The following is a 115,343-nucleotide window of genomic DNA, read 5'->3' on the forward strand; positions in this document are numbered from 1 at the left end:
CGGCAGGATGTTGTGGATTTGACGCTTTTAGGCAATCGGGAAGAAATTCACAATATGGTGGCTAAACTCAATTTATCCATGGATTTGGATAAGGTTCAGATTGAAGATCCAGCAAGCTCCATCCGATTTGATGATTATGCTCAGACGCTTTATGAGCTTCGGAAAAATAAAGGACTGACCTTGGAGGTTGCGAGGGATTTGATGATGGACGTGTCCTATTTCGGGACGATGATGGTGCACAAGAAGCATGCAGACGGGATGGTTTCGGGGGCAGTGCATACGACTCAGCACACGATTCGACCGGCTTTGCAATTTGTCAAAACCAAGCCAGGAGTCAATACCGTCTCATCGGTTTTTTTTATGTGTTTGCCCAATCGGGTATCGGTTTTTGGGGATTGTGCCGTAGTTCCCAATCCAAGCTCAGAACAACTGGCGGACATTGCGATTTCTTCAGCAGAGTCGGCTATGATGTTTGGAATAGAACCTAAGATAGCCATGTTGTCTTATTCTTCGGGAACTTCAGGTGCAGGCGAGGAAGTCGAAAAAGTCCGAAAAGCAACTCAAATTGTCAAAGAGCGAAGACCCGAACTCAAAATCGAAGGTCCGATTCAATACGATGCTGCGGTGGACCCGATCGTGGGGATGCAGAAGCTTCCCAATTCTGAGGTAGCCGGTCAGGCAAGCGTCTTGATTTTCCCCGATCTCAATACCGGAAACAATACCTACAAAGCGGTTCAGCGGGAAACCGGTGCCATTGCCATCGGTCCGATGCTTCAGGGACTCAATAAACCCGTAAATGATCTCAGCCGAGGTTGTACTGTGATTGATGTGTTTAATACGGTGGTCATCACCGCCATCCAAGCTCAAGAATTCTAATCAATGAATGTTTTTGTAATTAATTCCGGCAGTAGCTCTATCAAATATCAATTGATCAAAATGCCTGAGGAGCAAGTGATCTGCTCGGGAATCGTGGATCGAATCGGACAGGAAGGGGCCCGGGTAGAATATAAAGCGACTTTGTCAGGGAATGAAATCAAAGAAATAAAGCTGATGCCTATTCCTGACCATTCGGTGGGACTACAGGCGGTTGCGGAATTTTTAACCGAATCCCAAATTGGGGTGATCAATAATCCTGATGAAGTAGAAGTCGTGGGACATCGAGTAGTTCATGGTGGTGAAAAATTTGCCAGTACTCAGTTGATTTCCGAAGAGGCAAAGCAAAAAATCAAAGAACTGTTTCCCTTGGCGCCGCTTCATAATCCGGCAAATTACCTGGGGATCGAAGTGGCCGAAAAGATATTCAAAAAAGCCCGTCAAGTGGCTGTTTTTGACACGGCCTTTCATCAAACCCAGCCTGAAGTGGCTTATCGGATGGCTATTCCCAATGAATTTTATGAAAAGCATGGAATCCGAAATTATGGCTTTCACGGGACGAGTCATAAATATGTCTCCGAGCGAGCTGCGGAATACCTGGGAAAAGCGGACCTGAAGCTCATCACGGTTCACTTGGGAAATGGCTGCAGTATGGCGGCAATCCAGGAAGGAAATTGTGTGGATACGAGTATGGGATTGGGTCCAATGAATGGCCTGATTATGGGAACGCGAGCGGGAGATATTGACCAGTCGGTGATCTTTCATTTGGTCAATCAGTTGGGTTATTCCCTGGACGAGGTCAATACGATTTTGAATAAAAAAAGTGGAATGCTGGGGCTGACCGGATTTAGCGATATGCGGGATATTCAGCAGCAAATTGAAAAGGGAAACCCCGAAGCTAAACTTGCTTACCAGCTTTATGCCTACCGCATCAAAAAATACATTGGTTCTTTTGTGGCAGCTATGAATGGATTGGATGCAGTAATTTTCACCGGAGGAGTGGGCGAAAATGATCGTATGACCCGACAATTGGTTTGTGAGGAAATGAATTTTTTGGGAATTCAAATAGATCAAACAAAAAATGAAAGCCCAAAGCAGACAGTTCAGGAAATCCAATCTGATGATTCTAACGTCAAACTGCTCGTTATTCCCACCAATGAGGAGCTTGAAATTGCGAAGCAGTGTTTTGGATTGCTTGGAAATTGAAGGTGTAACGAAAAAAGATTCTTGTCTAAAATTATTTAAAACAGTCCCATCTGATCTTTATTCGAAATCACCCTCGCGTTTTCTAATTTCAACAACCTTTTTTTTGCATCCAATCCACCCGCGTAGCCCACCAAACTTCCATCCGAACCGATGACTCGGTGGCAAGGAATGATAATGGAAATGGCATTTGCTCCATTGGCAGTAGCGACGGCACGGATTGCATCAGGATTTCCCAGTTCTTTCGAAAGTCCCAAATAGGTTCTTGTTTCCCCAAAGGGGATTTCTCCTAATTTTTCCCAAACCGAACGCTGAAATTCACTACCAACGAATAGCAGTGGGATATCAAATACTTTTCGCTTTTGCTCAAAATACTCTTCAAGTTGCCGAATCGTCTGTTCGATTACTTCACTTTTTCCGGGTTCAAATTCTGCTTTTAACCCATTTTGAATTCGAGAATCCACGGCCTTCCGCATCTTCCGAAAAGCCCATTCACAGAGACAAAGTCGCTCTTGATAAGATCCCAAAACCAATTCGCCGATGGGGCCTTTGTATGTATGAATCTGGATTTTTTCCATAAGATGAAAATACAAAAAGTAGGGATGAAACGTGGAGTTAATCTCACTTTTGACGTGGATTGTCGGGGATTATTCAGAGGGCTCAATGTGAATCAAAACATGCCCTAATTCTGGGATTTGATTACGTAGCGTATCCTGCAAAGCATGGGCGATATCATGCCCTTCGCGGACGGTGAGTTCCCCATTCACATGCGCATGTAGATCCACATGGTATTTCATGCCGGCCTTTCGGATGTAGCATTTTTCAGTTTCAAGGACGCCGGGTACGGTCAGCGAAATTTTACGAATATCCGCGGTCAATTCCACATGATTGTCCTCATCCATCACTTCCCCTAAGGCAGGTCTGAAAATTAAATAACAATTGTATAAGATAAATAAAACAGCAACCAATGCTGCATAGTCATCGGCTACTTCGAAACCTTCCCCGCCAAAAATTGCGATAACTATTCCGATGAAAGCCGCAATGGAAGTCAATGCATCGCTCCGGTGATGCCAAGCCTCGGCTTTTAGGGAAGAGGAATTGAGACGTTTGCTTCGGGATAGCACCCATTGAAAGGAGATCTCTTTCCAAAGGATAATCGCCCCCAAAACCCAAAGTGTCCAATTTTCCGGGCGGGGATGTGGAGTATTAATGTTTTTAATCGCTTGATAGGCAATCGTAGCCGCCGAAATAATCAAAAATCCCACGACCAAAAAAGTAATCAAAGGCTCGGCTTTTCCATGCCCATAGGGGTGGTTTTCATCTGCCGGTCGCTCCGCATAGCGCAAGCCAATCAAGACCAAAATACTGGCAAATACATCCACCAATGACTCGATCGAATCCGCTATCAGCGCAAAGGAATTTCCGAAAAAACCCGCCAAAAACTTGATAACCGCCAGCCCGGCATTGCCGATCATGCTGAATAAGACTGTTCGTATGGCAAGCTTACTCTTGGACATGATCAAAGGTACAATTATTGGAGCAAAAGGATACTCCGGCTGCGTTCTTTACTCTTGATTTTGCTTCTTCCCAAACCGATAAAGTAGGCCACCGATGGCTATGAAAATTGCCGTCATCCATACGGAATTCCAGCTTACCTGCATCATCAGCCATAAACAGGCAAGTATTCCCAAAATGGGAATAAGATATCCTCCCTTGAGAATAAATTTTCCCGGGCCACGAAATCTGGATCGGAGTGCAGGTACTGCTGCGCAAGTCATGATAAATAGAAATAATCGAGAAAGAACCGTCATGGCAGCCAATACCCGAAAGGAACCCATGGCAGCGAGTGCAAAGGCAGCGATACCAAAGAATATTACTGAATTGGCCGGGGTAAGAAACTTGGAGTGAACTTTTCCAAACCAAACTGGCAATGAGCTATCTAACGCCATGGCATAGGTGACCCGAGTGGCCGAAAACATCGAACTGATCAAATTGGCGATCACTGAGGTTGCCACCCCGATCATTAAGGCATAGGCTCCAAATTCTCCAAATAGGGCGGAGGAAGCATCCAAAAGCGGGGTATTGGAATCTTTTAAATTGGGGACTGCTGCCATGGTGACTAATTGAATCAGCATGTATAATATCACGACAATGAGCAATCCTAAGATCAAACCAAGCGGCATGTCCCGTTCCGGCCTTTTGGCTTCTCCTGCGGGAACTACCGCTCCCTCAAAACCGACAAAGGCATAGATCAGCAGCAGTGCGGCCGCTCCCAAATCCGAACCTGGAGGAATGGGTGTGTCAAACTGTGGAAGGACCGATTCACCCAATAGGAAAAATCCGCCCAAAACCAATCCAATTAATACGGTAAACTTGATCACAGTGAACAAGGTCATGGATTTGATCGATTGACTGGAGCCCAAGGTGTTGACTATGCTTAGAAGTAAAATTGTCAAAAAGACGGTAACCAATCTTCCACTTCCGACTCCTGCAGCCGGGATAAAATACGCGATGCTGTCAGTCAAAAGGACGGTATTGGCGGCAAAGGAAATAAGCCTAGCCAGGTAATACAGCCAACCTCCCTGAAAACCGACAAATCCACCAAAAGCCAAGGTTCCATATTTGATTGGGCCGCCTGTGCCTCGAAAATAACTCCCTAGTTCTGCAAAGCTCAAAATCACAGGAAGCATCAGCAGGGCGCAAAACGCATAAATCCAGACACTGTATTCCCCAGCAAGGGCGGCTGCACCTGAGGGAAGTCCAAAAATTCCTGCTCCGATCAATCCGTTTACGACCAGCATCCATACGCCCCAAAGGCCTAGATTCCGTGGTAATTTCTCTTGTTTTTCTTCCGTGGAAATGGGTTTAGACACGCTTTATTTTTTTGATCGATTTTTTGAGAATTGGAAGATAAGCAGATTGGGCAAAGATTCTAATCAATTTTTGATGGCTTTTGCCAAAGCTTCTTGACCCACTTTTCGATCTCCACGGCATGAAATACCACCAACCCCATTCCGGCACAATAAATTAATTCAGTGAGATTGAGTGGTTCGGTGTGAAATAATTCATTGAAAAAAGGGAGGTAAATCACCATCAACTGAAGCAGCAACGTGACAAAAACCGATAGCAAAAGTGGAGCATTGCTCAGCAATCCTTGGCGAAACAAAAAGGTCCGGTCGCTTCTCACCGCCATCACATGTCCGAGTTGAGAAAAGGCCAAAACCGTAAAAACCATCGTTTGCCAATGCCAGTCGTTTTTGATGGCCCAATATTGAGTAAAAAGCGTTACGCCAGCCATCAAAATTCCAACCCAAATGATGTGAATTCCCACTCCGTCTGCAAAGAGACTTTGTTGAGGCGGTCTTGGCGGACGGTTCATGATGTCTTTCTCTGGACGCTCACCTGCCAATGCCAAAGCGGGTACTCCATCGGTAACCAAATTGATCCAAAGAATATGAATCGGAAGCAAAGGAATCGGCAATCCCAAAATTGGCGCCATGGCGATCGTCCAGATTTCCGCGCCGTTGCAGGTCATGATGTACTTGATGAATTTGCGGATGTTATCAAAGATCCTTCTACCCTCATGGATTGCCCGCACGATCGTAGCAAAATTATCATCCAGTAAAATCATGTGGGCCGCCTCTTTGCTCACATCTGTTCCTGTGATGCCCATAGCTACTCCGATGGTACTGGCACGAAGGGACGGAGCGTCATTGACTCCATCTCCTGTCATGGCTACATAGTGCCCTTTTTTCTGGAGGGCTTTGACTATCCGAAGTTTTTGATCCGGTGCTACCCTGGCATATACCGCGATATTCTCAACTTGTTTTTCAAATTTTTCATCGTCCAGTTCCAGTAATTCTTTCCCTGTAAGCACCTGATCATTTTCTTCAAGAATCCCTACTTCTTTAGCGATGGCCTTTGCAGTCTCCGGATGATCTCCGGTAATCATAACCGGTTTTATTCCTGCGGTTTTGCACTCTTCGATCGCGGCTTTGACTTCCTCTCTCGGAGGATCGATCATTCCCGCTATCCCCAAATAATCCAAGTCAGCTTCCAAATCCGTCCAATCCTTTTCTCCAGGTAACCGGTCGATGATTTTTGCTGCGAAAGCTAAAACCCGTTCCCCCTCCGAAGCCCATTTTTTGGAATCTGAATTTATTCCTTGAATATCTGTTTGGGGTTTCAAAATCTGAATTATTGACTCTGTTGCTCCTTTGCATAAAATCAATACTTTTCCACCAAAAGAATGAAATGTGCTCATTCTCTTTCGCTCCGAGTCAAAGGGGATCTCACCAATTCGGGGTAATTCAATCTGTATTTGGGCTAGTTTTTCCTTTCCCTCTTTTTTGATGAAATAATGAACCAAAGCCAATTCCGTTGCTTCCCCTGCCAACTGGCCATTTTCACCGGACTTGATGTCATGGTTTAGCGCCATGGCCAAATGGAGATTGCTGAAATCCGGGGAGTAATTTTCGATTTCGGATTTCGACTCTCGAACGACAGTCATCTCATTTTTGGTCAAAGTACCTGTCTTATCCGAGCAGATATAGGTGATCGATCCGAGACTTTCGACCGCAGGGAGCTTTCGGATTAAAGCCTCTTTTTTGGCTAATCGGGCCGCCCCCAGAGAAAGCGCGATCGTAATCAATGCCGGCAAAGCTTCCGGAATAGCTGCGACTGCCAGACTCACCGTGACCAAAAGTAGAGGCAGAGGTTCTTCACCACGAAGGATTCCCATTCCGAATAGGATCAGACAAATCAGCAAAATCAAATAGGAAATGACCTTACTGAATTTTTTCATTCGGTTTTGCAGAGGTGTCTCAGGACGGGTGTTCTGGAGCAGATCAGCGATTTTGCCCAACTGCGTATCCATTCCTGTGCGGAGGACGATTCCCACAGCTCGGCCATTGGTGAGCACAGTTCCCTTAAAAACTTGGTGTGTACTGTTGATGTCGGAATGCGTTTCAATGGATTGACTGGCAGTTTTTTCTACCGGTATGGATTCTCCTGTTAGCGAAGCTTCATCCACTTTGACTGCAAAGGCTTCTAAAAGCTGAATATCCGCTGGAATCATATTTCCGGCTTCCAAAAGAATGATGTCACCCGGCACCAAATCTGAGGATGGAATTTGACTGGTTTGCCCTGATCGCCTGACTTGACTTTGGACTTCACTCATCTTTTTGAGGGACTCCAGCGCTTTTTCGGCTCGATATTCTTGGACAAAACCCATCACGGCATTGAGCACGACAATGATCAAAATAATAATGCTGTCAGTCAGATCTCCTGCCACTCCCGAAATCAAGGCCGCACTTAAGAGAATGAGGATCATGAAATCCTGAAACTGCCCTAAAAACTGTTTCCAGGCCGGTTTTTTCTTTTTTTCTTTTAAGGTGTTTTTCCCAAAAATAGAACTGCGCTCAGAAATCTCATCTTGGCTGAGCCCTTGATTTATGGGAGTTTGTAAAAATTTAGAAAAATCAGAAACAGAACTCATTTGCGTAGGATTGATATCAAAAATACCATTCTTGGTGATGTGAAAAATCTTTCGGACTAAAATTTATAACTGAGAGAAATCAGCAAATTCCTGCCTGCACCGGAAATTCCCGAACTATAAGGCCGGTAGCTTTGATCAGTTAGGTTTTCGAGACCTATGACAGCCTGAAAATTGTGATGAAACTGATAGCTAGCTTTCAGATTAGCGGTGTACCATGCTGGAGCATAATTGTTTCCATTTTGGTCTTTTGCATAAATCTCATCTTTGTTTCGCTCCTCAAAAGCCAAGTTTTCAAAACTTCGCTCGCCCTGATAGATGAAGTAAACTTGGCCTTTGAACAGATTATTTTTGTATTCCAATCGGCTGACTCCAAAAAGTGGTGCTGCATGTCGGGATGGGCTGATGCTTCCATCGTTGAGTTCTTCCTTTCCATTTTGGAAATTGAGATCTGTAGTGAAATCAAACTGGGGTGATAATCGCATCTCCAATCCCAATTGTAGCCCAAAAACGCGGGCATGTGCTGCGTTTTGAATCGCCTGAACTTGACTCAATTCACCTTGATAACTGATGCTGTCTGCTCCGTTTAAAGTGAAGTTTCTTCTTACCAAGGCATGATCTAAAATAGTGTAGTAAGTACTGATGTCAATTTTGGCCAAGTCTCCAATTTTTTTGGCCACACCAAAATCCAAGCTGTAAGCATATTCAGGTCTCAATTCAGGATTTGGGACCGTAACCGCTCCAGGCTCAGAGTCAAAAACTTTCCCCAAATCATCCACATTAGGTGCTCGAAATGCTGTTCCGAAGTTGCTCTGAATTACCCAATCCGAACTCGGTCTGATCGCCATGCCCAAGCTCCCGGTCAGCGCGCCTTCATCCAGTTCACTTTCCTCAAAGGGGAAGGGATAAAATTCATCCAAAAATCTTGCAAAAACCTGGTATCTACTGTACCGCAGCCCTGCCTGAAGATTCGCTTTTCCGGTTAGTTTGAGCTCTTCATTGAGGTAAATTCCCCAAGTGGACCAATCCGCATTTGGGTATCGGGAGGGACCTTTTTGGGTTTGGCCGGTTTCGATTTGCTCAGTTTTTCCGGTGGAACTCACTTGGTTTTTGACCCACTCGATTCCATAACTGAGCGTATGTTTTTCATCCATCAGCTTGTGAAAATCCCAATTGAAAGCATAGGTATCAACTAGCTCTTCCTGAATAGTTCTCAATGGATTCTGAAAATTCCGGTCAATTCTGCTTTCCTTAAATTGCTGCTGTGAGGCTTTCAGACTCATCTGATCAAACATCCCTCGGTCTGCGGTGTATTTGATACTGAGTAGATTCATTTGCCAAAGCTGAGGACCATAATCCCATTCTGCGTAGCGGGGAAGGTTATTTTGGATTCGGTTATGGCGGTCATATCGACCATAGGGAGAGGTTTGTGATCGATGAAATCCGTATTGAAAATCCCATTTGGAATTGGGTTTGAAACGGATTTTTTGCATCAGATTGTATTGGGAATACGAAGAGGGAATTTGCTTCAGTCCGGGATTTTCTTGGTAGATGACTTGATCGGAGCCATTAATTCGCTCTACATAAAATGGCTTCAAATATTCATCAGGTCCGTTTTTCCCTTGTTTGAGGTGATCATAATCCCAATTAGAAAAGCTGGTAAGTAAGCCCCATTTTTTCCAGCCCAAATTGACATCAGCATGGATAGTTTTCTCCTGATTGGCAGATGAGTATCGGCTGGTCAGATTCCCCGAAACTGAAAAGTTCTTTTCCTGAGAAAATGTTGGATTTCGCGTTTGAAAACTCATCACTCCACCAATCGCATCACTCCCATAAATCACCGAGCCCGGACCGAATAGCACCTCAGTTTGTTCCATAATAAAGGGATCCAAATTGATCACATTTTGGAAATTTCCACCACGGAAAATCGCCGAATTCATCCGCACTCCATCTACTACATACAAAAGCCGGTTGGTGGCAAAACCCCGAATCATGGGACTGCCACCACCTTGTTGGCTTTTTTGAATGTATACTTTTCCCGAAACTCCCAACAAATCCGCTGCAGTTTGCGGATTTTGAAAGGCGATTGTCTCAGGGGAAATCGAACTGATTTTGATCGGAAGATTGGCAGATTGCTGATTCCATTTGGTTCCTGAAATGACTATTTCGCTGAGTTGGAGATTGGTGGGAACGAGTGCGAGCCGAAAGTTCCTATTTTGCAACTGATCAAAAGAAAGCTGCTCGGTTTCGTAGCCCATCAGACTGATCAAAATTGATTTTGATCCGGCAAAAGGGGAAAGGTCGACCTCTCCAGAAGGATCGCTAAGTGAAACAGATTCCGAAGATTGACTGATGAGAGTCACCCCTTCAAGTAGTTTTCCGGTGTTTTGATCCGTTATTATTAAAGTTTGGGCATAGGCAAAACCCACCCATCCAAGCATGCAAAGGAGCATGAATAGCTTTTTCATGGTATTCTATTGATAAATCCAATTCGATAGGATATAAGCAGTTAAAGCTTTTCCGGAAACCGAAAAAGCGTCAAATGCAAGCGGGATTTATCTCAAAGAATTCGGTGGGGGAGTAGGGGGCGACTTTTGGAGGGAAGAAAGCGTTATGGACGGGTTAAAGTCCAGTTTTTCCAAAGGAATACAATTTGGATTGGATACCCAGTTTTCGCTGGTAGACTGAAAAAGCTGATAGTGAAAATCCGTTCTGATTCTTTGATCGTCACAGGGTTCATCATCCAATTCTCCCTGCAGTAGATGAGCCATTTTTATTTTTAGCTTGGTTTCCTCATGATCCGCATACACGGTAAGCTCCACTAATCCATCGACGGTTTTTCGCTCAATGACGTCAAACATTTGCCCTTTGTATTCAAATTCCCGGTCATGCTCCCAGCGGAGGTTTTCTTGGATTTCTCTTTGTGTAAACCGAAAAGTCTGAATTCGGTCCTCCTCAAAACCTTCCTCGTATTTTCTTTCTACAGATTCTCGGACTTCCAGGATTTGGGATTTCAGCACTAGAAATAGCAATAGCATGGGCGCAGTCAGCGCCAAAAGAAAAATAATGCCGTAAACTTTCCTTTTCAAGAGTGCCTAATCAAGTGGGTTCAATTGTTAAAATTGGAAAAATCCAGATCCAAAACCAGCGTATTTGACATGCTTTGTTTAAAAATGATTTTAGCGGAATGATGATGAATTAAAAGGCGAAAACCAAAAGATCAACTTCGATGAGGGACTTAACCCAAGATCAGACTAAAAACAAAAATAATTCCGATCGCTGTCCAGCCCATAATCAATGTGCCCAAACTGTGGGATTTATTGCCTTCCCGAATACTCATACCCGAAAGCTGTGTGACCACCCAATACGCGCTGTCATTGGCATGGGAAATGCCCAGCGATCCGGCACCAATGGCAAGAGCCGCAAATACCCGCATCAAATCCGTATCCAATCCCAAAGGACTGAGAAGTGGAGCCACTATCGAAGCGGTAGTAATCATGGCGACAGTGGTTGATCCTTGAGCGGTTTTTAGTGCAAAGGCGATCAAAAAAGGAAGAAAAATACCCCAGTTGGCATCGCTCATACCAGTACTGACCAGTTCGCCGACTCCGGAATTTTGAAGCATTTTGCCAAATACTCCACCGGCGCCAGTGATAAAAATAACCGGAGCAGCTATCCGGAGGGATTCTCCCAGCCAGCCGCTGGAGGCTAACATTTTGCGGTCGAATTTTTCGGGCAAAGTAAACGAAAGGACTGCTCCAATCAGTAAGGCAATTACTGGAGAGCCGATAAACAATATGACCTTTTGAAAATTACCCGTACCCAGTGGTGCGGAAGGATAATTAGCGATTGAGGCCAGAATGATAAGAATCAAAGGAATAAGTATGGGCAAAAAAGAATGAAAAGCCGAAGGGAATTTGGAAGCGTCCAGTTTTTCTTCATTTACTGCTAAAGTTGGTTTCAACTGAATTTTTGAAACTACGCGGTTCACAAAAATATAAGCAGGAATCAAGGTTAAAAGTGAAACGATCATACCCCAAAATATCATTTGGGCCAGATCTGCTCCGAGAATTCCAGCCGCCGCAATCGGTCCAGGAGTGGGAGGAACAAGCGAATGACTGCACATAGCACCCAGCGAAAGTGCTACTATTGTGGCTGCATAAGATTTTGAGCTTTTAAGTGCCAGTGACTTGGCAATCGGGTTCATCATGATGATAGTCGAATCTCCAAAAACGGGTATCGACAATACATAGCCTCCAAGCATCATCGTAAGGTTGACAGACTTTTTACCGATCCAGGTTAAAATCCGCTCGGCAATGACAATGGCTCCTCCTGTTTTTTCCAAAAAGGTCCCTAAAATCACCCCAAATAAAATGAGCAAACCAACCGAGCCCAAAACCCCTCCAAAACCGTCTGTGATGGATTGCAGAATAAGTTCGGATCTCATTCCCGCCAAAAGTCCATAAAAAACAGCCCCGACAAAAAGTGCCAAAAATGGATGGATGTCCCATTTAATAATGGCAAGAAGAATGATGGCCAAGACAGCAAAAATTGTAAAAATAAGAAGCATAAGCTAGAGGAAGATTTTGGGTTTAAGAGCTTGATTATACCCAAAAATTAAGGAAAAACCTGAGTCTGTAAAAGTTTTGGTTTGAATGGGGGTTTTAAGGGCTGTGTTTAATCAATTGATTGGAGAAGTTTTTATTTGAGACGTTTCTTTTCTCTTTTGATTTGAATTTTACTACCAGGTATATCTGCTTTCTTACCGATAAGAAAATTAAACTGATTTGAAGTTGGGTAAAGGTTCAATTGAAGAAAGCATCACTGACAGCTGTGACTGGGTTACCCGTCGTCTGTGCTGGTTGACTGCCTGACCGAAAGGTAAAAAGATGAAGCATCCAGCTTGATTGGTAAAAAAGTTTTGATTTGTGGTTCATTTGCAGATAATCAGCTATTGTTTTGTCTCTCACCCTAAGTTCCTGAGAAATATCATCTTTTCTTATCCTTGATTTTATGGTAAATTCAGGGAATGAAAAAGGCAAAAAGATCGATAGTTTTTATCTATTGGATTTTTGTTTTAATCAATAAAAAATATCACTAACTTCGAGATTGAATTAGAAATTAAACTTTAAACAAATAATATTCACTATGTCAGACAAAGATTTAAACCCAAATGGGCCAAGAAGCTATGACGTCAATGATGGTCATGCCGACCGAGGCGGAGACATCAGCAAGTGTCCCTTTCACAATGGGGAAATGAAGCATGTCGGAGGCGGTGGGACCAGCAATAGAGATTGGTGGCCTAACCAGCTTAGATTAGATATCTTAAGACAGCATTCATCCAAATCCAATCCGATGGGTGAGGATTTCAATTATGCCGAAGAGTTTAAGTCTTTGGATTTAAATGAAGTTAAGGCAGAACTTGAAAAAGTATTGACCACTTCTCAAAATTGGTGGCCGGCAGATTATGGTCATTATGGACCGTTTATCATCCGTATGGCTTGGCACGCGGCGGGAACTTACCGTGTGACTGACGGTCGCGGAGGAGGCGGTACTGGTACACAGCGTTTTGCTCCTTTGAATAGCTGGCCTGATAATGCCAACTTGGACAAAGCGAGATTATTACTTTGGCCTGTAAAGCAGAAATACGGACGTAAGCTCTCTTGGGCTGACTTGATGATTTTGGCTGGAAATGTAGCCTTGGAATCCATGGGCTTGCCTACCTTCGGTTTCGGTGGTGGACGTGCTGACGTATGGGAGCCAGAAGAGGATATTTACTGGGGATCAGAAACTGAGTGGTTGGGCGATAAGCGCTACACCGGTGACAGAGAACTCGAAAATCCACTAGGAGCTGTTCAGATGGGATTGATTTATGTAAATCCGGAAGGACCCAATGGAAAGCCTGACCCATTAGCCGCTGCGACGGATATTCGTGAGACCTTTGGCCGAATGGCGATGAATGATTACGAAACGGTTGCGTTGATTGCCGGTGGTCATACGTTTGGAAAAACTCACGGTGCAGCTGACCCTGGAAAATACGTAGGTCGTGAGCCGGCTGGAGCTTCCATCGAAGAGATGAGTTTGGGATGGAAAAATACCTTTGGTAAGGGACATTCTGAGCACACCATTACTTCAGGATTAGAAGGTGCCTGGACTACCTCACCTACTAAGTGGAGCAATAACTACTTCGAAAATCTTTTCGGCTTTGAATGGGAATTGTATAAAAGTCCTGCTGGAGCTCATCAGTGGAGACCGGTCAATGGTGGAGGAGCTGGAACTGTGCCTGATGCGCACGATCCCAACGTGACACATGCCCCGTTTATGTTGACTACGGATATCGCTTTGAAAGTAGATCCTGAGTATGAAAAAGTTTCCAGACACTTCTACGAAAACCCAGAAGAGTTTGCAGAAGCATTCTCCAAGGCTTGGTTTAAGTTGACTCACCGGGATATGGGACCAAAATCTCTTTACCTCGGTCCAGAAGTGCCAGCTGAAGATTTGATCTGGCAAGATCCGATTCCTGCGGTAGATCATAAATTGGTTGATTCCAATGATATCGCAGGATTGAAAGCAAATATTTTAGCTTCCGGTCTTTCTGTTTCCGAATTAGTCAGTACAGCTTGGGCTTCTGCTGCTACGTACAGAAATTCTGATAAGCGTGGTGGAGCCAATGGTGCCCACATTCGATTGGAGCCATGCAAGGATTGGGAAGTAAATAATCCTGAGCAATTGAGTAAAGTACTCGACACCTTGTCAAGCATTCAAGAGGAATTCAATAGCACCGCTTCTGAGGGTAAAAAGATTTCTTTGGCAGATTTGATCATCCTTGGTGGATGTGCTGCTGTCGAGAAAAGTGCCAAAGATGCTGGTTTTGAGCTGGAAGTACCGTTTACACCGGGTAGAATGGATGCTTCTCAGGAGCAAACTGAAGTTGACTCTTGGTCCTTCTTGGAGCCTAAAGCAGATGGCTTCAGAAACTACATGAGCAAAGTATGTCCAGTTAAAGCTGAAGAAATGCTGGTAGACCGGGCGCAGCTATTGACTTTGACTGCCCCTGAAATGACTGCCTTAGTTGGCGGTCTGCGCGTACTTGGCACCAACTGGGACGGATCCAAGCATGGTGTATTCACGGCTACCCCTGGCAAATTGACCAATGATTTCTTTGTCAATGTGCTAGATCTCAATACCACTTGGAGAGCTACTAACGATACCAATAATGTATTTGTCGGTAGTGATCGAAATAGCGGTGAACCGAAGTGGACTGGAACCCGAGCTGACTTGATCTTTGGATCAAATTCAGAGTTGCGGGCAATTGCTGAAGTTTACGGTTGCTCAGATGGAAAAGAAAAGTTTGTAACAGACTTCGTAAAAGCTTGGAACAAAGTGATGAATCTGGATCGATTTGATCTAGCTTAATCCACTCAAGCCTATAAACCTAAAAGGCAGTCTGGAAACGGGCTGCCTTTTTTTACAGCAATTTGTGAAATTTAATTGAGACACTCATTTTTGGATTAAATGGGTACTTTTGAAGAGAGACATCATTAAAATAAGCCGTGAGTACTATTTTTTTTATTTCCTTTTCGATTTCGATAACTTTTACCTCCATGATTTTAGGGTTTTTGGTGAATGAACGGATTAAAGGAAATCAATTATACCATCGAATTTCCAGACTTGAATTCATCAAAAATGACCGGATCAATCAGTGGATTGGGGTGGGGGTGATGAAGTTTTTGGTTTCAAAGACGTTTTGGGGAAAATTCAATACAAAACTGAAAATCGAAGGAAAGCCAGCGTTGAAGGAAATGATTTTGCTGAAGGAAGAAATGACCTCGGCTGAAATCAGTCACCTAATTGGATTTTTAGCGGTTCTCCTTGTTTCATTTGGGCTAACGGTAACCAAAAACTATGAATTTGGCCTCGTTCTCTTGATCATAAATATTATTTTCAACCTTTATCCAAGCCTTCTTCAGCAACAAAATAAAAGGAGGATTACAGGAATTATAGAGCGGTTTTACTCAGAAATATATTGAGAGATTTTTTATTCGAGGTCTTCGAAAAGATCGGGGAATCCACTTTCTCTTCCAAGATCCATTGGACTCTTGCCGTTGTCCATTTTTGCATTGGGATCAGCACCATATTTGAGTAATAATTTTACCAATTCCTTTTTCCCATGATGTGCTGCAGAATGGAGAGGAGTGACGCCATTTTGTTGTTTTGCATTTACTTCGGCCCCATTTTTTAATAGGCGTTCGGCAATTTCATAATTTGAAATCGCACAGGCAGAATGGAGTGGAGTGACACGGAAGGAATTATTAGAAGGAATGTTTGGGATTGCACCGTGTGTCAAAAGTAATCGGACAAGTTCGATATGTCCAAAATAGGAAGCCAAACCCAAGGGTGTAAATCCATCGGCGGAAAAGTCATTTATCAATTCTGGATTTTTTGAAAGGGTATTTTTTATTCCATCCAACTCCCCAATACATGCTGACTCATGAAGGGTTAAATCGGATAAATATTCTTTCAGGATGTCAATGGCCTGTTGATTTTTGCAGTAAGCGGCAAACTGAATTAAATAAATCCCCGATTCGGTTTTTTCCTTTGCCAGCTCAGGATTTGAGCTGAGCCGAGAAGCCAAATAATCGGTTTCCCCCTTTTGGATGGATTCTAAAATAGCCTTCATTTTTTTGTTAGGGATAGGATTTTTTCGGCACGCTCTTCCAGATCTTTCAGGTCATGTTTCTCTTTGATCGTTTCTCGGCCTACTCTCAATACCATTTCAGCATGTTTGATGATGGCTTCTTGGTGTGTTTTTTTCTTAGCAAACTCATTAATAGTTATAAAGGCCTCCATCATACGGATTAAGACTGCGGGAATTGCTCCCGCGAATTGTCTGATTTGGTTAAAAGCCGCATCCATCATTCCCTCAAAACCCAAATTATCCGCGATGATTCGCAGCGTTTGATTGGAATCATAGCGATATTTTGAAGGCAGGCGGGATTGAGTCAAATAGCTCATGGTTGTGGACAAATTGTCAATGCAAGAAATTGCGGTATACGGGTCATTGATGCCCGGTGAAAGTGCACGCACCGCGATTTCGACCATTTGATGGATCGAATGCTCGAGATCTTGCTGGGCGGTTTTTGTTTTTCCGATGACGAAATGGTCAATCAGTTGTTCCAAATCATCTTTTTCCAATTCTTTCTGAGAATAGATTTTTGCCAGTTCCATCCCAATGACCAAATAGCTTCCCGGCCGATAATATAAATTCATCATAATATTCTTTTCTTCGGCAGACTCCATCAGGGCCGCGCTGTCCACATATTGCAGGTATCCGCTTTTTGGGGATTTTAGGGAAAATGATTTTGAATATTGATTGATGGTTTGGTCTAGGTCAAATTCAGGTTCTTCTTCGGGATCATCGCCCATTTTTTCAGGAAAAAGAGTCTGGACCTGTTTGGAAATAAAAACCGAAATATCCGAAACTACTTTGTCAGCTTGAATGCTGATGGCGATTTTATGGATGAAAAAGATGAGCAGGACGATATTGGCTATCGTCGCAAAAACGGCAAATAGGATCGAAATGGAGGGAATAAAAACATAATCCTCCTGATCCTTGATCGAACTCAAAACCAAAAGGCAAAAGAGAAATGTAGCGATATAGGCACCCAATACGACTTGATTGAGTCGGATATCCATGAAATTTTTGATGAGTCGGGGGCCAAATTGCGAAGCTGCCAAAGTCAATACGACTAAGGTTACAGAGAAGACTGTACCCGCCACCCCAATCATGGCAGATGAAATGGTAGTCAGGATGCTTCGGGCTGAATCCAGATTTTGGACGAAAAAAAAGCGTAAGATCCCATTTTGATCGATGCTGATTAAACTGTCTAAATAAACCAGGCCAACAGCTAAGAGGATTCCCAGAAGAATCAGTAAAACAGGAATAAACCAAAAGGAAGCTTTAAGTTCGTTCCAAAAAAACAGGAGCTTCTTCATAAGTATTCATTGATTTAAAGGTTGTGGCCATTGAGAATCATCCCTTCCTTGACAGTTTTGAGGTAAGTGGCTGTTTTGCCATCATCACCTATTTCGCAGACCCGATAAGAAGGGAATGGATTACCCCATGAGCCTCCAAAATGTCCAGACCAGAGAAATGGCTTCTTTTTATACAACATCTGCCCATCCACATCATGGTCATGTCCGTGAAAGGTTGCCTTGACATTAGGGTAGCTGGTCACTAAATCAAGAAAGTCTTTGCATGCCACACCGTGACGAGTCCAGTCATTTTGGGAAATATGGATAAAGACAAAGACCTGCTCCATGCTTTTAAACTCCTCTAGTTTGGCAGTAGCAAACTCCAAATCTGCACAGAGGTATTCTCCGGTTTCATTGGAACAGTCCAGCAAAATTATTCCCAGAGATTCCTGATGGACAAAAGCGTAATTGCTGGGTCTGCCCCAGATTTCCTCCCAAGCTCCGAGACTTACCCGATCGTGATTTCCTCTACAGGTAAAGTAGGGGACGGAAAGTTGATCATAGACTTTTTTGACCTCAGGCATCCATTTTGGGTCATCATGAATAAGGTCTCCATTGAAAACCACAAAATCCACGCTCTCCTCCTGATTGATCGCATCAATCAGCTGCTGATGTGAAGCTTCAAAATCGGTGTCAGGTTGCCCAAAATGGCCATCAGAGGCAGTTATAAATTTGATTTTGGTGGTTTTCGGGAAATCCATTTTCCCATAGAGCAAAAAGGGCATAGTCATAAGCGAGGAACCAATTAGGCTGATTTTTTGGAGAAAAGGTCTGCGTTGCATGAATACAAGTTATTTTAAAATGGGGGAAAGAAATAGTTTCCGTTGGAATTTTGGCTTTCAGAATTTAATAGAGGAGTGTAAAGTTTGAAATTATGAGTTGATAATTAATCATTTAACAAATAATTTTTGGAGATAACTGATCTGTGGCAGATCTTTGCAAATCCTAAAAAAATAAATATTAAATGCCGACTAAGCTTTGGTCTTTTATTTTACCATTTTTTCTTTTTTTAGGTTTAAATTACTCACTGATTGCTCAATGCACGGATTGTGATGTCACGGTAGATGGGAATAACGCACCTGTCGGCACTTTTTCGAATGGAGCGAAAGTTTGTATTACAGGTAATCGTACCACTCAGCTCAATTTTAATAATAGAAACAATATTCAAATCTGTATTGCTGATGGATCTTCCTGGAACGGAGATTTTAACCAATTATCCGGCCTAGGCGAAATTCAAAATTTTGGTTCATTGACCTTTAATTCCAATCCTAATGGAAACTGGACGATCACGAATTATGGATCGTTAGAATTCAATCAAAACCTAAATTCCAACAAGACCATCTTTAATTTTGGTCAAATGACCGTGAATGGTGATTTTAATGTGAATTCAAATGCCAGATTTGAAAGCAACGGGACATTTTCGGTAAGTGGAAATACCAACTTTAACAGTAATGGGAAAGTGGTTTTAGTCGGGGAAACTTTCATAGGAGGATCCGTGGTGGTCAATTCCAATACTGACATCAAAATGTCTGGAAATCTTGAAATTTCTGGGGCACTCCAGCTCAATTCCAATAGTTCTATCTCAGGGATTAATTCCAATTTTTGTAATTTATTATCCGTCGGAGGAGCTTTTTCTAATAATGGTCAAATCAGAGGAAATGGCCTCGAATCACCTAATTCTATATTATATGTAAATAAAACTCCTGGGGGAACGGCACTTTCTGAAGGTGCCGAAGTGGGTACTTGTCCGGGTTTTGACTGTGTGGAAACCTATTCTGTTACGACTACCAATGGGTTTGATGAAATTTATATTTTTCATTGTTCGGATATTTTGACGATTCCCGACCTATTGGCAGATGAAGAAATTTTGGATGTTGAAGTTGCTTTGGTAGCTGGAGCTGGTGGAGGTGGTTTTGGTGAGGCTGCCGGTGGTGGTGGAGCAGGTGGTGTAGTGACGGCGAATGGAATCTCTCTGCAAGTTGGCCAAGTTTATCCTGTGGCTGTAGGACCTGGTGGGTATGGGTCCAATCAAGCCAATAGTCAAGGCACTAGTGGCTACCCCTCTGTCTTTTTTGGATTGATCGCCAATGGCGGCGGCGGTGGAGGATCACAATCTCAAGCTCATAGAAATGGTCTTCCCGGTGGAAGTGGTGGTGGAGCAGGTTCATTTAACCAAGGAAATAATGGTTTCCCAGGAAATGGAGGATCTAGTGCCCTCAATCAAGGTGGAAATGGAGGAAATGGTAGGGCTCAGAATAAAAACCAATTAGTAGGAGGTGGAGGAGGGGGCGCTTTTCAAGCTGGTCAAGAAGGTAATAATAATAATCCAGGAAATGGAGGATCGGGGGTTCCTCTTTCTATTCTAAATGGATTCCCTGCCATTCCCAATGCCTTTGCCGGTGGTGGTGGCGCTACAGGTCGAAATCCCGCTCAAGAATACGGTAAAGGCACCGGTGGATTTTATTCTGGTACAAAACTGGGAGGAGATGGAGATCATTTGGATCCCGGGGAATCTGATTCTGATGGAATCGGTCAGGAAGGTCGTCCTAATACCGGTTCGGGTGGAGGTGCTGGAAGTGTCCGAGGTGGGGCTGGTTCTGCAGGGAAAGTGATAATCCGGATTTCTTACCGGATTTTGCCCTTGGAATTTTATCGGATTGATGCAAAGTATGACGAAAAAGAGAAAAGTGTTACCATCGATTGGTCCATGTTTGCCCAAGAAGATGAATTAAGTTTAACGGTTCAGCGATCTTTGAATCAAACCAAAACTTGGGAGGATATTCAACAGATCGATACCTTGGTGATCGATTCTTCAGATTTGTCATTTTCTGTGAAGGATAATGAATTAGGCACAGCTCAGGAGTTGATTTTCTATCGGATCAAAGCGGAAGATTCCAAAGGTAAAACAGGCTATAGCACTTTAGTTTCCGTAAATCTGCCAGCCCGATTTGAAGGATTACTTTGGAAAGTTTTTCCCAACCCAATAGGCTCATCTGAGATTCAGACTATTCCCACAGGTTTGACGCGAGAGTTGGAAGATGAGATTGGAATTGCAATTTCTGATTTTTCCGGAAAAACCTTTAGCTTCACTGCAACCGATCACGTGGAATTATCTCAGAAGCTAAATGAATATATTAAATCAGTTAAAAAAGGAGTTTATATTCTTCGGCTTTCTGACTCGAGAGGTCAAACTGTAATCAAGCTGATTAAATAAAATCCCTGCCCGATTATGCATCAAGCAGGGACTCATTGAGTATACGGAGTATTTTTATTTGTTTTCTTCCACCCATTTTCGAGCATTGACAAATGCTTCTAACCATGGCGTAAATTCGTCATGCCTTTCGCTTGGATAATGCGCCCAATTCCACGGCTTCAGACTTCGCTCGATATGAGGCATAATCGCTAAATGTCTTCCATCTTGAGAGGCGATACCGGCGACGGAATAATCCGATCCATTGGGATTGCCAGGATAGGAACTATAGCTATATTTCATCCCGATATGATAGGCGTTTTCTGCTTCTGGCAGTTGGAATTTACCCTCGCCGTGAGCTACCCAAACGCCCAATCGCTGACCGCTTAGTTTTCCAAGCATCACCGTGTCGTTCTGTGGGATGCTTACGTTGACAAAAGCGGATTCGAATTTATGGCTTTCGTTGTGTAGCATTTTAGCTTTGGAGGAATTGGTTTTTCCTACCAATCCTAGCTCGACCATAAGCTGACAGCCATTGCAGACTCCCAAGCTGAGTGTGTTTTTCCGAGCGTAAAACTTGTCCAAGGCTTCCTTGGCTTTAGCATTGTAAAGAAAAGCTCCTGCCCAGCCTTTGGCCGAACCCAAAACATCTGAATTAGAGAATCCACCTACAAAGACAATCATTTGCACATCAGAAAGATCCTCGCGTCCCGAGATCAAATCGGTCATGTGGATGTCCTTCACTTCAAATCCGGCCAACCAGAGTGAATAGGCCATTTCGCGGTCTCCATTGACTCCTTTTTCCCGAATGATGGCTGCTTTGGCCTTACCGGTATTTTTTCGATAGGGGTCCAGTCCAGACTTCTTGAAATTCCCTTCCCAATTCGGGGCGAAATTGTAACTCAAAGCCTGGTTCCTGTAATTTTCAAATCGATCATTGGCGAGCTTTTCTCCACTTTGTTTTCTATCCAAGAGATAGGAAGATCGATACCAAGTGTCCCGCATTTCAGATACTTCTAAGCTCAACCCTAGTCCATCGAGATTTACTTCACCACTGCTATTGACGTCAGCGATGGAGATAAAGTCCACATCGTAATTATGAAGAATAGCACGTACTTTCTCTGTGTCATTTACTTGAATCAATATCCCCGGATTTTCGGCAAAAAGCGCTTTGACCATATCCCGTTCTTGGAACCGGTCTGCTTTGACTTTTAGCCCAATTTGAGTGCTTGGGAAACACATTTCCAAAAGTGCGGTGATCATTCCACCTGCCGAGATATCGTGACCTGCCAAAACTAATCCTTGCTCGATCAGTTTTTGCACAGCCATAAATGCATGGCTGAAATAATCAGAATCTTGGACAGTAGGCGTTTCTACGCCAATTTTGTTCAAAATCTGGTAAAAACTCGAACCTCCGAGTTTTGGCGAATCCTTGGAGAAATCAATCCAGTATACTTTGGAACCTTCTACCGGTTGAAGTGCAGCTTTTACGGTTTTATTGATGTCTGAGCATTCTCCGACCGTGGAAATGATCACAGTTCCCGGAGCATAGACCACTTTTCCATCGGGATACTTTTGAGTCATGGATAGGGAATCTTTTCCTGTCGGAATATTGATGCCCAGCTCGATGGCAAATTGGGAAACCGCTTCCACTGCACGGTAGAGTCGGTCATTTTCCCCTTTGTTTTTAGCAGGCCACATCCAGTTTGCGGAGAGGGAAATTCCTTTTATTCCATCTGTGATCGGAGCAAAAACCAGATTGGTCAATGCCTCAGCTATTGCCAGACGACTTCCAGCCTCAGGATTTGCCAAAGCCGCCACAGGTGCATGTCCGATTGAGGTGGCGATCCCTTTGTTTCCGGTAAAATCCAATGCCATCACAGCTACATCATTGAGTGGTAACTGTATCTCACCGACGGTTTGCTGAGTGGCCACTCGTCCGGTAACTGATCGGTCTACTTTATTGGTCAACCAGTCTTTGCAGGCTACCGCCTCAAGCTGAAGTACTTCTTCTATGTAGGATTTTAACTTGCTGACTTGATAGTCTCCTTCGCTGAAATTGGCTTGCGAATGGGAATCTTCCAAAATAGTTTTAGGAGACGAACCAAACATATACATCAAATTCCAATCGACAGGTTTCTCCCCTGTTTTTTGATTCTCAAACTTGAAGTGCATGTCTCCTGTGGTCTCACCGACTACATAAAAAGGAGCTCTTTCCCGTTCAGAAAGTTGCTTTAGCGTAGGGATGTCTTTTTTGTCGACAACCAATCCCATTCGCTCCTGGGATTCGTTTCCGATGATTTCCTTAGCAGAAAGTGTGGAATCGCCCACCGGAAGCTGATCAATATGGATGGTTCCTCCGCTGTTTTCCACCAGTTCAGAAAGGCAATTTAAATGACCGCCTGCTCCATGATCGTGAATTGAGATAATGGGGTTTTCTTCGCTTTCGGCCATCGCTCGGATGACATTGGCTACCCGTTTTTGCATCTCGGGATTGGAGCGCTGTATGGCATTGAGTTCGATGGCGTTGGATAGCTCACCGGTATTCAATGAGGAAACAGCCGATCCGCCCATGCCGATCCTGTAGTTGTCTCCGCCCATGATGACGATTTGATCCCCGGTTTTAGGTTCAGATTTTTTGGTGTATTTGGCATTGGTAAAGCCCACACCACCAGCCAGCATGATGACCTTGTCAAAACCAAACAGGGTACCGTTTTCCTCATGCTCAAAGGTCAAAAGTGAACCAGAAATCAACGGTTGTCCAAATTTATTTCCAAAGTCAGAAGCGCCATTTGAAGCTTTGATCAGAATGTCCATGGGAGTCTGGTAGAGCCAAGGTCTTTCGGTAAGTTTCTCTTCCCAAGATCTGTTTTTTTTACTTCTGGGATAGGAGGTCATGTAGACAGCCGTTCCTGCCAGAGGAATCGAGGCAGTACCGCCCGCCATTCGATCTCTGATTTCTCCTCCAGAGCCGGTTGCCGCACCATTGAAAGGCTCCACGGTGGTCGGGAAATTATGAGTTTCCGCTTTGAGCGAAATAACCGTTTCGATCTCCCGCTGCTCAAAAAAGTCGGCTTGATGCTGTGTTTTGGGTGCAAATTGGAATGCTTTGGGTCCCTGAACAAAAGCAACATTATCCTTATAAGCGGAAGCGATTCGGTTGGGATTTTTCTTGGAGGTTTCTTTGATCAGCTGAAAAAGCGTCATAGGCTTCTCTTCTCCATCGATCACGAAAGTTCCATTGAATATTTTATGACGGCAATGCTCGGAATTGACCTGGGAAAATCCAAATACCTCTGAGTCAGTTAACGGTCTTCCAAGTTGCTTGGCTACATTTTCTAAATACGCTACTTCCTCCTCGCTAAGTGCCAGTCCTTCTTGTTGGTTGTATGTTGCAATATCATTGACCTCTTGGATGGGTACCGGCTTCAGGTCAATCGCAAAAATCTCCTGATTGAGCCCTTCGTAAGCTTTTTGAAGCATGGGGTCAATTTCATCGTTTTCGCCTAGTGGCAAAAATTCTTCGATTCGCTGGATTCCGAGGATCCCCATGTTTAGGGTGATTTCTACGGCATTGGTGGACCAAGGTGTGATCATTTCCTTTCTAGGGCCGGAAAATTTCCCATTAACTTGGGCATCGTTTAAGGCCCGGGCTTCTCCAAATAGCCAGGAGAGTTTATCGATGTCTTCGGGTGCGAGAGGTTGGTGAGTTTGTACAGCGTAAACGCTTTTTTGAGGGGATTCAAAGAAGAAAATCATGTCCTTGAGCTGGTAAGCTGCAAAGGTAAGGAATTGGTAGAAGGAATGGAAAAGCAAAAGATCAGAAAATCGATGACTTTTCCATTCTTTGGGATAAAGGCTTAGAATAAGCCAGTAATGGTACCATCTTCTTCGATGTCAATCAATTCGGCCGCAGGCACCAAAGGCAAACCGGGCATTCGTAGTATTTCTCCAGCTATGGGGATAATAAAACCTGCACCGGCCGCTATTTCGAAATCCCGAATCTGGACTTCAAATCCTTGAGGTCTTCCTAGTTTTTTCTCGTCGTCACTCAGACTTTTTTGCGTTTTTGCAATGCAAATGGGGAGATTACTATAGCCCAATTCTTCGAAACGTTTGAGTTTGTTTTTGGCAGCATTGGTGAGAACGACCGAATCAGCTCCATAGATCTTTTTGGCTACTTTCTCGATTTTGGTGAATGGACTGTCTTCAAGTTGGTAGGTGAAATTCAGTTCTTTGGAATCGTTTTGCTCGGTAGTTTCGACTACTTTTTGGGCCAGCTCTATGCAGCCTAATCCGCCTTTTGCCCACCCTTCGCTGATAGCAGCTGGTATTCCCTGTTTTTCGCAATAGTCTAAAAGAAGTGATTTTTCTGCATCGGTGTCACTGGAAAAGACATTGATAGAAATCACCACAGGTACCCCGAATGATTTCAGTGCAGCAAGATGACCATCGAGATTTGCAAATCCCCGCTCTAAAGCTTCTGTATTTTCTATTTCCAATTCTTTGAGGGTTTGACCACCATGGTATTTGAGAGCTCTGATGGTCGCCACTAATACAATTGCTTTTGGTGCAATCTGGGCTTCTCGGCATTTGATGTTCAGAAATTTTTCAGCCCCCAAGTCAGACCCAAATCCTCCTTCGGTTACTACGTAGTCGCTGAGGCTCATTCCGATTTTAGTGGCCAAAATGGAGTTGGTTCCTTGGGCGATATTGGCAAAAGGCCCTCCGTGAATGATGGCTGGATTATGCTCAAGAGTTTGCACCAAGTTGGGCTTGATTGCCTCCTTCATCAAAGCTGCCATGGCTCCTTGAGCATTGAGGTCTCGGGCAAAAATGGCTTGACCTGATAGTGTATCACCGATATAAATATTTGCAAAGCGCTCCTTCAGGTCGCTGATACTTTTGCTTTGGCAGAGAATAGCCATGACTTCACTAGCTGCGGTAATATTGAATCCGCTTTCTCGGGGAATTCCTCCGTTGGTTCCTCCCAGTCCCAACACGATATTGCGAAGGGCCCGATCATTCATGTCCAAAGTGCGTTTCCAAAGTACTTTTCGTGGGTCCAACTGAAGGCTTCTCTTTTTACTCTGCATATTGTTATCGATCAAAACAGCCAGTAGGTTGTTAGCTTTTTCGATAGCAGAGAAATCTCCCGTGAAGTGCAAATTGATGTCCTCCATGGGAATGACTTGACTACGGCCTCCTCCAGCCGCTCCTCCTTTGATTCCGAAAACAGGGCCAAGGCTTGGTTCTCGAATGACAGCGGTACTTTTTTTACCGATTTGATTCAGCGCGTCTACCAGGCCAATCGTAGTGGTAGTTTTGCCTTCTCCTGCCGGGGTAGGAGTGATCGCAGTGACTAGGATGAGATTACTCTGGGCTATTTGTGCTTCATTGATCAGCGTGAGGGGAAGCTTGGCCTTATATTTTCCATAATACTCCAGCTCCTCTTCGGCAATGGAAAGCTTCTCGGCAATTTCTCGGATGGGGGCCGGAGTGGTCAGGTTTGCAATTTCGAGATCGGTCATGGGTTTAATTTTTACCGAAGGTAAGGTGGAGATTATGAAATTAATTGGTCAATAGTTTGTTTAAAAAATGATATAAATCAGTAGAAAATCCCCGAATTTTTTGAGTTGAGAAATTGGGATGTTGCGTTGATTAATCCTCCATGTCCCACAGGAAGTATAATGGATTTTGCGGTGGGGATTTTTTTACTAAAAGCAGAAAGACTTTTTGGAGATATCATCCGGTCATGAGCACCTGTAAATAAACTAATGGGCGTTTTAAGTTTATTGGCATTTCGGCTGATTTTCTTTAGGTCCAAATGGATTTCTCCAAAAACCCGCCAGGTAAAATAGACCTGAGCTCGCTGTGACCTTGTTTTCATCTGGGTAGTGATAAATTTTACCAGACTATTTTCCACTATTCCCACCTTATTTAATTTCGCAACCAGACCAAAAAATAGCTGAGGTCTGAATACGATGCGTTTGAAGAAAGGATGAAAGTAAGTCGGATAACTGCTGATGCTGTATTCGGCTCCGGTTTTGATCCCGTCAGGTGCCAAGAGAGTCAAACTTTTAACCTGATCCGGAAATAGTTCATAAGTTAAAAGTGAAAATTTTCCTCCCATGCTGTAACCGATCAGGTGAAAGTTCGTGAAACTCTCTTGCTGCATAAGTTTTTGAATAAGCCACTTCCAGTGATTTTTGGAGAGAGGAGTGGAAGCCTGAAACCATTGACTTCGTCCATGGTAAAAAAGGTCGATCAAGTGGAAGGTGTAATTTTCATGATGAAGTTTGGTAAACGGCAGCATGTATTGATGATTTTGGCCAAAACCGTGAAATAAAAGTACATGATCAGGTCCGGATCCTAAAGTGGTGTAGTGTAATCTGCCCTGATGGGTTTCAATAATTTTCATTCAATTGAAATTGTTTTTAAAAGATAAGTAAAACAAGAAGTTGTTAAGAAAATAGGGTTAGAAACAAAATAAAATATTTTAAAATCAATTAATTGTAGATGAAAAATAGTTTGATTAGTTGCTTTAGGTATTTTCTCAAAATAATATTTGATTAAAAACTGCGGGAACTTTGTGACTACAAATAGTTTCCATAGTTTTGCATCTCAATTCAAATGATCGTGTGGAGATGAGAGAGAAAATATTGGATGTGTCGATGGAGCAGTTCGCCCGCTTTGGAGTCAGGAATATTACCATGGACGACTTAGCAAGGCAAGTAGGGATATCCAAGAAAACACTTTATCAAGAATTTAAGGATAAAAAGGAGCTGGTCATGGAGGCCTTTCATCGAATGCTTTCTTTGGATCAGGAGAAAATGTGCTTTATCATGGAGTCTGAAGATGGCGTCATTGAGCACCTGGTCAATTTGTCAAAAATGATGCGGGAGCGGCTGAGCGGTATTAATCCGATTGCCATTCTGGAGGTCCAGAAATATTTTCCGGAGGCTTGGGCGATATTCGAGAAGCATAAAGAAGAAGTGATCCTATTGGATCTGGTCAATGTTCTGGAGAAGGGCAAGAAACTAGGCTATTTCAGAAAGGAAATAGATTCCACTATCTTGGCTCGACTCCGAGTTAATCAAATCACTTCTGCATTGGAGCAAACTAATTCCCATACCCAGACACATGACCTAGTGGAGGTCCAAATGGAAATGATGGATCATTTTCTTCATGGGATTTTCACCGAAAAAGGGCGGGAAGCCTTTTACAGCCAACAGAAAAAACAAGATTGAATCTTATAGTAATGAAAAAAAACCTTTTTGCCTTTTTGCTTATTTTCTCATTTTCTTTCGCCCTTCAGGCTCAGGAACAGGTGAGAATGACCTTGGAAGAGGCCCTATCACTTTCTCTGGAGAATAATGTAAATGTCAAAAACGCCCAATTGGAGACGATGATCTCTAAGGCTACGATCAAGGAAACCACCGCCAGTGGATTGCCTCAGATCAATGGAGCTTTTGATTTGAATTATAATCCGGCGATCCCAGTGGTTTTTCTGCCTAACGAACCGCCATTTGGTGATCCCAGCATTCCATCAGACGTGATTCCAGCACGATTTGGCGTGAGTTTTACCTCTTCACTCAGTGCCAATGTTCGCCAGATGATTTTTGACGGATCTTTCTTTGTGGGACTTCGGGCGGCCAAAACCTATAAGCAACTGACTGATTATGATTTGGAAAAAACTGAAACCGATGTGATCGAGTCCGTCAAAAAGGCTTATTTCGGGGTGTTGGTCAATCAAGAGCGAATTCGATTGGCCCAGTCCAACTTATCCCGGGTTGATACCCTTTTGAATGAAACCCGTGCATTGAATGAAGCCGGTTTTGCCGAAAAAATCGACGTATCCAGAATCCAAGTTCAGCGAAACAATACCTTTACCCAGCTGGAGCGCAGCCGAGCAGCGTTGGAAATCTCCATGCAAGTCTTGAAATTACAGATTGGTCTGCCGATGGAATATGACCTTGACTTGGAGGAGAATCTGGAGGAGTTCAATAGCCTGGAGGAAGTTTCTGCATTGTTGGAAGATCCTGGAAATGAGCGAATTGAGGTTAAGCAGCTGAATACCAATATTGAGTTGGTCGGATTGGATATTAAAAATAATCAATCCCAATACATGCCCTCGATTGATTTTGTAGGCAATATTCAGCGGGCCGGGGCAGGGAATGAACTCAATTCGGTATTTAATAGTCAGAATTGGTTTGGTAGCTCGCTTTTAGGAGTAAGTATGACGATTCCGATTTTTGACGGATTCCTGAAAAGCGCCAAAATCCAAAAGAACAGAATACAGATTCAGCAGCTCGAAAATCAACGAAATTACATTCGGGAGAGCATCAGAAGCGAAGTATTTTCAGCCAAAACCAATCTCAAAAATGACCTGAGTTTATTACAGGTTCAGGAAGAAAATCTAGAATTGGCCCGGGAGGTCTTTGACATGGCCCGAATCAAATATACCGAGGGTGTCGGCTCCAATCTCGAGGTAGTAGAAGCCGATGCCGCCCTTATCGAGGCGGAGATCAATTACCTGTCGGCTTTGTATGACGGACTAGTTTCCAAGGTGGACTTGGAAAAAGCCCTGGGCATCTTAAAAACATCAATAGAAAACTAAACCAACTATTTCTCCTTCTTTTTGAAGGAAAATAATCGTAAAAATAACCATGAAAGGAACCTTGAAATTTTTACCCATCAGCTTAGCGATGATTTTGGCATTTAGCTGTGCCGAAAATGACAGCGTAGAGGCAAAAAAGGCTGAGTTGGAAAAACTCAAAGCCGAAGTAATTGAGCTCAATGGCACGATTCGCGAGTTGGAGTCGGAGCTCACTCAGTTGGATTCCGGATTTGCCCAGCAAAATCAAAAGTCCATCCTCATCACCACCGCGGATGCCCGAAAAGGAAACTTTGAGCATTTTGTAGAAGTGACAGGAGCAGTTCTGTCCAAGAAAAATGTGAGTATTTCCGCCGAAACAGCTGGAAGAATAGTAGAAGTCCCAGCAATTGAAGGAATGCGCGTCAGTAGAGGACAGGTCCTAGCCGAAATCGATTCTGAAAGCATTCAGCGAAATATCGAGGAAATTGAAAATTCCCTGGACTTGGCAAGAACACTTTTTGAAAAGCAGGAACGACTTTGGAAACAGCAAATCGGAACTGAGGTACAATACTTGGAAGCGAAAAGTCGAAAAGAAGGATTGGAGCGCAATCTGAATTCTTTGAAAACCCAATTGGATAAGGCATTCGTTAGGGCGCCGTTTGACGGTACGATCGAAACGGTACAAGTGCGATTAGGAGAACTAGTCCAGCCCGGAGCCCCGATGTTTCAGTTTGTGGGCGAAAACGACCTCTTTATTGAAGCGGATATCTCAGAATCCTATGTGGGAGTCTTGGGCAAAGGCGATTCAGTGCGGGTGAGTTTCCCTTCTATTGGACAGGAGATCAAGACACGGGTATCCTCAGTAGGTTCTATCATCAATCCAAACAACCGGACTTTTAAAGTGGAGGTATTTATGCCAAAACTGGATTTGGTCAAACCGAACATGCTGGCCGTAATGAAAATCAAGGATTATGAGAATCCTGAAGCCGTAGTGGTCCCCTCCAAATTGGTCTTAAGTGATAATCGAGGAGATTATGTGTTTGTGGTGGAAGAGGGGAAAGCCCAAAAAATCTATGTCAAACGAGGAAAAACTTTTCAGCAGGATGCCGAGATTTTGGAGGGGTTGGCTGGAAATGAACAGTTGGTGGATAAGGGCTTCCGAGAAGTAGGAGACAATTTTAATGTGAACATCGCGCAGCAGTAAATCATGGCCGAAGAAGCAAAGTCAAAAACAATAAGAGAGTTTGGGTTAACCAGTGCGAGTGTGGACAATTCCACCTCTGTCATTATCCTGACGCTGATTATTACCGTTTTGGGATTGGGGGCTTACCGTACCATGCCCAAGGAAAGTTTTCCAGAGGTGGTTATTCCTACGGTCTATGTGGGCACTCCCTATCCGGGAAACTCCCCCGTGGATATGGAAAACCTGATTACACGTCCGATTGAGAAAGAACTGAAGTCTCTCAATGATGTGAAAGATATCAAATCCACTTCGGTTCAGGATTTTTCTTCGATTGTGGTGGAGTTTAATCCAGGCGTGGAGATTTCCAAGGCGATCCAGGATGTCAAAGATGCGGTGGATAAATCGAAGAGCGAATTGCCTTCCGATCTGGATCAGGAGCCCAATGTCTTGGAGGTGAATACTTCCGATTTCCCGATTATGAATGTAAATATTTCGGGAAATTATTCGGAAGCTGAGCTTAAGAAGTTTGGAGAATACCTGGAGGATGAAATCGAAAAGCTACCCGAAATCTCCAAAGCAGATCTGGCAGGTACCGTGGAGCGAGAGATTCAAATCAATGCCGATCCTTATAAAATGGAATCTGTCGGGGTAACTTTTGATGATATTGCCAATGCGGTAAGGTCAGAAAATGTGACCATCTCAGGTGGAAGTATCAGAGGAGGGGATTTTCAGCGGACTTTGCGTGTGGATGGGGAGTTTACCGATCCAGCGCAGATTTTGGATGTGATTGTCAAAACTGACAATCAAAAAATCGTCTATCTCCGGGATGTGGCTGAGGTAAAAGATACTTATAAGGATCGGACTTCTTATGCGCGGATGAAAAACCTCCCCGTTGTCACGATCAATGTGGTCAAGCGGAGCGGAGAAAATCTCTTGTTTGCCGCTGATAAAATCAAAGAAATCATTGAGGAAACCAAAGCCAACAGATTTCCGCAGGATTTGGAAATCACGATCAACAATGATCAAAGCAAAACTACGCGTACGCAGGTCAGTGATTTGGAAAACTCCATCATCTTCGGAGTGATCCTCGTTGTGTTGGTTTTGATGTTTTTCTTGGGATTCCGAAATGCGCTTTTTGTAGGGTCGGCTATCCCGCTTTCGATGTTTATTTCCTTCTTGGTGTTGAATGCATTTGGGATTACCCTTAATCTCATGGTGCTATTCTCCTTGATTTTGGCTTTGGGGATGCTTGTGGATAATGGAATCGTAGTCGTGGAGAACATTTATCGTCTGATGTCTGAAGGAAAATCTCCTATAGTCGCTGCAAAAGAAGGCGTCGGAGAGGTGGCGTGGCCGATCATTACTTCTACTGCTACGACACTTGGAGCATTTCTGCCTTTGGCATTTTGGCAGGATACAATCGGAGACTTTATGAAATATCTTCCGATTACCTTGATTATCGTATTGTCTTCATCGCTATTTGTGGCCTTGGTGATCAATCCTGTGATGACTGCGATGTACATGAAAATAGAGGATGTCACCAAGGAAAAACCCAAACAGCGATCAATTATCGTCGCAGGGATTTTCTTGGTATTGTCCACTATTGCATATTTGGTAGGGTGGATGGCAATGGGTTCCCTGACTCTGGTCGCTTGTGTATTGACCCTGTTCAATGTCTTTTTGTTGAGAAAAGCGATCAGATGGTTTCAGACCGTGTTTTTGGTACGATTGGAAAATAGCTATGAAAGGATTTTGGAATTTTCTCTCCGAGGCAAAAACCCCTATTATTTATTCGGAGGAATCAATTTACTCTTAATCTTCTCCCTTGGATTGCTTTTCATCAGAGCCCCCAAAGTACTTTTCTTTCCAGATAATCAACCACAGTTGATCAATGTCTATGTCGAGTTTCCGATGGGAACTGATATCGAAGCGACCAATGAGTTTGTGGATGAATTTGAGGATGAGATAGCAGTAAGTTTGGGTGAATACAACGAGATTATTGAATCGGTAATTTCTCAGATTGGGGAAGGGACAAGTGACCCAACCGAAGGATCAACCGGTGAAGCTACGCCTCATAAAGCAAAGATCACGATAGGATTTGTGGATTATATTGATCGTCAGGGTGTCAATACCAACAAGGCCATGGAAGAAATCCGTGACCTCGCCGAAAACTATGCCGGTGTTTTGATCACAGTCGATAAGCAAAAAGCCGGTCCTCCTGTCGGTAAAGCGATTAATATTGAGTTTTCGGGCGAAGATTATGATCAGTTGATCAGCTATGTCAATCGTTCAATGGAATTTCTCAATAGCAAGAATGTTCCTGGCGTCGAAGAATTAAAAACGGATTTGTCTTTAGGTAGCCCAGAACTAATTGTGGATATTGATCGCGATAAAGCCCGCAGATTTGGTTTATCCACCTCAACTATCGCCACCGAAATGAGGACTTCTCTTTTCGGCCTGGAAGTGTCCAAATACAAGGAAGGTGAAGATGATTATCCGATTCAACTTCGGTTGACTGAAGATTACCGGTACGATGTCAATGCGCTGATCAATAAAAAAATTGGGTTTCGGGATAAATTTGGTGAAAAACGCGAGGTTCCGGTTTCTGCCGTAGCAGATATCGAATATGGATCTACTTATGGTTCGGTGAAGCGAAAAGATCTTGAGAAGGCCATAACTATTTATTCTAATGTGTTGGATGGGTTCAATGCTACTGAAATCAATACCGCACTTCGTGACTATATGGCTGGATTTGAGGTTCCGGATGGGATTACAGTGAAGTTTACCGGGGAGCAAGAGGAGCAAGCCAAATCGATGGAGTTTTTGATCCGTGCGCTTGGGATAGCTGTTTCCTTGATCTTCCTGATCATCGTCGCACAGTTTAATTCTGTGACGACCCCGTTTATCATTATGGCATCGGTGGTTTTAAGTACGATCGGAGTGTTTTTGGGATTGGTGATTTTCAATATGGATTTTGTGGTCATTATGACCGGGATTGGGATTATTTCCTTAGCCGGAGTGGTAGTGAATAATGCGATCGTATTGATCGATTATACCAACTTGGTTCGAGCAAGAAAGCGGGAAGAATTGGGAGTTCCTGATGATCAGTTTTTATCTTTTCCGGATTTGGTGGGAAGTATCGTCGAATCAGGAAAAACCCGTCTAAGACCCGTCTTATTGACGGCGATTACCACAGTTCTGGGATTGATCCCGCTTGCTATCGGAATGAACATCAATTTCGGTACCTTATTGAGTGAATTTGACCCTCAATTTTATGTCGGAGGAGATAATGCAGATTTTTGGGGTCCAATGGCTTGGACCGTAATCTTTGGGCTAACCTTTGCGACCTTCCTTACGTTAGTGATCGTACCAGTCATGTATTTGCTGGCAGACAAATTAAATATGAAGCTGCGTAAGTTGAAAGCATGATTGATTTAAGGTTGGTGGTTTTTTAGACAAAACCTCCGGAACCATGTTCCGGGGGTTTTTAATTTTCGGAGGATTGCCAATTTCCACTCTTTATTGGAAAAGACTGCAGAAAATTGGCATGAATAAAAATCAAAAAAGCCCAGTTTTCCCTGGGCTTTTTTGATTTCAGTCAAGCAGGTATTTTAAAAAGGAAGGTCGTCTTCACTGGTCTCAGCCATTTCTGGTTTTGGAGCAGGTTGAGAAGAATTTCTTCTACTCAAGAACGTAAAATCATTCACCACAATTTCGGTGGTGTATCGCTTATTACCGTCCTTGTCTGTGTAGCTGCGATTGGAGATTTTACCCTCGACGGCGACTTCTGAACCCTTGTCGGTGTATTTTTGGAGGATTTCGGCTTGCTTTCCCCAAAGCACCAATCGATGCCATGTGGTATTGTCCACACGTTCGCCTTTTTGGTTTTTGTAGGTTTCATTAGTTGCGATGGACACCCTTCCGAGGATTTGACCGGAATCAAGATTTTTGATTTCTACTTTGTCACCCAAGTGACCGATTAGCTGTACTTTGTTTCTTAGCGCATTCATGATTTTTAGAATTTAAGTGAAAGATTAATTTTTGATTTCGCTAGAGGTAAATCGTTGAGCCAAAGTTGCATCCCCGGCCAAAAACTAGTCGGGTGACAGTCGACAGTATCCGTTAGTAGTCGTTTGCTGTCGGATAAATTTGACTGAATGATCAGATTGTCATTCAGGTTTTTAATAAATTTATTTTTGATAAGATGATTGGATTAATCCTAAGAAATCGAGCATGACTTTAATCGGCACAGTCAAGGATGATTAATAGTCGAGCGAGATTTCAGTTTACCTTTGAAAATCAATTATAGACACATGAAGCTGCAAATTACTGATCAAATGGTTCGGGAAATAGCCGAAGATTTGGATGCCGGTATGACCTGCTATGTGGATAAAAATACCGGTGAAATAGAAAGTCTCCCGGATACGCTGAGTCCTTATTTTGACTCGGAATTATGGCAGGATTTAATCGATAAAATTGATCGGAATATGGGAGAATACTGGATCATTGAGCCGATGGAGTCCTGGGAAGCATTTCAGGTGATGGATGATTTTGTCGATTCTTTAGGAGACAACAAAGAAACTCGACGCTTGATATCTAGCCTTCAACACCCAAAACCCTTTTAGCATTTTAAGCAATTGATTCATGAATCTGAACTGCGGGAAGATTGGTTTTCTTTCAAGCAAAAACGCTATGAGGATTATGTCCGAAATTTACTCCAAGATTATTTACAGCGTGAAAAGTAAAAGCTTGTGCGTTTGCTTTATTTTTGAAACTCAAATCAAATTCGAACCACTGCTTTTCATTTTCCTTGAAAAAAATCACTATTGTTCCCGCTGAAACTGAAGATTTGCCTGAGTTGCTTAGGATGGCAAGGACAGCCTTTATCCAAGCGTTCACCATCGGAAACAAACCCGAAAATGTGGAGCATTACCTAAATGAAGCTTTTACCTTGCCCCAGTTTGAAAAGGAATTTGAAACCCCCTCATCCTATTTTTTTCTGGCAATAAGTGAAGATAAAATCATCGGATACCTAAAGGTCAATGAAACCCCTTCGCAGACTGACATTCACGATCCAGAAAGTCTGGAGATTGCAAGATTATATGTACTGGAAGAATTTCTAGGAAGGGGAGTGGGGCCTGAGTTACTAAATTTTGCGATCGAATTGGCCAAGCAAAAAGCCAAGAAATATCTGTGGCTTGGAGTCTGGGAGAAAAATGCCCGAGCGATCCGATTTTATGAAAAAAATGGCCTCCGAAAATTCGGAAGCCATCCATTTCCCTTTGGGGATGAAGTTCAGACGGATTATCTGATGCGAATTGATTTTTAAGAACCCAATTCTCCTCTTTTAGCCATGCGTTGCATCTTTTTGTTGGCATAGATGGCTACTTCGACCCGTCTATTTTGAGCTCGATCCATATCGGTTTCATTGCTGTCTAGCGGCATGGATTCTCCATAGCCTGTGCTAGTCATTCGTGGGCTGGAGACTCCTAGGTTTCCCAAGTAGCTTTGTACTGAATAGGCCCGGTCTCTGGAGAGCGAAAGGTTATAATCTTCTTCTCCCACGGAGTCTGTGTGTCCCTCGATCATAATATTGGTGTCTTCGTATTTCTTCAGCGTGGTGGCTAGATTTTGAAGATTTGTCGTGGCCTCAGGACTGAGTGTAGATTGATCAAAGCCAAATAGAAGTCCTGAATCAAAGGTGATTTTGATGCCTTCCCCAACTCGTTCCACTTTTGCGCCTTCCAGATCTCTACGAAGTTCCTCGGCTTGTTTATCCATTTCTCGGCCGATGATCGCACCCGCAGATCCACCGATGGCCGAACCAATAATAATTCCTGTTGCTGTTTTATCCTTTCCGGCGATAAGTCCCCCGAGTATTCCGCCTGCAGATCCACCGATGGCTGCTCCTTTGACGGCATTGCTGGTTTTGCAGGAAGGTGTTCCTATCAATAACCCAATGATTCCTAGTCCTAGTAAAATCCTGTTTGAAGTTTTCATGTGCATATAATTTTACTTGTGGGCTGCATGAAATCCCGCACAGTCGTCCCGAAAGATTTCGGTTTTGATAGGCTTGATTTCATGAGTACGTATTTTTACTAATACCAATTGCAAGTGGCGTACCAAAGAAATTTTATAAAGAAATATAAATCCCGGTCATCGTTGGAACATGCTGTACATTGGAAGCATTAAGTGCGTCAGGATAAATGGCTTGATGAAAAGCCTGCTTTTTACTTAAAAAAATGGGCTGAGAAAAAAAGGAAGTGTATTTTTGAAACAAAAAAATATGAGGTTTTTATTAGGTTGGATTTTGGGATTGGGTATTTCCTTGTCGGCGATTGCACAGGAAAAGGAACCCGTTGTAATTTTAATTTCTTTGGATGGCTTTCGTTATGATTATGTGGAGCGATTTCAACCCGAAAACCTTAGCCGATTTATCCAATCAGGAACTGCTGCCGAAGGCTTGATTCCCTCATTTCCCAGCAAGACTTTTCCCAATCATTACACCATTGCGACAGGATTGAAACCTGAACACCATGGGGTGGTGGATAATACATTTTACAATCCTGAGAAAGATCAAGTTTATTCCATTGGCAATCGCGAGGTCGTAACTGACGGGAGTTGGTATGGCGGAACGCCACTTTGGGTACTCGCAGAGCAAAATGGGATGAAAGCTGCCAGTTATTTTTTTGTAGGATCAGAAGCGGCTATCCAAGGAGTCAGGCCGAGCTATTATTACGATTATGATGGTAACGTCCCAAATCTCACACGGATTTCCAAAGTATTTGAATGGCTGCAATTACCCGCCGATGAGCGACCTCAGATGATCACGTTGTATTTTTCTGATATGGATAATGTGGGTCATGGTTTTGGTCCCAATAATGATGAAAAATTGAAAGAAAGGTTAACTCGCCTGGACCGGGAGCTTGGAGCCTTATTTGAGGGATTGAAGAGCTTTGATTTGCCGATTCACGTGATTCTGGTTTCTGACCATGGGATGGTGGATGTTCCCCGATCTCAGTTGATCAATCTGGAGCCGCTGATCGATGGTCTGGATGCCCGAGTGGTCAATTCCGGCGCACTGGCCCACATCCATCTTAAGGATCAAGAAAAGAAAGAAGAATACCAAAATCTAATCGAATCCAGGGCAGAGCACATTCATGTCATCGATATTGATGATCGGGAATATTACACGGATCTGAGTTTACATCGGGATTTGATGGGAGATTTATTGATTATACCGGATTTGGGTTATTATCTGACTGACAGTAGAGGCTTGTTTCGCTATCAAAACCGTGCAGCAAGTATGAAAACGGAGGTTTTTGGGGAGCATGGATTCAGTCCGGATTATCAGGAAATGCAGGGGATTTTCTACGCGGCTGGACCTCGGATTCAATCTGGAAAGACAATTGAGCCATTTTCCAATGTGCACATTTACCCCTTAATTTGTGAGATTTTAGGCCTGCCAATTCCAAAAGACATAGATGGAAAGCTGGAAGTCCTAAAACCAATTTTGAAGGATTAATCATGGATCGGATCGATATCAAAAGTCGTAAAGAGGTGGATTTTTTGGTTAGGAGATTTTATGAGCAAATCCGTAAGCACGAATCTCTCGGGCCGATTTTCAATCAAGTGGTGGAGGATTGGGAGCATCATTTGGTTCATTTGAGTGATTTTTGGGAGATTATTCTCTTGCAGACCGGTCCTGGCAGAGGCAAATTCAATCCGGCTCAGGTTCATGTGACCGTAGATCGAAAAGTCGATGAGTCTATCGATCAGGCACATTTTGGAAATTGGTTGGAGCTTTGGTTCCAAACGGTGGATCGATATTTCGAGGGTGAAAATGCAGTCTATGCCAAAGAGCATGCCCGAAGAATGGCGCATATGCTTTTTATGAGAATTTGGGAAGCCAGAAAAAAAGAGTGAATCGCTTGGTAATCAGCATTTTTTTGTATTTTTCATTCACTTTTCTCTAAATCACTATGAAAAAATTTCTTATTCCCGTACTTGGTTTACTTTTCCTGTTGCTGAGTTACCCTATTCTTGCTCAGGATCTTTTTTCGAGTCAGGAAGCTTTGCCTGTCCGGTTGAAATTTTCCGTCAAGGAAATGAAAAAGTCTACGAACGATTCAACTTATTCTGATCAAGTCCTCTGGTATCAGGATGAGGAAGGAAACTGGGATTCGCTGGAGGTGGAGCTGCGGACCCGGGGAAATTTCAGATTGGATAATTGCTACTATCCACCCCTTCGCCTCAAGATCAAAAAGAAAAAGCGAGAAGGAACACCATTTGAAGAGCACAAGCATTTGAAGGTGGTACTTCCCTGCACCAAAGTCAAAAATGCCAATGGTTTTGTCGCGAAAGAATTTTTGTGTTACCAACTCTATCAACAAGTAACTCCTTATTCATTCCAAACTCGGATGATTCAGGTAGAAATGGAAAATCTGGATGATAAAAAAGGGGAGAAGGAGCAGCTCTTAGGCTTTTTGATTGAGGACGATGATAATGTCGCCGATCGTTTTGGCGGAGAGATCGTTAAGGATGTCAAAATACACCCTAATTTTATGCTGGACACGGCTTCGCTGAGGCATGACTTTTTTCAGTTTTTGATCGGAAACACAGACTTTTCGAGCATGTTTCGACATAATGAAAAAATCCTGAAAGTCGGAAAAAATGCTGTTTTGCCTTTGCCCTATGATTTTGATATGACCGGTCTGGTTAATCCGCCCTATGCTCAAGTGAGTGATCTTGTCGATATCGAGCATGTCACCGATCGATTGTATCGGGGGTATTGCAGAGATCCCGAGCTGATGGAGTATATGCGTCAGGAATTTTTACAAAAGGAAGATCAAATCTGGCAAGCGGTGAAAAACATGTCGGTCCATATGGATGAGTCCGATCAAAAATCCTGTACCCGATTTATCGGTGATTTTTTTAGAATTATGAAGGATGATTTTCAATTTCAACGCATGGTTATGAAAGCCTGTCTGACGGGGACGAGTTGAGTTTTTTCGGGTGTCAATTGGGAGGTCAGTGCTATTTCAGGTTCGCCGACTTTTGAGGACTTCTTTTTCATTGCTCAATCGGTAATTTGTCCGAAAGTGATTATCCTTTTCCTATTTTTGTCTTCAGTCCTCACCCGCATTCCAATACGCCATTCGCTCTAGTTTTTCCACTTCAATCGAGTAAAAGCCAAATTCTTCGACGACTTTCCCCTCGAGACGATAGATTGCCCGACCTTTGAAGGGGTACTTTTTGACCACAGGAGGGAAGTGCACGGTATCGATCCAGTCTCCGTCCCGATCCAGAAAAGTCCCAAAATTCATCACCTCACCCTTCACCGTTCGGGTGTATTTCACGGTTACCAGATAGCCGACGATCATGACCCATTTTCCCAAGTGCTTGGTCATTTCTCGGGCCTTGATTCCTTGGACGCTTTGATCTTTGACCAGGTGAAAGGGAGAATCGAGTGGAAACTCCAGTATATCGATTTGATCCAAAATGTCTTGCCGGATATCCGTCTCGTCGAGGTCAGGGACTTGGGGCGGTTTTTTGCCAAAACTGATCTCCATCGAAGCTGAGCGGAAAAGCTCATTTGTACTCACCGCTGCCTTTCGCTTGTTTTGAAGAAAATGCGCCTCCCAGAGGAGCTCCTGCTTGGTCTTGCCCGTAAACCGAAAACAAGTCATCCGGATCAGGATCAGCAACTGCTCCAGCCCGATTTCGACCCGAGCTACAAAATCAGCTAAACCTAGAAAGGGGCCATTCGTCCTACGCTCGGAGAGTAATTTTTCTACCGTAGCTTTTTCTAGGTATTTCATATGAATGAATCCCAGAAAAACGGTTTTTTCCGTGATCCGTGTCAGGTACTCACTCTCGTTGAGGTGAGGGGCTTGGATCTTGGCGCCGTTCATTCGGAGCTCGTGGACATAGAATTCGGTATGATAAAATCCCCCGAAATTATTGATTACCCCGACCATGAATTCCAGTGGGAAATAGGCTTTCAGATACAAACTCTGATAGCTTTCCACAGCAAAAGAAGCGGAGTGTCCTTTGGCAAAGGAATACCCCGCAAAACTTTCGATCTGATGCCAGACTTCGGTAGCTACTTGATCCTCCCGGCCCAGTTCTTTGCAGTTGGAGAAAAAACGATCCTTCACCCGCTGAAATTCATCTTTGGAGCGGGATTTTCCGCTCATACCCCGACGTAGTACATCCGCTTCTCCCAAACTCAGTCCGGCAAAATAGTGGGCAACCTTGATCACATCCTCCTGATAGACCATGATGCCATAGGTCTCGGGCATGATTTCAGCCATGACGGGATGGGCGGTTTTTCTACGCTCGTGATCGATATGCCGCAGAATATACTCCCGCATCATGCCCGATCGCGCCACGCCGGGCCGGATGATGGAGCTAGCTGCCACCAGTTCGAGATAAGTATCTGCTTTAAGTTTGGCCAAAAGCATGCGCATAGCGGGTGACTCCACGTAGAAGGCACCGATAGTGTGTCCGGTACGCAGGTGTTCTTTGATTTTAGGGTCTTTCTTGAATTTTTCGATTTCACGAATATCCACTTTCACCCCTTGATTTTGATAGATGATCTCCAGGGCAGACTTGATGTGGCCGAGTCCCCGCTGACTCAGGATATCAAATTTGTGCAGACCGATGTCCTCCGCCGTGTGCATATCGATATGGGCGAGTGGGAAGCCTTTCGGAGGCATATCCGTGGCCGTGTAGTAGTGGATAGGTTTGTGCGAAATCAAAATCCCGCAGGCATGAATCGTCAGATGCGAAGGCATATCATGCAGCACTTGCGAATACTTGATGATCAGCTTGCCAAATTGATCGGGTGCGTAGCCCGGCTTATCCGCATGATGGATCAGCGATTCGATATCGGTCTTGGGCAGGCCAAAGACTTTCCCCAGCTCCCGAAGCATGGAGTTGTACTGAAAAGTGCTGTAGGATCCGAGCAGGGCCACATGCTCTTCTTTGCCGTCATTGTATTTACGGAAAATGTAATCCGTCACCTCGTCCCGGTCTGTCCAACTGAAGTCAATATCAAAGTCGGGTGGATTTTCCCTGTACAGATTGATAAAGCGCTCAAAATACAAATCCAGCTCAATCGGGTCCACGTCTGTGATGCCCAGGCAATAGGCCACGATGCTATTGGCGCCGGAGCCTCGGCCCACATGATAGAAGTTGCGGTGCTGCGCAAAGGTGATAATGTCGTAATTGATCAGAAAATAGGAGACAAAGCCCTTCTGCTGTATCAGTTCGAGCTCCTTTTCGATTCGCTGACTGATTTTTGGGCTGAGGTCGGGGTATCGACGGATGGCTCCCCTGAAGGTTTCCTGCCGGAGAAAGTCAAAATCCTCCCAATCTGAACCAAGAATATCCCGGCGGTTTTTGACCGCTTGGAAATAGAAGGAAAACTGACACTGTTCGAGGAGCTTTTGAGCATTGACGAGAAGGTAGCTGTGATTTTCGCAGCGGGCAATCAGATCAGCGTAGGAGTAGAGCTGATCGGTGACATCTGCCTGTTCAGCGACAGGAAGTTTGCTCAGCAGGGTATTTAAGTCCATGCTGCGCAAAAGCCGGTGGGCATTGAATTCGAGTTTGGAACTGAAAGTCGCCGGCTGCAAGAGCACGAGTTTTTCCTTTCGTCGGTACCAAGGGGAGGTGAGGAGCTTATTGAGTTGGCCAGGGTGTACGCCGACAAATTCATTTTCCCGCAGGGGAAAGGCCTTTTCCGAAAAGGGATAAATGACAAAGCTGTTTTCAAATTTTGGAGCCTTGGATTTAAACTCCCGCTTCTGAACCAAATGCTCGGAGAGGTGCTTGTTGAGTTCGAAAAAACCTTCTTGATTTCGGGCCAGTCCAATATACTGCTGCTGCACACCATTGCGGAAGTCAATCCCGATCACGGGATGGATGCCGGCTTTTTGCGCCGAGCGGATAAAAGGGAACACTCCTGCGGTGCAGTTGATGTCAGTGAGGGCGAGGGAATCGAGTTTTTTGCCTTTCGCCTCAGCGATCAGCGCTTCCACAGACATCGTCCCGTATTTGAAGCTGAAGTGAGAATGGCAATTTAAAAACATGTACGTTGACGATTTTTGATTGACGACTTGCTGGAAAACCTTTGAAGTCTAGCAGACCTAGAAGGTTTGGTATAGCTTTTAGACTTCGTGAGATGCACTCTGCGAAATACGCTCTCTGCGGTCGCGAGATAGTTGCGGCCATCGCTGTCCTGCGTCTTCAGACGCCAAACCGTTATGCTGCTTCTGGAGAAGCAGCATAACGGTTAAGACCTTCGAGGTTTTTGGAAACCTCAAAGGTTGCTGGATAAAATGTTAATTATTTTAACATTTTAATGTTTATAAATTAAACAAAAGAATTGAAATCCAGGCAAGGGGCTGACTGATTTTTGAAGGAATTTGTCGGGAATTTGCTAAGGGATTAGCCTAGTTTAATTCCATACTTTTCTAAAAGTCCCGGAAGACCATTTAGGTCAAAATAGGCACCGCGGATTCGATTGGTTTCGGGATCGAGGCGTAGGTTTTGGGTGTTTCGAAAATCTGCTTTTTCCAAATTGCTCTGATCAAAAACAGCCCCCATCAAGTCGGATTCCTGAAAACTCACTCCGATGAGATTCGCTTGGGAAAAATCTACGTCGAGCAAGCGGCAGCTGACAAAGACGGATTGCTTAAGTTGGAGATTGAAAAAGTTGCAATAGTCCAACTGGCAATTTTGGAAGTGAAACTCGAGCAAAAATGGATTGGCGGCATTGAAGTGAACGCCCAGAATTTTGCAGTTTTTGAATTTGACCTGCTGAAAGGAGACTTTCGAAACCTTGCTATTGCTCAGATCGCAGGAGTCAAAGGTGCAGTTTTCGAAGGATGAACCCTGGAAGTTTAAATTGGAAAAATCACAGGACAGGAAAATGCAGTGCTCATATTCTCCGGTTTTAAAATCGGAGGGAGCAAGGTTTTTGAAGGTTTGATCAGTGAAAAAGGCCATGAATTCAAATCGTAAATCTAAAATCTAAAATTGTAAATCTAGAGTCCTGCCAAATCCCATTTGGCAATCGTATCCTGAATCAATTTCAGCACTTTTTCATTGACTTTTTGGAAGTACTCCTCCGCTTGAGCCTGATCAAAGTTGGGATAGCCTTGTCCCTCTTGATACAGACCGATTGCAGAAGGAAAGGGAACGGCAGACCAGGATTTGTCTTTGGGGTAGGCTGTCGCTTGATTGTCTTGGTAGCGCTCTTTTTGAACCAATGTCGGATCGATAGCCTGAATGTATGCCGTTTCATTCAGACCGGCATGACCTCCGTCTTCTTTAAATACTTCCAAGGTCACATCGGAAGCATAGGACCACCAGTTGATCACGAGAGTGCGCACGCCTAGTTCGTTGGCGACTTCGGCAGCGATTTTTTGCAATACGGCGGTTTGCCCGCCACCATGACCATTTAGGATAATGATATTTTTGAATTCGTTTTTTGCCAGGCCTTTTAAAATATCCCGGATAAAAAGCGAATAAGCTTCCTCACTGATTTCAAAAGCTCCAGGATAATTGGCCATGGAGCCGGTCATCCCATAATTCAGCGTAGGGGCAATCAAGGCATTCAGTTCATCGGCCAGTTCGTTTGCCATGGCAAATGGCGCGGTGTTATCCGCTCCGTTGTTGATGACGCCGTGGGGTTCGAGCGTTCCAGTGGGCAGCAGGACAGTAGTGATTTTTTCGGGGACAAATTCGGAAAACTCCATCCAATTGATCCGATCCATCTCTCGGGTAGAAAGGTCTTGGGCGAGAGCTCCTGTAATTTTGAAGAAAAAAGTTAGTAAAACTATCGAGCGCAAAAGAGTTGATTTCATATAGGAGCAGTTTTTTGGACAAGTTAATTGAATTAGGAAAAAATCTCTATGCTATTGAAAATTTTGATGCCATTGATTTAGCAAAGAGCTTATGATTTCAATTCGCTCAAAAGACTTTCAATATCCAATCTTCTTGTGTACATCGTCAGTTCTCCACCTTCATCTTTAGGCCAAAACTCCTTGGGTCTATCCCAATACAATTCGACTCCATTTTGGTCTGGATCATCCAAATACAGTGCCTCGGAAACCCCATGATCAGCTGCGCCGGTCAAAGGATAATTGGCATCTTGGAGGCGTTGAAAGATTGTAGCAAGATCCTTTCGGGTCGGAAATAAAATCGCGGTATGAAATAAGCCCGGATAGCTTTTGGGCGCAGGAGTACTTCCTTTGCTCTGCCAAGTATTTAACCCGATATGATGATGGTATCCTCCTGCGGAAATAAAAGCCGCATCCTTGCCGTAGCGCATCATCAATTGGAAACCCAATAGCCCGCAGTAAAAATCCAAGCTTTGCTCCAAATCACTGACTTTCAGATGAACATGCCCGATTCGGGTTTCTGAGGGAATTTGATAGGGTTCCATGCTTTTTTTGACTTAGGTTCAATTACCAATTGGGACGAATTCCGGGAGCAAAAGGAAAGCGCTGTTGCTTATAAAACTCCAAATCACCTTCGGGCTTTTCGATAGACTCAGGGAAAGGACGATCCGCGAAAGTCTGAAAATAAAGCAAAGAGGAATTTCTCCACCATTCAGCTTCTTCGATTTGAATACCCAGTAATTGATCCACATGTGAAAATCGGGCTGAATCGATTTGATTTTCCAATTGCCTCCATTGAGTTCGCATTTCCCGGGCAGTTTTAACTCCCCCGTCATAGTGAAGCCCGATTTCTTCCCAGAGCGTGTTTCCCGATTGCATTTCATAATCCCAAGGTAAATGATGAAACCAAAGCAAGAATTTTTCGGGAGTTTGTTTTGGATTCGTCCATTTTTGGCTGATTTCCGAAGCATATTGTTCTAAAGCCCCACTTCCCGTTTCTGTCCGGTCAAAACCAATCCCCAAACTATCCGCCCGATGGTAATACAGCGAAGTCCAGTCGGCACGGCCTCCTTCTACCCATGGTCCTGGACCATAGTGATGACTTCTTCCCATCAGGTGATGCAGGCCTAGCGGAGTCATATAATTCACTGCTGCTTCGTGAGAAGTCAACATGATTTCCTTGATTTTGGAGTGAACTTCTGCTTTTTGACCGAAGGTCAATTTTATCCATTCTTCTGAAACCTCTTCCGCGGACCGATCGGGATCCCAAGCCAATTGCCCAAAGGCATACCAGTTCGATTGTCCAAATAGATGCCCTGTCCAGTTTCTATCTGTGCCGATATTGGAGACTCCCGCCATCAGGGTAAGATTTTGCTTGCTATCCGAACCATCAATAATCCCGGCAACCGTATTGGATGCCGTTGGGCGATAAGTTTTGGATTGCAGGATTTCCTCCCACATCGTACCGAGATAGACCAACTGAGTAGCCTGCCCGAGGTATTCCTGTGTGATTTGAAATTCCATTCCCAGGTTGGTTTCCTTCACCGCGCCAAATAGCGGATGAAAGGGTTCTCGGGGCTGAAAGTCAATGGCTCCGTTTTTAACCTGTACGATGACATTATCCTGGAATTTCCCATCAAGCGGCTCAAATTCCAAGTTGGCTTGCTTGTGTCGATCCTCATCGATCTCATGAGAATAGACAAAAGCTCTCCAGATCACGATTCCTCCATGGGGCGAAAGCGCATCAGCCAGCATATTGGCTCCTTCAGCGTGGTTTCTGCCGTATTCATGCGGACCAGGCTGCCCTTCGGAGTTGGCTTTGACCAGAAATCCACCAAAATCCGGAATGGCTTCATAAATCATATCGACTCGCTCTTTCCAAAAATTCTGCACTTGCTTATCGAGTGGATCCGCTGTCTCAAGATTGCCCATTTCGATAGGAGCAGAGAACCTTGCGGTAAGAAAAACCTGAATCCCATAAGGACGGAAAATGTCCGCCAAAACCTTTACTTTTTCTACAAAATCCTCCCGCAAAATCCAGGCATTGGCATTGACATTGGTCAGGGAGACGGCGTTGATTCCGAGGCTAGCATTTGCGCGAGCATAATCAATATAGCGCGGATCCACGTAGCCGGGAAGTCGATGCCAATCCCAAATCGAAAAGCCGGAATAGCCTCGTTCCACGGTCCGATCAAGGTTATCCCAATGGTTTAACATTCGGAGTTTAACCTTCTGAAAATCAGATTTTTCAATACTCCCATCAAAAGTGTTACTTTGAATACTTTTCAGAAAGTCAAAGGTAGCATAGAGCGTAGCTACAGGACTATTTCCGATGAGCGCATAGTAGTTTTTTCCCTCGTGAATGATCGTTCCTCTCCAGTATCCTTCTTCGCCGAGTGCCTTGATTTTCGCTTGATGTTCGAGTCCGAGAAACTGCGAAAGTTCCTCTCGGGTACCGACCCACAGATTTGCTCCTTGGAAGCGCTCTGAGCTGTAGCTTGGCATTTTATTGAGAAAACCTTGACTGGCTAATTCCAATTCTTTTTGGATAATATCATAGCTTGGATTTTCTCCATAAAAATAGATACCGGAGAAAAGCTCAGAAACGGTTTGCTCTAATTCTGCATGTTCGATGGGCTGATAATCCAACCAAAGTTTGTAGCCGTCATTGGCCTGGATGTGTCCCGTAAATAAGAAAAGGCAAAGGATAAGGGGGAATAGATTTTTCATGGGGTTAAAGGTTTGAGGGCAGAATTTCTGAAAAATTACCTTGATTACCTATGAATCTCGGATAGAAAGTCAAAAACTAATCGGAATCCTTTTCCGACAATTTTTGTCAAAGCCAAAGTTCTGATAAGGATAAAGCCAGGAGCTTTTCTATCTTCGGGAAAGACTTTTTCGCAATGGAAAACAAACCCTTTATCATTTATAAATCCTCGGCAGGCTCGGGAAAAACTTATACGCTGACGCTGGAATACCTTAAGCTGGCTTTAAACCAACCCACGGCTTTTCGTCAGATACTCGCGGTGACCTTTACCAATAAAGCCACTCAGGAGATGAAAGAGCGGATTCTTGCCGTGTTGAAAAGGATTTCGATAGCCGTGGATCCCGAGGAGTTTATGGATCAGGAACTGATGAATTCCCTGCGCGTGGACGAAGAAGGTCTGAAGCAAAAAGCAAAAGCTACCCTGACGGCGATTTTGCATGATTACAGCCGGTTTTCGGTCAGTACGATTGATAGCTTTTTCCAAAAGGTAGTTCGGGCATTTGCACGGGAGATTGATCTCAATGCCAAATTCGAAGTGGAACTCGACCAGGATGCCATTTTGGAGCGAGTAGTGGATCGGGTGGTCATGCAGGTGATGGACGATGCTTTTTTGCACAAATGGCTGGTGGATTATGCGACCGAACAAATCCAAAACGGTAAATCCTGGGATATCCGAAGGAATATTCACGGTTTGGGAAAGCAGATTTTTCAGGAAAATTTCAAGCAACATTCCTCGGAAATCAAGGCATTTTTAAAAGAGAAAGAAAATACGGATCAGCTCCAGAAGTTGGTCAGAAAGCGTAGGGATGAACTCGTGAAATTAGGAAGTGAAATTAAGCTTCAAGCCAATGAAATCCGAATAGCACATGGCTTGGAATGGCAAGATTTCAGCCGGGGATTTTTAGCAAAGTTTGATGGGTTTGGAGATCGAAATGCTCCTTTTGGAAGCTTTACGAACAAGCAGAAAGAAATGGCTGGATCGTCAGAAGGCTGGGCAACCAAAACCAGTAAGAATAAAGATGCGATCGAAAGCTCCTTTTATGCAGGATTAGGAGAGCTTTTAGCCAAGGTGCCTCAATTGGAAAATCAGTGGAATACGATCAGCGCTATTTCTAGAAATATTTACGTTTACGGAGTCTTCCGCAATTTGCTGGAGGACTTGACGGCGATCAAAGAGGAGGAAAATATGCTCTTGATTTCGGATGCCAATGAGTTTCTCAAAGAAATCACCAAGGAAAACGATGCACCTTTTATCTATGAAAAAGTGGGGAATCAGTTTCAGCATTTTTTGATTGACGAGTTTCAGGATACTTCGGGATTTCAATGGGCGAGTTTCAAACCCTTGCTCGAAAATTCCCTCGCCTATGGCAATCAAAATCTGCTCGTCGGAGATGTAAAGCAATCCATCTATCGCTGGCGTGGTGGAGAAATGCGGCTTCTGCTCGAGCAGGTAGAATCAGAAATAGGATCCCATTTGGTCGAAAACAAAAACCTGGACACTAATTTTCGGAGCTTACCCCGGATTATTGAGTTTAACAATGCGCTTTTTCAACATCTGCCTGCTTCCTTCGAACGTGTTCTTTCCGGAGCTTTTGGGGTAACTGATCCGAGTATTCTCTCCAAAGCCTATGCGGATTCCCATCAGAACATTTCTGCCAAGAAAGAAAAATCATCCTTCAAGGGCCTGGTTCGCGTGGAGTTTTTGATGGAGGATAAGGAACTGGACGATGAGGGGAAATTTGATCAACAGGTAATCCTAAAAATCCCCGAGCAAGTCAGAAGGCTGCAGGACCTCGGGTATCAATTGAGGGATATTGCTTTTTTGGTGCGAACCAAGTCAGAAGGGGAGGAAATAGCGGATTGTCTGATGCAGGAATCTGCCAATTCCGCGACAGGAAATTACCGCTACGATGTCTTGTCGGATGAATCCATGTACCTGCACAAATCGGCCTCGGTCAAGGCACTGATTGCAACCTTGGGGTATTTATTTCAGCCTGCCGATGAGGTGGAGTTTCGGACGCTGTGGTATTATCGGGCGGTCCTAAAAGATCAACATATCGATCATCATTTATTTACCCTGGATGCTATAGATCCTACATTAGTTGCTGAAATTGAATATTTTAAAGAGCAAGAGCATGCCTTACTTCAGCTTCCTTTACTGGAAATGACGGAGGAGCTTATCCGGATTTTGGGGATTCAGGATACCGGTTTGGAAAAAGCCTATATCTCTGGATTTCGGGAGGCGGTTTTTGATTTTATATCGATCAACCGATCGGATTTGGGAGGATTTTTAGAATGGTGGGAGGAAAATAAAAACAAGCGAACGGTAAAAATACCCGAAGGTCATGACGCGATGCGGATCCTGACTATTCACAAATCCAAAGGCTTGCAGTTTAAAGTGGTGTTGATGCCTTTTCTGAAATGGACCATTTTTGATGCGAATAAAGAAAACATTGTCTGGTCTCCTTTTGAGGATGCTGAGGCAGGGATCCGGGCGATTATTCCACTTAAACTCCAAAAGGAATTGGCGCAATCTCAGTTTTCTGAAACCTATTTTGAGGAAGCGACATTAGCGTATTTGGATAGCCTGAATATGATCTATGTGGCCTTAACCCGAGCCGAGGAAATCTTTTGGTCCCTATCTCCATTTAAGCCTTCCTACAGCTCGGAAAATTACCTGGAGATCCATTTGCAACAGATTTTGATGTCAGGACTACCTGAGCTGGGAAGTTTTGATGCGGAACAAAAAGTCTTTCAGCTGGGTGATTGGCCGGAGGTTCAAACTCGGGAAAAACCAAGTTTTCAAGCCCCCCGGCTGCGATGGAATTACAAAAGTTGGTCCGAGCTGCTCGAAGTAAAAAAATATGCCGTGGACTTTTCGGATGAAGGGCTTGAGCAGCGAAAAAAGCGGAATTTTGGCTTGTTGGTTCATGAGATTTTGGAGAAATCCGAAAATCTAACTCAGGCAGGACAAGAATTGGATTCCCTGTATTTTGAGGGGAGAATCACTGCGGAAGAAAAACAGGAAGTGCTTACCCAACTCAACACGCTTTTCGAGAATTCTCTTTTTGCTTCCTGGTTTGATCCTGAACAGCTTTCGCTCAGCGAACAGGGAATTCTCCTGCCCGGAGGAAGACAAAAACGGCCTGATCGGATTTTGCTTCGGGATTCAGAAGCCATTGTGGTTGATTTCAAAACCGGTGAGGAGCTAGACCGACATCAAAAACAGGTCTTGGAGTACATGACTTTAGTACAAACCCTATCTCAAAAACCCTGTAAAGGATATTTATGCTATTTAGAAACCGGAAAAATCACAGAAGTTCATGCATAATTTTTTAAGACAAACCGCCTCTAAGATTTTAAATCAGGGAATTCCGCTAAAGAACCTGGTGATCGTTTTGCCCAATCGACGGGCGGGACTTTTCTTTACTCAGCATCTCGGAGCGCTGATCGAAGAGCCTTCGTGGATGCCCGAAATCAAAACCATCGAGGATGTTTTTTATGAATTTGCCGAAAAGCGTCCCGCAGATGATTTGACCCTGATTTTTGAATTGTATCAGGTGTATGTGGACTTGCATCCCGAACCGGAAACCTTTGATCGATTCTACTTCTGGGGAGAGATGATTTTGAAAGATTTCAATGATTTGGACCAATTTATGGCTGATCCGGATAAGCTTTATCATTATCTGGCCGAAATCAAGGAACTGGAATCTGATCTGAGTTTTTTGAAGGAGAGTCAAATTGATCTGATCCGGCAGTTTTGGAGTTCATTTATCAGTCAGGATAAAAAGCACCAAGAAAAATTCCTTCGGTTTTGGCAATTGCTCAAGCCACTGTATCGGACTTTTCAAGCTTCTTTGGATGTTTCGGGATTGGCCTATTCGGGAAAACTTTACCGACAAGTCGCCAGTGATTTGAACAAGATTCAAAAGCCGTCCAAGCATTATCATTTTGTTGGATTCAATGCATTTACCAAAACTGAGGAAAAGCTCATCAAGCATTTTATTACCGAATTTGGCGCAGAGATTCATTGGGATGTTGATTCGTTTTATATTCTGGATGGAAATCAGGAGGCGGGATTGTTCTTTAGGGAATATCAAAAAGATCAGGTTTTTGGACCGACATTTCCCAAAGATCTTCCTCAGCGAATTCAGGGCAAGCCGGCTAAAATAAAAAGTTATGCCATCCCGCTGAAAGTCAATCAGGCCAACTTGGTCGGGTCGATTTTAGAAGAAATCGGAAAAGAGGAAAATCTGGAGGAAACCGTCGTGATTTTGCCTGATGAGGGCTTACTATTTCCGGTTCTTCATTGCCTACCCGAGACCATCGACCAAGTCAATGTAACGATGGGCTATCCCGTGAAAAATGCTCCGGTTTATGCTTTTCTGGAAGCAGTTTTGGAGATGCAGCGCTATATCAAAGTGGATCAGCAGGAAGTTTTCTTTTATCATCAGCCAATCAAAAACCTACTTTCATCGACCTATCTGAAAAGTGTCAACGATTCCTTTTGCAAAGCGCTTTTGGCAGAGACCCAAGCCAAAAACCAAGTATATATCCCCAGAGCTGAGCTAGTCAAAGGAGGAAGGATTTTTGAGTTGATTTTTCAGCAATTGGAAGCCAAAGGTTTATTTGCTTATCTGTCCACCTTGATGCAGGAATTGGCGACTCTTCTCAAGGATGACATGCTTCAGCGCAATTACCTTTTTCAGTGTTTCAAGCAGTTGACCCGATTGAGAGAAGCCTTCGAAAAGCAGGATCATATCAGTGTGGATCGGGAGTTTTTTATCCGATTATTCCGTCAGGTTTTTCGGGAAGTGAAATTGCCTTTCGAAGGGGAACCGCTACAGGGTTTGCAAGTCATGGGGGTATTGGAATCCCGAAATCTGGATTTCCGACGGGTGATCATTTGTACCATGAATGAAGACAGTTTTCCTCCATCGGGCAGTCTCAATTCCATGATACCTTTTAATATCCGACGAGCCTTTGGATTGCCGGTTCAGGAGCAAAATGATGCGATTTATGCCTATACATTTTACCGATTGCTGCATGCGGCTGAGGATGTGCATTTGATTTACACCACTGCTGCGGATCAGGGAAAAGCCGGGGAAAAGAGTCGCTATATTCAGCAAATGGAGGTCGAACTGAATCAGGAGATGGAAGAGGAAGTGGTTTTTGTACCTGTGGACCAAAAGTCTACTGCCCCGATTCGAATCGAAAAGGTACCCGATGTCCTTCAGACCTTGGAGCGGTATCTGCTTGGTGCCGATGGCAAATCGCAAACGGCCTTTTCTCCCTCGGCGCTGAATACGTACTTGGACTGCCGATTGAAGTTTTACCTACAGTATATCGCGGGAATCAGTGAAAAAGAAGAAGTAAGTGAGGAGATTGATGCGGGGTTTTTTGGGAATTTGGCGCATTTGAGTTTGGAAAATCTCTATCTGGATTTTATTCAGCGGAAGGGACGAAATGAAATCGATAAGGGGGACATTGAGGCATTGCGGAAGAATTGGATTTTTCCGGCTGTGGAAAAGGCGATTCGGACCCAATATCATCTCGAGGATGAAGCCGATACCAAGCTCAATGGTCAAATGGCCATCGCACGTGATGTGATTCAGCGTTATGTGGATCAGGTCTTGGAGTTTGACACGTCGACCGCGCCTTTCAGATTGATCTCTCTGGAAAAAGGGAAAAAATACGAAACTGCGTTGGAATTTGAAACCAGCTCGGGGCCTCGGAAAGCGGCCTTGCGCGGGATTATCGACCGGGTGGATGAACTTCGGGGAGTGATTCGGCTGATTGATTATAAATCCGGGGGAGATGAAAAGAAATTCCCCAATTTGGAATCCCTATTTGACCGAACTCTGGAGAAGCGAAACAAAGCTGCCATGCAGACCCTGTTTTACGGCTTGATTTATCAGGGAACCCATCCAGAAAATACTGCTCCGCTGAAGCCGGCGATATTTAATTTGAAGGAGATTTTCAAAGAGGATTTTGATCCCTATCTCTATGAGAAGGAGGGGAGAAATCCTGCGGTTGAAGTTCAGGATTACAAAATCTATGATCAGGATTTTCAGGAGAATCTCAAGGATCTTTTATCTGATTTATATAATCCTAATGTGGCATTTGATCAAACGGAGCTCTTAAAAAAATGCGAATATTGTCCGTATAAGGAGATTTGTGGGAGGTGAATTGGGGATTTGGGATTTAGTGTTGGGTTGCGGGCTGAGAGGCACTTTCCTGTCCACCGAAACTAAACTAGGCTAGAGAACGGAAGCTTTGCAGGCAGCCGTTCACTCGCCATAAGCTTTGTGCGTTCTGTCCCACGAATATTTTTATTCTTTTCGGAAAAATCCGTTTAATCTCATTCTGTTGGTTGCCAGTCAATTCATTGAATGTTTGGTCATATTTTGTCATTGCCAATTCATTTCTTAACTCGTTATAAACTAACACAATTTGGTCTTGAATCTTCAAGTAAAAGTCGTAGGACGCTGCTTTATCAGCTCGTAAGTTAATTTCGTGATTTGAGCCATTTGCCTTAATAAATTCAGCTAAGGCAATCTTTAGTTCTTCTTGACTTATTTCGTTTCTATTCAAAATAATTTGGTCTTTTTCTGTCAATGTCACCGATATTGATTCGTATTCCGCATTGTCCTCATTCTCATTCGTTTCTAATTGTCTCTGAATCCCCACCTCCGAATTGGCTGTGTATGCAATTGTCAATAGCGCAACTGCTCTATAATATTGATTGTCAAAGTCAGAAGGACCCAAAACACTTATTATAGCTTTAGCAATACTTGATGGTGAAACTTCGTTTTGAGCTGCGTTTTGTATTGCAAGTGTCATTTGGCTATATTTTGAATCAGCAATTGTTGACGAGTCAGCACGTTTGAGCTTTTCCAGACAGTCAATTGAATAAAATTTGTTGGGTGTCAATTTGTAAATGTTCTCAAATCTGTCATGGTCCAAAGTCGTAGGAATATCGTTGAGGTCAGCTATTTCCTTGTAAAAATCAAAATAGGATTGTCCTGCTGAAGATTTAAGTGATTTGCTGCTGATTAAATATTTTTCGAGCTCGTCAAGTTCCTGTTTAATATTGACTTGCTCTGCCTTATAGCTCTTAACTAAACAATCATGAAGAATTGATTCAATTTCATTTTCCAAAGTCTGTCCACAAGAACTGAAAGAAAGAAATAAAGTCAATAGCAGAGCGATCTGTTTCATTGAGTGGTTATTTGTGCTTAACGTTTTCGGGCTTTGCGTTCGGGCGGATTTCGGAGCACAAAACTGTCAATACACCATCCCGTTAGCTACGGGATTGATGCGAGGTAGAATGTTCGATTAACCACTTCACCCGTCATTGAGCCAAACGCCTGATAGCGGTTCGGGCTTTTATTTATATGCGTTAAATATCCCATTCAGCAATTTGTTTAAGTCTTCAATTTCAGTCACTTCTGTCTTTCTTAATTTTTTTCTAAAAGTTTCTTGAACATAGTTTTTATCTGCAATTTCGCCTTGATATTTCTTTTCTTTTTCTTCGAAACCTTTCCATTGAATTGGAATGAGTTCGTTGTTTCTTGTTAAAACATCAACTCCAAAATACATTTCAATTGAGCAAGCGAGTCCATTAACATTCATTTTCTTTTTCCCTGTTGGTCCAACTGTTGGATAATTTTTGGCTATTGTGATGTCAGGATATTTTAAAATTCTAATGTTTGGTGGAACTGTCTTGGAAGTCAACTTTTTCATCTCTTTAAGACCTGCTGTGTCATTGTCAAATAGAGCAATTATTGGGTGCTTCACATTAGCCGCTGCAAATGATGTAATTAATTTTACCAATGCTGATGCACTGCTTTCCACCTTGTACTCGTCAAAATCTATAAAGTGATAATAGTCTTTTAAATGCGGATATAGTTTTTCAATGCTTTTAGAGATAAATTCAACGTCTGATTTACCTTCTGTTAGGATGATTATTTTTTCGTAATCTACGTTTTTGCTTGGTTTTCATCTACCCAACCGCCATCTATTACATCAGTCAAGTCATACTCAACAAAATCATTGTCAGATAAAACGCTCAGAATTGAATGTAAATGGCTGTCTAATGAGAAACCATAAATACCCAATTCACCCGATGTCAAACTTTCCCTAAAATTTTCATTTAGTTGGTCATAAGTTATTTCCTTAGAGTCTATGATGCTTTTAATTTCAGCAAAATACTGGTCGTAAGTTATGCTACTTAGAGAGAAATTGTAAAAGCCTTCTTGTCGAGATATTTTTTTTCCTTGTTGAAAGTCCTTCTTTGCTTTTTTAGAAGATGCACCAAAAATTTCTAAACGGTCTTTGCAAACCTTAACCGTTTGTCTATAACCTTTGAATTCAAAAGTCCCTTTTTTGTTTTCATATGCATCTCCCCAAACCAAACGATTTCTTGTTGAATATTTTCTTTTTTCACTGATAAAGTCGTCTGGTAGGAAAAGTGAATTTACAATTTCTGGGTAATACCAATTCTTGTTGCTAAAAACTGGATAATCTGCAAAAGTTATTTCTGAAAAAGACCCCATTTATAAATTCTGTTTGTCGTTGTTTTGTCGGTTTTATTGCCCACAAGTTACTTTTTAACACACTTTTATGGTGCTTATTCCTCCAAATTCGGGGGATAAATGCACCATTTTCACTTTAATCTTTCAAAATCCCATTTTTCAGCATGGACTCCAATACTGAAGTTCGATCAGCTTTCCTTGTTTAAAAAGGAAGAAAAACCCATCATCAGAATGTGTGAATCGACCTCCAAGACAAAACAACTCCTCCTCTTCCCGTCCATAAATTTGGATGGGTTCAGCATTCTTTCCCATAAAGTCTTCTCCCTCGGCTTGGGTGCTTTTGCCACTAAATTCCGCTTCCTTAAAGTAAACCCATTTTATTTGCCCTTCCTGATCAAAAATAACCCGATCAGCTAAAAACCGACCATCCTCAGCACTCCCGATCCAAGTGATTTGTGGATAAATAAACTGGTAATATGTTTTCCCTTGTTCCTCATTAGAATGGAAGCCGCATTCGTAGTCTGTGGGACTTCTTTTGATCGGCCCGTATTTTTCAAAAATACTTTTTAGCCCCTGCTGCCTAAAAGCCAAGCCATCCACATAAATGTATTCGCTCAGGAAAGTCTTTTCATGTTGAACCAAGACAAGCGCAGGAAGCCAAATCAAAAGAAAGAATACCCTGATCATTTTTCTTCTTCCAATTCCACAATCACCTCGATCTCAACCGCAATATTATTAGGCAAAGCGGCAACGCCAACAGCAGATCGAGCATGTTTTCCCTTTTCGCCAAATACCTCCACCATCAGATCCGAAAAGCCATTGATTACGGCAGGATGTCCGTTAAAATCGGGTGCCGAATTCACCATGCCCAGCACTTTGACAAATTGCTTAATGCGGCTCAAATCTCCCGTAGCCGCTTTGAGTACCGCGAGGATTTCCAGGCCAGTTTCCCGGGCAGCCTGATAACCTTCCTCGGTAGTCAGATCCGCACCCACTTTTCCAAAGACGTCAGGGCCATTCCCCGCAAGATAAAGGACATTTCCAACCTGCTTCCATTTGACATAGTTGGCCATGGGCTGGCTTACCTCCGGAAGGTCCAAGCCGAGGGCTTTGATTTTTTCTTCGGGACTTTGTGCCCAGGAAAATTGAACAGCTCCCAAGAGCAAGAGTAGAAAAACGAGATTTTTTTTCATGGAATTGATGGTTGATGAAAACTAATCTAGCAGAAATTATTGAAATTTGACTCATCAAACCAATTATACCCATGCTTGCAGCAAAAATTCTCCCCTTTAGCGCCGAGCTTCAACCTCATTTTGAATCCATCAACCGGGAATGGGTAGAAGCGCTTTTTGCGATTGAGCCTTTTGATTTGGCACAATTGAAAAATCCCCAAGAAACTATTATCGATCCAGGCGGACTGATCATTTTTGCGCAGCTAGGAGAGGAGATTGTGGGAACGGTAGGTCTGGCAAAAGTCGATGAGGAGACTTTTGAACTCATCAAAATGGGAGTGAAAAAATCCGCTCAGGGAAAGGGAATTGGATTGATTTTAGGCCAGGCGATTTTGGAAAAGGCTAAGGAAATGGGCGCCAAAAAGGTCGAGCTATATACCCACACCAAATTGGCATCAGCCTTGAAAATTTATCGAAAATTAGGGTTCCGAGAGGAAGTACCCGAACCTGGAAAATACTGTCGCTGTGATTTGAAGATGGTTTTGACGTTTTGATTTGTAAATAGTGTAGTACCCGCTTCCTGCGAAAATTTCTGAATCAAATTAATTCTGCTATTTGTGTCTAAACCAACAATCCTCCCGTGTTGATTCGTAACATTTGAATCTAGTATTAACCGGAAATCCATGGATGATTTGATCAGCAAATTGGGTTCGCATCACAAAATTGAACGCGCCCATATCTAGGGTATATGGAGTTTTGTTGGTGACAGTGTAGGTGCTGTGAATCCGGCTTAGTTCCTGCATTAGCTGAACCATTAACTCTATTTTTCCTCCGATTATACCACAGTTTAGCAGCGGTTGATTTTTATTTTTTTCCTCAAAATCTTTAAACTCGGGAATGAGATTCCGGAGATGATTACTGTGCTCATTCATCCAGGGATTATCCAGAATTTCCTCTTCATCCCCGCAAAATATCGAATCGGAATTTTCATCATAAAAGGGAACATCAAAAGGGTTTTTCACCACCTCGACATCGGCAATATCGGTAAAAAACACATTTTCAAGCTGATTTTGGTATTTTTTTAAAAAGTCAACATAGACCAAGTATCGATAGGCATTTGCGCTGAGGGGCGTGTTGAAATCTACCGCCACAAATTCGATCCCTGTCAGTTGGTTGGCGCGGATAGTTTCTTCGGAAAAGGAATTGTGAAAGACGACACCTTTTAAATCCAGTGATTGAATAGAGCGGCACCATTTTTCGATCAGTTGAAAATTGTCCCCCTGCAGCATTTCACTTCGATTGACATCGTAATTCCCCGTAAAAAGCGAAGCACAAATTAAATTCCCCCTAAAATAAGCCATAGGTTAGGGTTTGAGCAGACGGTTTTGTTTGCTTCGTGCCGTGATGCTGTCGGGGATGTTTCGATAGTAAATGTAGGTGCGGCTATCCAGTTTTTTAACCCGATATTTTTTTGAGGCATTTTCATAAAAAAACGAATCGGCAGAATATCGATTTTCAAAATGGATGCTTTTGAACACCTCTTTTTTCCCAAAAAGCGTAGCAAAAAGGATACAATCATCCACATGGATATTCTTTTTTAGGTCGTATTTATCCGCTACGAAATAATCTTCCAAACTCGAAACGACCGTTTCGGTAAGCGATGAAATCAAATCCGCATGATTCATCTCCTTGAGACAGGAAGAGAGGTGGTTTGGCTTATATTCATCATCCGAATCGATGATGGTAATGTATTCCCCTTTGGCAAAATGAACAGCCCGGTTTACGGCGATGGATTGCCCGACATTTTTACTGCGGATATAACTGATCTTTTCTTCATTCGCTTCACAGTATGCAATGATCTTTTGACTCAAATCCAGATTACTTCCATCATCAATCACCAAAAGTTCGAAGTCCCTGAAGTCTTGGACCATCACCGAGTCAAGCGCCCTTTTTACCAATTCAAATGGCGTATTATACACTGCCATCAAAACACTTATTGTCACCGTAGACACCATTATTGAAATGATAAATTTCGTTTACCTCAGATTATACCTGCAATTTCCACTTTTTTGACCAGTTAATATGGTTATCAGGCAAATTTTATTTGGAAGTTGAGTCTAATTTCTAAATCATAAGAGCTACAAAAACTGGTGATTGATTCTTTTGAATTTAATTCATTGAGCTGAAATTCAAATAGTTCCATAACTGATTTTTATCAGTTTATTCGGTGATATCCCTCAGGGGAAAGGATAGAATTATTTTTGAGATTTGCCATGAATCAAAAAGACCTAAGCCATGAAAACTATCGTTGTTCCTTTCGACTTTTCGCCTTATTCACTTGCCGCATTAAAGACCGCGCAAAAAATCAGTAGCAAATCAGGCGCTAAAATCATCTGTGTCACCGTAATTCCCTCCGAAATTGATTACGACAAACTTTCGGATTCCGCAAGACAAAAATACAGTGAACTGCGGGAAGAAAAAGAGGAAGCTGAGCGGATTTTGCCGGATTACATCCATGAGGTCGCTCCAGCAAAAGCAGATATCATTCAGGAGATCCGAATTGGCGTTCCCTATGAATTGATCCTTAGGGTCGCCGATGAAAATCAGGCAGATCTGATCGTAATGGGTGCCTACGGCAAAGGGTATACTCCGGGTAAATTTATCGGCTCGACTATTCAGAAAGTCCTTCGAAAATCAACCGTGCCCGTATTGGCTGTCAAAGAAGCCTTGGATGGAAACGATTTCAGAAAATTGGCTTTTGCTTCCACTTTTCACCCCGGAGCTAAAGTTGCATTCGATAAAATCAAATCTTTGGTCAAGACATTTAAATCGAGTACCCATTTAGTCTTTATCAATACTCCTACAAAATTCACCTCGTCTGCGGAAGTCAAGGAAGGCATGGATCGATTTCAGTCTGGAAATGAGGAAATCGTCTTTCATCAGCACACCTACAATGATTCAGAGGCAGAGAAGGGCATCATTTCTTTCTGCAAAGAATCCGGAATCAAATGGCTAGCGGTGGTCACCGGAAACCATGATAAAAGTCCTTCCTATCTGATCAGCACGACTGAAACTGTGCTTTTCAAAGGAGATTTAGGCGTGTTGAGTGTGAAGGTTTAGTTTCTTACTTTTCAAAGTAGATCTAAAAAGGAGCTGTCTCAAAAGTGAAGTTTGTCACATTGAGCACTTGAGAGACGAGAGACTCGAAATCGAAGCGTCCTCGTACATTCAGACTCCCGTCTTTCGGGTGCTCGGACTGACCCCAATTTTGTGATATTAAGCATCTTTGTCATTGGTAGCACTTGAGGGACGAGAGTCTCGAAATCGAAGGGTCAGGCTGACATTATAGCGATTTATGAGACAGCCTCTTTTTTGGTGAAGAAAAAATAAAGCATTGGATTAACCTGAAAAACGAAAGGATTTACCAGAATCGGAATCGCTTTTCGTAGATGCGATCTCTGAAAATCCAGTTTTGGAAAATATCTCTGGAGAAGTGGATTTCTAAGCCCACATTGACGGTCATATATCCATCGTATCGATGACGAAGGCCCGAACCTCTACGAACCCTTCCATTATTCCGAAGGATTTTGTCCACATCGGGCATGCCATTGTCATCTAGAAAATCAGGGTTTCGAATTGCTAATCTCAATCGATCTGGATTATTACCCGAAACATAATCATCGACTAGATCCAGGTAAAACTCACTGACATTATAGGCCGAAATATCATCCATGTAATCGGTCAAAGTGAAGCGGTAATTTCCCTCAAAAATCAAATCCATGTACACATTTAGCTTATACTTAAAGCCCAAGCCCATGGGGAAAACGGTGATATAGCGTTCGTAGGGATTATTTTCGAGTTGAAGGGGTCGCAGATCCCGCCAAACTCCGTCAAGCTTGGCTTCAGGATTATTGGTGGACATGCCGATCCCGAAGAAAATATAAGGGTTCCAAAGCGGACGGTGAATATTGGGGACTTTGACCGGATGCCAATAGTATTCGATAATTCCGGTCATTTCCCAGTTTTGTGCTCTGAAATGCAAATCTCTAGGTGTCCGATAGGCTCTTGGGTCGGAGGGAGGATCCTGTCCGGACATCTTGTAATAGGAAAATTCCCCACGAGCTCTCAGATGCGTGCCAAACGTATAATGAAAAGCGATGTTGGCATTCCAGTCGGGCTGTACGCCTTCATTGTATTTCCAAAAAGAATAAAGTTCTCCGAAATATTGGGTAGGACCCAAGCTGGCAGAGAAAGACCAAGGCTCCTCAAAGCGGTAGCGGTAGAAGCTTTGGGAGAAAGCATCAAGGCTTAAAAATAGAAAGAATGCAAGGAGTAACTTTTTCATTTTCAGGCTGTCATATCGACAGCAAGCGGATATCTGCGAAAATTAACTTAATTCTTTAAATTTTCAAACCCGGATCGAAGATGAAGGTCATGCTGAGGAAAAGGAATCTCCACACCCGCATCTTTGAACTTTTGAAAAATGGCATAATAAAGCTGGCTTTTCAGTACGACCGGCTTGTTGATATATTCCGAGGTCCACACCCGCAAAATAAAATTGATGCTGCTGTCACCATATTCTGTCAATAATACGTCCGCTTCTGGCATGCTCAGCACACCTTTGTTTTCTTTGGCTACTTCCAGCAAAAGCGTTCGGATTCGCTGTGGTTCTTCCTTATAAGCTACTCCCACCGGAAAATTAAATCTGACCATCCGATCACTGTGCGACCAGTTAATCACTTGGGAGTCAATAAACTGACTGTTTGGAACGATGATGGTAATGTTGTCATTGGTCACGACCATCGTAGCCCGGGCTGATATTTTGATCACATCTCCGGTGACATCGCCTACTTCGATTCGATCACCTACTTTGATGGGTTGTTCGAAAAGAATGATTAATCCACTGATGAAGTTGTTTGTGATATTTTGAAGACCAAAACCAATACCCACACCGATCGCACCAGCCAAGACTCCCAGTGCACTGAGGTCGATTCCGTTAGTCTGTAGAATGGTGAAAACACCAATGATGATCAAGAGGTATTTGACCATCATTCCAATCGACTGCTTGGTGCCTACAGCCAAGTCGTATCGGGAAAGAATCCGGTGAACGAGTAATTTTCGGATCCATTCTGAAATAATAAATAAAGCAACAAATGAAAATATCAGCGCCAGAAGCAATCCAAGTGTCAGATGAGAATCTCCAAGATGGAAAAGGCTCAGGTTCATTACATCCTCCAGCCAGGCAATCAAACCGGATGAATTTTCAGTTGAATTATTTATTGAATCGTTTTGCATGAAATATCGCAGGACATTATCGAAATTTGATCCTAATAATACTTAAAAAAGTACAGCCTAAACCCATCAAATTTCAAAAAGTTTTGGTATTCGGTATATTATTTTGTTTTCCGATGCTCAAACTATCGCTTTTGAAATTTTTGATTGAATTTAGTTAATTTTGTAAAATGAGTCAGAAAAGAGAAGAATTAGAGCATCGTCTCAAACTCCGAAATATCAAGCCGGGAGATTACGAGGATATCCGAGAAATCATGATGTCCATTTACCAAGACAAAGGAATGGCTTGGACTCGGCAGGAACTTAAAAACCAACTCAAAGCATTTCCCGAAGGGCAGATTTGTATCGAGGATAACGGCAAAGTGGTTGCGGCTGCGTTCAGCTTGATTGTGGACTATACCCAATTCGGGGACAATCACACCTATGATCAAATTACGGGTTACGGAAAATTTGACACCCATGATCCGGAAGGGGATACCCTCTATGGTACCGACGTATTTGTCCATCAGGAATATCGCGGAATGCGTCTAGGAAGGCGATTGTATGATTCTCGAAAGGAACTCTGCGAAAACCTAAACCTCCGATCCATTATTGCCGGTGGCAGGATTCCCGGCTATGCCAATTATGCCGAGGAAATGACCCCCAGAAAATACATCGACTTGGTCAAAAACCGGGAAGTTTTTGATCCGGTACTTTCCTTTCAGCTGGCTAATGAATTTCACGTCAGAAAAGTAATTACCAAATATTTGCCGGAAGACAAGGATTCCAGAGCCTATGCGACTTTACTCGAGTGGATTAATATCTACTACGAAAAGGATGAAAAGCTCATCGGAAATAAAAAATCCATCGTCCGCTTAGGTTTGGTGCAGTGGAAGATGCGTCGCTTCTCCAATGTAGATGATCTGATGCAGCAGGTGGAGTTTTTCGTCGATACGATATCCGGATACAAATCGGATTTTTGTCTGCTTCCGGAGTTTTTCAATGCTCCGCTTTTGGCAGAATTTAACGACATGGATGCTTCCGAAGCGATCCGTAATTTGGCGGATTACACCGATGAAATTGTCAGCAGGATGAGTGATTTGGCGGTATCCTACAATGTCAATATCATCGCTGGCTCCATGCCCGAATATGATGGAAAAAAACTCCGAAATGTCTCCTACCTCTGCCGAAGAGACGGGACACATGGAAAACAGTATAAACTCCACATTACCCCCGACGAAGCCTCTTATTGGGGACTTCAGGGAGGAAATGGGATCCACGTATTCGAAACTGACGCCGGTAGAGTAGGGATATTGATCTGCTACGACGTAGAATTTCCCGAGTTAGGCAGAATCCTCGCCGAGCAAGACATGGATATTTTATTTGTTCCCTTTTGGACAGATACCAAAAACGCTTTCCTTCGAGTCAATACCTGTGCAAAATCCCGCGCAATAGAAAATGAGTGCTATGTCGCCATTACCGGTTCGGTAGGTAATCTTCCGAAGGTCGAAAATATGGATATCCAATATTCCCAGGCGGCCATTTACAGTCCATCGGATTTTTCATTTCCCCATGATTCCATTGTGGCGCAAGCTTCAGAAAACGCAGAAACGACCATCGTTGCGGATGTGGATTTGGACTTATTGACCAAGCAACGAAAAGCAGGAAGTGTACGAAATCTCGAACAACGTCGATTAGACCTCTATTCAATCCAATGGAAACAGAAAAAATAATTCAAGCGTACTTCGCCGGAGTTTCAGAAGAGGTCTTAATCAAAGCAGCCAAAATCAAACTTTTAATCACTGATGTGGATGGAGTGCTGACCGATGGTGGAATCATTTACGATGACCTCAAGACCGAGTACAAAAAATACAATGTCAAGGACGGGCTGATCGTTCAGCACCTTCGGAAAGCCAGAATCATGGTCGGGGCAATCACCGGAAGATCTTCTCCCGTGGTCGAAAATCGCTGTGAGGAACTCCGCTTTGATTTTCACTATCATGGGATCAAGGATAAAGGGAAAAAACTCCTGGAGCTTTTGGAGACCCTTGAGATTCAGCTCGATGAGGTAGCTTATATCGGAGATGATTTGATCGATATCCCTGTGATGAAAGAGGTAGGCTTAGCGGTAGTTCCCCTAGATGCTTTGGAATATGTCAAGCCGATGGCTAACTTTATTTCAAGGTTTCCCGGTGGAAAAGGGGTTTTTCGAGAGACTGCCGATTTGATTTTGTTTGCCCAGGGAAAGCTTTCGGGAATTATCCAATCCTATTTATATTAACACCATGATGAATAGAAATACCATCCCTATGAAAATCACCGAAAAGGTGATTTTGGGAAGTGAGCGTCCAGTTTTGTTTTCAGGTCCATGTGCTGTGGAGAGCTATGATATTTGTATCGAAATCGGTACAAAAGTGAAAGCCTGGGCTGCTGAAAACGGCTTTGATTATGTGTTTAAAGCTTCTTTTGACAAGGCAAACCGAACTTCATCCGGGTCTTTTCGCAGTATAGGAATGGATAAAAGCTTGGAAGTGCTTCAGCGAGTAGGAAAGGCCTTGGAGATTCCTTTGGTGACAGATATTCATGAAAGTTATCAGGCTGCGGAAGTGGCCGAAGTGGTGGATGTTCTGCAGATTCCTGCATTTTTATGTCGTCAGACGGATTTGCTTTTGGCAGCGGCAGCGACTGGTAAAGCCGTAAAAATCAAAAGAGGCCAATTTATGGCTCCTGAGGACATGCAGTATGCGGTCAAAAAAGTACGAGAAGCTGGCAACGACAATGTCTGTTTGACCGAACGCGGTTTCTCGCTTGGCTATCACAATTTAGTGGTAGATATGCGTGGACTTCCGATTATGCGACAGTTTGCTCCGGTGGTTTTTGATATCACGCACTCAGTGCAGCAACCTGGCGGACAGGGTGGTAGCAGTGGAGGGCAGCGGGAATTTGCCCCAATTTTGGCAAGGGCGGCAGCTGCGACGGGAATCGACGGGTTTTTTATCGAGACCCATCCTGAACCGAGCAAGGCACTCAGTGATGGGCCTAATTTGATCCCATTGCATCGGATGGGGGATTTTCTGTCGATGCTGAAAGAATCTTGGACATTGGGTAGAAAATACCAGAATTTTCAGGTAGAATAAGTGATGCGTTTTATCCTCCTGCTTTTCTTCTTTCAATTAGGGCCATCAGGTATTTATGCCCAGGAAGAAAAGTCAGGAGTACCAGACTATTTTTCTCAGAAAATACTGATTTTAAGCTCAGAGGAACGCGCAGAAATTGTTAATCTTTATGCAACTAGAAATTTTGAGCCCATTTGGTTGACAGATGGAATTCCCAACCCTCAAGCGATCGCTTTAAGAGAAATCATTTCCCAGGTTCATTACGATGGATTAAATCCCAAAGATTACGGATTGTCCAAGATCGATTTTCTGTTGGCAAATTTGCAAGTGCGGAACTCCCCCAGTGGTCCGGGACTAAAGGAAGAGTTTGAAGGGTTTATGACCGCTTCTTTTTATCGGCTTATCGATCATCTTCTTTATGGAAAAGTGAATCCTACACAGCTCTCCGGCATTTGGGCGATCAACAAAATCAGAGATCCTCATGAAGTCATTTATTGGCTAGAAAAATCTATTGGAGATCCTTATTTGAATCTTACCTTGAATCAGGTACGACCCAAGAATCCCATGTACCGTAAGGGGAGGAGATGGATGATGGATTTGGAGAAAGAGCTTGATTCAAACCCGGAGGACTTTAGGGAACTATCCCTGAACAAAAATCTCAAACTAGGGGATAAGAGTGCTGAGATCTCTGCGATTTTAAAGCGGCTTGCCGAGATGGGTTTTTATGACTTGCATTCCCAGGATTCCAGTTTGACTCAATATGATTCCTCGGCCTGGACTGCAGTCAAGAAATTGCAACGGGAATTTGGATTGGAAGATGACGGGATTATTGGAAAGCAAACGATGGCCGCATTGAATACCAACCCAAAATCAAAGATGAAGCAAATAGCTGTCAATCTAGAACGAATGCGATGGATTCCGGATGAGGCATGGCAGGGACAACGGATTTTGGTAAATATTCCGGAATTTGAAATGACATTTTTTGATGGGATAGACTCTCTTTTTTCCTCTGAGGTGATTGTCGGGACGGTTCAAAATCAAACTCCTATTTTCACGGCACAGATGAGTTATTTGGTATTTAGTCCGTATTGGAATGTACCCGAATCCATCACTCGAAATGAAATCATCCCCGCAGTCAAAAGAAACCGCAATTACCTGGATCGGAATAAAATGGAAGTGGTTACTTCTGCTGGGAGAATAATCAATCCGACATTAGTAGATTGGTCCAAACGGCCATTTCCCTATCAAATAAGACAGAAACCAGGACCGCATAATTCCCTGGGTTTGGTGAAGTTTATGTTTCCCAATCCTCATCAGGTTTACATTCACGATACACCCGCCAAGCAGCTTTTTTTTAAATCTTACCGTGCCTTTAGTCATGGCTGTATCCGAATGCGGAAACCCCAGGAATTTTCGGCTTTCCTTCTTCGGGATGATTCGAGTTGGACGACTGATAAAATCCGAGAGGCTATGTCACGGGAGCGGGAGCTGGAAGTAAGGCTGACCAAACCGATTCCCGTTTGGGTTTTATATTTTACGGTAGGTATGGGTGCACAGGGACAGCCCGATTTCAAAAACGATGTCTATGGACTAGACGAGGAGGTTTGGGAACTTTTGCAAAAATAATCAAGGCTGCAAAAGAGGCGGATTTTGCAAGTAGGATTGATCATTTCCATAAATCAAAAGCAAAGAACCATCCTTAATCAGATCGATTACCTCTGCAGAAAGCTCAGAGGGCAATGCCGGACAGCCCAAACTTCTACCGAGTCGACCGGTGGCTTTGGCAAATTCCTCGGTAGCATAATCGGCCCCGTGAATCACGATGGCCCGATTTCTTGCCTGATCATTCACTCCTTTTTCCAAGCCATCCAGGCGCAGGGAATAGCCATGCTTGCCGTGGTAGGTTTCAGCGGTTTTGTAAAAACCCAAGCTACTTTGATACGATTCCGGACGATTGGAAAACTGCGTTGCCATGAGTTGGCCGGAATTTCTTCCGTGAGAAACGACCGAATGCAGCAAAACTTCTCCTTCGATGGGATTAATCACCCAGAGACGTTTGGCGGTGGAAGGAAGACTAAAATCAATAATCACCAGATTGGGATTTTCCAGTTCTTGATGGAGTTTTTGATATCCCTTTATGGCCATTTCCAAAATAGCTGAGTTGGGCACATCGGGGTAATGGGATTTTAGTCGCTCATAAAGAGAAGCGTCCTTTTTGATGGAGGTTTCTGAATGGATTTCTTCAGTATTGGAAGAAGATTTTGACGGTGTATTGCTGAGTGTAAGCAATAGGATCAGTGAGATCAGGTGGATAATTGGCATAGGGCGATTTTAGTGGGTGATAATTCTATTGCCAATAAGTGAACTATCAAAGGCCTAGAATTCGTTCAATCAATGAAAAAAAAATCACCTTGGGCAAAAAACCAGATTGACTATTTTTGCAGAAAAATTTAAGTAAATAAATAATTGAATAGCAGGAGTTTGAAAAAATTGTTTAAAGAAAAATAAGATTAATTAAACAAAACTTAAAAAACTGCTGTTCCAATTCCTGATGAAAGTATCCGTATTTCGAAAAGAACATTTTAACGCAGCACACCGACTCCACAATCCTTCTTGGTCAGCAGAAGAAAATCAGGCAGTTTTTGGCAAGTGCAATAATGCCAACTATCATGGGCACAATTACGATTTGATCGTGCAGCTCCGTGGGGAAATCGATCCAAAGACTGGATACGTTTATGATATGAAGGTCCTCAGTGATCTGATCAAGGAAAATATATTAAATAAATTTGACCACAAAAACCTAAACTTGGATACCGATGAATTCAAAGATCTCAACCCTTCCGCTGAAAATATTGCAGTGGTTATTTGGAATATTCTGAGGGAAAAAATTGATCGGAAATTCGAATTAACAATTCGACTTTATGAAACAGAAAGAAACTATGTTGAATACGATGGGAATTGATTTAGCCCGCGCTTCCTTCGAAGAGATCGGAGAAGAGCATGTTGGAACCTCCCTTGAGACTCCGCTTAGAGAAGATGCCTTTGAGATGGATGATGAGCTTAAGGTTGAGCTAATTGAAAAACATTTTCGCGAGATCATGCACATTCTCGGGCTGGATCTGACTGATGACAGCTTAAAGGGAACGCCTCATCGTGTTGCAAAAATGTATGTCAAAGAAGTTTTTGCGGGATTAAATCCCAAAAACAAACCGGCTGCAAAGCTTTTTGAAAACAAATACAAATACAGTGAAATGTTGGTCGAAAAAGACATCACGTTTCACTCCCACTGTGAGCATCATTTCGTACCCATTTACGGAAAAGCACACGTGGCCTATATATCCAATGGAAATGTCATCGGACTTTCCAAAATCAATCGAATCGTGCAGTATTACGCGCAACGTCCACAAGTTCAGGAGCGCTTGACGATGCAGATCGGGAATGAACTCAAAGAAGTATTGGGTACAGATGACGTGGCCGTAGTGATGGATGCTTATCACATGTGTGTGAGTTCTAGAGGTGTCAATGATACCAATAGTTCTACGGTGACTTCATTCTATTCTGGCAAATTTGAACGGGATGAGCAGTCAAGAAATGAGTTTATGAAGTATATCAGTTTGAAGAAATAAAAATTTTAAATAGACTAAACCAACTCATAAAAAACCGGACTTTTCGTTCGGTTTTTTTGTTTGCAGTCCAAACAAAACACCTAGTTAGATGCTTTATTCTGTATGGAAAATAAGAATATGAAAGGTAAAAATATAGTAGTTATCGGAGGAAATTCAGGAATCGGAAAAGCGCTGGTTTCACTCTTGGAAGCTCAGGAAGCTAATTTGTTTCTTTATTCAAAAAGCGGTGAAGGTACCACCAAATTGGACATCACAGCGGATTTTGAGGAAATGCCAAATTTACCGGAAACTGTAGACGGATTGGTTTACCTTCCTGGGACAATCAATTTGAAGCCTTTTCATCGAATTTCACTTTCGGATTTTCAGCAGGAATTAGAGGTGAATTTTTTAGGGGCAGTCCGCGTGCTTCAGCATTGTATGAAAGCCTTGAAAAAATCGGATTCACCTTCGGTGGTCTTATATAGTACGGTGGCAGTACAGACCGGGATGGGATTCCATGCTGGCATTGCCTCGGCAAAAGGAGCAGTAGAGGGATTGACTCGCTCACTCGCTGCCGAATGGGCTCCGGCCAAAATCCGGGTCAACGCCATTGCGCCATCCCTGACGGATACGCCTTTGGCCGCCTCGCTGCTTTCGACTGAGGACAAAAAAGAAGCCAGCAACAAACGACATCCCCTCGGTAGGTTCGGTAGTCCCGAGGATATCGCAAATGCTACGGTATTTTTGCTTTCAGAGTCTTCTTCTTGGATGACAGGCCAAATCATCCATTTGGACGGCGGTATGTCCAATTTGAAATAAAATTCAAAACAATTTTAACTAGTTAATTGTAATTACATAGGGTACGGTCCCGAGAAGATAGCGTTGTGAATATGAAGACACCACCTGAATCATTCCTGCTTTTTAAGGAAGAGTTGAGGAAAGCCCAACTGGAAAAAGAGAGGCTCAAGAAAGACTATGAAAATAAACTCGCTGACGTCAACCAAGAACTTGCCAGGCTGAAGGAACAAATCAGATCTCAGCAAGACATGATGCGTACGACACTTGAATATGCTTCAAATCTTGAAGTTCGATTGGAACAATTCAAAGACGAGGTAAATCGATTCGAAAATCAGCGTAAAAAATCCATATACTAATTTCCATCATCTTGCCATGAACGAAACTTTCTATCCATCCGAAACGCGAGATTTTGAACTTGCTTTCGAAGAGAAATATACCCGGGCATTAATCAATCCTGAGAAAAAAATTGTGATTTGCGAGCTATTGGCAGATTACATCCCCATTGAGGACTTCAAGGAGGCTTTTCACCGCATCGGAGATATTGTAAAAGCCGGAGACTACGAAAAATTTATTTTTGACAAGCGATCCCTTCGTGCTTTTCATCAGCCGACAATGGAGTGGTATTTTATTCATTGGAAGCGAGAAATGCTCGATTATGGGATTAAAACCCATCGAAAAATCCTTCCTGATGAGAAGTGGTTTGAAAAAATGGTGCAAATCGCCAAAGCCCAAATTCTCCAAACCTACCCGGATAATATCATCGATCAATTGGATATCAAATACTGTGATTCGATCGAAGAGGCCATTAATATATGATCAAATATTTCTCCAAAGATTCCATCTTGGAATCTGATTCATTTTTCAGAAGAAATCTGATTAACTGTCTCTCTGGTTATAAAAGTTTGAATCTGATCGGAACTCAGGATTCTACCGGAAAAACCAACCTTGCACCTTTTTCACAGGTATTTCACATCGGTGCATCGCCGCCTTTGGTTGGGATGCTGGTTCGTCCACATACAGTGAAGAGAGACACCTTGGAAAATATACTGGAAACTGGATTTTTCACTTTGAATCAGGTAACTCCCGAGTTTTACAAAGAAGCGCATTGGACCTCCGCACGATGGGAAGGAAGTGAGTTTGAGGGCACTGGTCTGAAGCCTGAATATTTCGAGGATTTTCCAGCTCCTTTTGTTAAAGACAGTCCAGTGAAATTGGGTTGTAGTTTGGTGGAAACTCAAACACTTAAAGTCAATCAAACGATCCTGGTGATAGGTAGTATAGATCATATTTTTGTGGAAGAAGAAGGGCTGAGGACGGACGGGTCATTGGATTTGAATGTCTTGGAAACGGTAACTGTTTCAGGATTAGATGAGTACCACGTGGGGAAAAAGCTTGCTAGATTAAGCTATGCCAAATCCGATCGTGAAGTTGAAGAGATCTAAAATTTGCTTAAAAGTTTTAGCTAATTTTTTGAACTGATCTACAGAATGACTTTTTTAATGAAAAACTTTCGGCGATATGAGAAATTTTATCTTTTTGGCGGTACTTGGTTTTTGGATGATTTCCTGTGGGACTTCTGATCAAAATACCAAAGAGGAAACAGATCGAGTTCCCGAACTGACTTTGGTAGATAGTATGCAAATTGACCGTTTGGTTGTACCAACTTTGCTAGATTACAGTGAGGACGGGAAGCATTTTTTGTTTTTCGATTTTCAAAGTAATGAATTGATTTTAACCGATCCTTTGGGAAAAGTGTTGATTTCCACAAACCGCTCTGAGGATGGCCCGAATAGTTATAAATCAGGTTATTTTTCAGCCTGTAGATTTGTAAATGGAAACCAAATTTTGGTTGATACCTATGCGGGTAGTTTTTTGTATGATTTTGCATTTAATCTGATTGATTCCAAACCGGCCAAAATTCAAACGATAAGTCAAATGTTAGGGGATACACCGGGTTTCGTAGTGGACGAAAATTATCAATTCAAGTTTGGCTATTTGGAGTCAGATCTTGATCAGATCCGTGTGGATGATCAATTAAAAATGGATGAATATGATTTTTTGAAAGTCAGCAATGCTGATGGAGAAGTGAAGTTTTCTTCCCAAGTACCTCGCTCTGTCAATTACATTCAAAAGCCCGGACAATACATGGGCTATGATCCCATTGCTAAAATTAAAAATGATCGAATTTATTTACAGTTCATGCTGACTCCTGCGATCTACACCTATAGCTTTCCAGAACTCGAGCTTTTGGATTCTATTAATTTAGATCCGGGTGAAAATTTCCGGCCTACTGAGCCGGCACCCGAACAGGAAAATTTCGGGATATTTTTCGAAGATCTTAAAGGGTCACGCTATGAAAACTTTATCTTTTCCAATGATTACCTGCTTACCTGGTATCTCAAAGGAGCTCCTGATGAAGAGGTGGATGCACTTGATCGGCGTGTGGTGGGAGATGAGAAATATCAGGCCGTAGAGAAGAAGTACAAAACCCCCGTTTACCAGATTTACAAAGAGAAGGAGAAAATTTGGGAAGGGGAGTGGCCCATCAAACTTAACGTAAAAAAAGACCTGTTGTATTCCGTAAATGCCAAACCCGGAGAAGATCCCAATTCGGTGGAGCGAGATGTGCAGACCTTTTATTTTTATGAACTCCGATAAACCTTTTTGGCTCAGAGCAGTGATGATAGAAAGCCGACCGAAATGAAACTACTTGAGCTCACCGACTCTGGACTTTTTTGTCCTCCTGCGGGGATTTTTATCGATCCCTGGCGACCTGTGGATCGGGCAATCATCACGCATGCGCATTCGGATCATTCTCGCTGGGGGATGAAGCATTATTTGGCGCATCATGATTCGGCCGAAGTGATGAAACTCCGATTGGGTGCAGAGATCAGTTTAGAGACAGTAGATTATGCTCAGACGATTGAAATGAACGGAGTTAAAATTTCCCTTCATCCTGCCGGTCATATCCCGGGATCTGCTCAAATCAGATTAGAATACAAAGGAAAAATAGCCGTAGTCAGCGGAGATTACAAAGTAGAAAACGATGGCTTATCCGCTCCTTTCGAACCCATCAAATGCCATGAATTTGTGTCGGAATGTACCTTTGGATTGCCGATTTACAAATGGGAGCCACAGGTAGAGATATTTGATCAAGTGAATTCTTGGTGGAAAGAAAATGCCCTAGACGGACGCAATTCGGTGCTTTTCGCTTATTCTTTGGGCAAAGCCCAGCGAATTTTAAAACATCTCGACCCGAGCATAGGGAAGATTTTTGTCCATGGAGCGGTCTGGAATACGAACCAAGCTTTGCTGGCAAATGGGATAGCAATTTCGGATGTTCTAAAAGTAACTCAGGATACATCCAAAAGTGAATTTAAAGGGGCGATGATTATTGCTCCGCCTTCTGCCTTTGGCACTCCATGGATGCGCCGGTTTTCTCCCTATCGAACGGGAATATGTTCGGGTTGGATGGCCGTGCGTGGAACGCGGAGGAGACGGGCTGCCGATCGGGGATTTGTGCTTTCTGATCATGCCGACTGGGAGGGTTTAATACAGGCTATCGTGGCCACAGAAGCTGAAAAAGTATATTTGACCCATGGAAGCACAGCTTCTTTTGGACGATTTTTGCAAGAAGAAAAAGGAATTGACGCCGTTGAGCTTCAGACGCTTTTTGGGGCAGAGGAGGTGGAGTAATGAGCGTTATTTGAATGCCACAGCATATTGGATTTTGCCCAGGCCTCTGTCTCCACAGGCCACTCTCGAAATTTGAATTAACCAAGCCATTTTTTTTGAAAAATCGGTGCTGTAATGAATGGTTCATCATCTGTGCAGTTTCGGTTAGTAGTGACACAGACCGAGGCTTTAGGACAAAAACCGGGGGAAGGAGTTGATTTTAAAATCAATCCGATATCTCCAGTAAAATACTTCAAACCCAAAAAACACTATCTTCATACTTCTCAACCTCTATTCGCTATGAAGAATTTTCTAGGATTTCTACTGCTAGTTGTTTTTGCTTTTTCTTGCACTGAATCTCAACATGAAAAAGAAATCAGCTCCATAGAAACCGTTACTGGGCCCATTTCGATCGACTCTCTGGGCTTGACTTTGATTCATGAACATTTGTTGGTGGATTTTATCGGAGCCGACTCGGTAAGTTTGGATCGATGGGATCGGGATTCAGTGGTCCAGAAAGTACTTCCTTATTTAATGGAAGTAAAGAAATTTGGCGTAAAGACCATTTTGGAGTGTACTCCTTCTTTTCTGGGTAAGGATCCAATTCTTCTTCAGCAACTAAGCGAAAAATCCGGAATTCAAATCCTTACCAACACAGGATATTATGGCGCGGTTGAAGGAAAATATTTACCAGCTCATGCCTTTAGCGAAACGGCAGAGCAACTTTCCGAGCGATGGATAGCAGAATTGGAAAATGGAATAGGGGAAACCGGCATCAAACCGGCTTTTATCAAAATTTCGGTCAATGAATCCGAACTGCTTTCCCCGATTGATCAAAAACTGGTTAAAGCTGCAGGGCTGACTCATCAAAAAAGTGGCTTGACGATCGCCTCGCATACTGGAACTTGGAAGACAGCCGCACAAGAGGTGACAATTCTTCAGGAAATGGAGATTGATCCTTCGGCTTTTGTCTGGGTTCATGCACAGGCAGAGGAGGATTTTCAAAATTACCAAAGAGCCGCTGATTTGGGTGTTTGGATTTCGTTGGATGGAATAGGATGGAGGCTTACTCCTTACGTGGACCGCTTGATTTATGCAAAAGAAAATGGGTTTTTAGACCAAGTTTTGATTTCCCATGATGCAGGTTGGTATGATCCTTCCCAAGCGGGAGGTGGGGAATTTCAGCCTTTTACGAATATTTTTGAAGAGCTGATTCCCATCCTCAATGAAAGGGGATTTAGCAGGGAAGACTGGAATCAACTTTTAATTGAAAATCCTAAGCAGGCATTTGGAGGCGGTTTGTAAATTTATTTTACTCCTTGGCCAAATCTAATTTTATAAGACGCATTAAAATACCATTGGATCTTAATTATTGAAAATCAGTGTCTTTTGATGTTTTGCCTGTCAAAAATCTGAAACTCCACCAAATTTTCTTTGCCAACCTTTACCAAACCATTCGTCCTGCTTACCTTTGCGCATGGCAGAACAAATTTTGATCCTAGATTTTGGCTCTCAGTACACCCAACTCATCGCCCGAAGAGTTAGAGAGCTAAACGTTTATTGTGAAATTCACCCCTTTAACAACCTTCCGGAGATTACAGATGACATCAAAGGAATTATCCTTTCCGGCTCTCCGTGCAGTGTACGGGATGAAGGTGCTCCAGACTTGGATTTAGATAGTCTTCGTGGGAAATTACCCATCTTGGGCGTTTGCTACGGTTCCCAACTTTTAGCCCAGAAATACGGAGGGGAAGTTTTGCCATCCACAATCAGAGAATACGGCCGAGCCAATCTTGATCATATTGATTTGCATCATGATTTGCTGAAAGAAATGACCCATGGCTCTCAAGTATGGATGTCTCATGGTGATACCATTAAAAAATTACCCGAAGGATTTGAAGTAATTGCCAGTACCTCTTCGGTAGAGGTTGCCGCTTTTAAGATTGAAGGGGAAAAAACCTACGGAATTCAATTTCATCCCGAAGTCACCCACTCCACAGAGGGGAAAAATCTATTGAGAAACTTTGTGGTCGGCATCTGCGGTTGTGCGCAGGATTGGACTTCGGATGTATTTATTGATGCTACCGTGGCCGAACTGAAGGAAAGAATTGGTTCGGATAAGGTCGTGATGGGACTTTCCGGCGGAGTGGATTCTTCGGTAGCTGCAACGCTGATTCATCGAGCAATTGGTGATCAATTGACCTGTGTATTTGTGGACAATGGATTGCTTCGCAAAAATGAATTTGAAGAAGTGCTTCATTCCTACAAGGACATGGGCTTGAATGTTATCGGAGTGGATGCTAAGCAGCGATTTTACGATGCCTTGGCGGGAGTTTCAGATCCGGAGACGAAGCGAAAGGCAATCGGCAGAGCATTTATCGAGGTGTTTGATGATGAAGCGCATAAAATCGACGGTGTCAAATGGCTAGGTCAGGGGACGATTTATCCAGATGTGATCGAATCCGTTTCCGTCAAAGGACCTTCAGCGACGATCAAATCCCACCACAATGTGGGCGGCTTGCCGGATTTTATGAAATTATCGGTGGTAGAACCACTCAATACCTTATTCAAGGACGAGGTACGGGAAGTGGGACGAGCTTTGGAGATTCCGGAAACTATCGTGGGAAGACATCCATTCCCCGGTCCTGGATTGGCGATTCGTATTTTGGGAGATATCACTCCTGAGAAGGTGGCGACCCTGCAGGAAGTCGACCATATTTTTATCCAAGGTTTGAAAAACCACGGACTTTACGATCAAGTCTGGCAGGCAGGAGCGATTTTGCTTCCTATTCAATCAGTAGGAGTGATGGGTGATGAGCGAACGTATGAGCGGGTGGTTGCTCTTCGTGCTGTGGGTTCGGTGGACGGAATGACCGCAGATTGGATTCATTTACCTTACGAATTCCTAGGAAAAATGTCCAATGAAATCATCAATCGGGTCAAGGGAGTAAACCGTGTCGTTTATGACATTTCTTCCAAGCCACCGGCCACAATCGAGTGGGAATAAACTTAAATTAATTTTGAACCCGGAGATACTTCTTCGGGTTTTTCTTTGGTTAGGGTATTTCGGCCCAAACTTTGGGTTTGGAAATAATGGTTTAAATTTGCCTACTCTGTAGTGATATCCCCTTATTCATGCACAAAATCGTCTTTTTACTCGCCTTATTTTTAGTATCCGCACAGCTTACCGCTCAAAACTTACCGGAAGGGTATGAGCGGGGCAAAGTTCTGCTCAATTCGAGAAGGTATGTCGAAGCGATTTCGGCTTTTGAGCCATTTATGAATTCGGATGAATATGGAAACCTAGCCAATTATGCGAAGTTTTATGCGGCTACTGCTGCTTTGGAACTCAATCGCGTGGAAGATGCTATTGGTTGGCTTCAACCCTTGGCTTCCTCATCTTGGACTAATCAAAATGAGTCCAAGTTTTTGCTGGCTCGAGCCTACTTTCAAAACCAACAGCGAACTGAAGCCCTTCGACTAGCCTTAGAGCTTCAAAAAACAGATTTTAATGAGCCTACTCAGGATATGGTTTATGACTTTTTGGTTCAGAGTAGTACGGATTTTATGACCCGTAATATTCGGGAATTTCAAGACATTCCTGGATATAGAGCAGCTTTAAGTACCGTTTTGAATCAAAAGAATGTACTTTCCTCAGATGAGCGATCGCTATATTATGAATTAAAAGGAATGGGAATTACCGGTACGGATCAAAAAACTCAGGATGGGATTCTTGATTTAGTGGTGATTTTGCCATTTACAGATGTGAGTAATTCCAGATCCAGAAATTTGGATCCAAGTTCGTTTACCTATGAGTTATTCCAAGGGATACGATTTGGAGTCAGTGAATTGGAAAAAGAAGGAATAAAAGTCAATCTTATGAGTTTTGATTCCAAGCGGGATTTGGCTCATCTTCGAAATATTCTGGGTGATCCGGCCATCGCTCAAGCGGATTTGATTATCGGGCCGATATATCCGGATGAAGCAGACTTGGTCAGTGCCTTTGCCGAAAATGCAAAAATCGCCTTTGTCCACCCCCTTTCCAATCTGGGAGATCGCTTTGAGGATCGGGAATATAGTTTTTTGTTTAGGCCTTCTGTTGAGGATCTTGTCGATGGAGTAGTGAGCAATCTGAAAAGTAGAAATTGGGGCAATAAGGTGGCTATCGGCTATTCGGGCAGTACCCGAGATGTTCAGATGAGTACTTTATTGGAGGAAAAATTATTGCAGGAAGGCTTTGATATGGTGGGTAAAGCCGAGCTTAATCCGGCAAATGCCGCAAAATTTTTAACGCAATTGAGAGTGCTTCCAAGCCGGGACAGTGCTGATGTAAGAGCTAATCAGATAATTTTCTTATCCGATGATCCGGCGATAGCTCAGCCTACCCTTTCCTACATCGAGTCAGTGACCGCTGAGGTGCCGATTTTGGTCATGGATTCATGGTTGGGTTTCAACTTTGCCAATTATGAAATGCTTGAGTTTCCTAATTTCTTTTTTATCTCCAATAACACCCCGAGGTTTGATTCAGAAGAAATGGAAGATTTTCGAACCGATTTCTACAGTCGCTATTTGACCTTTCCTTCCATTAATGCCATTTTGGGCTCTGAGCTAATCTATTGGGTGGGGGAGAATTTCAGCAATACAGATAGACCCCTTAGAGAGAATTTTATTCAAAGCGAATTTTTACCCGGTAAGTTGACTTGGGGCTTCGATTTTAGTAACAGCAATTACAATCAATATGTGCCTGTTTTCGGGATGGAAGCAGGTGAATTAAAACCTATTAATTAATTCATGAACATTTCAGAAAGCAAGCGGCTTTTTGCCCATGCCCAGAATTTTATACCCGGAGGAGTCAATTCCCCCGTTCGCGCTTTTCGTGCAGTAGGAGGTGAGCCTGTATTTATCAAAAGAGCCGATGGAGCATTTATTTTTGATGAAGATGACAATGCCTACATCGAGTTGATCAATAGCTGGGGCCCTATGATTTTGGGGCATAATCATCCCTTGATCCGACAGGCTGTGATCGATGCGATGGATAGCGGAACTTCTTTTGGGGCGCCTACGGCAAAAGAAGTGGAGATTGCGGAGCTGATCGTGCAGATGGTGCCTTCGGTCGAAAAGGTAAGAATGGTCAATTCCGGAACGGAGGCGACTATGTCTGCCATTCGTGTCGCAAGAGGCTTTACCGGAAGGGATAAATTCATCAAAATGGAAGGGCACTACCATGGACATGGAGATTCTTTTTTGATATCGGCTGGTTCTGGTGCGATCACCATGGGGAATCCCGATTCCCCGGGAGTGACCAAAGGGACGGCAAAGGACACCTTGCTGGCGCCGTATAATTCTTTGGAAGCGATCGAAGAGTTGGTAGCCGCAAATAAAGGAGAAATAGCTGCTTTGATTTTGGAGCCGGTACCTGGAAATATGGGCTTGACGATTCCCTTCCCCGGTTATTTGCAGGGGTTGAGGGAAATCTGCACCCGAGAAGGAATTGTATTGATTTTTGACGAAGTCATGACGGGTTTTCGACTGGCACCGGGAGGTGCACAGGAGCTTTTTGGCGTGACTCCGGATATGACTACGCTGGGTAAAATCATCGGTGGAGGTATGCCGGTAGGGGCCTATGGTGGCAAAAAGGAAATCATGGAACACGTATCTCCAGCCGGACCTGTGTACCAGGCAGGAACGCTCTCCGGTAATCCCATTGCCATGTCCGCGGGTTTGGCGATGCTTCATCATCTCAATGATCACCGGGAGATTTATGGAGAGCTCCTGACCATCGGTAGAAAAATCGCCGAAGGAATCGTGAAAATTAACTTAGAGCTGGGCTATCATTATACTGTAAATCATCTGGGTAGTATGTATTCCTTGTTTTTCAGTACAGATCCAGTGGTTGATTTTGAATCGGCCAAAAAATCGGATACTCAACTCTTTGGGAAGTATTTCCAAGCCATGCTGAAAAGAGGGGTTTATTTGGCACCCTCTCAATTCGAAAGCCTGTTTTTATCTACTGCTCTTCGGGACGATTTGATTTCTCAAATTCTCCTAGCCCACCAAGAAAGCATGAAAGAAATTCATTCGATTTAAAAAAAAATACATCTTATGTCAATCACCGTATACGGAATCAAAAACTGCAATACCATGAAGAAAACCTTTGAGTTTTTGGACTCAAAAGGGGTGGATTATGAATTTGTGGATTATAAAAAGCAAAAACCCACACAGGAATTGCTAAACGGGTTTTTGAAGAAAACTGAACTAGCCAGTCTAGTCAATAAAAAGGGAATGACGTATCGGAAAATGGATGAAGGTCAGCGAAGCTACTTGGAAAAAGAAGCCACAGCTATCCCGATTTTGATCGAAAACTCCAGCATGATCAAGCGGCCGATTATTCTATATCCAAATGGAAAAATCAGCTTGGGTTTTGATCCCGAAGTGATCGAAAATCAACTTTAAAAATTAGAAGGTCATTCTTTTTATTGATCAAAGAATGACCTTCTTCTGGATACTTTGAGGTCCTGAAGAATACTCGATTTCACTCGAATATCGATATTGTACGAGGTAAATCGTCCAAAGGGCACCCAGTTTACATTCATCTGCCAGCAGTGTAGATCCCGGGCAATTCCAATCATGGACTGAGTTATGTTTTTTGCCTGAATATCCAAACCTGTACTGAAGTTAATCTTCCATTTTTCGGACAGGGACACATCCCCACTTAAGTTCATGGCCTGAGAAATATTTGTATTTCCGCTGGACTGCCTGTTGTATGATAAATTATATCCTACGGTCATATTCCAGGGAATATTCCAGTCAATGTATTGGCTGGGATCATTGACGATTTGGTTGATTTGACTTTCGACAAATTCATTCATCTGTCCACCCTGCTGCATAAACTGATTGGTCAGCTCATCCCGGACTTCATTGGGGTTTTGGGTGTCGCTGCTGGGATTGATTGATGCATTCAGGTTTAGCCTGGCACTACGGATAGCCCCGATTCCCTGACCGTTTTTCCAAGCAAATTCATTGATTCTCCTCGTGACTTCATTTCCATTGCTAGTACTAAAGGTCCTAGTAGCATAAGGATCCAGTGTACTTGACAAGTTGACGGAGAGTTTTCGGTCAAAAAAGCTGGTTCTAGCGCTGATGTTAATATTGGAAAGCTGGAAGGAGTCAGCGGCAAAATTGTAGGATGAATTTAAACTTAAGTTTTCCAGCAAAGGGATTTTTTTGGTACTTTCTTCTCCGGTGGTATCTTCGTCATTTCTGATTTTTGCCTCCAAAACACTTCTCAAAGACATGGTCAATGATCGGCTTTCTCCTCCCGGTGCACCCCCGTAAATAAAACCCTGATGGCGGTTGTAAAGTCGTGTATCGCCTTCGGCATTGGTTTGCACGCGCTGGAAATAACCAAATGCATCATCTGTAAAATCCGGATTGTAGCTAAAGCCAAATGTCGGCTGAAGGTGCTGTCTTATGGTTTGGATTTTTCCTTTTTTGAAATTGAAAAAACCATAGACGTTGGTGTTTAGGTTAAATGAACTGGTGTAAAAAGTGACTCGGTTAAATCCGTTTTCTACGATTTGATCCACGCGTTCGGACTCAGGATTGTAGAAGTAACTCAATTTTTGCAAATACCAAAGCTCCGTGATATTAGCCGAGGCTGCAGCGGTGAAATATTTGAAAACATTGAACGTGGACTGAACCGGGATTCGATGCTGGGCTCCATTATTTGCATTTTGAAGAAGCAGGTTGAAGTTTTCCGGAGTAAATGGAATCAAATCGGGAGTCGTGTTTCCTCCGAGTTCTGCATCAATCGGTGTGGCTGTCTGAATCCGGTTTGAAATGGAATTTTGGAAATCAAAAGTCCAGGCAATATTAAACGTTTTTAGCGGCTCAAATTTCACATCCTGAAAAGGATTCTGCCGATTCATACTGAAATTCAAGGTAGGAAGTCTCAGTTTAACTTCTCCGGTACTGACCGACTGGGAGTGCTGCATACTGGACGAAAGCGAGAAAGGTGTTCCTGGAAACTGCTTGGTAAAGTTGACTGTGGACTGTAGATCTGATTGGATGTTGTTTTGAAAATTGGTGGGATTGACCACATTATTGAAGTAGCTGGTGCTACCCGCATTGACCGAAGCAGAAAACCGGCTGGTTCCGCGACTTTCAGGGGTGTGGTTCCAAGTCACCCGAAAGGTTTTCGTGTCAAGAGGATTTTCATCCGTTTCGGCTGATTTGATGATTTGATAATCTACATTGAATCCACCACTGTATCGATATCGTTTTTTGTAAACTGCTTGGGATTTGGCCCCGTAGCTTCCTTTGGAATAAATATCTCCCGTCACCCGCGCATGAATGAAATCATTGAAGGCAAAATAATATCCGAAGTCTCTTAAAAAGAGTCCTCGAACCTGTTCTTCTCCATAAGTGGGAAAAATGATTCCCGATGCTTTTTCCTCAGGAGTATTGGGAATAATCCCAAAAGGAAGTCCCAAAGGCGTAGGGATTCCATTGAAATACAAATTGAAGGGGCCAGATACGATCTGTTTTCCTTCAATTGATTTTAGTTTTTTAGAAGAAATATGATAATGTGGCTTGGTCAGTTTACAGGTAGTATAATACCCATGATTTAGGTAAACGTCACCGTTGTCGGTTTTTTTGATCGTTTCTCCTCTCAAAATCCCATCCTGCTGCTCGGTGACAACATCCTTGATGATTGCTTTTTGGGTCTTAAAATTATAGCGCATTTCCTTTCGGATTTCATAGACTTGGTTTCCGTCTTTGAAAAAAGGATTTCCGCTGATATTCCCCACACTGTCGGTCACACCTGTGGCATAGAGTTCGGATTTTTCCCAATCGATCACAATCACATCAGCATCGAGCCTCATCTGTCCGTACTCAAACCAGGCCTCTTTATACAGGTAAAGTTTGTTGGTCAGGAAATCAGCCACAATACTATCCTCAGCATGATAGGTGATTTCTGAGGTAATACTACTGCTGGGCACAATTTTTGTCGAATCACTTAATGCAAGCGTATCCGCAGGGATAGCGAGAGTATCCGGGATTTCTACACGAGGCAGTCCCAAGGTATCGGGAGCCTTGAGGGGTTTTTCCGTGACTCGACCACTTCGCTGAGCAAATGCCAGCTCAGGCAATATCAGAACGGTGAAAAAACAAAATAAAAGGAGTCTAAATCCCTGCACTGCTGCTTGCGCTTTATTTAATTTGAGTGAAATTTCGCGTAAAGTTAATTTTATTGCCCTCATGGAACGTTCCAAAAACAAAAAATTTATTATTAGTCTGATTTTATTGATCCCATTTGTATTTGGAGGATTTATCCCTAATGAAACGATGATGCCGGCTTTTCGGATGAAAAAAATCGTATTAGATGCCGGTCACGGTGGCAAAGACCCTGGTAATCTGGGATCTAGGTCTCGAGAAAAGGATATTAATCTGGCCGTCACGCTGATGGTGGGAAAATATATTGAGGAAAGTATGCCCGATGTGGAGGTGATTTACACCAGAAAAGACGACAGCTTTCCAACGCTAAAAGAACGCCCCCAAATCGCCAATAACAACAAAGCCGATTTGTTTGTCTCCATCCACAGCAATTCTGCAGCGAACAGATCCGCATTTGGCACCGAAACCTTCGTGATGGGAACCAAGCATTTTGATGCCAACTTTGATATTGTCAAGCGGGAAAATTCCGTGATTTTTTTGGAGGAAGATTACAAAGAGAATTACGAAGGTTTTGATCCTGCTTCTCCAGAATCGTATATGATGTTTAACTTGATGTCAAAGGCTTTCTTTGAAAATTCAATAAGCTTGGCCGATCAAATCGAAACTCAATTCAAAGACAGAGTGGGACGTAAAAGCCGCGGAGTCAAGCAGGGACCTTTTTATGTGCTTTGGACGCCTTCCATGCCTTCTGTATTAGTAGAGCTAGGATTTTTATCCAATTCCAATGAAGAACGCTTTCTGATGAGCGAAACTGGCCAAGATTACATGGCTTCTGCCATTTTCCGATCCATACGTGATTATAAGAATCAAATTGAATCCAAATGATTTTATTTTGAAAACCAATTCTTTAGCCCTTTTCTAGTTTAGGAAAGGGCTTTCTTTTTAGTCAAAACCAAACTTCCTTTTGTAGATTGGAGTTTGAAAATAGATAAACCCAAAATGTAACCATGAGCCAAAAAGCTACTTCAACTCCCTTTGATGATCTTTTGACCACGCTACAGGAAAAATACCGGCAAGTCAAGCTGGGTGGAGGTACCAAGCGAATCGAAAAAGAACATGAGAAAGGAAAATTAACCGCTAGAGAACGAATTGAGTATTTGCTCGATCCGGAAAGCGAGTTTTTAGAAATCGGAGCTTTTGCAGCCGATGGAATGTATCAGGAAGAGGGCGGCTGTCCCTCCGCAGGCGTAGTTACCGGTATCGGATATGTCAGTGGTAGGATGGTTGTCGTAGTGGCCAATGACGCGACGGTAAAAGCAGGTGCCTGGTTTCCCATGACTGCCAAAAAGAATCTCCGAGCGCAGGAAGTGGCCATGGAGAATAAACTGCCGATCATCTATCTCGTGGACAGCGCCGGGGTTTTTCTTCCCATGCAAAATGAAATTTTCCCCGATAAAGAACACTTTGGAAGACAATTCCGAAACAATGCAAAGATGTCCGCCCTAGGTATCGTGCAAGTAGCTGCGATCATGGGCAGCTGTGTGGCCGGTGGAGCTTATCTTCCGATTATGTCTGATGAGGCGATGATCGTGGACAAAACCGGATCGATCTTTTTGGCAGGATCCTATCTCGTCAAAGCAGCGATCGGTGAGACCGTGGACAATGAAACTCTGGGCGGTGCGACTACGCATTCGGAGATTTCCGGAGTGACGGACAATAAATACGATTCTGATCAGGATTGCCTCGATGCAATCAAGCGAATTTTTGATAAGATAGGTGCAAGTGAAAAAGCTGGATTTGACCGGGTTGAGTCGAAGTCACCTGCTTATTCTGGAGAGGAACTGTTGCAAAAATTCCCTCAAGAGCGGGTCAAACCTTACGATATGCATGAAATTCTCCGCGGAATCGTCGATGGAGGAGAACTGGATGAATATAAAAAAGACTACGGTAAAACACTCATTTGTGCCACAGCGCGAATTGACGGCTGGGCAGTGGGAATCGTAGCCAATCAGCGAAAAATCGTCAAAACTGCCAAAGGTGAAATGCAAATGGGCGGGGTGATTTATTCGGATTCGGCAGACAAGGCTGCCCGATTTATCATGAACTGCAATCAGCGAAAAATCCCATTGGTATTTGTACAGGATGTCAGCGGATTTATGGTAGGTAGTAAGGCCGAACAAGGCGGGATTATCAAGGACGGAGCCAAAATGGTCAATGCCATGGCTAATTCGGTTGTCCCCAAATTCACGCTCATTATTGGGAATTCTTATGGAGCAGGAAACTATGCCATGTGTGGGAAAGCCTATGATCCTAGATTGATTTATTCTTGGCCATCAGCTCAAATGGCGGTCATGTCAGGTGCTTCTGCAGCTAAGACATTGCTTCAGATTAAGGTTTCTTCCCTGAAGAAAGCCGGAAAGGTGATTTCACCCGAAGAAGAGAAACAGCTTCTAGAAGAGATTACCGATAAATACAATGAGGAGTTGAGTCCATATTACGCAGCAGCACGACTCTGGGTAGATGGAGTGATCGATCCACGGGAAACTCGCAAAGTCATCAGTATGGGGATACAGGCAGCTAATCACGCGCCGATTACTGAGCGGTTTAATGTGGGAGTGATTCAAACTTGATGAAAATTGTTTAAATTAAGCTAGACTTTATAGTGAATTGATGAGCGAACTGAATCCAAATGAGTTAAATGCTTTGGTTTCATTATTGGACGATACTGATGCCGAGGTTCGAAATCATGTCCGCGACAAGATTTTTTCGTTGGGTACCGAGATTATTCCTTTTTTAGAAGAGAAGTGGGAAACGAGTTTTAATCCCGAGATCCAGAAGGAAATCGAAGTTTTAGTGCATGATTTACAGTTTACACTTTTGAAAAAAAGACTGGAAAACTGGCGGGATAGTGAGGATAGGGATCTGCTTACGGGGCTTTGGCTGATTAATACCTATCAATATCCGGATTTGGAGTTTGAAAAGCTCAACGCTGAAATGCACCAAATTTACTTTGAAGTTTGGACCGCTTTCAAAAACGATCTTGGGCCTTATGATCAGATCAGAATCATCAATAATGTCCTGTTTAATACGCTGCGATTTTCGGCAAATACCAAAAACTTCCATTCTCCTGCCAACAGTATGATTTCGGCTGTGTTGGACACCAAAAAAGGGAATCCAATCACATTATGCGCCATTTATCTTCTAGTCGCTCAGAAGCTGGGACTCCCAGTCTATGGTGTCAATCTGCCCAATTTATTTGTTTTGACCTATGTCTCTGATGATATTACCTTTTATATCAATGCCTTCAATAAAGGGTTGATTTTTAGACGGCAGGATGTGGTCAATTATTTGGAGCATCTCAAGATTGCCCCTCAGGATTCTTTTTTCGAACCTACGGATTCGATACAGATCATCCTTCGGTCTCTGAGAAATCTCGGACATTCATTTGAGAAATTGGGAGAAATCGAAAAAGTGGATGAAATCAAATCCTTAATCGATATTTTGGAAGCTTAATATGTCTTGACATTACATCCGGTAGCCCGAATTTGGCCAGGACTGGGTTTTTCACCTTTTAAAATCTGATTGAGAGCCCGTTCTAGGTATTTGTCGGAAACGGATGCTTCGGCTTGGGGATTATTATCGATTGCACCTCGGTAGGCGATTTCCAAATCTTCTTCACCTTTAACCAACACAATTACTTCTGGAACCTTGGTGATTTCCCACTTTTTGACCAAGGTCAGTTCTTCGTCGATCAGGTAATTCATGTTGACTCCAGAATCATCAATGTAGTTTTTGAGGTTCTGCTGAGAGGAATAGTCGTTTTCTGTATCGGGAGTGATCAGGACAAAATCAATTCCCTGATTCTGAAAGGTGCTTTTTAGACTTTTGATCCGTCCCTCATACATTTTAGCAAATGGACAATCCAGGCTGTGAAAAATTAAAACCAAGGCCTTTTGCTTGAGAAGGCTTCCGATGGACACTTTTTTTCCTGTGATTGCATCCAGTCTTTCGATAGACCCTGTTTCTTGACCCCAGACCAAAGCTGGAATCAGGACAAAAAGAAGAAGTATCAAAAATGGAGTTTTCATGGTTTTACCAGATGGTGTAAGTGAGGACGGTTTGGTCCATAATGCGATTTCGAACCTGGAAATGGTGATCATCGTGATCGGTACCGTAGATTTTCCCCCAAATGACTTTACTGTCTTTTTCGAAAGGCTCCAGGAGGATATTTTCCCGGAAAGAGACACCTCTTTTCCCCTGACATTTGAAAATCGATTCCTTTGCTGACCAGGCTAGCGTGTAATGTAAGGGGTCTTTTTCGAGAAAATCAACTTCCGAGGAATCTAGAAACCGGAATCCGATATTCACTATTTTGTCACGAATCAAATCCATATCAATGCCTACCGGATTGTCTTGGTGAAAAATAGCTGCTGCCATCCCGGCAGTATGGGTTAATGATACAAAACCCCTGCCATTCATGGATTGGGACTTGCCATGCTCGTCTTTGAAATATCCGGGATAAGGAATATCAAAGGAATCCAAAGCGTCTTTGATCGCCAAACGGGAAGTGGCCCATTCTTTCCTTTTTTCAGCGTGGGAAATATTACAAAGGGATAGTTTTTCTCTAAAACTCAAGAAATCTAACTTTTCCTCCGGTTGATCTTCAATTATCTTGATAGCCAAGGCTGATGAAGAATCTATTTTTTCTATTTTTGTTTGCATAGGTCAAAAGGGGACTCTTTTGAAGAAGCCAATATATGGGAAAAATTCTGGTAAATAAATCGCACACACTGACAGGTCATAATGATTGTATCTATGCCTTGGTGGAAGGAGGAGACCCAAGATTTTTTTACACAGGTTCGGGAGACGGAATGGTGGTCGAATGGGACCTAGATGACCCTAAAGACGGTAAATTAATTGCAAAGCTCACCCATTCGGTCTATGCGTTAGGCATGGATGCGGCAAGAAACTGGTTGATCGTAGGGCATAATTTTGAGGGAATTCACGTCATTGATCTTCAGGAAAACAAGGAAATTTGGTCGCTGAAATTGACTGATCAAGCGATATTTGATGTCAAAGTCATTGGTGACGAAATCCTCGTCGGAACCGGAGATGGAGTACTGGTTTTAGTCGATATAGAATCCAAAGCAGTAAAAAGACACATCAAGCTGAGCTCCAAAAGTATCCGGGTAATGGATTTTGCAAGAACCAAAAAACACCTGGCTTTGGGGCTTTCTGATTTTACGATCAAAGTCCTCGATGTCGCCAAGGAATATCAACCCCTCACAAATCTAAACGGGCATCAAAATTCTGTTTTTGCTCTTGGATATTCTCCGGATGAAAAAACACTGATCAGCGGTGCAAGAGATGCACAGTTGAAATTTTGGGATACCGAGAGTTACGAACAGGCAGAGAATATCATCGCACATATGTTTGCTATTAATTACCTTTCCTTTCGTGAGGATGGAAAATATTTAGTCACCTGCTCCATGGACAAATCGATCAAAGTATGGGATGTGGAGGAGCGTAAACTCTTAAAAGTTATTGATAAAGCACGAAATGCCGGACACGGTACTTCGATAAATAAAGTGATTTGGAGTAGCTATTCGCAGCAAGTGATAGCGATCTCCGATGACCGTACCATATCCATCTGGACTATAGAATCCCAAAATTCATGAAAATCACACCAGCCGCTATTCGTCAGCAATCATTTGAAACCGCCTTTCGAGGCTACGAGAAAAAAGAAGTTACTACTTTTCTGGATGAAGTCAGCCAGGTCGTCGAGCAACTTCATCAGGAAAATCTCGAACTGAAAAGCAAACTCCAGCACGTGGAGGCGGAAGCAAAGCGTCTCAAGGATGTGGAAGATTCACTTTTTCGAACCCTGAAAACGGCCGAGGATACTGGTGCCAGCATTATTGAAGAAGCCAATGAGGCAGCGGATCAGATTATTTCGGAAGCGAATGAAACCGCTACAAACGCCACCGCCCATGTCAACCAAATGATGGAGGAGGCTAGGAAAAAAGCAGAAGAACAGGCATCGACCATTATTTCTGCAGCGGAGCTGAAGGCTAAGGAAACCATCGTGGAGCTTCGCGAAAGCATGACTGGCTTGGTAAGATCATACGAAGGACTCGTGGAGCAGCGGGAAGCTTTGGTAAAAAGTCTCAAGCGGATTTCACAAGACACGATTAACCAGATTGATTTGTCAGAGGCGCATTTCTCCAGAATTGATGCCAAGGCACATCAGCGCGCAATCGATGAACTGAGTCGCTCACAGGTATTTACTTTTGTAAATATTGCCAATCTTACCTCGGCCACGGGAGGCAGGGACCAAGAGGATCCTGAGCCCGTCAGAGAAGAAGCACCAAAAACTGCGGATAAAAACCGTGAGGTAAATGAGAAATTAGAAGAGGTGGAGTTAACCGAAGAGCAGGAAGTGGAAGGTATTCCGGATTTGGCACCAAAGACGGAAAAAATCAATGAGGAGGAACTGGAATTATCTGAACCTGTCGAGGAAATAGAACCGGAGGATATTTCACCTGAAGAAGTAAAGCCACCTGTAGAGGTGAAGCCATCGGAAATAAAAGATCCTGAACCGGAACAGAAAAAGGATTCCAAAAATCAATCGGGTTCGTTTTTTGATCAGTTTGACTGATGGGAAAGGTAGCTTTAGAAGGAATCGAATTTCATGCCTATCATGGTGCTTACCCCGAAGAATCTATATTGGGGAATCGCTTTACCTTGGATTTGGAACTGGAGACGGATTTTAAAGAGGCAATGCTTCACGATGAGCTGAGTGCTACAGTGGACTACTCCAAGCTGTACAAAATCATCAAAGCACGGATGGACGTCAAAGTCAAGCTCTTGGAGCATTTGGGACATATGATAGTAAGTGATATTTTGGAAGCGTACCCAAAGACTAAACAAATCCGACTGACGCTCAAAAAACACGGACCTGCTTTGGGAGGATTGGTGAAGTATTCGGCAGTTCAGATTCAATACCCAGAAGATTATGCCTAGACTTTTTCTAGTTTTCTTTTGTTTTTCTTTAGTTGTTTTTTCGAGCTTCGGCCAAGGAGTCGCTTATCAGCTATTTGATGCTTCGGGAAAGAAAATCAAGTTCGATAAAATGATGACGAAAGCTGAAAAGGCTGATGTTATATTTTTTGGTGAATTACACAATAATAGTTTAGCCCACTGGCTTCAACTTCAGGTGTTGAAGGGGCTTTCCAAAAAAAATGCTGCACTTGTTTTTGCCTCTGAGTTTTTTGAGCGGGACGATCAATTGATCATCGACGAATGGATGTCGGGAAAAATCACGGATAAGAATTTTGAAACTGAGGCCAAACTGTGGAATAATTACTCCACCGATTACAAGCCGCTCATGCTTTTTGTCAAAGAAAATAATATTCCTTTTGTGGCTGCCAATGTGCCGCGTCGATATGCTTCCTTGGTGAGTAGGTCCGGTTTAGTCGCATTGGATTTGGTGAGCGAACAAGCAAAGCCCTATTTTGCGGAGCTGCCGATCGAGGTGGACATGAATCTACCTGGCTATGTAGCGATGAAAGATATGATGCACGGAGCACCAGGTAATTCGGATTATATGATCCAAGCGCAAGCACTAAAAGATGCGACTATGGCGGAATCCCTTTTTGATTTTTTGGAAAAGGATTTGCAGGTTTTTCATGTCAATGGTGCATATCACAGCAAGGAAGGAGAGGGGATTATCTGGTATTTAAAGAGGAAGTTTCCGGATAAAAATATGATCAATATCCACACTGTAGAGCAAGATCAGCTCGAGCACTTGGATGATCAACATGCCTTAGGAGGTGATTTTATTCTTGTCCTTCCCAAAGACGCCCACAAATCCTATTGATCCATGTATTCCAAAGCCGAAACTTCCCGAATCCGAAAGGAATTTTGGATCAAATTTGGGCAATATATGAAGCCTGTTCCCAATGCCCAGGGGAGGAGGATCAATTGGCCCAATTATAAAACCGGGGTAAAAGATATCTATTTTAGGATGAAAGCCGAGCGGGGTTTCGCATCGATTGGGATTGAGATCACCCAATCCGACACCGAGCTTCAAGAGTTGTTTTTTGACCAGTTTTTGCAACTGAAGCGGATTTTGGAAACCGAAGTCGGGGAAGAGTGGACTTGGATACTACATCAGGAAAATGAATTCGGTCAATTTGTTTCAAAAATTGAAAAGGTAAAAAAAGGACTCAATGTAATGGAGGAAAAGGACTGGCCTGATATCATCTCTTTTCTTAAGCCAAGAATTATTGCCCTAGATGAATTTTGGGATTTGGTCAAGCCTGGATTTGAAAATTATTAATGAAAGTCAATCCCAAATTCAACGATTTATTTTTCTCTAGTGATTACCTCAATCCAGCGATCAATTCATCAAGGGTGCTTTTTAGGACTTTAGTGTTAAGTACTCCATTGGCCGTTAATATGCCGGTTCCCGTTCCCATCCAAAGCACTTCATTGCTTTGAGCATCTTGGATAAGGAAAATCACTTTTCCATATTTTCCCGGCACTTTATAAGGAGGGGAATAAGGGGTGTCACCCGTTAAACCAACACCGCCACTATAGCCCAGTTCTTCCTTTTCATAATTAATCGAGGCGATCACGCTTTGAACCAAAAGTTCGGGATTTTCCTCAACTTCAGATAAACCATTTTCCAGCAATTTTTTCTCAAAATATTTATTCAACTGAACAATATCGTTAGTGGCATCTGATTTTGTGATGAATTTAAATGTTTTCATACTGGACAGATCAATAGGTTTGCTTATTAGATCGTACTCCAATTTATCAGGGGAGGTTTTTCTGCCATCAGCAGTAATGGTGTCGGAGACTTTACATGAGGCAAAAACAAAAAGGGAAAGGGCAAGGAGGAGAAGGTTCTTCATGGCTAAATCATTGAGGTAAAGAATAAAATCTATTACGCTATTTTTAACTTTTTGGTTTAAAAAAGACGCTTATTTTCAAGGGTTTGTACTTTGGTTTACAAGATTTTATGGGGCTATCCGCCTAAAGTGCTTTTTTTCGGTAGGTAAACTTTTCTAGTTTGGGTTCACCTTTTTCTCCCAAATCCACCCAAATGACCAATTCCTCGCCTTTTCGCTCCATAGTCAATCCGTCAAACTTAGCTTTTTCTTTACCGAGCTCAATAAGGGAAAATGTCGTCCATTTTTCTTTTTCTTCCCAGCCACTGAGATCGGGATTGAAGTGTTTAAGTTTTAAGGTGACACTTTCTCCATCCTGAATCAAATGCATAAATTCAGAGAAAACCAATTTTCCCTCACTCCAAAATCGAAAAGTACCGATCATATGTCCATCAACAGGCGGAAGCCATACTTCCTCACATTCTCCTCCCAATCCCGGACCAGACCAATAGCCGACCAGCCATGAAAAATTTTCGACCCTTGCGCTTCCGGGACTGTTCCCTTCAGAAAGATTCCTTACCTTCTGAGCATGGGCTGGAAAAATCAAGAAAAATAGAAGAGCGGTCGTAAAGAGATTTTTCATCGGATCAAAGTTTCACCGAATCTACAAAAAATCAGGTATCGTGACGCTTGGGAATTTCGGGATTGACAAAAGTAAAACCTCTCGCTTCATCTCCCTCAAAAAAATCAATCTGCATCCCCATCAAAAACATGTAATGTTTCTTTTCAATCAAAACCGGAATTCCGTTGATATCAAATTTTTGGTCTTCTTCTCTGGGCTTATCAAAACCGAGTGCATAGGACATCCCCCCGCAACCACCTCCTCTTACACCTATCCGAAGATGATATTCGATGGGAATATTTTTGTGGGCCATGATATTTTTGATCTCAGCTTCTGCTTTTTCAGTGATGGAAATCGGTACGAGCATGTTATTCGAATGTTTTTGGCAGGAAATTGGTTCGTAATGGGAATCAAATTTACACAGACTTCCGTTTTTAGGACGGGATAAATTTTGGATATTCGAGCTTAATTAACCCAATGATGGAATACGTAATTGATTTGCTTAAGATTTTGCTCCCCGCGGGGGTGGTTTTGTATGGGATGTATCTGGTGATTGTCTCATTTATTTCCAAAGATCGGGAGAAAATGCTGGTAGATCTTAAAACTCAAAATACTCAGGTGGTGCTTCCTGTGCGTTTGCAGGCCGCAGAGCGCCTTAGTTTATTGCTCGAGCGGATTACACCTAATAATCTGGTCCGGAGGAGCAATGCCAGTGGAATGACTGCTGCGGAGTTGCATGCGGTTCTGTTAAGTGAAGTGAGAGAAGAGTTTAGCCATAACTTTTCCCAGCAGGTGTATTTCTCCGAAGAAACCTGGGAAGCGATCAAAAGAGCAGTCGAAGAAGTCACTACTATTATTAACTTAAGCCGACAGAGCTTGGATAAGGAAGCGACAGGAATGGATCTGGCAAAGGCTATTTTCACCCAGTCCTTGGAACGTAAAAACGATGCTGTTGCCTTTGCGCTTCGTCAAGTTAAATCAGAAATCAGTATTTATTTCTAATCCCCAAAACTCATGAGTAGTATCACCTCAAAAGCAAGCGAAATACTCGAAAGTGCCAAGGCACTTTTTGGCAGGCAAGTGGAAGTGCTTTCAAGACAAGAGGGAAAGGTAAGAGAACTGATCGCTGGGGTAAAAAATAAACTGGCAGGGTTGACTCACAATCCTCGTATTCAGAAATTAATAGAACCGGTAGCCGTATTTATCCGGATGCTGAAAGCGCACTTCGGTGGCCAACATAAATTATCCTCTACGACTTTGGGAATGATTGTATTGGCCTTGGTTTATTTTCTTTCTCCGGTGGATATTATTCCGGATTTCTTGGGATTTTTTGGTTTTGCGGATGACTTGTCGGTGGTTTTGGCAGTATATGCCAAGGTCAAAGATGAAATCGATCAGTTTTTGGACTGGGAGCGAACTCAGATTTAAACTGTACTGTTAAGCTCCAAAATCAACGTAAGACTTGGAGGAACTTGTGCAGCTAATTCGAATTAGTCCTGAATTGGTAGCGAAAGCTATGACCTATTCGGAATACAAAAATTTGATCGAAAAACTTTTTACAGAAGGAAAAACAACCGGCCCGAACCAGTCCGAATCCTATCTGGAATATACCCGAATGGCGATTCAGCGGATGAAGCGCTGGGATAAAACCATTCGTATCGATGAACGGATGACCGAATTGGTCAGCAAACTTCCCCCACAGCTTTGGATGTTGATTACGGAGGCTTGGTGTGGAGATGCGGCTCAGACCATTCCATATATATCCAAACTGGCCGACCTTAATCCGGATATTCAACTTCGCCTGATTTTACGGGATGAAAATCCCGGAATCATGGATCAATACCTCACCAATGGGGCACGGTCTATTCCTAAATTAATATCGCTGAGTCCCGGATTGCAGATGGAGTATTTTGTTTGGGGACCTAAGCCGGCTTATCTGATGGAAAAGCAGCGGGAGTTTAAGACTGATCCCAAAGAAAAAACGAGTAAAGAATTTACCGAAGAGGTGCATCTCTGGTATGCAAGGGATAAAAATCATACCTTGGGTGCAGAACTTTCCACCTGCTTTTACCAAGCTTTTGATTTATGAAAATAGCTTTTACCGCCGGGACATCTGGGCTAATTGGCATGCAACTTTTGCATCAACTTTTAAAAAACAAGGAATTTGATTATGTCCTGAGTGTCGGCAGGCGAAAGCTTGCATTGAAGCATGCCAACTTGATTCAGCTGGAAGGAAACATGTCCGAATTGGAGTTTTGGGATTGGCAGAATCAAATCAACTCCCAATCCCTAGGCGGAGAATATCAGGCCTTGGTTTCAGCGATTGAATCGGGTAAGGCTGAGATTTTCGGTTTCTGCAGTCTTGGCACCACGATCAAAAATGCAGGATCAAAGGAAGCTTTTTATGCGGTGGATCATGATTTGGTTTTGACCTTTGCCAAGTGGGTAAAAAAGCTGGGAGGAAGTAAGTTTCTGAGCGTCTCCTCAATGGGGGCTGACCCAAAATCTGGTATTTTTTATAATCAGGTGAAAGGAAAAACGGAAGAGGATCTCAAAGAATTAGATTTTGCACAACTGAGTATAGTCAGACCATCTATACTCTTGGGAAATCGTTCCGAATTCCGATTGGGGGAGCAAGTTGCGAGTATTCTGATGAGGCCTTTGGTTTGGTTGAGATTACTTAAAAATTTCCGGCCTATTTATGATCATCAAGTTGCGAAAGCCATGGTTTATATTTCGCTAAACCCTCAAAACCAACAAGTAAAAGTATATCTGTCAGGGGATCTGCAGGATTTAAGCAAAAAGTAAAAATGATCGTAGTCATTCAGCGCGTTTCCGAGGCATCGGTAAAAATCGATGGGAAAATTAAATCAAAGATTGGGGTTGGATTGATGGTTTTGCTGGGAATCGAAGAGGCTGATTCCCAGGAGGACATTGACTGGCTTTCCAAAAAAATCGTGAACATGCGGATCTTTCCGGATGAAGCAGAAATCATGAACAAAAGTCTTCTCGATATCAATGGGGAGATCCTTCTCATTTCTCAGTTTACGCTTCATGCCAGCACAAAAAAAGGAAACCGACCTTCTTATATCAAAGCAGCCAAACCCAATATCGCCATTCCGCTTTATGAATCAATGATTCAAGCCTTGGAAAGAGAATTGGGTAAGGAAATCGGTACCGGGGAATTTGGAGCAGATATGAAAGTGGCCTTGGTTAATGATGGTCCGGTTACGATCGTAGTTGATTCAAAAAATAAGATCTAAGATTTTATTTTTCCAGCGCACTGCAGAACTTGAGTTTTCGTCGAGAAATTTAAAAACTTCAATTTTTTATCTTTAGCCATGTCTTCAAGCTTGATTGATATTAACCGATGCGAAGTTCATTATAAAAGAATTCAAGTAGTTGATTCCTTGTCTTTTTCATGGGAAAAAGGTCAGCATTGGGCTATTATTGCCGAATCAGGTAGTTTACAAACTGCTTTTGTTGAAACCATTAGAGGGAATTCGGTCATTTTAAAAGGTGCCATTTCCAGGGATTTTGCTGCAGATTATCTGGAAAAAGAAGCAGAGACCAAGCAATTGGCTAGCTATCGAGACTTGATATCCTACATTTCTCAAGCTTATGTTTTTAGAAATAAATCCAACTTACAAAACTTCTATTTTCAGCAGCGTTTCAATGCGACGGAGTCCGAGGAGTCCGATACCGTGACAGAATATTTGAATAAGATCTCGGGTCAAAAATCTGGAAAATGGACTGTAGGATCTGTGCTGGAGTTGATGAAGCTCACTGATCTTGCCGATAAATCCCTGCTTAAATTATCCAATGGAGAGAGTAGAAGATTGGCGATTGCGGGAGGATTACTTCGACAGCCTTCCCTTTTTATTATGGATCATCCGATGACCGGTTTGGATGTGCAAACGAGACTGGATTTTGGGGGTATTTTAAAGCGAATTTCCGATTCGGGAATACATGTTTTGATGACGACAACTGCAGATGAAATTCCCGAGGGGATTACCCATGTTGCCGAGCTACATTCACATGGAATAAGAAAAATCTGGACACGCGATGATTTTCATTTTCAGTCGGCTGGTCAATTAAGAAAAGCCTGGGATTGGAGGGATTTGAATCATTTACTACCTGAAACTAGAAACAACCAAGATTGCCTAATTGACCTCCGAAAAGTATCCATCCGGTATGGAGAAAAACGCATCCTTCAGGAAGTCGATTGGCGAGTCAATGCCGGTGAAAAATGGCTGCTCCAAGGACCCAATGGCTCAGGGAAGTCCACGCTGATATCACTCTTAATTGGTGAAAATCCGCAAGCCTATTCTCAGGAGATTTATCTTTTCGGAAAAAAAAGGGGAACAGGAGAGAGCATTTGGGACATTAAGCGGCCGGTCGGATTTATGGCCCCTGAGCTTGCTCGATTTTTCCCGACTAACCAAACCTGCCGGAAAGTAATTTTGTCGGGATTGTTTGATACGATGGGACTTTTCAAAAAACCGACGGAAAGCCAAGAAGATGCTGCCAAAGGCTGGATGAAATTTTTTGAATTATCAGAAGATTCGGATCGACTTTTTTCGAGACTACCGTTGGAAAAACAACGATGGGCACTTTTAGCAAGAGCGTTGATCAAGCAGCCCGCATTGTTGGTCTTGGATGAGGCTTCTCAGGGAATGGATACCATTCAGCGTCAGCTTTTCAAAGATACGGTGACCAAGGTCTGCGAACGCTATTCTCCGGCTTTGATTTTTGTCAGTCACTATGAGGAAGATGTACCTGAGGTAATTGACAGGATTATAAAGTTGAAGGAAGGTCAGGCTTCCTTAGTTTAGGATGGAAGTGGGTGGATTTTTTAATCAATTTTTGAAAAATCTAGTTCATTATCCAATGGATAGATTCAGATAAGCTAGGATTATCCTTCACAGAAGATCAAATAATTTTAAATAGTGGATTAGAACCATTCAACCGATTATCAAATCAGATTAAAAAGAAAAACTTAAATTTGAAATCTTTCAAATCTCAAACCTTTAGCGCATGACTTTTCCTCAGTTGGTTGAGAAAGTAAATATATTAGATAATTTAGGCTCACCACAGGGGGTGGTCTGGTTGATCGATCAAATTCGTCCACCGAAGAATAAGCTGGAATTAGCTGAGGAAAATCTGGCAGCCTTGATTTTGGATATCCGGAATCATCCAGCCGAAAAAGACAGATTCAAGGCTTACCTCAGAACATTTATTTCATCCAGACAAATTGTCCAGCTATTTACAGATTCGGGAATTCAGACGGGAAAGGGATTTTTTACAGAAGCTTTTGATCGGATAAATTCCTGGTTTTTGCCGAGACTCTATGGGGAAACAGATCACACGGAGACATTTAATGAGATTTTTCATCAAAGTTGGGATTATAAGTGGGTAGAGAAAATATCCCGTGAAGCTTGGGCAACCTTATTTAAAGAATTTGATCTGGTAGAATTAGAGCGTCTAGACTTGGATTCGAGATTGACCACCCATCTTTTAAACAGTATTCTGGTTGTTTCACAGCGGGTGGCGGCCATGGGTTTAGAGCCTGAGATTTTGGCCAAATTACCGGAATTGGAAGAGTTCGATTCGCCTTTTGTGATTCAAAACAAGGAAATCTTCGATTACCTGGATGCCTACCAAACCCAAAAGGATTTTGACCGGACCAATAAAAACGCGGATTACAAGCAGATTTTGGTGATGCTCAGTCAATGTGCAGATTACGTAAACTTGATCCGGAAAAATAAGCGAAGGTTTGGGGCAGATATCAGCTTGACTTATTTGCTGAATCGAATCAATCAAAATATCAACCGCCTACGAACTTTGATGAAACTGGCGGTACAGATTAAGGAGGCTGAGGATTTTGAGTCTGAAATTGAATTATTAAAGACCTTAGTCTATTCTGAAAACAAGAAAAATTCGCTTCAGGATCATTTTGATACCAATGTCCGATTACTGGCTTTTCAGGTAACCGAACACGCTGGAAGAACAGGGGAGCATTATATTGCCAATACGGGTTCAGAATGGTTCAAAATGCTTTTCAAAGCCATGGGCGGTGGCTTAATCGTAGGGTTTTTATCCATCTTCAAAGTTTTCATCTATTACATGAAGGCGTCGCCCTTTGGAGAGGCATTTTTGTACAGCATGAATTATTCCTTGGGTTTTATCGGGATTCATGTTTCCCATTCGACTTTGGCTACCAAGCAGCCTGCCATGACCGCCTCTAAATTAGCAGCTGCCCTGGATGAAGTGACCAAACCTAAAGATAAGGCGATCGAAAATCTGGCGGAAGTAATTTTGAGGCTTTCCAGAAGTCAGTTTATTGCCTTTGTGGGGAATGTGGTTATCGCCTTTCCAGTAGCCTTTCTTGTGGCCTTTGGCTACCATTGGTACACGGGTGAGCATGTGGCGGGTCCGGACAAGGCGATGACTCTCATCAATGAATTACACCCATTTAACAGTTATGCGATTTTTCACGCAGGGATTGCAGGCGTTTTCTTGTTTTTATCCGGAATGATTTCGGGATATTATGACAATAAAAGTGTGTATAACAAAATTCCCCAACGCCTACAGCAGCACAAGTTGCTAGTGAAACTTTTTGGAAAAACCCGGATGGTCAATTTTGGGAATTACATCGATCAAAATCTCGGGAGTTTGATGGGGAATTTCTTTCTCGGGATATTCTTAGGTTCTACGGGGACGATAGGATACATTTTAGGATTGCCCTTGGATATCCGTCACATTACTTTCTCCTCGGGAAATTTTGGATTGGCTGTAGCTTCGATCGGCGACCGACTTAACGATTATCAAGTTTTCATGTCCATATTGGGAATATTCTTTATCGGATTGATGAATTTTCTGGTCAGTTTTTCACTTGCCATTTTTGTGGCGATCAAGTCTAGGGGAGTGAATTTTAAAGAAACCCGAAAGCTCATCCGAACGATTTTCGTGTGGTTTTTATATCGTCCTGCTGAGTTTTTCTTTCCACCCCGTACGAGCAAGCTCAAAAAGACCAATGAAATTGAGATTTTGGAAAAAGAGACCGAGGAGAGACCTAAACTTAACGATGAAACCGAGAAAGTAAGACCAACCAAGGATTAATCAATTACACCGGGGTTATTGATTTTTAAAATTGGTTAATTATAGTAATTCCTTCATTTTCGAAGCGGTTCATTGCGGGCAGTTCTTGACAGGCATCAGAAAGTGAAATTGCCTGGCCAATAAGCTTTTCGGGCTTTAATTTCCCCAGTTTGATCATTTCCATCATCTCTGGATATCTCCAAGCCTGCATGCCGTGACTGCCGAGAATTTCCAGCTCTTTTGCAATTACCAAATTCATCGGCATCGGACTGTCTTTTTCACGATCCAACAGTAGTCCTACCTGAATGTGTTTTCCTCTTTTTCGAAGGGAAGAAACTGATTGGTACGCCACTCGACTATTTCCCAAGGCGTCTAAGGAAACGTGAACTCCTCCTTTGGTCAGTTCCAAAATCGCTGCTGCTACCTCTGTATTTTCTTTTGAATTGATCAAAAAATCAGCTCCCAGGGATTTCGCTAAATCCAATTGTTTTGCTGAAATATCTATTCCGATGACATTTGCGCCTGCGGCTTTGGTAATCATAATTGCCGAGAGCCCGACTCCCCCGCAGCCAAATACAGCTACCCATTGACCAGCAGAAACTTTCCCTTGATCCACTACCGCCCGAAAAGAAGTGGCAAAGCGACAACCCAAACTCGCCGCGGTATCAAAGTTCATTTCCTCTGGCAATGCCACCAAATTACTGTCGGCTCTGTTGATTTTGACGAATTCGGCAAAAGATCCCCAATGTGTGAAGCCCGGTTGAGATTGATCGTCACAGATTTGCTGATTTCCCGAGTGACAAGTTGGGCAAACCCCGCAGGCGCAGACAAAAGGAACGGTCACCCGATCTCCCACCCGCCATTTTTTCACATGCGAACCGACTTCCGAAACAATTCCCGCAAACTCATGTCCTGGCACATGGGGAAGCTGAATATCCGCATCGTGTCCCATCCATCCGTGCCAATCCGACCGACAAAGCCCAGTGGCCTTGACGGCGATGATCACACCATCTGGATCGGGAGTGGGGTCGGGGACAGTTTGAATGCTGGGAAGTGTTTGAAACTGCTCGTAAATCAGTGCTTTCATTGGGTTAATTTTCATGAAAAATACCGATTCCCTTCCACTTTTTCTTGCTTACTTGTACTTAAATTAGATTGGATTTTATGAAAAATGATAAGGAAGAACTGACGCTATCAAAAGCTCAAGAACAGGTGGATCACTGGATCAAAACGGTGGGTGTCCGATATTTTAATGAATTGACGAATATGACGATTTTGATGGAGGAAGTCGGAGAGTTGGCACGACTGATGTCACGCACTTATGGAGAGCAATCTTTTAAGGAGACCGATAAGGGGAAGGAGCTAGGAGATGAAATGGCTGATATTTTATGGGTTTTGATTTGTTTGGCCAATCAAACTGGAGTGGATTTGACCGCGGCATTTCACAAAAATCTGGAAAAGAAAAATATTCGAGATGCTACCAGACATCAGGACAATGAAAAACTAAAATAAAAAGGCTGTCTCATAACTGATCATGAGACAGCCTTTTGATTATAAATTACTAGAAGCCTTGATCCATCTCACAGACAAATCCGGGTCTTCCATATCCGGATCTAGTGGAAACATCGGCCGCTGAATACGCTGATAACCCAATCGCTCCAAATCCTGATCCACACCTCCCGGAGTCAAAGCCATAATCCAGTCTCCTCGGAGATCATATAACTCAGGAACCAAATAACCGATTTTGACCACTAAAATGTCGGTCTCCCGTGGATTCAAACCTAAATTGGTGAAGTCACTTTCATGGTGATATGGTTTTCGTTTTTCTGTGACGATTACCTTGATCGAACCCACTTGGACCACAGCCTCAGTTTTGGCATCATCATCGCCTTCTTCAAGCGAAAGTAATTTTCCTTTCAGTTCTATTGGTGGTGCAAATCGATCGTCAACCATCGCTCCGACCATTCCCGAAATCTCTGCTCCAATTTCGGCATTTTTGGCCTTCTCAATCAAATCAGGCCCGGGAATCGAAGCGTAGATTAATTCGGGTCCACTTTCAGTTTTGAATTCAGATCTTTTTAAAAGTTCAGTCAAGGTCCAGGTGACATCTCCCGCACCACCGGCCGTAGGGTTATCCCCCATGTCGGAAATTACGAAAGGCTTATTTTCACTTTTTAAAGCCATTTCCAGACTTTCATCCAAATAAGCCACAGGCGCCACAAACTCAAATTCATTTCTCACGTCCCAGAAACTTTTTGCCAAATATTCGGCACTTTCTTTCACCTGATTTTCATCGTCACCAGTGACCATCACGACTGCATGATTTCGAGGTTCGTCAGCCCAAGCATAACCAATCCAGATTGCTGCATCGATTACGCCATCTTTTTTGGTTTCGGGATTCACTTTAGCATAAAGTGATTTTCCTGGTTCGATCCGTGTACTGGTTTTTTCTCCCGGGAGAAGGATTGGAACAGGGATCCAGGCTTTGTAGGCAGGTTTTCCTTTGCCTGATTCCAGTCGGTCCAATAGATTTTCGACCGCCCGCTGCTTGGACTGCAAAGCATCTTCGTGGGGAGCCATTCGATAGCAAGTGATCAGGTCGGTATGTTCTGCCAAGGTTTGAGATACATTGCCGTGTAAATCCATGGAAGTGGAGATGATCGTTTCTGTTCCGATTACTTCTCTTACTTTTTGGATAAAATCACCTTCGGGATCATCTAATCCTTCCACACTCATCGCTCCATGAATGTCAAAGAAAAGCCCATCGTAGGGAAGATTTTCTTTCAGTAATTCCAAGGTTACGTTGACCAAAGAATCGTAGGCTTCCCGAGTGACCATTCCTCCTGGAATCGCATGTCCGCGTAAGGTCGGAAACCATTCTGCACGTGATCGGTTTTCAGAGCTGTCAGCTAAAAAAGGATAGTAATTAAATACGTCTTGACCGATTCTGGCTTTAAAGGATTCTGCCGTAGATCGGGCTGGAGAAAAGGTGCTGGATTCGATGGCCAAGCCTGCTATGGCAATTCTGGGAAGGTTCTTTTCTTGGTTACAGGAAGAAAGGATCAAGATCAGGAAAATTCCTAGGTAGGTTTTCATAATGTGGGCTATGTATTGAAAACTGAAATTAGGAGCAATTTTCGAAATCTTTGATAAAAATCAAGGTTTAATAACTGCCTTCACTTTTTCATTCTCTACTTTGCCCACAATATCATACAAGTCCAAGGTCAGGCAAAAATCAATATCTGCTTCGATTCCATGATTTTGGAGTCTTTTGGCATGAGATGCTTGCCCTAAATATCCTTTGAGTTGATGACCTTCTTTTTCAAAAAGTGATTTCATCGCCAAGGCCCCATCCTCATCAGCTTCATGGCTTGATTCCAAAGACTTGACCAAGGCGCCTGCATAGAGTGAATCCTCCAAATTGAATCGACCTTTCCATCCCGCGCAGTGAATGAGCACATCCTTTCTATGCTTTTGTATGTAGGCGATAGTGGCCGATAAATTGGGGAAAGCGCCAATCAAAATTTCGTCTGCGTTGGCTGATTTGGAAATGGCCAAAGTTCCGTTGGTCGTGGTCATCGCCAATTTTTGACCTGAATACTCATTTTTTATAAAAGCCACAGGAGAATTTCCCAAGTCAAATCCGGATACTGTTTGCCCGTTTCGTTCACCGCCAATTAGAAAGCCTTGACTTTTCATCCTTCTACATTCTTCCAGATCGGCAAATGTGCTGATTTCTTCTATTCCGTTGGCTAAAGCCGCAACCATCGTAGTGGTAGCTCGAAAAATATCAACTACCACCACGATTTTACCTTGTAATTCATGCAAATGAATCAATTCCGGACTAAAGCAAACTTCTATTTTGTTCATCGGTTGAAAAGCGGCAATTTTTCGACTTGGGCTTTCAGGTTTTTATTTCTGACTTGGATATAAATCGCCGTTCCAGGCTTGCTGAATTCGGTTTTGACGTATCCAAGGCCAATCCCCACACCCATGGATGGAGACTGAGTCCCGGAGGTGACTTCCCCGATGTCATTACCTTCAGCATCGACGATCGGATAATGTCCTCTTGGAATACCGCGCTCCTGCATGATAAATCCGACTAATTTTCTGGAAACACCTTCTTCCCTTTGCTTTTTCAGGGCTTCGGAATTGATAAAATCCTTGGTGAATTTGGTGATCCAACCCAATCCGGCTTCGATAGGAGAGGTTTCGTCAGTAATGTCATTCCCATAAAGGCAATAGCCCATTTCCATTCTCAGGGTATCTCTTGCGCCCAAACCAATCGGCTTGATATCAAAATCTTTTCCTGCTTCGAAAATCGCATTCCAGACCTTTTCTGCATCTGCATTTTTCATATAAATCTCAAAACCACCTGCACCGGTGTAGCCTGTTCCTGAGATGATTACATCCTGGACTCCCGCGAATTCTCCCACCGTAAAGTGATAGAATTTTACTTCCGAAAGGTTGACAGGAGTCAGCGATTGCACGGCTTCGATGGCTTTGGGACCCTGCACGGCAAAAAGGCAAAACTCATCAGATGCATTTCGTAGTTTGGCGCCCATGGTATTGTGCTGATTGATCCAAGCCCAGTCTTTGTCTATGTTTGAAGCATTGACGACAAGCATGTATTTTTCTTCTTCGAATTTGTAAACGATCAAATCGTCTACGATTCCGCCCTTTTCATTGGGAAAACAGGAATATTGGGCCTGCCCGATGACAAGTTTTGAAGCATCATTGGAGGTCACTTTTTGGATTAAAGCCAAAGCCTGCGGACCTTCTACAAAAAACTCACCCATGTGGGAAACATCAAAAACCCCGACACCATTTCTGACGCAAAGGTGCTCTTCATTGTCCGAGCTGTAGCGTACAGGCATATTGTAGCCCGCAAAAGGGACCATTTTGCCACTTAAAGCGACATGAATATCATTTAGAGGAATATTTTTAATAGGGGTTTCCATATTTGGGTTCGTTTTTTATCGCAGGCAAAGGTAAGGAATGGAGCTAATTTTGAAACAGAGATTTACATAAAAAGAAAAGGCAACCCAAAACGGATTGCCTTTGTAATTTCGTAAGAAGAAATATTACTTAAATAGAGAAACTTTCTCCACAGCCGCAGGTTCGGCTGGCATTTGGATTGACAAATTGAAATCCTTTTCCATTCAGCCCATCCGAAAACTCCAACGTAGTGCCTGCGAGATACAATAAGCTTTTTCGATCTACAATAATTTTAACTCCTTTGTCTTCAAAAACATGGTCGCTTTCTACTGTGTTACCATCAAATCCCAAATCATACATCAACCCGGAGCAGCCGCCACCTTTTACTGAAACGCGGATGTTTTCATGCTCAGCCCGGCCTTCCTCCTTTTTCAATTCCAAAATTCGCTCTTTGGCCTTGTCAGAAACGATGATCATATATTTTTATCTTTACGTCTAATTAATGATTTCAGATGGGAAACAAACAGCCATCTGAAAAGATTCAGTTACAAATATACGAATTATTAACATGAGGAAAATCGAACATATCGGAATTGCTGTTCAGGATTTGGAAGAATCCAATGCTCTTTTTGCCAAACTCCTGGGGAAAACCCATTTTAAAACCGAAATTGTGGCAGGTGAGGCAGTGGAAACTTCTTTTTTTCAAGTCGGTGAAACCAAAGTAGAACTGCTTCAGGCTACAAAACCCGAAAGCGCCATCGCTAAGTATTTGGAGAAAAAATCCCCCGGTGTGCATCACATTGCCTTTGATGTAGAGGATATCCTAGCGGAGGTGGCACGATTGAAGGACGAAGGGTTTGAAATATTAAATGAAACGCCAAAGGAAGGAGCCGACAATAAATTAGTCGTATTTTTGCATCCCCGAAGCACCCATGGGGTGTTGGTCGAGTTGTGTCAGGAAAGGAAGTAGGCAGTATGCAGTAGCAGTTGTCAGTAAGGTCAGCCTGAGCGGAGTCGAAGGCAATTAGGGAATTGCAGAAATCAGAAGTGAGAAAGCTGAAAAGGCTAAAGTCTGATGTCAGAAAAGTAGGCAGCATTGCCAGCCCGAGGCTTTCTAAGCTCTTGTATTAGTTTGGAGCTTCATACATTACCTTAAACCTTAATTATTCGTAGCTCAAAAACCCATTAACTATAAATTCAACAACGAATTACATACTAAGAAATGTCAGAAAAAAGAACAGAAATAAGCGAAATCGGTGAGTTTGGGCTCATTGATCATTTGAATAAAAAAGTTTCACTCAAAAACCCCTCATCCATCAAAGGGATCGGGGATGATGCGGCGGTGATTGAGGCCGGAGATCATGTTAAGGTGGTTACGACCGATTTGTTGCTAGAAGGCGTTCATTTTGACTTAGCTTATGCACCACTTCCACATGTGGGATTCAAGGCCGTAGCCGTGAATGTCTCGGATGTTGCTGCCATGAATGCTATTCCCAAACAAATCACGGTTTCCATCGCCTTGTCTAATCGCTTTTCTGTAGAAGCTGTAGATGCTTTGTACGCCGGAATTCATGCTGCTTGTGAGCATTATGGGGTGGATTTGGTCGGAGGGGATACGACGGCATCTAGAGGCGGCTTGGTGATTTCGATTACCGCCATCGGCGAAGCCAAAAAAGACCAAATCGTCTATCGTAGCGGAGCTAAAGCAAATGATATTCTTTGTGCGACCGGAGATTTAGGTGGGGCTTTGGTCGGCTTGCAGATTTTGGAGCGGGAAAAACAAGTTTTCCTCGCCAATCCCGATATGAAGCCGGATTTGGAAAAATATGGAATCGTCACCGCACGGCAACTCAAGCCGGATGCACGGATGGATATTATTCATGAACTGCGCGAATTGGGAGTCAAGCCAACATCCATGATGGATATCTCGGACGGCCTGGCATCGGAGATTTTCCATATCTGCAAAGCCTCCAATGTTGGCGCTACGATTTACGAGGATAAATTACCTATCGATAAGCAGACCTTTGATACCGCCGTGGAACTGAATTTGGACCCGATCACCTGCGTGTTGAACGGGGGAGAGGATTACGAACTGCTGTTTACGATTGATCAAGAGGATTTCAAAAAACTGGAAAAGCATCCTGATATTCACTTTATCGGGCATATCACCAAAGCTGAGGAAGGTAAGTTTTTGGTGACCAAAAGTGGTACAGCCGTTCAGCTCAAAGCCCAAGGTTGGAAGCATTTTTAACGGATTGAAAAGCCGGATTTTAGTCTTAATTCCCCGATGGATTGGTCTGCTTGATGATCCCTGTACCCTCCGTTGGGCTGCAGGTGGTATTCCCCAACGGAGTGACGGTCCGTGGCATCCAGGACCTTTCCCAGATCCGCCAGCTGATCAACTGGTAATAGGTTTACGCTGGGAGCTTCACACCGGTTTCTTCTCTATGGCGGGGCAGTGGACATGAGGAAAGGTTTTGACGGGTCGAGCGGTCTGGTCCGCAATACCTTGGAGCGGGATCCGCTGTCCGGAGAAGTGTATATCTTCCTGAACCGCAGCCATACCCTGGTCAAGCTGCTCCACTGGGAAGCAGGGGGATTGGTGCTCTATTGGTGAATTAGTGCCTTTTCAAGATACTGATACCCTTTTGAAATCAAGATAGCTATCCCAAAACTCAGAAGTGTACCAATTAATATATACTCAGTAAGGTTTCTATCTTCAGTATTTGATAGGTCTCCAAACCTAAAAACAGACTTCGCAGCCAATAAAAATCCAATCCCTTCCCAGTAATCAATTAGGATAAAACCGAAAATGAACAATCTCTCCAACATTCCTATGTAAGCTCCTGCATTTTTTAATTCTTCATTCCCTTTTTTTTCAGGTTTCCATTTTGATACTAGTACTTTTAGAAAAATCGACGAAACAAATGTTTTTAAAAGCAGGAAAACAATTAGAAGTAAAGCCTCTGGAGTATATGCTTCTTTAAACTCTACAGAAAATGGGGCATAAAAATAAACAGTCACACCTATTATCAATAAGTGCAAAGCCTGGTCTATTAAGAACAACCACCTTTCATTTACTTTTTCATTTGCATATAACTTGCCTAAATCTATTAAATAATGGGTCACAACTATGAATAGTATCCCTATCCAATACTGCAAATCAAACTGTAGAGTAAATAGAAGAGCAATGGCATGAATTGCAGTATGCCAATATAATTTACGAGACTTATGCTTCTTTTTCTTCTTGTCTTCTATCCAATCATCAGGCTGAATTACAAAATCTCCTAGAATATGCGCTAAGACTAATTGCAAGATAAGTTGTATTATAACTTGGAAACTTCCTCCTGATAGTATTCTAAAAGTCTCTGGATTTCATCATATCCCCCTCTTTTCAAACCTTCGCTGATTGTCCCTTGACTTTTTTTATTAAGTAATTGAGCCAATTCTTTTTGATTTTTATTTGGGTGAAGCAAGGCTGCTTTTATGATTTCTGAGGATACTGGAGTCCATGTATTCGCTGTTAATATGGCCAATGATATCATTAGATTTATTTTTCTGTCAAAATCAATGCTTTTACTTCTTATTGCCAGTGTTTCTTTTTTGAGAGTCTCAAAACATTCTCCTGATCGTATAAAGGCGGAACCATTCGATTCCGTAATTTTTGAACCTTCATAATCAATATTACCTATTCCTATTGCCATTCTGACATCTAAATCCTTAAAGTGTTTGATAGTGGATTTTATTAAAAATGCTACAAACAGAGCTTTTGATGTTTGAATTCTCAGTTGAAAACTATCCCCTCGGTATATCTCCCAGTCTTTAGGTTCATCTCCTTCACGCTCTAAGACTTCTTTGAGTTGTTTCATCCATTTCGCTGGATTTTCTAAGCGGGAGTTCACGATATCTCCAGTTATAACAGCTACCATATCTTTTTTTTTAAAAATATCTTATTTAAAGCAGATAAACAATATTATCTGATTTGGAGCCGATATTTTAAAAAATCTGATCCGGAGCCGATATTTGAAGAATTACGAAATCTGTCTTTTTCTAGTACTAGCTCTTCAAACTAGAAGTATTTTACAAAAATTACACTTTCCTAATTTTATTGTTCGTCAAATCATTTAAAGCAGCCATTAAAACTTGCCAACAAATCTCCGCCGTATGCGAATTAGGATTGAATTGTGAAGTCCATTGCTCGGATGGATACATTCCAAGTAAAAAATTGGACGAAAAATAGCATTCCTAGCGATTCTAGATACTCCGAGGAATGGACTAGTTAAAGGCTGATTTTATTTATTCCTCAGGATAGGGCACATAGACAAAGCTGGTAAAGGCTCCATCAATTACAAATAGACAACAAAACTCATCGGGGTCTTTGTAGGCTTTCTGAAACTCAGGCAGAGACTCTTCCGCAATTAATTTTCGCTGTACAAACTCGTCCACGTAGGTAATGAAGTAGTTCCAGTCGAGGTTTTTCTCTGCTTTTCCCAAGAAAATTTTACCAATAGGTTGCATTTCCTTGGAGATCGGAAAAATCGGAAAATCCGAGAAACCCCGAGAGCGCACCTGATAAGAGGCTTCTTTTAACACGTCGGATACTTTCACAAAGTCACTCGTGATCGTTCCTAGGTATTTTCCGCTGAGTTCGGGATCGTTGAAATCTGAAATCATGATTTGAGTGTTAGTCGTACAACATTTTCTACGTGATAGGTCTGGGGAAACATGTCCACGGGTTGAATTCGTTCCACTTGGTACTTTTCTCCCAAAAGCGCGATGTCTCTGGCCTGCGTGGCAGGATTGCAGGATACATAAACGATCGTCGGTGCGGCCAGTCGAAGCAGCATATTCACCACGTCTTCGTGCATCCCGGCTCTGGGCGGATCGGTGATAATGACGTCTGGGGCTGCATGTTTTTCGATAAAGGCCTCGTTTAATACGTCCTTCATGTCTCCAGCATAAAAAAGGGTGTTTTCGATTCCGTTGATTTGGGAATTGAGTTTAGCGTCCTCAATCGCCGCTTCGACGTATTCTACTCCGATCACCTGCTTGGCTTTTTTTGCCACAAAGTTGGCAATCGTGCCCGTGCCGGTGTAGAGGTCATAGACCACTTCATCGCCCTTCAACTGTGCAAAATCACGTGCCACTTTGTACAATTCGTAGGCTTGCTCCGAGTTGGTTTGGTAAAAGGATTTTGGACCGATACGGAATTTTAGGCCTTCCATCTCTTCTTCGATGTAATCTTGTCCAGCGAACGTCACCAATTCCAAATCATGGAAGGTCTCGTTTCCTTTGGTATTGATCACATAAAGTAGGGAGGTGATTTCGGGGAATTTTTTATTTAAAAACTCCATCACCAATTCGATTCCCTCCGGATCATTTTCTCCAAATTGGACGATCACCATGACTTGGTCTGTGGAGGTAGTTCGGATGATCAGATTTCTCAATAATCCCACCTGCCCCCGAATGTCATAGAAGGTCAACGATTTGGCCAAGGCAAAACCTCTGAGTTCATTTCTGACTTCGTTGGAAATCCCGCCTTGCAGATAGCAATGCTCGATGTCGATGATTTTATCAAACATCTTTGGGATATGAAAGCCCAACGCATTCCGGTCAAAGTCTTCTCCGGATCGAATTTGATCCAGGGTCAACCATTTTTTATTGGAAAAAGTAAAGTCAAGTTTATTGCGGTAATATTGGGTCTTTTCAGAGCCTAAAATGGGAAGAACTTCAGGAATTGGAACTTTGGCGATTCGCTCAAATTGATCCACGACTTGTTGCCGTTTGTAGTTTTTTTGCAATTCATAATTGATGTGCTGCCATTTGCAACCCCCGCAAGTCCCAAAATGAGAACAAAAAGGCTCGATGCGGTCTTTGGAGTATTCGTGAAAGTGAATGGCCTCTCCTTCCATAAAAGAGCTTTTTCCCCGGGTAATCCGTACATCCACCACATCACCAGGGGCCACTTGATTAACAAAAACCACCTTGCCCTCATGATGCCCGACACATTTGCCTTCTGAAGCGATGCGCTCGATTTCGAGGTTGGTGATGACCTTATTTTTCATTTTTCTCGACATGGGCGCAAAATTAGGGAAAAAGGAGGAGAAGACCTTTGGACTTTTTAAAAGCTCTCAGGCTATTAATCAAATCGCTTCTCCTAAACTCTCGACTCATCAAACCGATCCTATTTTACAATCGAAACCACATAGTAAGTTTTTTGGATAAGAGGTAGAATGGGACCAGCGGCGCATTTTTGTTTGTGAATCGAGGATTGGTTAATAAAGCCTGAGTTTCGGAGGGACGAAATGATTTTACCTTCCTCTTTTCTCACTAATTCCTATCTTTACTTTTTAATTTTCAACCATGAAATTCAAAGACAAAGTCGTCCTCATCACCGGAGCTACTTCAGGAATCGGAGAGGCCTGTGCCGAGGTATTTGGTCGGGAGGGTGCCAAAATCGCGATCACAGGCAGAAATCCGCAGAAATTGGAACAAACGACAAGCAAACTTAGATCAAAAAACATAGAAATACTACCCATTTTAGCAGATGCAGGTTCGGAAAGAGACACTCAAAAAATGGCCGAAGAAACGCTATCCCACTATGGTCGAATAGATATTTTAATCAACAATGCAGGGATCTCCATGCGGGCGCTTTTTCAGGATTTGGATTTGGAGGTTTTTCACAAGGTCATGGATACCAATTTTTGGGGAACAGTCTATGCCACAAAGTTTTGCCTTCCTGCCATTTTAGAATCCAAGGGTTCGATCATCGGTATTTCTTCCATCAATGGCTACCGAGGTACTCCGGCACGGACGGCTTACACCGCGAGTAAATATGCGATGAATGGATTTTTTGAAGCCTTGCGTACCGAGGTAATGAAAAAAGGCGTCCATGTTTTAGTCGTAGCCCCGGGTTTTACTGCTTCCAATATCCGAAATACAGCCCTTACCGCAGACGGTTCTTCTCAAGGAGAGTCTCCTCGGGATGAACAGAAAATGATGACTTCTGAAGAAGTGGCCCAGCATATTTTGAAAGCAACGATCCGACGAAAGCGGGATATCGTGCTCACCGGGCAAGGGAAATTGGCTGTGTTTCTCAATAAATGGATGCCCGGAATTCTCGACGGAATTGTCTATAATCAGATGGCCAAAGAAAAAGACTCGCCTTTTAACTAAATGCCCGAATCCATCTTCCAAACCTACCTTCATCGGCTCACCGATCTGTCCACTAAAAACAGGTCTTTGTATTTGCCGAAATTAGACGGATTTGGGATGCTGGATCTTCGTGATTTTGATTTTTTGATCGGTGAGCCGGCATTTGAGATTCTTCGAAAATCGATTGAAGGCAAAAAGAAAATCAGGCTTGCTCCGGATCTCGACCCTCGATCTGGTGATGCCAATCAGGTTTCCAAGGCGCTTTCCCGAATGGCTTTTCGGGATCAGTTGACCCAGGAGGAAACGGGCGAACAAAGCTTGTATCTGGCTTGGCTTTTTGTCGAGGGAAAGCTCATCAACGGGCAAGTGGTCCGTGGGCCCTTACTTTTAAAATCAGTTCAGCTAATCAAGGAAAATAGCTTTTGGAATTTGATCTCGGAGGAAAACTGGCAGTGGAATCCGGCCTTTCTGTTGGCTTGGAGGCATGCTACGGGAGATCAATTGCCTGAATCTTTTTCCGATGAACTCCTGGAAAATTTGCCCAAAGATTCACTTGAGTTTCGGACGGCGCTTTCCCGATTGATTTCCGAGCATTTTGCCATTCAGGTTCAATCTAATATACTTGAAAATCAGGTTCTTCCTTTTCCCAATTCCCAAATTTCTCTCGATCAGGAGCGATTCTCTGAAGGGAAAGTTAGTTTAAGACCTTATGCCGTTTTGGGTCAATTTGCCCAAAAAGGAAGTTTTCTATTTTCAGATTATGAGGAGTTGATGGAGGGCCACGCCGAACCCTCTTTGGAGGAACTGTTTCGGAAGCTGTTTATTTCAGAGAAAAATGAAACGCAGATCCGGGAAGAAAATCTATTTCCGGTTTTTCCGCTTGATGCCTCTCAGGAAAGTGCTTTGATCAAAGTTCGTCAGGGCAAAAGTCTGGTCATCCAAGGTCCTCCCGGTACCGGTAAGTCCCAATTGATTGCCAATTTAGTCTCTGATTATATTGCTCGTGGCAAAAAAGTACTCGTCGTTTCCCAAAAGCGTGCTGCGCTCGATGTGGTTTTTGAACGATTGGAAATAGCGGGATTCGGTTCATTTTTGGGACTTGTTCATGATTTTCGGGCCGATCAAAAGTTGCTTTTTGAGAAAATCAAAACCCAGATTGAATCTATAGAAGAATACCAAGGCCAAAATCGGGGCATTGATGCTATTCAGCTGGAACGGGAACTAAGCCAACTTTCCAAGACGATATCCAGACTGTCGGGAAAATTTGAAGATGTCCGATCAGCCCTTTTCGATGAAAAATTGGCTGGAATTCCTATCAAGGCGCTTTATCTCCAAGCGGAGTTGAATGGACCGGCTTTTTCCCATCCCAAATTGCTTCAACTAAAATTAGAGCAAGCAAAACAATTTGAACAGGATTTCCGGATTTTCACAAAATATCAGAATCGATTCACGGGGAGCTTTTGGGAAAATCGAATTTCTTTTACCGCAGTTCAGCCTTCGGATTTTGCCCTGATTTCAAAGGTGCTTTTTAATTTGGAAAATCATCGAATTCAGCTTCCTGAAGTTCTCTCGGGAGAAAAAGGAAAACCTGTTTTGCATGCAATCTGGTCCGGTCGGGAGTTTTTGGAGAAAATTGAAAAGCTTCAATTTTCCTTAATCCAGCTTTCCAATCCTGAAACAGATTTTAGATTCATTTTTGACCCAAATGAGCAAAAATCCATTTCAAAAACCCACAAGTTCCTGATCGAGGCTATGGATATTTCCAAAAGCTGGAGGTTTGAATTGGGCGAAGATTTGGAGAAACTGAATAAGGAGCTGGAAATGATACTCCCCCTTTCTCAACGTTTCTTTGGAAAGCTTCAGGCCAGATATTCCAAGTCAAAATTTCGGCTGGTTTTTCAAACTTTAGCCCAAAATCAGCTAGTGCTTGATTTTAATAATCTCCGTGATCTTCAAAAAGAGTGTCAGTCAAAACTCCAAATTCAGGCAATGGAAAAGGATTTGCCCACATCTACTTTTTGTAAATCCAAGGGACAATTTTCGACTGATCTAAATCAAGTTGAAAAACTATTGACTTGGAAAAAAAATTGGGATGAGTTTCCCGAAATTCAAGATTTGATTGACTGGGAAAAGCTGTCTTTTTCTGAATTTAATTCGTACTTGGCTGATATTCGAAAGTACTCTGAAGAGTTGGCTGCTAACTTGTTTTCTTATCGACTTTGGTTAACTGAAGCTCAATTTTTGGATTTGTTGGAAAAGGGGTTGCAATCCGTTTTCCCGGATAATCCACTGAATTGGTCTTCGGTTTTTACTGAATTGAAGGGGTTTGATCAGTTTTTGGACGGCTGGAATTTCAGGGAATTGGGTGAAAAACTGGGTGAGGATTTCCCCCAATCTGCTTTGAATGAAGCCGTTTCTACTTTCTGGAATGGTTGGCGACTGGCTTGGATCGGAGAGATCGAGCGGCAGCATCCTGCTTTGAGTGAAATGGGTTCCTTGCGTCTAAGTCATGAGATGGACGAACTCAAGAACGCCATTTTAGAAAAGCGAAAAAATGCCCGGCATTTGGCTTTGCTACGACTTAGTGAACGTGCGGCTGAGCATCTGGAATACAACCGACTAGGTAATCAGGTAACGTATCGAGATCTGCTGCATCAGGTGAGTAAAAAGCGCCAAAAATGGTCCATCCGTAAATTGATTACCGAATTGGAAGAAGAAGTTTTCCGTGTGCTACCCTGTTGGCTGGGCAGTCCTGAGACTGTTTCGGCTGTATTTTCAACTTCCCAGATGTTTGATTTGGTTATTTTCGACGAAGCTTCCCAATGTCCTGTGGAGCGGGGTTTGCCGGCAATGCTAAGAGGAAAGCAGGTGGTCGTGGCCGGAGATTCGAAGCAACTTCGTCCATCGGATTTTTATCAGGTCAAGTGGGAAAGCGACGAAGAGGGCATGGAATACGAAGCCGAATCCCTACTCGAATTGGCCGCCCATTTTTTTGAAAATCTACAGCTCAGAGGACATTATCGCTCGGCAGATCCGGGATTGATTTATTTTTCGAATACTCATTTTTATGGAAACCGATTGGAGACTTTGCCGGATTATGCCGTAATCAAAGCTGGAAAAACGCCTTTTACCTGGGAAAAAGTCGAAGGAATCTGGGAAAATCAAATCAATCGACTAGAATCAGAGGTGGTACTGAATCGGGTCAGGATGATCCGAAAAGAAGCTCCAACTGATTCCATCGGAATCGTGACTGGCAATTATTTTCAGATGGAGCTGATTCGAGAGACACTTTGGAAAGAGGGTTTTCAGGATTCAGATATTAAAGTTCGTAATATTGAAAATGTGCAGGGAGATGAGTTTGATCAAGTGGTTTTGTCCTTGGGTTATGCTCCAAACCGGGAGGGAAAACTGATTACTAATTTTGGTTTGTTGGGCAAGTCAGGTGCTGAAAATCGATTGAATGTCGCAATTACCCGGGCTAGAAAAATGCTGCATGTCATTTCTTCTATCGAACCAGAAGAGTTTCGTTCCGGTCAACTTAATAATCCGGGTTTAGCCTTATTGAGGGAGTTTTTGACTTGGGTCAAAGTGCAAAGCCATGCCCGTGATATTCCAGCTCCGGAGTTGAAAGTGGCAGGATTCGAGTTGGATTGGAGTTTGAAAAAATACCTAATCAAATCTGATCCATCCTATGCTAAAGAGATTCCTTCTGCGGTGATGGATTTACTTTTTACTGATGCTGAAGGCAATCAAAAAGCAATTTTAACCGATGATCAGCGATTTTTTGATGCTCCCACAGCCAAAGCAGCTATGGCCTATCATCCGATTTTATTGGAGGAAAAAGGTTGGGAATGGGAGTGGAAATGGAGTAGGTTTGGGAAATAAGAAAGATAAAGTTATAAAATTGAAGAATTGTTAATATTGAATGGAGTTCAGTAGGCAGTTGCAGTTTTCAAAATGTTAACGTCAGAAGGCTGAAAAGTAGGATGATACTTTTTAATTTCTTATTATGAATTGTAAATCAT

Annotated in this window: 101 protein-coding genes (1 of these 101 running past the window's edge); 56 read left to right on the top strand and 45 right to left on the bottom strand. The window is 43.0% G+C overall.

Going from position 1 to position 115,343, the window contains the following annotated elements:
* Together pta and BM043_RS02065 are read left to right on the top strand one after the other, a co-directional pair.
* Positions 1-876, top strand: partial view of a phosphate acetyltransferase gene (gene pta, locus BM043_RS02060; protein WP_092788569.1) — the 3' end only. It extends 1,215 nt beyond the left edge of the window; the window shows 876 of its 2,091 coding nt (coding positions 1,216-2,091); its start codon lies off the left edge, out of view; the stop codon is at positions 874-876.
* A 3-nt stretch (positions 877-879) separates the two neighbouring features.
* Positions 880-2,079 (top strand): acetate/propionate family kinase, encoded by a 1,200-nt coding sequence (locus BM043_RS02065; protein ID WP_092788570.1) that lies wholly within the window; start codon positions 880-882, stop codon positions 2,077-2,079.
* Between the two features lie 35 nt (positions 2,080-2,114).
* Here the strand turns inward: BM043_RS02065 and BM043_RS02070 are convergent, their stop codons facing one another.
* The 7 genes from BM043_RS02070 to BM043_RS02100 form a co-directional block, all read right to left on the bottom strand.
* A complete protein-coding gene (locus tag BM043_RS02070; protein WP_092788571.1) occupies positions 2,115-2,654 on the bottom strand; it encodes a methylated-DNA--[protein]-cysteine S-methyltransferase in 540 nt (179 codons plus the stop codon).
* Between the two features lie 69 nt (positions 2,655-2,723).
* Positions 2,724-3,593, bottom strand: coding sequence for a cation diffusion facilitator family transporter (locus tag BM043_RS02075; protein WP_092788572.1), 870 nt, complete (start codon positions 3,591-3,593; stop codon positions 2,724-2,726).
* Positions 3,594-3,641: 48 nt separating this feature from the next.
* On the bottom strand, positions 3,642-4,949 hold the full coding sequence (locus BM043_RS02080; protein ID WP_245752894.1) for an APC family permease: 1,308 nt from the start codon (positions 4,947-4,949) through the stop codon (positions 3,642-3,644).
* Between the two features lie 59 nt (positions 4,950-5,008).
* Entirely contained in the window at positions 5,009-7,573 is a 2,565-nt protein-coding gene (locus tag BM043_RS02085; protein ID WP_092788574.1) for a cation-translocating P-type ATPase, read from the bottom strand.
* A 56-nt stretch (positions 7,574-7,629) separates the two neighbouring features.
* Complete coding sequence (locus BM043_RS02090; RefSeq protein ID WP_245752895.1) at positions 7,630-10,038, bottom strand: TonB-dependent receptor; 2,409 nt, start codon at positions 10,036-10,038, stop codon at positions 7,630-7,632.
* Between the two features lie 87 nt (positions 10,039-10,125).
* Positions 10,126-10,659 carry a hypothetical protein gene (locus tag BM043_RS02095; RefSeq protein WP_092788576.1) on the bottom strand — a complete coding sequence of 178 codons (534 nt, stop codon included), beginning with the start codon at positions 10,657-10,659 and terminating at the stop codon, positions 10,126-10,128.
* Positions 10,660-10,808: 149 nt separating this feature from the next.
* Positions 10,809-12,140: a GntP family permease gene (locus BM043_RS02100; RefSeq protein ID WP_092788577.1), complete on the bottom strand. Its 1,332-nt coding sequence runs from the start codon at positions 12,138-12,140 to the stop codon at positions 10,809-10,811.
* 578 nt (positions 12,141-12,718) lie between these two features.
* Between BM043_RS02100 and katG the strand changes: the two genes are divergently transcribed.
* The gene (gene katG, locus BM043_RS02105; RefSeq protein WP_092788578.1) at positions 12,719-14,986 is read left to right on the top strand and encodes a catalase/peroxidase HPI; all 2,268 of its coding nucleotides are present in this window, start codon (positions 12,719-12,721) and stop codon (positions 14,984-14,986) included.
* 137 nt (positions 14,987-15,123) lie between these two features.
* Positions 15,124-15,600, top strand: a complete 477-nt coding sequence (locus BM043_RS02110) for a glycosyl-4,4'-diaponeurosporenoate acyltransferase CrtO family protein (protein ID WP_143071020.1) — start codon at positions 15,124-15,126, stop codon at positions 15,598-15,600.
* A gap of 8 nt (positions 15,601-15,608) precedes the next feature.
* On the opposite strand, the gene BM043_RS02115 is transcribed toward BM043_RS02110, so the two are convergent.
* Genes BM043_RS02115 through BM043_RS02125 form a run of 3 tightly spaced genes read right to left on the bottom strand, consistent with a single transcriptional unit; the run spans position 15,609 to position 18,387 of the window.
* A complete protein-coding gene (locus BM043_RS02115; protein ID WP_092788580.1) occupies positions 15,609-16,250 on the bottom strand; it encodes an ankyrin repeat domain-containing protein in 642 nt (213 codons plus the stop codon).
* Entirely contained in the window at positions 16,247-17,566 is a 1,320-nt protein-coding gene (locus tag BM043_RS02120; protein WP_092788581.1) for a DUF2254 domain-containing protein, read from the bottom strand. The genes BM043_RS02115 and BM043_RS02120 overlap by 4 nt, the downstream gene beginning before the upstream one ends.
* Before the next feature lie 14 nt (positions 17,567-17,580).
* Entirely contained in the window at positions 17,581-18,387 is an 807-nt protein-coding gene (locus BM043_RS02125) for a metallophosphoesterase family protein (protein WP_177188404.1), read from the bottom strand.
* A 182-nt stretch (positions 18,388-18,569) separates the two neighbouring features.
* Between BM043_RS02125 and BM043_RS02130 the strand changes: the two genes are divergently transcribed.
* Positions 18,570-20,819, top strand: a complete 2,250-nt coding sequence (locus tag BM043_RS02130) for a T9SS type A sorting domain-containing protein (protein WP_092788582.1) — start codon at positions 18,570-18,572, stop codon at positions 20,817-20,819.
* Positions 20,820-20,873: 54 nt separating this feature from the next.
* On the opposite strand, the gene purL is transcribed toward BM043_RS02130, so the two are convergent.
* From purL to BM043_RS02145, 3 genes are all read right to left on the bottom strand, one after another.
* Positions 20,874-24,554 carry a phosphoribosylformylglycinamidine synthase gene (gene purL, locus BM043_RS02135; RefSeq protein WP_092788733.1) on the bottom strand — a complete coding sequence of 1,227 codons (3,681 nt, stop codon included), beginning with the start codon at positions 24,552-24,554 and terminating at the stop codon, positions 20,874-20,876.
* A 101-nt stretch (positions 24,555-24,655) separates the two neighbouring features.
* Positions 24,656-26,326 carry a formate--tetrahydrofolate ligase gene (locus BM043_RS02140; protein ID WP_092788583.1) on the bottom strand — a complete coding sequence of 557 codons (1,671 nt, stop codon included), beginning with the start codon at positions 26,324-26,326 and terminating at the stop codon, positions 24,656-24,658.
* Between the two features lie 77 nt (positions 26,327-26,403).
* Positions 26,404-27,216 (bottom strand): alpha/beta fold hydrolase, encoded by an 813-nt coding sequence (locus tag BM043_RS02145; RefSeq protein WP_092788584.1) that lies wholly within the window; start codon positions 27,214-27,216, stop codon positions 26,404-26,406.
* Between the two features lie 226 nt (positions 27,217-27,442).
* On the opposite strand from BM043_RS02145, the gene BM043_RS02150 reads away from it, so the two are divergent.
* The 4 genes from BM043_RS02150 to BM043_RS02165 are packed head-to-tail and all read left to right on the top strand — an operon-like array spanning position 27,443 to position 34,006.
* Positions 27,443-28,045, top strand: coding sequence for a TetR/AcrR family transcriptional regulator (locus BM043_RS02150; RefSeq protein WP_092788734.1), 603 nt, complete (start codon positions 27,443-27,445; stop codon positions 28,043-28,045).
* Positions 28,046-28,056: 11 nt separating this feature from the next.
* The gene (locus tag BM043_RS02155) at positions 28,057-29,415 is read left to right on the top strand and encodes a TolC family protein (protein WP_092788735.1); all 1,359 of its coding nucleotides are present in this window, start codon (positions 28,057-28,059) and stop codon (positions 29,413-29,415) included.
* A gap of 49 nt (positions 29,416-29,464) precedes the next feature.
* The gene (locus tag BM043_RS02160; RefSeq protein WP_092788585.1) at positions 29,465-30,598 is read left to right on the top strand and encodes an efflux RND transporter periplasmic adaptor subunit; all 1,134 of its coding nucleotides are present in this window, start codon (positions 29,465-29,467) and stop codon (positions 30,596-30,598) included.
* Between the two features lie 3 nt (positions 30,599-30,601).
* Complete coding sequence (locus tag BM043_RS02165; protein ID WP_092788586.1) at positions 30,602-34,006, top strand: efflux RND transporter permease subunit; 3,405 nt, start codon at positions 30,602-30,604, stop codon at positions 34,004-34,006.
* A 182-nt stretch (positions 34,007-34,188) separates the two neighbouring features.
* Here BM043_RS02165 and BM043_RS02170 read toward each other — a convergent pair whose 3' ends face one another.
* On the bottom strand, positions 34,189-34,587 hold the full coding sequence (locus BM043_RS02170; RefSeq protein WP_092788587.1) for a single-stranded DNA-binding protein: 399 nt from the start codon (positions 34,585-34,587) through the stop codon (positions 34,189-34,191).
* Positions 34,588-34,890: 303 nt separating this feature from the next.
* Between BM043_RS02170 and BM043_RS02175 the strand changes: the two genes are divergently transcribed.
* Together BM043_RS02175 and BM043_RS02180 are read left to right on the top strand one after the other, a co-directional pair.
* Entirely contained in the window at positions 34,891-35,202 is a 312-nt protein-coding gene (locus tag BM043_RS02175) for a hypothetical protein (RefSeq protein ID WP_092788588.1), read from the top strand.
* 185 nt (positions 35,203-35,387) lie between these two features.
* Positions 35,388-35,906 (top strand): GNAT family N-acetyltransferase, encoded by a 519-nt coding sequence (locus BM043_RS02180; protein WP_177188405.1) that lies wholly within the window; start codon positions 35,388-35,390, stop codon positions 35,904-35,906.
* Here the strand turns inward: BM043_RS02180 and BM043_RS02185 are convergent.
* Positions 35,903-36,577 (bottom strand): YiaD family glycine zipper/OmpA-like lipoprotein, encoded by a 675-nt coding sequence (locus BM043_RS02185; RefSeq protein ID WP_092788590.1) that lies wholly within the window; start codon positions 36,575-36,577, stop codon positions 35,903-35,905. The two genes, BM043_RS02180 and BM043_RS02185, sit on opposite strands and share 4 nt — an antisense overlap.
* 286 nt (positions 36,578-36,863) lie before the next feature.
* Between BM043_RS02185 and BM043_RS02190 the strand changes: the two genes are divergently transcribed.
* The 3 genes from BM043_RS02190 to BM043_RS02200 are packed head-to-tail and all read left to right on the top strand — an operon-like array spanning position 36,864 to position 39,582.
* Positions 36,864-38,102 (top strand): alkaline phosphatase family protein, encoded by a 1,239-nt coding sequence (locus BM043_RS02190; protein WP_092788591.1) that lies wholly within the window; start codon positions 36,864-36,866, stop codon positions 38,100-38,102.
* 2 nt (positions 38,103-38,104) lie between these two features.
* The gene (locus BM043_RS02195; protein ID WP_092788592.1) at positions 38,105-38,503 is read left to right on the top strand and encodes a group III truncated hemoglobin; all 399 of its coding nucleotides are present in this window, start codon (positions 38,105-38,107) and stop codon (positions 38,501-38,503) included.
* 56 nt (positions 38,504-38,559) lie between these two features.
* Positions 38,560-39,582, top strand: coding sequence for a hypothetical protein (locus BM043_RS02200; RefSeq protein WP_092788593.1), 1,023 nt, complete (start codon positions 38,560-38,562; stop codon positions 39,580-39,582).
* A gap of 123 nt (positions 39,583-39,705) precedes the next feature.
* Here BM043_RS02200 and BM043_RS02205 read toward each other — a convergent pair whose 3' ends face one another.
* From BM043_RS02205 to BM043_RS02225, 5 genes are all read right to left on the bottom strand, one after another.
* Positions 39,706-42,675: a DNA polymerase III subunit alpha gene (locus tag BM043_RS02205; RefSeq protein ID WP_092788594.1), complete on the bottom strand. Its 2,970-nt coding sequence runs from the start codon at positions 42,673-42,675 to the stop codon at positions 39,706-39,708.
* A 358-nt stretch (positions 42,676-43,033) separates the two neighbouring features.
* Entirely contained in the window at positions 43,034-43,594 is a 561-nt protein-coding gene (locus BM043_RS02210) for a pentapeptide repeat-containing protein (RefSeq protein WP_092788595.1), read from the bottom strand.
* A 38-nt stretch (positions 43,595-43,632) separates the two neighbouring features.
* Positions 43,633-44,454 (bottom strand): creatininase family protein, encoded by an 822-nt coding sequence (locus BM043_RS02215; protein ID WP_092788596.1) that lies wholly within the window; start codon positions 44,452-44,454, stop codon positions 43,633-43,635.
* An 89-nt stretch (positions 44,455-44,543) separates the two neighbouring features.
* Entirely contained in the window at positions 44,544-45,035 is a 492-nt protein-coding gene (locus BM043_RS02220; protein WP_092788597.1) for a VOC family protein, read from the bottom strand.
* A 22-nt stretch (positions 45,036-45,057) separates the two neighbouring features.
* Positions 45,058-47,220, bottom strand: coding sequence for an alpha-glucuronidase family glycosyl hydrolase (locus BM043_RS02225; protein WP_092788598.1), 2,163 nt, complete (start codon positions 47,218-47,220; stop codon positions 45,058-45,060).
* 173 nt (positions 47,221-47,393) lie between these two features.
* Here BM043_RS02225 and BM043_RS02230 point away from each other — a divergent pair, with 173 nt between their 5' ends.
* Both BM043_RS02230 and BM043_RS02235 read left to right on the top strand, forming a co-directional pair.
* Positions 47,394-50,588, top strand: coding sequence for a UvrD-helicase domain-containing protein (locus BM043_RS02230; RefSeq protein WP_092788599.1), 3,195 nt, complete (start codon positions 47,394-47,396; stop codon positions 50,586-50,588).
* Positions 50,581-53,445 carry a PD-(D/E)XK nuclease family protein gene (locus tag BM043_RS02235; protein WP_092788600.1) on the top strand — a complete coding sequence of 955 codons (2,865 nt, stop codon included), beginning with the start codon at positions 50,581-50,583 and terminating at the stop codon, positions 53,443-53,445. Before BM043_RS02230 ends, BM043_RS02235 begins: the two co-directional genes overlap by 8 nt.
* Before the next feature lie 67 nt (positions 53,446-53,512).
* Here the strand turns inward: BM043_RS02235 and BM043_RS02240 are convergent, their stop codons facing one another.
* The 5 genes from BM043_RS02240 to BM043_RS02260 form a co-directional block, all read right to left on the bottom strand.
* Entirely contained in the window at positions 53,513-54,478 is a 966-nt protein-coding gene (locus BM043_RS02240; RefSeq protein ID WP_092788601.1) for an ExbD/TolR family protein, read from the bottom strand.
* Positions 54,479-54,646: 168 nt separating this feature from the next.
* Entirely contained in the window at positions 54,647-55,114 is a 468-nt protein-coding gene (locus tag BM043_RS02245) for a hypothetical protein (protein ID WP_143071021.1), read from the bottom strand.
* A gap of 125 nt (positions 55,115-55,239) precedes the next feature.
* Positions 55,240-55,815, bottom strand: a complete 576-nt coding sequence (locus tag BM043_RS02250; RefSeq protein WP_092788603.1) for a HEPN/Toprim-associated domain-containing protein — start codon at positions 55,813-55,815, stop codon at positions 55,240-55,242.
* 138 nt (positions 55,816-55,953) lie between these two features.
* A complete protein-coding gene (locus BM043_RS02255; protein ID WP_092788604.1) occupies positions 55,954-56,481 on the bottom strand; it encodes a hypothetical protein in 528 nt (175 codons plus the stop codon).
* Positions 56,478-56,987, bottom strand: coding sequence for a RidA family protein (locus BM043_RS02260; RefSeq protein WP_092788605.1), 510 nt, complete (start codon positions 56,985-56,987; stop codon positions 56,478-56,480). Before BM043_RS02260 ends, BM043_RS02255 begins: the two co-directional genes overlap by 4 nt.
* Positions 56,988-57,058: 71 nt before the next feature.
* On the opposite strand from BM043_RS02260, the gene BM043_RS02265 reads away from it, so the two are divergent.
* The gene (locus tag BM043_RS02265) at positions 57,059-57,520 is read left to right on the top strand and encodes a GNAT family N-acetyltransferase (RefSeq protein WP_092788606.1); all 462 of its coding nucleotides are present in this window, start codon (positions 57,059-57,061) and stop codon (positions 57,518-57,520) included.
* A 57-nt stretch (positions 57,521-57,577) separates the two neighbouring features.
* On the opposite strand, the gene BM043_RS02270 is transcribed toward BM043_RS02265, so the two are convergent.
* Both BM043_RS02270 and BM043_RS02275 read right to left on the bottom strand, forming a co-directional pair.
* Positions 57,578-58,327, bottom strand: coding sequence for a hypothetical protein (locus BM043_RS02270; protein ID WP_143071022.1), 750 nt, complete (start codon positions 58,325-58,327; stop codon positions 57,578-57,580).
* Positions 58,328-58,330: 3 nt separating this feature from the next.
* Positions 58,331-58,951: a glycosyltransferase family 2 protein gene (locus BM043_RS02275; RefSeq protein WP_245752897.1), complete on the bottom strand. Its 621-nt coding sequence runs from the start codon at positions 58,949-58,951 to the stop codon at positions 58,331-58,333.
* A 310-nt stretch (positions 58,952-59,261) separates the two neighbouring features.
* On the opposite strand from BM043_RS02275, the gene BM043_RS02280 reads away from it, so the two are divergent.
* Positions 59,262-60,086 carry a universal stress protein gene (locus BM043_RS02280; protein ID WP_092788609.1) on the top strand — a complete coding sequence of 275 codons (825 nt, stop codon included), beginning with the start codon at positions 59,262-59,264 and terminating at the stop codon, positions 60,084-60,086.
* A 301-nt stretch (positions 60,087-60,387) separates the two neighbouring features.
* Here the strand turns inward: BM043_RS02280 and BM043_RS02285 are convergent, their stop codons facing one another.
* Positions 60,388-61,311 (bottom strand): hypothetical protein, encoded by a 924-nt coding sequence (locus tag BM043_RS02285; protein ID WP_092788610.1) that lies wholly within the window; start codon positions 61,309-61,311, stop codon positions 60,388-60,390.
* A 47-nt stretch (positions 61,312-61,358) separates the two neighbouring features.
* Positions 61,359-62,261, bottom strand: coding sequence for a mechanosensitive ion channel family protein (locus BM043_RS02290; protein ID WP_092788611.1), 903 nt, complete (start codon positions 62,259-62,261; stop codon positions 61,359-61,361).
* A gap of 167 nt (positions 62,262-62,428) precedes the next feature.
* Between BM043_RS02290 and BM043_RS02295 the strand changes: the two genes are divergently transcribed.
* The 4 genes from BM043_RS02295 to BM043_RS02310 are packed head-to-tail and all read left to right on the top strand — an operon-like array spanning position 62,429 to position 66,979.
* Entirely contained in the window at positions 62,429-63,970 is a 1,542-nt protein-coding gene (locus tag BM043_RS02295; protein WP_092788612.1) for a bifunctional GNAT family N-acetyltransferase/carbon-nitrogen hydrolase family protein, read from the top strand.
* The gene (locus tag BM043_RS02300; RefSeq protein WP_177188406.1) at positions 63,952-64,518 is read left to right on the top strand and encodes a KdsC family phosphatase; all 567 of its coding nucleotides are present in this window, start codon (positions 63,952-63,954) and stop codon (positions 64,516-64,518) included. Before BM043_RS02295 ends, BM043_RS02300 begins: the two co-directional genes overlap by 19 nt.
* 7 nt (positions 64,519-64,525) lie before the next feature.
* The gene (gene kdsA / locus BM043_RS02305) at positions 64,526-65,374 is read left to right on the top strand and encodes a 3-deoxy-8-phosphooctulonate synthase (RefSeq protein WP_092788613.1); all 849 of its coding nucleotides are present in this window, start codon (positions 64,526-64,528) and stop codon (positions 65,372-65,374) included.
* Positions 65,375-65,377: 3 nt separating this feature from the next.
* Positions 65,378-66,979 carry a L,D-transpeptidase family protein gene (locus BM043_RS02310; protein WP_092788614.1) on the top strand — a complete coding sequence of 534 codons (1,602 nt, stop codon included), beginning with the start codon at positions 65,378-65,380 and terminating at the stop codon, positions 66,977-66,979.
* Here BM043_RS02310 and BM043_RS02315 read toward each other — a convergent pair whose 3' ends face one another.
* Positions 66,980-67,675 carry a murein L,D-transpeptidase catalytic domain family protein gene (locus BM043_RS02315; protein WP_092788615.1) on the bottom strand — a complete coding sequence of 232 codons (696 nt, stop codon included), beginning with the start codon at positions 67,673-67,675 and terminating at the stop codon, positions 66,980-66,982.
* 229 nt (positions 67,676-67,904) lie between these two features.
* Between BM043_RS02315 and BM043_RS02320 the strand changes: the two genes are divergently transcribed.
* From BM043_RS02320 to BM043_RS02380, 13 genes are all read left to right on the top strand, one after another.
* Complete coding sequence (locus BM043_RS02320; RefSeq protein ID WP_092788616.1) at positions 67,905-68,315, top strand: 6-pyruvoyl trahydropterin synthase family protein; 411 nt, start codon at positions 67,905-67,907, stop codon at positions 68,313-68,315.
* On the top strand, positions 68,275-68,979 hold the full coding sequence (gene folE, locus BM043_RS02325) for a GTP cyclohydrolase I FolE (protein ID WP_092788617.1): 705 nt from the start codon (positions 68,275-68,277) through the stop codon (positions 68,977-68,979). The genes BM043_RS02320 and folE overlap by 41 nt, the downstream gene beginning before the upstream one ends.
* Before the next feature lie 117 nt (positions 68,980-69,096).
* Positions 69,097-69,777 (top strand): SDR family NAD(P)-dependent oxidoreductase, encoded by a 681-nt coding sequence (locus BM043_RS02330; protein WP_092788737.1) that lies wholly within the window; start codon positions 69,097-69,099, stop codon positions 69,775-69,777.
* A 71-nt stretch (positions 69,778-69,848) separates the two neighbouring features.
* Complete coding sequence (locus tag BM043_RS02335; RefSeq protein WP_092788618.1) at positions 69,849-70,112, top strand: hypothetical protein; 264 nt, start codon at positions 69,849-69,851, stop codon at positions 70,110-70,112.
* A gap of 16 nt (positions 70,113-70,128) precedes the next feature.
* Positions 70,129-70,572: a hypothetical protein gene (locus BM043_RS02340; RefSeq protein WP_092788619.1), complete on the top strand. Its 444-nt coding sequence runs from the start codon at positions 70,129-70,131 to the stop codon at positions 70,570-70,572.
* The gene (locus tag BM043_RS02345) at positions 70,569-71,198 is read left to right on the top strand and encodes a flavin reductase family protein (protein WP_092788620.1); all 630 of its coding nucleotides are present in this window, start codon (positions 70,569-70,571) and stop codon (positions 71,196-71,198) included. The genes BM043_RS02340 and BM043_RS02345 overlap by 4 nt, the downstream gene beginning before the upstream one ends.
* A 76-nt stretch (positions 71,199-71,274) precedes the next feature.
* Entirely contained in the window at positions 71,275-72,414 is a 1,140-nt protein-coding gene (locus tag BM043_RS02350; protein ID WP_092788621.1) for a hypothetical protein, read from the top strand.
* A gap of 42 nt (positions 72,415-72,456) precedes the next feature.
* A complete protein-coding gene (locus BM043_RS02355; protein WP_092788738.1) occupies positions 72,457-73,452 on the top strand; it encodes a ligase-associated DNA damage response exonuclease in 996 nt (331 codons plus the stop codon).
* A 114-nt stretch (positions 73,453-73,566) separates the two neighbouring features.
* Entirely contained in the window at positions 73,567-74,736 is a 1,170-nt protein-coding gene (locus tag BM043_RS02360; protein WP_245752899.1) for a phosphotriesterase family protein, read from the top strand.
* A 172-nt stretch (positions 74,737-74,908) separates the two neighbouring features.
* Positions 74,909-76,438 carry a glutamine-hydrolyzing GMP synthase gene (gene guaA / locus BM043_RS02365; RefSeq protein ID WP_092788622.1) on the top strand — a complete coding sequence of 510 codons (1,530 nt, stop codon included), beginning with the start codon at positions 74,909-74,911 and terminating at the stop codon, positions 76,436-76,438.
* A gap of 128 nt (positions 76,439-76,566) precedes the next feature.
* Entirely contained in the window at positions 76,567-78,219 is a 1,653-nt protein-coding gene (locus BM043_RS02370; RefSeq protein WP_092788623.1) for a hypothetical protein, read from the top strand.
* A 3-nt stretch (positions 78,220-78,222) separates the two neighbouring features.
* The gene (hemL, locus tag BM043_RS02375) at positions 78,223-79,518 is read left to right on the top strand and encodes a glutamate-1-semialdehyde 2,1-aminomutase (RefSeq protein WP_092788624.1); all 1,296 of its coding nucleotides are present in this window, start codon (positions 78,223-78,225) and stop codon (positions 79,516-79,518) included.
* A gap of 15 nt (positions 79,519-79,533) precedes the next feature.
* On the top strand, positions 79,534-79,884 hold the full coding sequence (locus BM043_RS02380; protein ID WP_092788625.1) for a Spx/MgsR family RNA polymerase-binding regulatory protein: 351 nt from the start codon (positions 79,534-79,536) through the stop codon (positions 79,882-79,884).
* A gap of 20 nt (positions 79,885-79,904) precedes the next feature.
* Here BM043_RS02380 and BM043_RS02385 read toward each other — a convergent pair whose 3' ends face one another.
* Positions 79,905-82,631, bottom strand: a complete 2,727-nt coding sequence (locus tag BM043_RS02385; RefSeq protein WP_092788740.1) for a putative LPS assembly protein LptD — start codon at positions 82,629-82,631, stop codon at positions 79,905-79,907.
* Positions 82,632-82,692: 61 nt separating this feature from the next.
* On the opposite strand from BM043_RS02385, the gene BM043_RS02390 reads away from it, so the two are divergent.
* From BM043_RS02390 to BM043_RS02400, 3 genes are all read left to right on the top strand, one after another.
* The gene (locus tag BM043_RS02390; protein WP_092788626.1) at positions 82,693-83,493 is read left to right on the top strand and encodes an N-acetylmuramoyl-L-alanine amidase family protein; all 801 of its coding nucleotides are present in this window, start codon (positions 82,693-82,695) and stop codon (positions 83,491-83,493) included.
* A gap of 122 nt (positions 83,494-83,615) precedes the next feature.
* Positions 83,616-85,238 carry an acyl-CoA carboxylase subunit beta gene (locus BM043_RS02395; RefSeq protein WP_092788627.1) on the top strand — a complete coding sequence of 541 codons (1,623 nt, stop codon included), beginning with the start codon at positions 83,616-83,618 and terminating at the stop codon, positions 85,236-85,238.
* 40 nt (positions 85,239-85,278) lie between these two features.
* Positions 85,279-86,121, top strand: coding sequence for a transglutaminase-like domain-containing protein (locus BM043_RS02400; RefSeq protein ID WP_092788628.1), 843 nt, complete (start codon positions 85,279-85,281; stop codon positions 86,119-86,121).
* Here the strand turns inward: BM043_RS02400 and BM043_RS02405 are convergent.
* Both BM043_RS02405 and BM043_RS02410 read right to left on the bottom strand, forming a co-directional pair.
* Positions 86,118-86,696 carry a redoxin domain-containing protein gene (locus BM043_RS02405; protein WP_177188407.1) on the bottom strand — a complete coding sequence of 193 codons (579 nt, stop codon included), beginning with the start codon at positions 86,694-86,696 and terminating at the stop codon, positions 86,118-86,120. The genes BM043_RS02400 and BM043_RS02405 overlap by 4 nt on opposite strands.
* A 4-nt stretch (positions 86,697-86,700) precedes the next feature.
* Positions 86,701-87,330, bottom strand: coding sequence for a 4'-phosphopantetheinyl transferase family protein (locus BM043_RS02410; protein ID WP_092788630.1), 630 nt, complete (start codon positions 87,328-87,330; stop codon positions 86,701-86,703).
* A gap of 35 nt (positions 87,331-87,365) precedes the next feature.
* On the opposite strand from BM043_RS02410, the gene BM043_RS02415 reads away from it, so the two are divergent.
* The 5 genes from BM043_RS02415 to BM043_RS02435 all read left to right on the top strand — a co-directional run bounded on the left by BM043_RS02415 (position 87,366) and on the right by BM043_RS02435 (position 90,949).
* Positions 87,366-88,286 carry a WD40 repeat domain-containing protein gene (locus tag BM043_RS02415; protein ID WP_092788631.1) on the top strand — a complete coding sequence of 307 codons (921 nt, stop codon included), beginning with the start codon at positions 87,366-87,368 and terminating at the stop codon, positions 88,284-88,286.
* Positions 88,283-89,266 (top strand): DivIVA domain-containing protein, encoded by a 984-nt coding sequence (locus BM043_RS02420; protein WP_092788632.1) that lies wholly within the window; start codon positions 88,283-88,285, stop codon positions 89,264-89,266. Before BM043_RS02415 ends, BM043_RS02420 begins: the two co-directional genes overlap by 4 nt.
* Positions 89,266-89,631 carry a dihydroneopterin aldolase gene (gene folB, locus BM043_RS02425; protein ID WP_092788633.1) on the top strand — a complete coding sequence of 122 codons (366 nt, stop codon included), beginning with the start codon at positions 89,266-89,268 and terminating at the stop codon, positions 89,629-89,631. The genes BM043_RS02420 and folB overlap by 1 nt, the downstream gene beginning before the upstream one ends.
* A gap of 109 nt (positions 89,632-89,740) precedes the next feature.
* Positions 89,741-90,487: a ChaN family lipoprotein gene (locus tag BM043_RS02430; RefSeq protein ID WP_245752904.1), complete on the top strand. Its 747-nt coding sequence runs from the start codon at positions 89,741-89,743 to the stop codon at positions 90,485-90,487.
* Between the two features lie 3 nt (positions 90,488-90,490).
* Complete coding sequence (locus tag BM043_RS02435) at positions 90,491-90,949, top strand: DUF4268 domain-containing protein (protein WP_092788635.1); 459 nt, start codon at positions 90,491-90,493, stop codon at positions 90,947-90,949.
* A 43-nt stretch (positions 90,950-90,992) separates the two neighbouring features.
* Here the strand turns inward: BM043_RS02435 and BM043_RS02440 are convergent, their stop codons facing one another.
* From BM043_RS02440 to BM043_RS02450, 3 genes are all read right to left on the bottom strand, one after another.
* On the bottom strand, positions 90,993-91,526 hold the full coding sequence (locus tag BM043_RS02440; protein ID WP_092788636.1) for a DUF4136 domain-containing protein: 534 nt from the start codon (positions 91,524-91,526) through the stop codon (positions 90,993-90,995).
* Between the two features lie 121 nt (positions 91,527-91,647).
* Positions 91,648-92,145, bottom strand: a complete 498-nt coding sequence (locus BM043_RS02445) for a DUF6265 family protein (RefSeq protein WP_092788637.1) — start codon at positions 92,143-92,145, stop codon at positions 91,648-91,650.
* Positions 92,146-92,176: 31 nt separating this feature from the next.
* Positions 92,177-92,491 carry a HesB/IscA family protein gene (locus tag BM043_RS02450; RefSeq protein ID WP_092788638.1) on the bottom strand — a complete coding sequence of 105 codons (315 nt, stop codon included), beginning with the start codon at positions 92,489-92,491 and terminating at the stop codon, positions 92,177-92,179.
* Between the two features lie 110 nt (positions 92,492-92,601).
* On the opposite strand from BM043_RS02450, the gene BM043_RS02455 reads away from it, so the two are divergent.
* From BM043_RS02455 to BM043_RS02485, 7 genes are all read left to right on the top strand, one after another.
* Positions 92,602-93,126, top strand: a complete 525-nt coding sequence (locus tag BM043_RS02455; RefSeq protein WP_449353814.1) for a DUF7935 family protein — start codon at positions 92,602-92,604, stop codon at positions 93,124-93,126.
* Positions 93,127-93,138: 12 nt separating this feature from the next.
* Positions 93,139-93,552, top strand: coding sequence for a YkvA family protein (locus BM043_RS02460; RefSeq protein WP_092788639.1), 414 nt, complete (start codon positions 93,139-93,141; stop codon positions 93,550-93,552).
* Positions 93,553-93,586: 34 nt separating this feature from the next.
* Positions 93,587-94,213, top strand: a complete 627-nt coding sequence (locus BM043_RS02465) for a thioredoxin family protein (protein ID WP_245752905.1) — start codon at positions 93,587-93,589, stop codon at positions 94,211-94,213.
* Positions 94,210-94,932, top strand: a complete 723-nt coding sequence (locus BM043_RS02470) for a Rossmann-fold NAD(P)-binding domain-containing protein (RefSeq protein WP_092788640.1) — start codon at positions 94,210-94,212, stop codon at positions 94,930-94,932. The genes BM043_RS02465 and BM043_RS02470 overlap by 4 nt, the downstream gene beginning before the upstream one ends.
* 2 nt (positions 94,933-94,934) lie before the next feature.
* Entirely contained in the window at positions 94,935-95,387 is a 453-nt protein-coding gene (dtd, locus tag BM043_RS02475; RefSeq protein WP_092788641.1) for a D-aminoacyl-tRNA deacylase, read from the top strand.
* A gap of 78 nt (positions 95,388-95,465) precedes the next feature.
* Entirely contained in the window at positions 95,466-96,959 is a 1,494-nt protein-coding gene (locus BM043_RS02480) for an ATP-binding cassette domain-containing protein (protein WP_092788642.1), read from the top strand.
* A 202-nt stretch (positions 96,960-97,161) separates the two neighbouring features.
* Positions 97,162-99,246, top strand: a complete 2,085-nt coding sequence (locus BM043_RS02485) for a site-specific recombinase (protein WP_092788643.1) — start codon at positions 97,162-97,164, stop codon at positions 99,244-99,246.
* A gap of 25 nt (positions 99,247-99,271) precedes the next feature.
* Here the strand turns inward: BM043_RS02485 and BM043_RS02490 are convergent, their stop codons facing one another.
* Positions 99,272-100,312, bottom strand: coding sequence for a zinc-dependent alcohol dehydrogenase family protein (locus BM043_RS02490; protein WP_092788644.1), 1,041 nt, complete (start codon positions 100,310-100,312; stop codon positions 99,272-99,274).
* A gap of 77 nt (positions 100,313-100,389) precedes the next feature.
* Here BM043_RS02490 and BM043_RS02495 point away from each other — a divergent pair, with 77 nt between their 5' ends.
* Entirely contained in the window at positions 100,390-100,737 is a 348-nt protein-coding gene (locus tag BM043_RS02495; protein WP_177188408.1) for a nucleotide pyrophosphohydrolase, read from the top strand.
* A 39-nt stretch (positions 100,738-100,776) separates the two neighbouring features.
* Here BM043_RS02495 and BM043_RS02500 read toward each other — a convergent pair whose 3' ends face one another.
* From BM043_RS02500 to BM043_RS02515, 4 genes are all read right to left on the bottom strand, one after another.
* Entirely contained in the window at positions 100,777-102,321 is a 1,545-nt protein-coding gene (locus tag BM043_RS02500; protein ID WP_092788645.1) for a M81 family metallopeptidase, read from the bottom strand.
* A 60-nt stretch (positions 102,322-102,381) separates the two neighbouring features.
* Positions 102,382-103,095, bottom strand: a complete 714-nt coding sequence (locus tag BM043_RS02505; protein ID WP_092788646.1) for a 2-phosphosulfolactate phosphatase — start codon at positions 103,093-103,095, stop codon at positions 102,382-102,384.
* The gene (gcvT, locus tag BM043_RS02510) at positions 103,092-104,186 is read right to left on the bottom strand and encodes a glycine cleavage system aminomethyltransferase GcvT (RefSeq protein WP_092788647.1); all 1,095 of its coding nucleotides are present in this window, start codon (positions 104,184-104,186) and stop codon (positions 103,092-103,094) included. Before gcvT ends, BM043_RS02505 begins: the two co-directional genes overlap by 4 nt.
* 127 nt (positions 104,187-104,313) lie before the next feature.
* On the bottom strand, positions 104,314-104,640 hold the full coding sequence (locus BM043_RS02515; RefSeq protein WP_092788648.1) for a HesB/IscA family protein: 327 nt from the start codon (positions 104,638-104,640) through the stop codon (positions 104,314-104,316).
* Between the two features lie 91 nt (positions 104,641-104,731).
* On the opposite strand from BM043_RS02515, the gene mce reads away from it, so the two are divergent.
* From mce to tnpB, 3 genes are all read left to right on the top strand, one after another.
* Complete coding sequence (gene mce / locus BM043_RS02520; RefSeq protein ID WP_092788649.1) at positions 104,732-105,133, top strand: methylmalonyl-CoA epimerase; 402 nt, start codon at positions 104,732-104,734, stop codon at positions 105,131-105,133.
* A 252-nt stretch (positions 105,134-105,385) separates the two neighbouring features.
* Positions 105,386-106,414, top strand: a complete 1,029-nt coding sequence (gene thiL / locus BM043_RS02525; protein ID WP_092788650.1) for a thiamine-phosphate kinase — start codon at positions 105,386-105,388, stop codon at positions 106,412-106,414.
* Between the two features lie 213 nt (positions 106,415-106,627).
* Entirely contained in the window at positions 106,628-106,780 is a 153-nt protein-coding gene (gene tnpB, locus BM043_RS19835; protein ID WP_092788651.1) for an IS66 family insertion sequence element accessory protein TnpB, read from the top strand.
* Here the strand turns inward: tnpB and BM043_RS02535 are convergent.
* The 4 genes from BM043_RS02535 to rlmD form a co-directional block, all read right to left on the bottom strand.
* Entirely contained in the window at positions 106,771-107,478 is a 708-nt protein-coding gene (locus BM043_RS02535) for a DUF3307 domain-containing protein (RefSeq protein ID WP_245752907.1), read from the bottom strand. The genes tnpB and BM043_RS02535 overlap by 10 nt on opposite strands.
* 11 nt (positions 107,479-107,489) lie before the next feature.
* Positions 107,490-108,092 (bottom strand): SatD family protein, encoded by a 603-nt coding sequence (locus tag BM043_RS02540; RefSeq protein WP_092788653.1) that lies wholly within the window; start codon positions 108,090-108,092, stop codon positions 107,490-107,492.
* Between the two features lie 367 nt (positions 108,093-108,459).
* A complete protein-coding gene (locus tag BM043_RS02545; protein WP_092788654.1) occupies positions 108,460-108,837 on the bottom strand; it encodes a hypothetical protein in 378 nt (125 codons plus the stop codon).
* A complete protein-coding gene (gene rlmD / locus BM043_RS02550) occupies positions 108,834-110,240 on the bottom strand; it encodes a 23S rRNA (uracil(1939)-C(5))-methyltransferase RlmD (RefSeq protein ID WP_092788655.1) in 1,407 nt (468 codons plus the stop codon). Before rlmD ends, BM043_RS02545 begins: the two co-directional genes overlap by 4 nt.
* Positions 110,241-110,526: 286 nt before the next feature.
* On the opposite strand from rlmD, the gene BM043_RS02555 reads away from it, so the two are divergent.
* Both BM043_RS02555 and BM043_RS02560 read left to right on the top strand, forming a co-directional pair.
* Entirely contained in the window at positions 110,527-111,339 is an 813-nt protein-coding gene (locus BM043_RS02555; RefSeq protein ID WP_092788656.1) for an SDR family oxidoreductase, read from the top strand.
* Positions 111,340-115,203, top strand: a complete 3,864-nt coding sequence (locus tag BM043_RS02560; RefSeq protein ID WP_092788657.1) for an AAA domain-containing protein — start codon at positions 111,340-111,342, stop codon at positions 115,201-115,203.
* Positions 115,204-115,343 lie beyond the last annotated feature (140 nt).

It is taken from the genome of Algoriphagus hitonicola (assembly GCF_900113375.1).
Lineage (GTDB): Bacteria > Bacteroidota > Bacteroidia > Cytophagales > Cyclobacteriaceae > Algoriphagus > Algoriphagus hitonicola.

Coding starts and splice junctions, on each gene's coding strand:
- BM043_RS02065 (WP_092788570.1), top strand. CDS start 880: ATGAATGTTTTTGTAATTAATTCCGGCAGTAGCTCTATCAAATATCAA.
- BM043_RS02070 (WP_092788571.1), bottom strand. CDS start 2,654: ATGGAAAAAATCCAGATTCATACATACAAAGGCCCCATCGGCGAATTG.
- BM043_RS02075 (WP_092788572.1), bottom strand. CDS start 3,593: ATGTCCAAGAGTAAGCTTGCCATACGAACAGTCTTATTCAGCATGATC.
- BM043_RS02085 (WP_092788574.1), bottom strand. CDS start 7,573: ATGAGTTCTGTTTCTGATTTTTCTAAATTTTTACAAACTCCCATAAAT.
- BM043_RS02090 (WP_245752895.1), bottom strand. CDS start 10,038: ATGAAAAAGCTATTCATGCTCCTTTGCATGCTTGGATGGGTGGGTTTT.
- BM043_RS02100 (WP_092788577.1), bottom strand. CDS start 12,140: ATGCTTCTTATTTTTACAATTTTTGCTGTCTTGGCCATCATTCTTCTT.
- katG (WP_092788578.1), top strand. CDS start 12,719: ATGTCAGACAAAGATTTAAACCCAAATGGGCCAAGAAGCTATGACGTC.
- BM043_RS02115 (WP_092788580.1), bottom strand. CDS start 16,250: ATGAAGGCTATTTTAGAATCCATCCAAAAGGGGGAAACCGATTATTTG.
- BM043_RS02120 (WP_092788581.1), bottom strand. CDS start 17,566: ATGAAGAAGCTCCTGTTTTTTTGGAACGAACTTAAAGCTTCCTTTTGG.
- BM043_RS02125 (WP_177188404.1), bottom strand. CDS start 18,387: ATGCAACGCAGACCTTTTCTCCAAAAAATCAGCCTAATTGGTTCCTCG.
- BM043_RS02130 (WP_092788582.1), top strand. CDS start 18,570: ATGCCGACTAAGCTTTGGTCTTTTATTTTACCATTTTTTCTTTTTTTA.
- purL (WP_092788733.1), bottom strand. CDS start 24,554: ATGATTTTCTTCTTTGAATCCCCTCAAAAAAGCGTTTACGCTGTACAA.
- BM043_RS02140 (WP_092788583.1), bottom strand. CDS start 26,326: ATGACCGATCTCGAAATTGCAAACCTGACCACTCCGGCCCCCATCCGA.
- BM043_RS02145 (WP_092788584.1), bottom strand. CDS start 27,216: ATGAAAATTATTGAAACCCATCAGGGCAGATTACACTACACCACTTTA.
- BM043_RS02150 (WP_092788734.1), top strand. CDS start 27,443: ATGAGAGAGAAAATATTGGATGTGTCGATGGAGCAGTTCGCCCGCTTT.
- BM043_RS02155 (WP_092788735.1), top strand. CDS start 28,057: ATGAAAAAAAACCTTTTTGCCTTTTTGCTTATTTTCTCATTTTCTTTC.
- BM043_RS02160 (WP_092788585.1), top strand. CDS start 29,465: ATGAAAGGAACCTTGAAATTTTTACCCATCAGCTTAGCGATGATTTTG.
- BM043_RS02165 (WP_092788586.1), top strand. CDS start 30,602: ATGGCCGAAGAAGCAAAGTCAAAAACAATAAGAGAGTTTGGGTTAACC.
- BM043_RS02170 (WP_092788587.1), bottom strand. CDS start 34,587: ATGAATGCGCTAAGAAACAAAGTACAGCTAATCGGTCACTTGGGTGAC.
- BM043_RS02175 (WP_092788588.1), top strand. CDS start 34,891: ATGAAGCTGCAAATTACTGATCAAATGGTTCGGGAAATAGCCGAAGAT.
- BM043_RS02185 (WP_092788590.1), bottom strand. CDS start 36,577: ATGAAAACTTCAAACAGGATTTTACTAGGACTAGGAATCATTGGGTTA.
- BM043_RS02190 (WP_092788591.1), top strand. CDS start 36,864: ATGAGGTTTTTATTAGGTTGGATTTTGGGATTGGGTATTTCCTTGTCG.
- BM043_RS02195 (WP_092788592.1), top strand. CDS start 38,105: ATGGATCGGATCGATATCAAAAGTCGTAAAGAGGTGGATTTTTTGGTT.
- BM043_RS02200 (WP_092788593.1), top strand. CDS start 38,560: ATGAAAAAATTTCTTATTCCCGTACTTGGTTTACTTTTCCTGTTGCTG.
- BM043_RS02205 (WP_092788594.1), bottom strand. CDS start 42,675: ATGTTTTTAAATTGCCATTCTCACTTCAGCTTCAAATACGGGACGATG.
- BM043_RS02210 (WP_092788595.1), bottom strand. CDS start 43,594: ATGGCCTTTTTCACTGATCAAACCTTCAAAAACCTTGCTCCCTCCGAT.
- BM043_RS02215 (WP_092788596.1), bottom strand. CDS start 44,454: ATGAAATCAACTCTTTTGCGCTCGATAGTTTTACTAACTTTTTTCTTC.
- BM043_RS02220 (WP_092788597.1), bottom strand. CDS start 45,035: ATGGAACCCTATCAAATTCCCTCAGAAACCCGAATCGGGCATGTTCAT.
- BM043_RS02225 (WP_092788598.1), bottom strand. CDS start 47,220: ATGAAAAATCTATTCCCCCTTATCCTTTGCCTTTTCTTATTTACGGGA.
- BM043_RS02230 (WP_092788599.1), top strand. CDS start 47,394: ATGGAAAACAAACCCTTTATCATTTATAAATCCTCGGCAGGCTCGGGA.
- BM043_RS02235 (WP_092788600.1), top strand. CDS start 50,581: ATGCATAATTTTTTAAGACAAACCGCCTCTAAGATTTTAAATCAGGGA.
- BM043_RS02240 (WP_092788601.1), bottom strand. CDS start 54,478: ATGAAACAGATCGCTCTGCTATTGACTTTATTTCTTTCTTTCAGTTCT.
- BM043_RS02250 (WP_092788603.1), bottom strand. CDS start 55,815: ATGGGGTCTTTTTCAGAAATAACTTTTGCAGATTATCCAGTTTTTAGC.
- BM043_RS02255 (WP_092788604.1), bottom strand. CDS start 56,481: ATGATCAGGGTATTCTTTCTTTTGATTTGGCTTCCTGCGCTTGTCTTG.
- BM043_RS02260 (WP_092788605.1), bottom strand. CDS start 56,987: ATGAAAAAAAATCTCGTTTTTCTACTCTTGCTCTTGGGAGCTGTTCAA.
- BM043_RS02265 (WP_092788606.1), top strand. CDS start 57,059: ATGCTTGCAGCAAAAATTCTCCCCTTTAGCGCCGAGCTTCAACCTCAT.
- BM043_RS02270 (WP_143071022.1), bottom strand. CDS start 58,327: ATGGCTTATTTTAGGGGGAATTTAATTTGTGCTTCGCTTTTTACGGGG.
- BM043_RS02275 (WP_245752897.1), bottom strand. CDS start 58,951: ATGGCAGTGTATAATACGCCATTTGAATTGGTAAAAAGGGCGCTTGAC.
- BM043_RS02280 (WP_092788609.1), top strand. CDS start 59,262: ATGAAAACTATCGTTGTTCCTTTCGACTTTTCGCCTTATTCACTTGCC.
- BM043_RS02285 (WP_092788610.1), bottom strand. CDS start 61,311: ATGAAAAAGTTACTCCTTGCATTCTTTCTATTTTTAAGCCTTGATGCT.
- BM043_RS02290 (WP_092788611.1), bottom strand. CDS start 62,261: ATGCAAAACGATTCAATAAATAATTCAACTGAAAATTCATCCGGTTTG.
- BM043_RS02295 (WP_092788612.1), top strand. CDS start 62,429: ATGAGTCAGAAAAGAGAAGAATTAGAGCATCGTCTCAAACTCCGAAAT.
- BM043_RS02300 (WP_177188406.1), top strand. CDS start 63,952: ATGGAAACAGAAAAAATAATTCAAGCGTACTTCGCCGGAGTTTCAGAA.
- kdsA (WP_092788613.1), top strand. CDS start 64,526: ATGAATAGAAATACCATCCCTATGAAAATCACCGAAAAGGTGATTTTG.
- BM043_RS02310 (WP_092788614.1), top strand. CDS start 65,378: ATGCGTTTTATCCTCCTGCTTTTCTTCTTTCAATTAGGGCCATCAGGT.
- BM043_RS02315 (WP_092788615.1), bottom strand. CDS start 67,675: ATGCCAATTATCCACCTGATCTCACTGATCCTATTGCTTACACTCAGC.
- BM043_RS02320 (WP_092788616.1), top strand. CDS start 67,905: ATGAAAGTATCCGTATTTCGAAAAGAACATTTTAACGCAGCACACCGA.
- folE (WP_092788617.1), top strand. CDS start 68,275: ATGAAACAGAAAGAAACTATGTTGAATACGATGGGAATTGATTTAGCC.
- BM043_RS02330 (WP_092788737.1), top strand. CDS start 69,097: ATGAAAGGTAAAAATATAGTAGTTATCGGAGGAAATTCAGGAATCGGA.
- BM043_RS02335 (WP_092788618.1), top strand. CDS start 69,849: ATGAAGACACCACCTGAATCATTCCTGCTTTTTAAGGAAGAGTTGAGG.
- BM043_RS02340 (WP_092788619.1), top strand. CDS start 70,129: ATGAACGAAACTTTCTATCCATCCGAAACGCGAGATTTTGAACTTGCT.
- BM043_RS02345 (WP_092788620.1), top strand. CDS start 70,569: ATGATCAAATATTTCTCCAAAGATTCCATCTTGGAATCTGATTCATTT.
- BM043_RS02350 (WP_092788621.1), top strand. CDS start 71,275: ATGAGAAATTTTATCTTTTTGGCGGTACTTGGTTTTTGGATGATTTCC.
- BM043_RS02355 (WP_092788738.1), top strand. CDS start 72,457: ATGAAACTACTTGAGCTCACCGACTCTGGACTTTTTTGTCCTCCTGCG.
- BM043_RS02360 (WP_245752899.1), top strand. CDS start 73,567: ATGAATGGTTCATCATCTGTGCAGTTTCGGTTAGTAGTGACACAGACC.
- guaA (WP_092788622.1), top strand. CDS start 74,909: ATGGCAGAACAAATTTTGATCCTAGATTTTGGCTCTCAGTACACCCAA.
- BM043_RS02370 (WP_092788623.1), top strand. CDS start 76,567: ATGCACAAAATCGTCTTTTTACTCGCCTTATTTTTAGTATCCGCACAG.
- hemL (WP_092788624.1), top strand. CDS start 78,223: ATGAACATTTCAGAAAGCAAGCGGCTTTTTGCCCATGCCCAGAATTTT.
- BM043_RS02380 (WP_092788625.1), top strand. CDS start 79,534: ATGTCAATCACCGTATACGGAATCAAAAACTGCAATACCATGAAGAAA.
- BM043_RS02390 (WP_092788626.1), top strand. CDS start 82,693: ATGGAACGTTCCAAAAACAAAAAATTTATTATTAGTCTGATTTTATTG.
- BM043_RS02395 (WP_092788627.1), top strand. CDS start 83,616: ATGAGCCAAAAAGCTACTTCAACTCCCTTTGATGATCTTTTGACCACG.
- BM043_RS02400 (WP_092788628.1), top strand. CDS start 85,279: ATGAGCGAACTGAATCCAAATGAGTTAAATGCTTTGGTTTCATTATTG.
- BM043_RS02405 (WP_177188407.1), bottom strand. CDS start 86,696: ATGAAAACTCCATTTTTGATACTTCTTCTTTTTGTCCTGATTCCAGCT.
- BM043_RS02410 (WP_092788630.1), bottom strand. CDS start 87,330: ATGCAAACAAAAATAGAAAAAATAGATTCTTCATCAGCCTTGGCTATC.
- BM043_RS02415 (WP_092788631.1), top strand. CDS start 87,366: ATGGGAAAAATTCTGGTAAATAAATCGCACACACTGACAGGTCATAAT.
- BM043_RS02420 (WP_092788632.1), top strand. CDS start 88,283: ATGAAAATCACACCAGCCGCTATTCGTCAGCAATCATTTGAAACCGCC.
- folB (WP_092788633.1), top strand. CDS start 89,266: ATGGGAAAGGTAGCTTTAGAAGGAATCGAATTTCATGCCTATCATGGT.
- BM043_RS02430 (WP_245752904.1), top strand. CDS start 89,741: ATGATGACGAAAGCTGAAAAGGCTGATGTTATATTTTTTGGTGAATTA.
- BM043_RS02435 (WP_092788635.1), top strand. CDS start 90,491: ATGTATTCCAAAGCCGAAACTTCCCGAATCCGAAAGGAATTTTGGATC.
- BM043_RS02440 (WP_092788636.1), bottom strand. CDS start 91,526: ATGAAGAACCTTCTCCTCCTTGCCCTTTCCCTTTTTGTTTTTGCCTCA.
- BM043_RS02445 (WP_092788637.1), bottom strand. CDS start 92,145: ATGAAAAATCTCTTTACGACCGCTCTTCTATTTTTCTTGATTTTTCCA.
- BM043_RS02450 (WP_092788638.1), bottom strand. CDS start 92,491: ATGCTCGTACCGATTTCCATCACTGAAAAAGCAGAAGCTGAGATCAAA.
- BM043_RS02455 (WP_449353814.1), top strand. CDS start 92,602: ATGATGGAATACGTAATTGATTTGCTTAAGATTTTGCTCCCCGCGGGG.
- BM043_RS02460 (WP_092788639.1), top strand. CDS start 93,139: ATGAGTAGTATCACCTCAAAAGCAAGCGAAATACTCGAAAGTGCCAAG.
- BM043_RS02470 (WP_092788640.1), top strand. CDS start 94,210: ATGAAAATAGCTTTTACCGCCGGGACATCTGGGCTAATTGGCATGCAA.
- dtd (WP_092788641.1), top strand. CDS start 94,935: ATGATCGTAGTCATTCAGCGCGTTTCCGAGGCATCGGTAAAAATCGAT.
- BM043_RS02480 (WP_092788642.1), top strand. CDS start 95,466: ATGTCTTCAAGCTTGATTGATATTAACCGATGCGAAGTTCATTATAAA.
- BM043_RS02485 (WP_092788643.1), top strand. CDS start 97,162: ATGACTTTTCCTCAGTTGGTTGAGAAAGTAAATATATTAGATAATTTA.
- BM043_RS02490 (WP_092788644.1), bottom strand. CDS start 100,312: ATGAAAGCACTGATTTACGAGCAGTTTCAAACACTTCCCAGCATTCAA.
- BM043_RS02495 (WP_177188408.1), top strand. CDS start 100,390: ATGAAAAATGATAAGGAAGAACTGACGCTATCAAAAGCTCAAGAACAG.
- BM043_RS02500 (WP_092788645.1), bottom strand. CDS start 102,321: ATGAAAACCTACCTAGGAATTTTCCTGATCTTGATCCTTTCTTCCTGT.
- BM043_RS02505 (WP_092788646.1), bottom strand. CDS start 103,095: ATGAACAAAATAGAAGTTTGCTTTAGTCCGGAATTGATTCATTTGCAT.
- gcvT (WP_092788647.1), bottom strand. CDS start 104,186: ATGGAAACCCCTATTAAAAATATTCCTCTAAATGATATTCATGTCGCT.
- BM043_RS02515 (WP_092788648.1), bottom strand. CDS start 104,640: ATGATCATCGTTTCTGACAAGGCCAAAGAGCGAATTTTGGAATTGAAA.
- mce (WP_092788649.1), top strand. CDS start 104,732: ATGAGGAAAATCGAACATATCGGAATTGCTGTTCAGGATTTGGAAGAA.
- thiL (WP_092788650.1), top strand. CDS start 105,386: ATGTCAGAAAAAAGAACAGAAATAAGCGAAATCGGTGAGTTTGGGCTC.
- tnpB (WP_092788651.1), top strand. CDS start 106,628: ATGAGGAAAGGTTTTGACGGGTCGAGCGGTCTGGTCCGCAATACCTTG.
- BM043_RS02540 (WP_092788653.1), bottom strand. CDS start 108,092: ATGGTAGCTGTTATAACTGGAGATATCGTGAACTCCCGCTTAGAAAAT.
- BM043_RS02545 (WP_092788654.1), bottom strand. CDS start 108,837: ATGATTTCAGATTTCAACGATCCCGAACTCAGCGGAAAATACCTAGGA.
- rlmD (WP_092788655.1), bottom strand. CDS start 110,240: ATGTCGAGAAAAATGAAAAATAAGGTCATCACCAACCTCGAAATCGAG.
- BM043_RS02555 (WP_092788656.1), top strand. CDS start 110,527: ATGAAATTCAAAGACAAAGTCGTCCTCATCACCGGAGCTACTTCAGGA.
- BM043_RS02560 (WP_092788657.1), top strand. CDS start 111,340: ATGCCCGAATCCATCTTCCAAACCTACCTTCATCGGCTCACCGATCTG.